The 111,750-nt window shown below is 61.4% G+C and carries 107 protein-coding genes and 8 pseudogenes (2 of these 115 only partly in view); 50 read left to right on the top strand and 65 right to left on the bottom strand.

Going from position 1 to position 111,750, the window contains the following annotated elements; genetic code table 11:
* From J2J98_RS21480 to J2J98_RS21515, 8 genes are all read left to right on the top strand, one after another.
* Nucleotides 1-230, top strand: the 3' portion of a protein-coding gene (locus J2J98_RS21480; protein WP_207603408.1) for a TadE/TadG family type IV pilus assembly protein. 451 nt of this gene lie to the left of the window's left edge; 230 of the gene's 681 nt are visible here — the last part of the coding sequence; the start codon falls outside the window, past its left edge; it ends in the stop codon at nt 228-230.
* A 1-nt stretch (nt 231) separates the two neighbouring features.
* A complete protein-coding gene (locus J2J98_RS21485) occupies nt 232-1,146 on the top strand; it encodes a hypothetical protein (RefSeq protein WP_138394722.1) in 915 nt (304 codons plus the stop codon).
* The gene (cpaB, locus tag J2J98_RS21490; RefSeq protein WP_064708290.1) at nt 1,143-2,081 is read left to right on the top strand and encodes a Flp pilus assembly protein CpaB; all 939 of its coding nucleotides are present in this window, start codon (nt 1,143-1,145) and stop codon (nt 2,079-2,081) included. The genes J2J98_RS21485 and cpaB overlap by 4 nt, the downstream gene beginning before the upstream one ends.
* A gap of 19 nt (nt 2,082-2,100) precedes the next feature.
* The gene (locus J2J98_RS21495) at nt 2,101-3,999 is read left to right on the top strand and encodes a TadA family conjugal transfer-associated ATPase (protein ID WP_207603409.1); all 1,899 of its coding nucleotides are present in this window, start codon (nt 2,101-2,103) and stop codon (nt 3,997-3,999) included.
* A gap of 10 nt (nt 4,000-4,009) precedes the next feature.
* Nucleotides 4,010-4,873, top strand: a complete 864-nt coding sequence (locus J2J98_RS21500) for a type II secretion system F family protein (protein WP_207603410.1) — start codon at nt 4,010-4,012, stop codon at nt 4,871-4,873.
* Complete coding sequence (locus tag J2J98_RS21505) at nt 4,870-5,775, top strand: type II secretion system F family protein (protein ID WP_207603411.1); 906 nt, start codon at nt 4,870-4,872, stop codon at nt 5,773-5,775. The genes J2J98_RS21500 and J2J98_RS21505 overlap by 4 nt, the downstream gene beginning before the upstream one ends.
* A 2-nt stretch (nt 5,776-5,777) precedes the next feature.
* The gene (locus tag J2J98_RS21510) at nt 5,778-6,653 is read left to right on the top strand and encodes an FHA domain-containing protein (protein ID WP_207603412.1); all 876 of its coding nucleotides are present in this window, start codon (nt 5,778-5,780) and stop codon (nt 6,651-6,653) included.
* A gap of 77 nt (nt 6,654-6,730) precedes the next feature.
* Nucleotides 6,731-7,501, top strand: a complete 771-nt coding sequence (locus J2J98_RS21515; protein ID WP_207603504.1) for an SDR family NAD(P)-dependent oxidoreductase — start codon at nt 6,731-6,733, stop codon at nt 7,499-7,501.
* A 20-nt stretch (nt 7,502-7,521) separates the two neighbouring features.
* Here the strand turns inward: J2J98_RS21515 and J2J98_RS30420 are convergent.
* Both J2J98_RS30420 and J2J98_RS21520 read right to left on the bottom strand, forming a co-directional pair.
* Nucleotides 7,522-7,641: pseudogene (locus J2J98_RS30420) on the bottom strand (GNAT family N-acetyltransferase); the annotation flags it as partial.
* A gap of 85 nt (nt 7,642-7,726) precedes the next feature.
* A complete protein-coding gene (locus J2J98_RS21520; protein ID WP_207603413.1) occupies nt 7,727-8,236 on the bottom strand; it encodes a DEAD/DEAH box helicase family protein in 510 nt (169 codons plus the stop codon).
* A gap of 566 nt (nt 8,237-8,802) precedes the next feature.
* Between J2J98_RS21520 and J2J98_RS21525 the strand changes: the two genes are divergently transcribed.
* Nucleotides 8,803-9,609: a class I SAM-dependent methyltransferase gene (locus J2J98_RS21525; RefSeq protein ID WP_207603414.1), complete on the top strand. Its 807-nt coding sequence runs from the start codon at nt 8,803-8,805 to the stop codon at nt 9,607-9,609.
* Nucleotides 9,610-10,070: 461 nt separating this feature from the next.
* Here J2J98_RS21525 and J2J98_RS21530 read toward each other — a convergent pair whose 3' ends face one another.
* A complete protein-coding gene (locus tag J2J98_RS21530; protein ID WP_207603415.1) occupies nt 10,071-11,147 on the bottom strand; it encodes a class I SAM-dependent methyltransferase in 1,077 nt (358 codons plus the stop codon).
* 191 nt (nt 11,148-11,338) lie between these two features.
* On the opposite strand from J2J98_RS21530, the gene J2J98_RS21535 reads away from it, so the two are divergent.
* Nucleotides 11,339-12,391 (top strand): GlxA family transcriptional regulator, encoded by a 1,053-nt coding sequence (locus J2J98_RS21535; RefSeq protein WP_207603505.1) that lies wholly within the window; start codon nt 11,339-11,341, stop codon nt 12,389-12,391.
* Here the strand turns inward: J2J98_RS21535 and J2J98_RS21540 are convergent.
* Nucleotides 12,388-13,005 carry a TetR/AcrR family transcriptional regulator gene (locus J2J98_RS21540; protein ID WP_064708300.1) on the bottom strand — a complete coding sequence of 206 codons (618 nt, stop codon included), beginning with the start codon at nt 13,003-13,005 and terminating at the stop codon, nt 12,388-12,390. The genes J2J98_RS21535 and J2J98_RS21540 overlap by 4 nt on opposite strands.
* A 127-nt stretch (nt 13,006-13,132) precedes the next feature.
* Between J2J98_RS21540 and J2J98_RS21545 the strand changes: the two are divergent.
* From J2J98_RS21545 to J2J98_RS21565, 6 genes and pseudogenes are all read left to right on the top strand, one after another.
* Nucleotides 13,133-14,598: pseudogene (locus J2J98_RS21545) on the top strand (MFS transporter).
* Between the two features lie 216 nt (nt 14,599-14,814).
* Complete coding sequence (locus J2J98_RS21550; RefSeq protein WP_064712387.1) at nt 14,815-15,114, top strand: ArsR/SmtB family transcription factor; 300 nt, start codon at nt 14,815-14,817, stop codon at nt 15,112-15,114.
* Between the two features lie 2 nt (nt 15,115-15,116).
* Complete coding sequence (locus tag J2J98_RS21555; protein WP_064712386.1) at nt 15,117-15,512, top strand: VOC family protein; 396 nt, start codon at nt 15,117-15,119, stop codon at nt 15,510-15,512.
* Between the two features lie 2 nt (nt 15,513-15,514).
* Nucleotides 15,515-15,769, top strand: a pseudogene (locus tag J2J98_RS30425) (integrase); the annotation flags it as partial.
* A gap of 440 nt (nt 15,770-16,209) precedes the next feature.
* On the top strand, nt 16,210-16,818 hold the full coding sequence (locus tag J2J98_RS21560) for a helix-turn-helix domain-containing protein (RefSeq protein WP_207603417.1): 609 nt from the start codon (nt 16,210-16,212) through the stop codon (nt 16,816-16,818).
* A 111-nt stretch (nt 16,819-16,929) separates the two neighbouring features.
* Nucleotides 16,930-17,463 (top strand): nuclear transport factor 2 family protein, encoded by a 534-nt coding sequence (locus tag J2J98_RS21565; protein ID WP_207603418.1) that lies wholly within the window; start codon nt 16,930-16,932, stop codon nt 17,461-17,463.
* A gap of 166 nt (nt 17,464-17,629) precedes the next feature.
* On the opposite strand, the gene J2J98_RS21570 is transcribed toward J2J98_RS21565, so the two are convergent.
* On the bottom strand, nt 17,630-18,211 hold the full coding sequence (locus J2J98_RS21570; RefSeq protein ID WP_207603419.1) for a helix-turn-helix domain-containing protein: 582 nt from the start codon (nt 18,209-18,211) through the stop codon (nt 17,630-17,632).
* Between the two features lie 163 nt (nt 18,212-18,374).
* Here J2J98_RS21570 and J2J98_RS21575 point away from each other — a divergent pair, with 163 nt between their 5' ends.
* On the top strand, nt 18,375-18,860 hold the full coding sequence (locus J2J98_RS21575; RefSeq protein WP_207603506.1) for a fasciclin domain-containing protein: 486 nt from the start codon (nt 18,375-18,377) through the stop codon (nt 18,858-18,860).
* Between the two features lie 29 nt (nt 18,861-18,889).
* Nucleotides 18,890-19,114 (top strand): DUF378 domain-containing protein, encoded by a 225-nt coding sequence (locus J2J98_RS21580; RefSeq protein WP_064708318.1) that lies wholly within the window; start codon nt 18,890-18,892, stop codon nt 19,112-19,114.
* Nucleotides 19,115-19,196: 82 nt separating this feature from the next.
* Here the strand turns inward: J2J98_RS21580 and J2J98_RS21585 are convergent, their stop codons facing one another.
* The 3 genes from J2J98_RS21585 to J2J98_RS21595 form a co-directional block, all read right to left on the bottom strand.
* Nucleotides 19,197-20,477, bottom strand: a complete 1,281-nt coding sequence (locus J2J98_RS21585; RefSeq protein ID WP_138394708.1) for an NRAMP family divalent metal transporter — start codon at nt 20,475-20,477, stop codon at nt 19,197-19,199.
* Nucleotides 20,478-21,140: 663 nt separating this feature from the next.
* Nucleotides 21,141-21,452, bottom strand: a complete 312-nt coding sequence (locus tag J2J98_RS21590; protein ID WP_064708320.1) for a DUF982 domain-containing protein — start codon at nt 21,450-21,452, stop codon at nt 21,141-21,143.
* 494 nt (nt 21,453-21,946) lie between these two features.
* Nucleotides 21,947-22,846 carry a LysR family transcriptional regulator gene (locus J2J98_RS21595; RefSeq protein ID WP_207603507.1) on the bottom strand — a complete coding sequence of 300 codons (900 nt, stop codon included), beginning with the start codon at nt 22,844-22,846 and terminating at the stop codon, nt 21,947-21,949.
* Between the two features lie 118 nt (nt 22,847-22,964).
* On the opposite strand from J2J98_RS21595, the gene J2J98_RS21600 reads away from it, so the two are divergent.
* Nucleotides 22,965-23,828 carry an NmrA family NAD(P)-binding protein gene (locus J2J98_RS21600; RefSeq protein ID WP_207603420.1) on the top strand — a complete coding sequence of 288 codons (864 nt, stop codon included), beginning with the start codon at nt 22,965-22,967 and terminating at the stop codon, nt 23,826-23,828.
* A gap of 75 nt (nt 23,829-23,903) precedes the next feature.
* Here J2J98_RS21600 and J2J98_RS30430 read toward each other — a convergent pair.
* The 9 genes and pseudogenes from J2J98_RS30430 to J2J98_RS21640 form a co-directional block, all read right to left on the bottom strand.
* Nucleotides 23,904-23,999, bottom strand: a pseudogene (locus J2J98_RS30430) (LysR family transcriptional regulator); the annotation flags it as partial.
* A 38-nt stretch (nt 24,000-24,037) separates the two neighbouring features.
* Nucleotides 24,038-25,744 carry an adenylate/guanylate cyclase domain-containing protein gene (locus tag J2J98_RS21605; protein WP_207603421.1) on the bottom strand — a complete coding sequence of 569 codons (1,707 nt, stop codon included), beginning with the start codon at nt 25,742-25,744 and terminating at the stop codon, nt 24,038-24,040.
* A 245-nt stretch (nt 25,745-25,989) separates the two neighbouring features.
* Nucleotides 25,990-28,395, bottom strand: coding sequence for a protein kinase domain-containing protein (locus J2J98_RS21610; RefSeq protein WP_207603422.1), 2,406 nt, complete (start codon nt 28,393-28,395; stop codon nt 25,990-25,992).
* A gap of 41 nt (nt 28,396-28,436) precedes the next feature.
* Complete coding sequence (locus tag J2J98_RS21615) at nt 28,437-29,567, bottom strand: serpin family protein (protein WP_207603508.1); 1,131 nt, start codon at nt 29,565-29,567, stop codon at nt 28,437-28,439.
* A 119-nt stretch (nt 29,568-29,686) separates the two neighbouring features.
* Nucleotides 29,687-32,233 (bottom strand): trypsin-like serine protease, encoded by a 2,547-nt coding sequence (locus J2J98_RS21620; protein ID WP_207603423.1) that lies wholly within the window; start codon nt 32,231-32,233, stop codon nt 29,687-29,689.
* Nucleotides 32,230-33,846, bottom strand: coding sequence for a caspase family protein (locus J2J98_RS21625; protein WP_207603424.1), 1,617 nt, complete (start codon nt 33,844-33,846; stop codon nt 32,230-32,232). The genes J2J98_RS21620 and J2J98_RS21625 overlap by 4 nt, the downstream gene beginning before the upstream one ends.
* Nucleotides 33,847-33,866: 20 nt before the next feature.
* A complete protein-coding gene (locus tag J2J98_RS21630) occupies nt 33,867-35,816 on the bottom strand; it encodes a DUF4384 domain-containing protein (protein WP_207603425.1) in 1,950 nt (649 codons plus the stop codon).
* Between the two features lie 209 nt (nt 35,817-36,025).
* The gene (locus J2J98_RS21635; RefSeq protein WP_064708328.1) at nt 36,026-36,403 is read right to left on the bottom strand and encodes a hypothetical protein; all 378 of its coding nucleotides are present in this window, start codon (nt 36,401-36,403) and stop codon (nt 36,026-36,028) included.
* Between the two features lie 126 nt (nt 36,404-36,529).
* A complete protein-coding gene (locus J2J98_RS21640) occupies nt 36,530-37,120 on the bottom strand; it encodes a hypothetical protein (RefSeq protein WP_064708329.1) in 591 nt (196 codons plus the stop codon).
* Between the two features lie 149 nt (nt 37,121-37,269).
* Between J2J98_RS21640 and J2J98_RS21645 the strand changes: the two genes are divergently transcribed.
* Nucleotides 37,270-38,874, top strand: coding sequence for a hypothetical protein (locus tag J2J98_RS21645; RefSeq protein ID WP_138394700.1), 1,605 nt, complete (start codon nt 37,270-37,272; stop codon nt 38,872-38,874).
* A gap of 89 nt (nt 38,875-38,963) precedes the next feature.
* Here J2J98_RS21645 and J2J98_RS21650 read toward each other — a convergent pair whose 3' ends face one another.
* The 3 genes from J2J98_RS21650 to J2J98_RS21660 form a co-directional block, all read right to left on the bottom strand.
* On the bottom strand, nt 38,964-39,602 hold the full coding sequence (locus tag J2J98_RS21650) for a tail fiber domain-containing protein (protein ID WP_138394699.1): 639 nt from the start codon (nt 39,600-39,602) through the stop codon (nt 38,964-38,966).
* A gap of 21 nt (nt 39,603-39,623) precedes the next feature.
* Complete coding sequence (locus J2J98_RS21655; RefSeq protein WP_207603426.1) at nt 39,624-42,212, bottom strand: caspase family protein; 2,589 nt, start codon at nt 42,210-42,212, stop codon at nt 39,624-39,626.
* 296 nt (nt 42,213-42,508) lie between these two features.
* Nucleotides 42,509-43,183 (bottom strand): GntR family transcriptional regulator, encoded by a 675-nt coding sequence (locus J2J98_RS21660; protein WP_064708562.1) that lies wholly within the window; start codon nt 43,181-43,183, stop codon nt 42,509-42,511.
* Nucleotides 43,184-43,299: 116 nt separating this feature from the next.
* Here J2J98_RS21660 and J2J98_RS21665 point away from each other — a divergent pair.
* The 5 genes and pseudogenes from J2J98_RS21665 to J2J98_RS21685 all read left to right on the top strand — a co-directional run bounded on the left by J2J98_RS21665 (nt 43,300) and on the right by J2J98_RS21685 (nt 48,885).
* Nucleotides 43,300-44,353, top strand: a pseudogene (locus J2J98_RS21665) (4-hydroxythreonine-4-phosphate dehydrogenase PdxA).
* A gap of 52 nt (nt 44,354-44,405) precedes the next feature.
* A pseudogene (locus tag J2J98_RS21670) lies at nt 44,406-45,388 on the top strand (Bug family tripartite tricarboxylate transporter substrate binding protein).
* Nucleotides 45,389-45,412: 24 nt separating this feature from the next.
* Complete coding sequence (locus J2J98_RS21675; protein WP_138394696.1) at nt 45,413-45,913, top strand: tripartite tricarboxylate transporter TctB family protein; 501 nt, start codon at nt 45,413-45,415, stop codon at nt 45,911-45,913.
* Between the two features lie 52 nt (nt 45,914-45,965).
* The gene (locus J2J98_RS21680) at nt 45,966-47,492 is read left to right on the top strand and encodes a tripartite tricarboxylate transporter permease (RefSeq protein WP_207603427.1); all 1,527 of its coding nucleotides are present in this window, start codon (nt 45,966-45,968) and stop codon (nt 47,490-47,492) included.
* Nucleotides 47,493-47,505: 13 nt separating this feature from the next.
* The gene (locus J2J98_RS21685; protein WP_207603428.1) at nt 47,506-48,885 is read left to right on the top strand and encodes a flagellar biosynthesis protein FlgA; all 1,380 of its coding nucleotides are present in this window, start codon (nt 47,506-47,508) and stop codon (nt 48,883-48,885) included.
* Between the two features lie 138 nt (nt 48,886-49,023).
* Here J2J98_RS21685 and J2J98_RS21690 read toward each other — a convergent pair whose 3' ends face one another.
* The 7 genes from J2J98_RS21690 to J2J98_RS21720 all read right to left on the bottom strand — a co-directional run bounded on the left by J2J98_RS21690 (nt 49,024) and on the right by J2J98_RS21720 (nt 56,048).
* Entirely contained in the window at nt 49,024-50,007 is a 984-nt protein-coding gene (locus tag J2J98_RS21690; protein ID WP_207603429.1) for a sugar kinase, read from the bottom strand.
* 18 nt (nt 50,008-50,025) lie between these two features.
* Nucleotides 50,026-50,841: a carbohydrate ABC transporter permease gene (locus tag J2J98_RS21695; RefSeq protein WP_064708339.1), complete on the bottom strand. Its 816-nt coding sequence runs from the start codon at nt 50,839-50,841 to the stop codon at nt 50,026-50,028.
* Nucleotides 50,841-51,779 carry a carbohydrate ABC transporter permease gene (locus J2J98_RS21700; RefSeq protein ID WP_138394691.1) on the bottom strand — a complete coding sequence of 313 codons (939 nt, stop codon included), beginning with the start codon at nt 51,777-51,779 and terminating at the stop codon, nt 50,841-50,843. Before J2J98_RS21700 ends, J2J98_RS21695 begins: the two co-directional genes overlap by 1 nt.
* Nucleotides 51,779-53,107 carry an ABC transporter substrate-binding protein gene (locus tag J2J98_RS21705; protein ID WP_207603430.1) on the bottom strand — a complete coding sequence of 443 codons (1,329 nt, stop codon included), beginning with the start codon at nt 53,105-53,107 and terminating at the stop codon, nt 51,779-51,781. Before J2J98_RS21705 ends, J2J98_RS21700 begins: the two co-directional genes overlap by 1 nt.
* A 54-nt stretch (nt 53,108-53,161) precedes the next feature.
* Entirely contained in the window at nt 53,162-53,839 is a 678-nt protein-coding gene (locus J2J98_RS21710) for a GntR family transcriptional regulator (RefSeq protein ID WP_171049232.1), read from the bottom strand.
* 7 nt (nt 53,840-53,846) lie between these two features.
* Complete coding sequence (locus J2J98_RS21715; RefSeq protein WP_207603431.1) at nt 53,847-54,731, bottom strand: dihydrodipicolinate synthase family protein; 885 nt, start codon at nt 54,729-54,731, stop codon at nt 53,847-53,849.
* A gap of 348 nt (nt 54,732-55,079) precedes the next feature.
* A complete protein-coding gene (locus J2J98_RS21720) occupies nt 55,080-56,048 on the bottom strand; it encodes a LysR family transcriptional regulator (RefSeq protein ID WP_207603432.1) in 969 nt (322 codons plus the stop codon).
* Between the two features lie 97 nt (nt 56,049-56,145).
* On the opposite strand from J2J98_RS21720, the gene J2J98_RS21725 reads away from it, so the two are divergent.
* Nucleotides 56,146-56,625, top strand: a complete 480-nt coding sequence (locus J2J98_RS21725) for a cupin domain-containing protein (RefSeq protein ID WP_138394687.1) — start codon at nt 56,146-56,148, stop codon at nt 56,623-56,625.
* A 324-nt stretch (nt 56,626-56,949) separates the two neighbouring features.
* Here J2J98_RS21725 and J2J98_RS21730 read toward each other — a convergent pair whose 3' ends face one another.
* The 4 genes from J2J98_RS21730 to J2J98_RS21745 form a co-directional block, all read right to left on the bottom strand.
* The gene (locus tag J2J98_RS21730) at nt 56,950-57,795 is read right to left on the bottom strand and encodes a metal ABC transporter permease (protein ID WP_064708345.1); all 846 of its coding nucleotides are present in this window, start codon (nt 57,793-57,795) and stop codon (nt 56,950-56,952) included.
* Entirely contained in the window at nt 57,792-58,652 is an 861-nt protein-coding gene (gene sitC, locus J2J98_RS21735) for an iron/manganese ABC transporter permease subunit SitC (protein WP_064708346.1), read from the bottom strand. The genes J2J98_RS21730 and sitC overlap by 4 nt, the downstream gene beginning before the upstream one ends.
* Complete coding sequence (locus tag J2J98_RS21740) at nt 58,649-59,554, bottom strand: manganese/iron ABC transporter ATP-binding protein (RefSeq protein ID WP_064708347.1); 906 nt, start codon at nt 59,552-59,554, stop codon at nt 58,649-58,651. Before J2J98_RS21740 ends, sitC begins: the two co-directional genes overlap by 4 nt.
* A gap of 63 nt (nt 59,555-59,617) precedes the next feature.
* The gene (locus tag J2J98_RS21745) at nt 59,618-60,532 is read right to left on the bottom strand and encodes a metal ABC transporter substrate-binding protein (protein ID WP_064708348.1); all 915 of its coding nucleotides are present in this window, start codon (nt 60,530-60,532) and stop codon (nt 59,618-59,620) included.
* A gap of 237 nt (nt 60,533-60,769) precedes the next feature.
* On the opposite strand from J2J98_RS21745, the pseudogene J2J98_RS30435 reads away from it, so the two are divergent.
* From J2J98_RS30435 to J2J98_RS21755, 3 genes and pseudogenes are all read left to right on the top strand, one after another.
* A pseudogene (locus J2J98_RS30435) lies at nt 60,770-60,877 on the top strand (sugar kinase); the annotation flags it as partial.
* A complete protein-coding gene (locus J2J98_RS21750) occupies nt 60,874-61,578 on the top strand; it encodes an SDR family NAD(P)-dependent oxidoreductase (protein WP_138394686.1) in 705 nt (234 codons plus the stop codon). The pseudogene J2J98_RS30435 and the gene J2J98_RS21750, both read left to right, overlap by 4 nt.
* Nucleotides 61,579-61,592: 14 nt before the next feature.
* Nucleotides 61,593-62,081: a 2,4'-dihydroxyacetophenone dioxygenase family protein gene (locus J2J98_RS21755; protein WP_207603433.1), complete on the top strand. Its 489-nt coding sequence runs from the start codon at nt 61,593-61,595 to the stop codon at nt 62,079-62,081.
* 67 nt (nt 62,082-62,148) lie between these two features.
* Here the strand turns inward: J2J98_RS21755 and J2J98_RS21760 are convergent, their stop codons facing one another.
* The 6 genes from J2J98_RS21760 to denD form a co-directional block, all read right to left on the bottom strand.
* On the bottom strand, nt 62,149-63,048 hold the full coding sequence (locus J2J98_RS21760) for a carbohydrate ABC transporter permease (protein ID WP_064708351.1): 900 nt from the start codon (nt 63,046-63,048) through the stop codon (nt 62,149-62,151).
* A 10-nt stretch (nt 63,049-63,058) separates the two neighbouring features.
* Nucleotides 63,059-63,991 (bottom strand): carbohydrate ABC transporter permease, encoded by a 933-nt coding sequence (locus J2J98_RS21765; RefSeq protein WP_064712368.1) that lies wholly within the window; start codon nt 63,989-63,991, stop codon nt 63,059-63,061.
* Between the two features lie 81 nt (nt 63,992-64,072).
* Nucleotides 64,073-65,377, bottom strand: a complete 1,305-nt coding sequence (locus tag J2J98_RS21770; protein ID WP_207603434.1) for an ABC transporter substrate-binding protein — start codon at nt 65,375-65,377, stop codon at nt 64,073-64,075.
* 190 nt (nt 65,378-65,567) lie between these two features.
* Nucleotides 65,568-66,635 carry an ABC transporter ATP-binding protein gene (locus J2J98_RS21775; protein ID WP_207603435.1) on the bottom strand — a complete coding sequence of 356 codons (1,068 nt, stop codon included), beginning with the start codon at nt 66,633-66,635 and terminating at the stop codon, nt 65,568-65,570.
* Between the two features lie 58 nt (nt 66,636-66,693).
* Complete coding sequence (locus J2J98_RS21780) at nt 66,694-67,467, bottom strand: SDR family oxidoreductase (protein ID WP_064712366.1); 774 nt, start codon at nt 67,465-67,467, stop codon at nt 66,694-66,696.
* Nucleotides 67,464-68,450 (bottom strand): D-erythronate dehydrogenase, encoded by a 987-nt coding sequence (gene denD, locus J2J98_RS21785; RefSeq protein ID WP_207603436.1) that lies wholly within the window; start codon nt 68,448-68,450, stop codon nt 67,464-67,466. The genes J2J98_RS21780 and denD overlap by 4 nt, the downstream gene beginning before the upstream one ends.
* Nucleotides 68,451-68,886: 436 nt before the next feature.
* On the opposite strand from denD, the gene J2J98_RS21790 reads away from it, so the two are divergent.
* Nucleotides 68,887-69,882 carry a LacI family DNA-binding transcriptional regulator gene (locus J2J98_RS21790; RefSeq protein WP_082928112.1) on the top strand — a complete coding sequence of 332 codons (996 nt, stop codon included), beginning with the start codon at nt 68,887-68,889 and terminating at the stop codon, nt 69,880-69,882.
* 85 nt (nt 69,883-69,967) lie between these two features.
* On the opposite strand, the gene J2J98_RS21795 is transcribed toward J2J98_RS21790, so the two are convergent.
* Nucleotides 69,968-70,438, bottom strand: coding sequence for an NUDIX hydrolase (locus J2J98_RS21795; RefSeq protein WP_207603437.1), 471 nt, complete (start codon nt 70,436-70,438; stop codon nt 69,968-69,970).
* Nucleotides 70,439-70,536: 98 nt separating this feature from the next.
* On the opposite strand from J2J98_RS21795, the gene J2J98_RS21800 reads away from it, so the two are divergent.
* From J2J98_RS21800 to J2J98_RS21820, 5 genes are all read left to right on the top strand, one after another.
* Nucleotides 70,537-71,358, top strand: coding sequence for a DUF1206 domain-containing protein (locus tag J2J98_RS21800; RefSeq protein WP_207603438.1), 822 nt, complete (start codon nt 70,537-70,539; stop codon nt 71,356-71,358).
* Nucleotides 71,359-71,395: 37 nt separating this feature from the next.
* Nucleotides 71,396-71,893, top strand: coding sequence for a metallophosphoesterase family protein (locus J2J98_RS21805; RefSeq protein WP_207603439.1), 498 nt, complete (start codon nt 71,396-71,398; stop codon nt 71,891-71,893).
* A gap of 90 nt (nt 71,894-71,983) precedes the next feature.
* The gene (locus J2J98_RS21810) at nt 71,984-72,910 is read left to right on the top strand and encodes a manganese catalase family protein (RefSeq protein WP_064708360.1); all 927 of its coding nucleotides are present in this window, start codon (nt 71,984-71,986) and stop codon (nt 72,908-72,910) included.
* Between the two features lie 217 nt (nt 72,911-73,127).
* The gene (locus tag J2J98_RS21815) at nt 73,128-73,652 is read left to right on the top strand and encodes a GXWXG domain-containing protein (protein ID WP_138394674.1); all 525 of its coding nucleotides are present in this window, start codon (nt 73,128-73,130) and stop codon (nt 73,650-73,652) included.
* Between the two features lie 118 nt (nt 73,653-73,770).
* Nucleotides 73,771-74,289, top strand: coding sequence for a hypothetical protein (locus J2J98_RS21820; protein ID WP_207603509.1), 519 nt, complete (start codon nt 73,771-73,773; stop codon nt 74,287-74,289).
* 46 nt (nt 74,290-74,335) lie between these two features.
* Here J2J98_RS21820 and J2J98_RS21825 read toward each other — a convergent pair whose 3' ends face one another.
* The 3 genes from J2J98_RS21825 to J2J98_RS21835 all read right to left on the bottom strand — a co-directional run bounded on the left by J2J98_RS21825 (nt 74,336) and on the right by J2J98_RS21835 (nt 76,665).
* The gene (locus J2J98_RS21825) at nt 74,336-74,521 is read right to left on the bottom strand and encodes a hypothetical protein (RefSeq protein ID WP_064708363.1); all 186 of its coding nucleotides are present in this window, start codon (nt 74,519-74,521) and stop codon (nt 74,336-74,338) included.
* A gap of 96 nt (nt 74,522-74,617) precedes the next feature.
* Nucleotides 74,618-74,974: a response regulator gene (locus J2J98_RS21830; protein ID WP_138394671.1), complete on the bottom strand. Its 357-nt coding sequence runs from the start codon at nt 74,972-74,974 to the stop codon at nt 74,618-74,620.
* The gene (locus tag J2J98_RS21835; protein WP_207603440.1) at nt 74,971-76,665 is read right to left on the bottom strand and encodes a sensor histidine kinase; all 1,695 of its coding nucleotides are present in this window, start codon (nt 76,663-76,665) and stop codon (nt 74,971-74,973) included. Before J2J98_RS21835 ends, J2J98_RS21830 begins: the two co-directional genes overlap by 4 nt.
* Nucleotides 76,666-76,817: 152 nt before the next feature.
* On the opposite strand from J2J98_RS21835, the gene J2J98_RS21840 reads away from it, so the two are divergent.
* The gene (locus J2J98_RS21840) at nt 76,818-78,116 is read left to right on the top strand and encodes a GGDEF domain-containing protein (RefSeq protein WP_207603441.1); all 1,299 of its coding nucleotides are present in this window, start codon (nt 76,818-76,820) and stop codon (nt 78,114-78,116) included.
* A 15-nt stretch (nt 78,117-78,131) separates the two neighbouring features.
* Here the strand turns inward: J2J98_RS21840 and J2J98_RS21845 are convergent, their stop codons facing one another.
* The 8 genes from J2J98_RS21845 to J2J98_RS21880 form a co-directional block, all read right to left on the bottom strand.
* Nucleotides 78,132-78,617 carry a DUF2243 domain-containing protein gene (locus tag J2J98_RS21845; RefSeq protein ID WP_207603442.1) on the bottom strand — a complete coding sequence of 162 codons (486 nt, stop codon included), beginning with the start codon at nt 78,615-78,617 and terminating at the stop codon, nt 78,132-78,134.
* Nucleotides 78,614-78,814, bottom strand: coding sequence for a hypothetical protein (locus J2J98_RS21850; RefSeq protein WP_064708565.1), 201 nt, complete (start codon nt 78,812-78,814; stop codon nt 78,614-78,616). The genes J2J98_RS21845 and J2J98_RS21850 overlap by 4 nt, the downstream gene beginning before the upstream one ends.
* Before the next feature lie 169 nt (nt 78,815-78,983).
* Nucleotides 78,984-80,018, bottom strand: coding sequence for an L-idonate 5-dehydrogenase (locus J2J98_RS21855; protein WP_138394667.1), 1,035 nt, complete (start codon nt 80,016-80,018; stop codon nt 78,984-78,986).
* A 10-nt stretch (nt 80,019-80,028) separates the two neighbouring features.
* Nucleotides 80,029-81,435 (bottom strand): TRAP transporter large permease, encoded by a 1,407-nt coding sequence (locus J2J98_RS21860; protein ID WP_064708369.1) that lies wholly within the window; start codon nt 81,433-81,435, stop codon nt 80,029-80,031.
* A gap of 4 nt (nt 81,436-81,439) precedes the next feature.
* Nucleotides 81,440-82,012, bottom strand: a complete 573-nt coding sequence (locus tag J2J98_RS21865) for a TRAP transporter small permease (RefSeq protein WP_064708370.1) — start codon at nt 82,010-82,012, stop codon at nt 81,440-81,442.
* Nucleotides 82,013-82,270: 258 nt separating this feature from the next.
* Nucleotides 82,271-83,245: a sialic acid TRAP transporter substrate-binding protein SiaP gene (locus tag J2J98_RS21870; protein WP_207603443.1), complete on the bottom strand. Its 975-nt coding sequence runs from the start codon at nt 83,243-83,245 to the stop codon at nt 82,271-82,273.
* A gap of 24 nt (nt 83,246-83,269) precedes the next feature.
* Nucleotides 83,270-84,028, bottom strand: coding sequence for a FadR/GntR family transcriptional regulator (locus J2J98_RS21875; RefSeq protein WP_138394665.1), 759 nt, complete (start codon nt 84,026-84,028; stop codon nt 83,270-83,272).
* A gap of 108 nt (nt 84,029-84,136) precedes the next feature.
* Nucleotides 84,137-85,207: an Ldh family oxidoreductase gene (locus J2J98_RS21880; RefSeq protein ID WP_138394664.1), complete on the bottom strand. Its 1,071-nt coding sequence runs from the start codon at nt 85,205-85,207 to the stop codon at nt 84,137-84,139.
* A gap of 129 nt (nt 85,208-85,336) precedes the next feature.
* Between J2J98_RS21880 and J2J98_RS21885 the strand changes: the two genes are divergently transcribed.
* Complete coding sequence (locus J2J98_RS21885) at nt 85,337-85,597, top strand: hypothetical protein (protein WP_064708374.1); 261 nt, start codon at nt 85,337-85,339, stop codon at nt 85,595-85,597.
* Between the two features lie 397 nt (nt 85,598-85,994).
* Here J2J98_RS21885 and J2J98_RS21890 read toward each other — a convergent pair whose 3' ends face one another.
* Entirely contained in the window at nt 85,995-86,723 is a 729-nt protein-coding gene (locus tag J2J98_RS21890) for a Crp/Fnr family transcriptional regulator (RefSeq protein ID WP_138394663.1), read from the bottom strand.
* 235 nt (nt 86,724-86,958) lie between these two features.
* Here J2J98_RS21890 and J2J98_RS21895 point away from each other — a divergent pair, with 235 nt between their 5' ends.
* A complete protein-coding gene (locus J2J98_RS21895; protein ID WP_138394662.1) occupies nt 86,959-88,332 on the top strand; it encodes a sensor histidine kinase in 1,374 nt (457 codons plus the stop codon).
* A 365-nt stretch (nt 88,333-88,697) separates the two neighbouring features.
* Nucleotides 88,698-89,423: pseudogene (locus J2J98_RS21900) on the top strand (Crp/Fnr family transcriptional regulator).
* Here J2J98_RS21900 and J2J98_RS21905 read toward each other — a convergent pair.
* Both J2J98_RS21905 and J2J98_RS21910 read right to left on the bottom strand, forming a co-directional pair.
* Complete coding sequence (locus J2J98_RS21905) at nt 89,407-89,646, bottom strand: DUF6894 family protein (protein WP_064708377.1); 240 nt, start codon at nt 89,644-89,646, stop codon at nt 89,407-89,409. The pseudogene J2J98_RS21900 and the gene J2J98_RS21905 overlap by 17 nt on opposite strands.
* Before the next feature lie 170 nt (nt 89,647-89,816).
* Nucleotides 89,817-90,068, bottom strand: a complete 252-nt coding sequence (locus J2J98_RS21910) for a hypothetical protein (protein WP_207603444.1) — start codon at nt 90,066-90,068, stop codon at nt 89,817-89,819.
* Between the two features lie 270 nt (nt 90,069-90,338).
* Here J2J98_RS21910 and J2J98_RS21915 point away from each other — a divergent pair, with 270 nt between their 5' ends.
* The 4 genes from J2J98_RS21915 to J2J98_RS21930 all read left to right on the top strand — a co-directional run bounded on the left by J2J98_RS21915 (nt 90,339) and on the right by J2J98_RS21930 (nt 91,806).
* Entirely contained in the window at nt 90,339-90,710 is a 372-nt protein-coding gene (locus tag J2J98_RS21915) for a response regulator (protein WP_064708379.1), read from the top strand.
* A 101-nt stretch (nt 90,711-90,811) separates the two neighbouring features.
* Nucleotides 90,812-91,093, top strand: a complete 282-nt coding sequence (locus tag J2J98_RS21920; RefSeq protein WP_138394661.1) for a hypothetical protein — start codon at nt 90,812-90,814, stop codon at nt 91,091-91,093.
* 13 nt (nt 91,094-91,106) lie between these two features.
* The gene (locus tag J2J98_RS21925) at nt 91,107-91,289 is read left to right on the top strand and encodes a hypothetical protein (RefSeq protein ID WP_064708381.1); all 183 of its coding nucleotides are present in this window, start codon (nt 91,107-91,109) and stop codon (nt 91,287-91,289) included.
* A gap of 85 nt (nt 91,290-91,374) precedes the next feature.
* Nucleotides 91,375-91,806: a DUF983 domain-containing protein gene (locus J2J98_RS21930; RefSeq protein WP_259664255.1), complete on the top strand. Its 432-nt coding sequence runs from the start codon at nt 91,375-91,377 to the stop codon at nt 91,804-91,806.
* 25 nt (nt 91,807-91,831) lie between these two features.
* On the opposite strand, the gene J2J98_RS21935 is transcribed toward J2J98_RS21930, so the two are convergent.
* From J2J98_RS21935 to J2J98_RS21945, 3 genes are all read right to left on the bottom strand, one after another.
* The gene (locus tag J2J98_RS21935; RefSeq protein WP_138394660.1) at nt 91,832-92,551 is read right to left on the bottom strand and encodes a Crp/Fnr family transcriptional regulator; all 720 of its coding nucleotides are present in this window, start codon (nt 92,549-92,551) and stop codon (nt 91,832-91,834) included.
* 109 nt (nt 92,552-92,660) lie between these two features.
* Nucleotides 92,661-93,644, bottom strand: coding sequence for an alpha/beta hydrolase (locus J2J98_RS21940; protein WP_138394659.1), 984 nt, complete (start codon nt 93,642-93,644; stop codon nt 92,661-92,663).
* A complete protein-coding gene (locus tag J2J98_RS21945) occupies nt 93,641-94,138 on the bottom strand; it encodes a DUF4142 domain-containing protein (protein ID WP_207603445.1) in 498 nt (165 codons plus the stop codon). The genes J2J98_RS21940 and J2J98_RS21945 overlap by 4 nt, the downstream gene beginning before the upstream one ends.
* A 147-nt stretch (nt 94,139-94,285) precedes the next feature.
* On the opposite strand from J2J98_RS21945, the gene J2J98_RS21950 reads away from it, so the two are divergent.
* From J2J98_RS21950 to J2J98_RS21965, 4 genes are all read left to right on the top strand, one after another.
* Complete coding sequence (locus J2J98_RS21950; RefSeq protein ID WP_064708386.1) at nt 94,286-94,798, top strand: ferritin-like domain-containing protein; 513 nt, start codon at nt 94,286-94,288, stop codon at nt 94,796-94,798.
* 178 nt (nt 94,799-94,976) lie between these two features.
* Nucleotides 94,977-95,690, top strand: a complete 714-nt coding sequence (locus J2J98_RS21955; protein WP_138394657.1) for a Crp/Fnr family transcriptional regulator — start codon at nt 94,977-94,979, stop codon at nt 95,688-95,690.
* A gap of 203 nt (nt 95,691-95,893) precedes the next feature.
* Nucleotides 95,894-96,442, top strand: a complete 549-nt coding sequence (locus J2J98_RS21960) for a sigma-70 family RNA polymerase sigma factor (protein ID WP_138394656.1) — start codon at nt 95,894-95,896, stop codon at nt 96,440-96,442.
* On the top strand, nt 96,439-97,083 hold the full coding sequence (locus J2J98_RS21965; RefSeq protein ID WP_138394655.1) for an NrsF family protein: 645 nt from the start codon (nt 96,439-96,441) through the stop codon (nt 97,081-97,083). The genes J2J98_RS21960 and J2J98_RS21965 overlap by 4 nt, the downstream gene beginning before the upstream one ends.
* Nucleotides 97,084-97,512: 429 nt before the next feature.
* Here the strand turns inward: J2J98_RS21965 and J2J98_RS21970 are convergent, their stop codons facing one another.
* Together J2J98_RS21970 and J2J98_RS21975 are read right to left on the bottom strand one after the other, a co-directional pair.
* Nucleotides 97,513-98,850: a cytochrome P450 gene (locus tag J2J98_RS21970; RefSeq protein WP_138394654.1), complete on the bottom strand. Its 1,338-nt coding sequence runs from the start codon at nt 98,848-98,850 to the stop codon at nt 97,513-97,515.
* A 126-nt stretch (nt 98,851-98,976) separates the two neighbouring features.
* On the bottom strand, nt 98,977-99,504 hold the full coding sequence (locus J2J98_RS21975; protein ID WP_064708391.1) for a sigma-70 family RNA polymerase sigma factor: 528 nt from the start codon (nt 99,502-99,504) through the stop codon (nt 98,977-98,979).
* A gap of 282 nt (nt 99,505-99,786) precedes the next feature.
* Here J2J98_RS21975 and J2J98_RS21980 point away from each other — a divergent pair, with 282 nt between their 5' ends.
* Nucleotides 99,787-100,290, top strand: coding sequence for a YciE/YciF ferroxidase family protein (locus J2J98_RS21980; protein WP_064708392.1), 504 nt, complete (start codon nt 99,787-99,789; stop codon nt 100,288-100,290).
* Nucleotides 100,291-100,368: 78 nt separating this feature from the next.
* Here J2J98_RS21980 and J2J98_RS21985 read toward each other — a convergent pair whose 3' ends face one another.
* From J2J98_RS21985 to J2J98_RS22020, 8 genes are all read right to left on the bottom strand, one after another.
* Nucleotides 100,369-102,081 (bottom strand): GH32 C-terminal domain-containing protein, encoded by a 1,713-nt coding sequence (locus J2J98_RS21985; RefSeq protein WP_207603446.1) that lies wholly within the window; start codon nt 102,079-102,081, stop codon nt 100,369-100,371.
* A 3-nt stretch (nt 102,082-102,084) separates the two neighbouring features.
* A complete protein-coding gene (locus J2J98_RS21990; RefSeq protein ID WP_064708394.1) occupies nt 102,085-102,978 on the bottom strand; it encodes a carbohydrate ABC transporter permease in 894 nt (297 codons plus the stop codon).
* A complete protein-coding gene (locus J2J98_RS21995) occupies nt 102,971-103,903 on the bottom strand; it encodes a carbohydrate ABC transporter permease (RefSeq protein ID WP_207603447.1) in 933 nt (310 codons plus the stop codon). The genes J2J98_RS21990 and J2J98_RS21995 overlap by 8 nt, the downstream gene beginning before the upstream one ends.
* A 91-nt stretch (nt 103,904-103,994) precedes the next feature.
* Entirely contained in the window at nt 103,995-105,287 is a 1,293-nt protein-coding gene (locus J2J98_RS22000; RefSeq protein ID WP_207603448.1) for an ABC transporter substrate-binding protein, read from the bottom strand.
* A gap of 36 nt (nt 105,288-105,323) precedes the next feature.
* Nucleotides 105,324-106,328, bottom strand: a complete 1,005-nt coding sequence (locus tag J2J98_RS22005) for a LacI family DNA-binding transcriptional regulator (RefSeq protein WP_207603449.1) — start codon at nt 106,326-106,328, stop codon at nt 105,324-105,326.
* 86 nt (nt 106,329-106,414) lie between these two features.
* The gene (locus J2J98_RS22010; protein ID WP_207603450.1) at nt 106,415-108,268 is read right to left on the bottom strand and encodes an ABC transporter ATP-binding protein; all 1,854 of its coding nucleotides are present in this window, start codon (nt 108,266-108,268) and stop codon (nt 106,415-106,417) included.
* Between the two features lie 198 nt (nt 108,269-108,466).
* Nucleotides 108,467-108,787 (bottom strand): hypothetical protein, encoded by a 321-nt coding sequence (locus J2J98_RS22015; protein WP_207603451.1) that lies wholly within the window; start codon nt 108,785-108,787, stop codon nt 108,467-108,469.
* A gap of 124 nt (nt 108,788-108,911) precedes the next feature.
* The gene (locus J2J98_RS22020; RefSeq protein WP_207603452.1) at nt 108,912-109,616 is read right to left on the bottom strand and encodes a transcriptional regulator NanR; all 705 of its coding nucleotides are present in this window, start codon (nt 109,614-109,616) and stop codon (nt 108,912-108,914) included.
* 176 nt (nt 109,617-109,792) lie between these two features.
* Between J2J98_RS22020 and oiaX the strand changes: the two genes are divergently transcribed.
* Together oiaX and J2J98_RS22030 are read left to right on the top strand one after the other, a co-directional pair.
* Nucleotides 109,793-111,049, top strand: a complete 1,257-nt coding sequence (gene oiaX / locus J2J98_RS22025) for a 3-oxo-isoapionate-4-phosphate decarboxylase OiaX (RefSeq protein WP_207603453.1) — start codon at nt 109,793-109,795, stop codon at nt 111,047-111,049.
* 5 nt (nt 111,050-111,054) lie between these two features.
* Nucleotides 111,055-111,750 carry the 5' portion of a four-carbon acid sugar kinase family protein gene (locus J2J98_RS22030; protein WP_207603510.1) on the top strand. Its footprint extends 642 nt past the window's final position, so 696 of the gene's 1,338 nt are visible here — the first part of the coding sequence; it begins with the start codon at nt 111,055-111,057; its stop codon lies off the right edge, out of view.

The raw sequence follows: 111,750 nt of genomic DNA on the forward strand, positions 1-111,750 counted from the left end.
TGACCGCGACGGCCGACCGCGTCTACAAGTTCAGGGATTCCGACGATCTTGATACGATCCGCAGCATCCGCTGGAAGGATGCATTCACGGTGGACGACTCGACGCTCTTTGCTTCCCACAACAACGATACCACGAGTCGCGGCTACGATCCGACACTGCGCCGGGAAATTCGAGATGTTGCCAGCGATTCCGGCGACCTGTTCGACGGCGTATTTCCGGGGGCAAAGTGACATGGGCCAGCGGTCGCGCATCTCGGTTCATCTGATCGGCGCAGCGCTGGTCATCGGGTTCGCCCTGGTGGTAGCCACACCGGGCCGCGCCGAAATCTACAAGGATATCCGGTTGACGCTGAATTCGATGCTGGCCGGCATCCTCGGAGCGCCGGAAAGGGCGCCGCGCGATCTCGTCATCAACGGCCAGCCGCTTGAATTTACGCCCTACCAGAGCGATCGCAGCATTTCCGACATCACCGACGAATGGCTGCGGGTGCTGGCCGCCAATACGCGGCCCGCCATGCCGAAAAGCAGCGACCGGGAGGAACTGACCGCCGTCATCGCCGCCAACATGCTGATCGTACCGAAGGTAAGCCGCATCCGCGACGATCTTGCCGTCGTCGTACGCTTCTTCGACGGCGACGGCGAGGCTGCGCTCGACTACCTCAGACGGCAGGATCCGAACCGTCCTTCGGCGACAGCGCCGATTCCGGGCGTATCGATCATGATCCGCCGGCCTGCCGATGCGCCGGTCACCGAGGTACTGATGAGCCGCTTCGACGATGTCGCCGCAACACTGCCGGCCTTCGCCGCGCCGGCCGAGGTCGGCAAGCTGCCGATGTCGCTGCGTCCTCCGGCCGGCGTTGAGGTGCTGAGCGATATCGGCGACCGCGACAAGGGCCATGTGTCGCGCACGGTCGTATCGAAGGGCACGCTCAGCGCCGCGCGCTGGTCCGATGCGCGCGCCGATCTTCTGGCCCGCGACGGTTTCACCATCGAAGCGCCGCCGGCGCAGCGCGGCGGCGTCACCGCGCTTTATGGCCGGCGCGGCAGTGTCGAAGCCAATGTTCTCTACACGAGCAGTAAAACCGACGGCAGGACCGTTGAGGTCATTCAAATCAGGCAACCCTTCGTCGAAGGAATAACACCATGAACTGGAAGCTCATTGCCGCTGTCATCGTCGGGCTTATTACCGGCGTTCTCCTCTACTTCTGGACCGAGAGCGTCAAGAACGAGCAGACGGCCTATGCCTTCCTGCGCCTCCAGCCCGACAAGAAGGTCACGAGAGGACAGGCGATCACGCCGGACATGCTCGCAGAACCGGTGATGCTACCGGAAAGCTTCGGGCCGCTTGCCAAGCTCGCCGTTCCTGCCGCCAGCGCCTATCAGGAATGGCTGAAGGACAGGACCGCCGCGGCTGATATTCCCGCCGGCTCTGTGCTGCTTTTCCAGTATTTCGACGATACCGACGGGGGGCGCCTGACGACGATGATCGCGCCTGGCAAACGGGCGCTCACCCTGCCCGTCAACGCCGCCGAGGCGGTCGGCCATTTTGTCGAGCCGGGCAGCTACGTCGATATTCTCGGGACGGTCGATGAACCGGTCGAGCCGGTGGCGCCGCCTGCCGCGACCCAGCCGGGAAGCCCCGGGCAACCACCGGCCGCACCCGGCCAGGCGCCCGCCGCGACGGCGCAGCCGGCGGGTCCGGCCCAACCGCCTTCGCCGATCGAACAGATGCTCAAGAACTATCTCACCCAATATCCGGGCGCCGACGAGAACGACATCAACGCCTATCGGAAGCAGGCGCAGGATTACAAGCTCGGCATCAGTTCGCGCACCCGCGTCGTCACCCGGACCTTCCTGCAGAACGTCAAGGTGCTCGCCGTCGGTGCGGCGACCACGCCGCAAGGCGCGGTCACCAAAGCCAATAGCAGCTATAATCACGTAACAGTCGAAGTGACGCCGTCGGAAGCCGAGATGCTGATCTTCGCGATGGGCCAGGCGAATGGTCGCCTCAACCTCGTGCTGCGCAATCCTGCGGACAACAGCGTCGAAGACCTGCCGAGCATCAACTGGACGCGCATGTGACCGTGTCGGGGAGTGAGCCATGCTGTTGAAGATTTCCTATGAGGACGGCAGCGGACGGGAGGTAATCCCGCTCTCGGCGAACGAGACCTATTTCGTCGGCGAAAGCAGCACGCTTTCGCTTCCCGCCGGCGTCGGCATCGTGCGCCTGCGCGGCAGCCACGTGTCCTCGCCGCAATTCGTGCTGCGCAAGTCCGGCCAGGGGTGGTCGGTCCAGCATCATGGGCGCAACCCGACACGGGTCGATGACCAGCCGCTCCGGGCCGGCACGCCGGTTGCGGTCTCGGCCGGCATGTCGATCTGGGTGCCGAATGTCACCATCGAACTTGTCGAGCCGGCAGCGGCGCCCGAGGCGGTCACGCAGTTTCCGGACCAGGAGCGGGTGCTGGCGCTGCAGATGGAAATACATGAGCGATTGCTAAAGGACACGCAATATGACCGGCTGGTCAAATCCTCCGATTTCGGCCGCGAGGAGACGCGCAGCCGCATCCGCGAGCGGCTCGACCTGTTCATCAAAGAGGCGCTCGACAGCGCGCCGCAGGATCTCGTCATCCTCGTCATCAAGAACGCCGTCTATCGCTGGCTGGCAAAACGCATCGCCCGCACCGGACGGCGCGACGGTGCCTCGCATGCGGCAATCCTCGCGCGCGAAGAGCAGGACAACCGCCGGCTCTTCGATGTCGGCAAGGCGCTGATCTCGGCGCTGCAATTGAAGCTGAACTTCGAATCCACCCGCGCCGATTTCGCCCAGCTCGACACGCGCTTCAGCGCCGCCTTCCAGGCCCGGCAAGCCCTCTTCAACGCCGGCGACCGCTACGAGATCGCCCATATGCACCTGCGCTCCAACATCGAGGAGCTGATGTATCGCTGGGGCACGATCTCGGAACTGATGGATCTCGACGTCATCTCCGAAATCATGGTGACGCGTTACGACGAGATCTATGTCGAAAAATTCGGCCTGCTTGAACGCTACCCCTTCGCCTTCGCCAACGAGCGGCAGCTGATGAAGGTGATCGAGCGCATTGCCGTCGATTCCAATCGCTCGATCAACGAGAGCGAGGCGATGGCGGACTTCCGCATGCCCGACGGCTCGCGCGTCAATGCCGTCATCCCGCCGCTCGCGGTCAAGGGCGCCTGCCTCACCATCCGCAAGTTCGGCGGCAAGTCGCGGCTCGACATCAGCAAGCTGGTCGCCGCAGGCGCGCTTAGCGAGCCGATGCGTGCCTTCCTCGAGGCGGCCGTGCGCGCCCGCAAGAACATCGTCGTCTCAGGCGGCACTGGCTCCGGCAAGACGACGCTCCTGAACAGCCTTTCGCAATTCATCCCGGTCGGCGAGCGCGTCGTCGCCGTCGAGGACACGTCCGAACTGCAGCTCGACGGCATTCATGTCGTCTACCTGCAATCGCGGCCGAAGACGGCGGAGAGCGAGACCAGCGTCACCATTCGCGATCTCGTGCGCAATGCGCTGCGCATGCGCCCCGACCGCATCATCGTCGGCGAGTGCCGTGGCGCCGAGGCAATCGACATGCTGCAGGCGATGAACACCGGCCATGCCGGCTCGATGACGACCGCGCATGCCAACACGCCGCAGGACATGATGACCCGCCTCGAGGTGATGGTGCTGCAGGGCCAGAGCTCGCTGCCCGTCATGGCGATCCGCCAGCAGATCGTCGCCGCCGTCGAGCTCGTCGTGCAGCTCAACCGCCTGGAAAGCGGCCGGCGCGCCGTCACCGAAATATCGGAGGTGATCGGCATCGATCCGGATACCGGCCTCGTCATCGTCGAGCCGATCTTCAATCTCGTCGGCCGCGCCGGCGGCCAGGCGGTGCATGCCTTCACCGGCTACCTGCCGAGCTTCGTAGCCGAGCTCGTCGAGTTCGGAGAAGACGGCGAGATCAAGAACCTCGATATGTTCGTTTGAGGGTGGAACCATGGACATCAGCATTCTGCAGATCCTGACGATCGCCCTCGGCGCGGTGACGGCGGGGCTTCTCGTCTGGGGAGCGCCGGTGCAATGGCCGGCACCGCTCCTGCGCGCCACCGAACGTGATATTGCGCTTGCCAGCGAAGCAGCCCAGGTGTTCGGGCGCGATGCCGTGCCGCCCTATACGATGATCCTTGCCTATGCGATCACCGCGGTCGTCATCTTCGCCGTGATCTCGCTGATTTTCGGACCGATTGTCGGCATCGTCGTTGCCATTCCCGTCGCCTTCTTCCTGCCCAAGGCGACGATCCGCTATTTCCTGCAGCGCCGCTGGCTACAGATCGAATCGCAGCTTCCCTATGCCGTCGACCAGATCGTCTCGGCGGTGCGCACCGGCAAGCCGCTCGCCGTCGCCGTCAATGCGGTCGCCGACACCGGTCAGATGCCGGCCTCGCGCGAATTCGAGCGCATCGCTCGTGAACAGAAGCTCGGCATCGGCCTGGTCGAGGCGCTTGACCGCCACGGCCGCAACGTGCCGAGCCTGCATTTCAAGATGGTCGATGCCGCGCTTGGCCTGTTTGCCCGCCAGGGCGGCGACATTTCCGAGCCGCTGACGGAAATGTCGAAATCCTTCAAGGAAATCTGGAAGCTCGACCAGAAGATCACGACCTCGTCGTCGCAGGCGCGGATGAACTTCCGCGTCGTCAATGGCGGCGCGCTGTTCATGATCCTGATGATCTTTTTCGGCCAGCCGGAGCTGATCGACAAGGTGTTCGGCAACGTCGTCGGCATCGTCATCGCGATCGTCGGCGCCATTCTCTATGCCACCGGCTTCTTCTGGATGCGCTCGATGATGAAGGTGTCGGTATGATGTCGGAAATCCCCCTCGCCCCGGTCGCCATCGTCCTTGCCGGCATAACGGCGGCGCTCATCGTCTGGTGGATCGGCGATCTGCTCGGCAGCATCCAGGTCGTGCGCCGCACGGCAGGCGGCGAAGGGCCGCCGCCGAATATCGTCGACAGCATCGGCATGCGCACGCCGGTCGAATTCGTGCTGAGGCATTTCGACCCGCTTCTTGCCGATTATGGCGCGCAGCTCGAACGCAAGCTGATCTATGGCGGCCGGCCCTTCGGGGGTGTGACGGGCCGCGAATATATCGCCCTTCTCGTCGTCCTGAGCCTTTTCGGCTTCATCGTGCTCGGCCTGCTGTTCGGCATTGCGAGCGGCAGCGTGATCGGCGGTGTGGTCGCCGGCCTGATCCTCGGCTTCATCCCCGCCATCTATTTCTGGGTCGTCGCCGACGACAAGATGCAGGACCGCAAGGAACGCATCTCGCGCGAATTTCCCTATTTTCTCGATCTCGTCGTCATGACGCAACAGGCACAGGCGACCCTGCCGGAAAGCCTGAGGCTTTATGCCGAGGCCGCGCCCGGCACTGTCATGAGCGAGGAGATCGAGCAGACGCTGAAGGACGTGGCGCTCGGCACCGGCATGATCGAGGCGCTGCAGCGCCTGGAGGCGCGGATGACCGCCGAGGAGGTGGTGCGCGTCATCCGCGCCGTCATTCAGGGCGAGGTCGAGGGCAGCAACCGCGTCGAGCTCTTGCGCGAACATGCGCGCGACCTGCGCTTCCGACGCTGGGAAAAGGCCGATAGGGCCAGCGAAAAGCTGAAAGCCAAGATCGTGATGCCGGCGATGATGATCGTCGTGTCGATCCTTCTTCTGGTGCTGGCGCCGGCAATCGTCGAGATGATGTCGAGTGGGATGTTCTGATCATGGTCTTTTCCTTCTTTCGCGGCAACAAGCCCAGCCTTTTGCAGACCGGCCCCGGCGGCCAGAGCCGCAGCCATGTGCTCGATCGGGCCGAAATGTCGATCGGCCGGGCAGCCAATGCCGATATCGTCGTCGACGATCCGTTCCTGGCGCCCATCCATGCGCGCATCGAAAAGCAGAGCGATGGCGGCTTCATCATCCGCCGCATGGGGCTGAACCCCATCATGCTGCGCGGCGAGGCGCTGCTGCAAACCGCCTCGCTCAAGGCCGGCGACAGCTTCCGCCTCGGCAAGGATGTCGAATTCCAGTTTGTGGAGAAGGCGCCGGCCAAGGAGGCACCGAAGAAGGAGACTGCCAAGGCAGGCGACGGCAGGCCGAAAAAGCCGCTCTTCAAGCAGCCCGCCTTCCTCGCCGGCATAGGTCTCGTCTACCTCGCCGTCGTCGGCATCGTCGCCTATGTGATCCTCTCGGGCGGCGGCAGCACGGAGAGCGGCCCGACGGCGGAGCGCATCAATGCCGAAGCCGCCCGCATCCCGACATGCATCAAGAATGCCAGGCGCATGCGCCAGGTTTCCGAACCGAGTTTCAACGGCGCCGTTGGCGGCCGAGTCGGCCGAGATGGCAATGTAACCTATGCCGCGCTTTCGCTGGCAACCGAACCTTCCGACGACGCGGCGCTGGCAAAGGCGGCCGAACCGATCGTCGAGGCCTACAAGCGCACGGCGCTCGCCGCTCTTGCCTCGGAGGATCGCGGCAACAACACGCTGGCACAGAGCCTCTATCAGCAGACCTACGATCTCGTTCCCGACGTCAACTGTTCGGCCGCGCGTTTTGCGCTGCAGCGGCGCGCCGCAACCAAGCCGCCGGCGCGGCGTTGATCGCGGGCCTACAGCAAAACTTCTGGCTTCGGCCCGCTGACACTGCGATAAATTGATTTCATCAAGGGAGGACCATGATGCAGAGGAACGCGCCGGACTTCAGCCTTGAGGGCAAGGTGACTTTGGTAACAGGTGCGAGCCGTGGGATCGGGCGGGCTTGCGCGCTTGCCTGTGCCGCCGCAGGCTCCGATATCGTCTTGGGGGTCCGCAATGTCGAAGCGTCGGCGGATCTGGTCGCCGAACTGGAGGGCGCCGGACGAAAAGTCCTCGCTGTTGAACTGGACATTCCTAACAAAGCTCATATCGCACGGGCTGTCGACGCAGCACTGACGACGTTTGGTCGGATTGACGTTCTCGTCAACAATGTCGGCGTGGCTCCAGGCAACCTTGCTGAACTTGTCGAGGAGGAGGACCTTGACGAGATCCTTGATGTCAACATCAAGGGCACCTTCCTGATGACGCAGGCGGTGGGGCGTCATATGATCAAGCGCAACGAGGGCCGGATCATCAGCATCAGCTCACAGGCCGGTACCGTGGCGCTGCGCGGCGAGGCAATCTATTGCATGAGCAAGGCGGCGATCAATCACCTCACCCGCTGCCTTGCAGCCGAATGGGCGCGCTATAATGTCACCGTCAACACCGTATCGCCGACCTTCATCCACACGGATGGCACGGCACCCTTTCTCTCCGATCCCGCCAATCGCCAGGCGACGCTCGATCACATTCCGCTTGGCCGGATCGGTGAAACCGATGATGTCGTGGGTGCCGTCGTCTTCCTGGCATCGCCGGCCGCCAGCCTGATCACCGGCGCCAACCTGCTGGTGGACGGTGGATGGTCCGTCGCCTGAGGCCGAGGCCACGGAATCTATCAAGCCTGCCGCAACGATAACACCAAGGTCATAGGTTTGCCGGGCGACGCGACGAACCCATCATGCTCGTAAAAGGCCCTGCCTTCGTCGGAGGTTGCGTGAATCAGAAGGCCGCGCAAGTTGCCGGTCGGCTACGAAAGTGGCAACGCCCAATAGTCCGGCGATAATCGGGTGCCTTCCTTCCGATCACAATGGCGCAAGGCTTCAGGTGAGTTTAGCGAGGATATCGTCGACGACACCTGCGACAGTATTTGCCGTGTCGATCGTGATTCCGGTAGGGAGATACTCCCGGGTACGATGGTAGCGGAGCACCAGTGCTCGCTCGGCGGGTTCGAAACCAGGCTCATTCGGCCTTCCATCTAGTCTTCGGTTCAACGTCGCAACGTCGATGTCGAGCACGAATACCTTGTCAAACAGGTCCACGAATTTGTGGAAATTTCGCGAGCCGCCACAGAAGAAGGTGGCAAGATGGGTGGTGTCGGCAGCAATGGACCGGACCTTGTCAACGGGCCAGATCCAGTGCGCATATCCCCAAACGACGCGGTCTGCGCCTTCGGGTGGTCCTGTGAGTGCCTGGCCTGTCTCGGGGTCGCCGACATAAGCCAGGACCCGATCACCATGGATGACGTGGTAGCCCCGCCGCTCCAGTTCGGTAGCAACAGACGTCTTTCCAGTGCCGGAGCCGCCTTCGATCAGATAGTTCCTGATGCCCATAGGCGTCCTTTATCATGTCTTCCAAGCGGGTGAGAAGCCACTCTACCTGCGACTGCTCAGCCAACCAGCCGAACAAGAGGTCAGCTGTCCGTCCGCTACGCTAGTGTAGCCACGTCCGGAACGCGCCTCCTTTGCAGTCATTCCGCACAGACGTTGTTCAGCGGTCCGCTGCTCCTGCCTGGCACCTGATCCACTTGGGTTGTCGTCCCAGGGGGTTCTGATCTGTAAGATTTTTGACGCACGCATTCCGATTTCCGGGGCATGCATGTTGGCCATCGGTGTAGGTGAGACGCGCATCGACAAACGGGCCGGGCTGAAGGATTGCAGTTGATGGGGAAGCGGGCTCCCACCGTGCGACCTGCGCGGATCACATTGGTCAAACCGACAAGCGGTACCTCGGAACACAGGTCGACGGGGAGGCCGGTGTGATTTCAGGGTTCCCACTATGTCATGTTGTCTTAAGAAGCGTTAATAAGGTTCCGCTGGATTGCCCGGTGTGACGGCGATGCGCGCGACCTGAATGGCCGTGTTACGGTCCATTCTTGATCCAGGGAGGATGGCGAGCCATGGAAACCGCAGAACTACGATATAATTGGGCTGACTCCGACGTCTACGAGACATTCATAGGGCGCTGGAGCGAACATCTGGCAAGCCCATTTCTCACCCGTGCGAATGTTGCTCCGGGCGGTCGTGTGCTCGATGTGGCATGTGGGACGGGTGTGTTGTCGAAAGCACTGGCCGAGGCGGGAGCGCATGTGATCGGCGTTGATGCATCGGAGGCATACCTGGAAGGAGTCCGCCGTCGACGATCCCACCCCAATATCGCATATGAACACGGTGATGCCCGGCAACTGCGGTTCGACGCCAACTCTTTCGATGCGGCAATTTCCACCCTCGCCCTGGACGTTATCCCGGAAATTGAACGGGTAGCTGCCGAGATGAAGCGCGTGACCCGTCCAGGCGGCGTGGTCGCGTCCGCCGTTACTCAGTTCTTTGGTGGCATGCCCGCCTTCGACCTCGTTATCAACACCGGCGCCGTACTTGAGACCGACTTCGCAAGCCTGAGATCCATGCGGGCGGGGCGCCAGCTCTTCTGGCCTGATGGTCAGGCGACGTTGTGGCGGAAGATCGGTCTCGTTGACGTGACCGAGATTCCCATTGTCGTGGATTGCGAGTATGCGTCCTTCGCGGATTATTGGGCTACCTTCACCGACGGCCCAGGCAGCACCACAAGCACATTGATGGCACTTTCAGACGACGCCCGCGGTTCGATCGAACAGCATGTTCGTGCCGGGTATCTGGTTGGCTTGCCCGATGGACCCCGGTCATTTCCTATGATGTTTCGTATGGTGCGTGGCTTGGTACCGGCCTGACACTGGAGAGCATAACTGGGGGCCGGCGCCGGCCCGGCGCAGGCCGCTCTAAGATATTATCCCGCGGGTTGATCATCAGCTATCGTTCTCTGCAGCCAAAAGCAGCTAGGCCGCTACAGGTTGCTGCTGGCTCAGCGGCTCCGGATACGGTACAACCGCTTCTTGCTGATTTTTATCCGGCTTCTCGGCGCAAATGGCTCCCGTTTGAACGAATTCACCGAGCCGCTTCGCGCCTTCATGTCCGTCATGAAGTCCGTTCTAGCAGTGTTGCGAAAGCCGACGATGCAGAGGGCTGGCAAGGTGACATGTTTGCCCCCAAAGCTGACCTCATTGAACCGGCGTCGTCTATGCCTTGTCACTCGGGCTACCTTCGTTGCGTGAGTGAAGGGGCTGCAATGCAGGCCCGTTGCGATATCAGTGCCTGCATTGATCGCGCCGGAGACCGGCACTGGTACACCGGATCAGAGGCGGGCCTCGAGGATCAGGTTGAAGGGGGTCTGCATCGCCCGGCGGAAGCGGGTGAAGCCTGCCTTGCGGAAGATGTCTTTCAGCCTTGCCTCGCCGGCCTGGGCGCCCAGCACCGTGTGGCCGCCGTCGGAGATCGCATGGGCGCAGCAGATCGTCGTCGACGCGGCGTAGTAGAGCCGAGCGACGGGCGAGATGTTATCCTCCACCCGATCGTTGGCGAATGGCTCGACCAGCATTACCGTGCCGTCCTTGGCAAGGGCCTTGGCCGCATGCGTGGCGGCTGCCACAGGATTGCCCATGTCGTGTAGGCAGTCGAAGAAGCAGATGAGGTCATAGCCCTTCCCCGGATAGTTTTCCGCCCGCGCGGTGAAGAAGGTTGCGCGGTCGGAGACGCCGGCCTCGCTCGCCACCTTGCGTGCCTCGAGCACCGACTGGTCGTGGGTGTCGAAGCCGTGGAACTTCGACGTCGGGAAGGCCTCAGCCATCAGCACTGTCGAATGGCCGTAGCCGCAGCCGACATCGGCCACCAGCACGCCGGCCTTCAGCTTCTCCACCACGCCGTCGAGCGCCGGCAGCCATTCTGGGACAAGGCTGGCGCGATAGGCGTTGCGGTAGAAGGACGCTACCCCGCAGAAGAGCCGACCGTCATGGTCACCCCAGGGGATGCCGGCGCCGGTGCGGAAGGCCTCGACCGCCTTGTTCTCGTCGGCCCACATGGAAGCCGGCGTCGCCCAGGCGTTGGGGATAAAGACGGGGCTGTCCTCGTTCGCCAGCACAAACGCCTGTTCCGGCGTCAGTTCGTAGGTACCGCTGACGGCATGGTAGGTGACGTAGCCGCCCGCTACCTGCGAGTTCAGCCATTCGCGCACATAGCGTTCGGCGCAGCGGGCGCGGGTCGCGATCTCGCGCGAGGTGAGCGGCCCGCGGCCGGCCATCTCCTTGTAGAGGCCGAGCCGGTGGCCGAGGCTGACCATGACGCCGCCATAGCCGGCGGAAAGGTCGCTGACGGCGCGACTTACGAGCGAGTCCAGCTTGGCGCTGTCGATACTCTTGGTTTGCAAGGTGTCCATGATGTTTCTCCTGGCTGAAAACCTCCGATCGAGGTGAGGGGAGGATCGCAGGCCGGGATGGCAAGCGGCAGAGCGGTGCCGGCCAAAATCGGTCCGTTCGTGCCACCGGATGATGTAGCGACGCTACATCCGGCGTGGCGCTTGACGGACGTCGAGTGTATCGTGTTCGGCAGTGGGGGCGAACGATGAACATGTCAGACGTGCAGAAGGACGGGGAGCCGCAACCGCTCCATGTCAGCCTGGTCGCGTTGCCGGAGGCGGCGGTCTCGACGCTGAGCGGCATCTTCGACGTCATGAACGCCTTTGCCATCGTGCCGGCGGGCGGAGGCGTTCGCAGGACGCCACCGTTCCACGTCGAAATCGTGGGAGAGCGGCAAGGGCCGCTGACGCTTGCAAGCCATGTGCCGATGATGGTGCAGCGGCCTGTCGCTGATATCGAGCGGACGGACATCGTCATCGTGCCATCGGTGGTGCTTGCCGCGGAGGGCTGGGTCAAGGGCCGCTATCCGGAGCTTGTCGCTTGGTGCCGGATGATGCACGAGAAGGGGGCACTGATCTGCTCCGCCTGTTCCGGCATATTTCTGCTTGCAGAGACCGGTGTCTTTGATGGTGCCGATGCCACCGTGCATTTCGGCTATGCTCCGGCTTTCCGGGCCGCCTATCCGCAGGTGCCGATCCATCCGGAACAGGTGCTGGTGGTTGCCGGCCAGCGCGATGAGCTTGTCACCTCCGGGGCGTCCATGACCTGGCATGACCTCGTCCTCTACCTGATCGCGCGCCACGCGGGGGCGACGGCGGCGCAGACCGTCGCCCGCTACTTCGCGCTGCAATGGCACCAGGACGGGCTTGCGCCCTACATGGTCTTTGAGGGGCGGCGCGACCACGGCGATCAGGCGATTCAGACCGCGCAGGACTGGCTTGCCGACCATTTTTCCGTCGCCAATCCTCTGGAGCAGATGGTCAAGCGGGCGGGCCTAACGGAACGGACCTTCAAGCGGCGATTCACCCAGGCAACCGGCATGAGCCCGATCGCCTATGTCCAGCGCTTGAGGATAGAGGAGGCCAAACGCCGCCTGGAGCGCACAGATGCCTCCGTTGACGAGGTTAGCTGGCAGGTGGGCTACGAGGAGCCTGCATTCTTTCGACGCTTGTTCAGGAGGGTCACCGGCTTGGCTCCGGGAAACTATCGCCGCCGCTTTCAGGTGCCGACTTATGCAAAGCCGCCTTCTCGTCTGCCCCGTTAAGCGGCCAAGCTCCGGCCGACTGTCGCAACGATGATCTCGTAGAGTTCGGCTTGCGCCTGTTCGACCGTGATCTCTCCCGTCGCAGCGGCATGGGATACGGCGTCGGCTGCGCCGAGAATTGCCCAAAAGGCAGACTGCGCGATGCCCTTCGATCCCGTGAACGGGGCCAGTGCTTTGCGGCATTTTCCGATGAACTCCACTTGATAGGCGCGCTTGACGGTCTCCAGTTCGCGAGAGCCGGCAAGCGCCGCCAACACGCCGGGCATCTCGCGGCCCTGGGCAAGCACGCATTCGACATAGGACGAAGCGATGACCCGTGCCGTTCCTTCCAGGGTCGGTTCGCTGGACTCAAGCGCGGCGTCGATCACCGCCGTCTGACGGGCGTCGAAATCCTGATAGAGCGCCGTCAGCAAGCCATTGCGCGTTCTGAAATGCTCATAGACTACCGGCTTGGTGACGCCTGCTTTATCCGCCATGCGCGGCAGGGTCAGTGCGTCGGTGCCTTCCTCGCGCGCGAGCCGCCACGCCACATCGAGGAGCTGGCGAAGCCGATCCTCTCGGCTCAAACGAACGCGCTTCGCGGCGGTTCGACTGTCATCTTGTGTGCTTGACATAGCTATATACCAAAAGTAACTTACTTAAAGTATATAGAAGCAACTCTTCAAACGCAACCATCCGCCGGCCCTGTTCCGGCGATCGTAGTGGCGCGCCTGCGCGCCGCAAGCAGAGGATCTGTGCCCGATGACCGATGTGACAGTACCAACTTCCATAAATCGAAAGGCATGGCTTGGCCTCATGGCCGTGCTGCCGCTTGTCCTGCTTGTCGCCATGGACGGCTCGATTCTCTACCTCGCCATGCCGCACATCACCTCCGCGCTCAGGCCAACGGCCGACCAGGCGCTATGGATTCTCGACATTTACGGGTTCGTCGTCGGTTCGCTGCTGATCGCCTTCGGCAATCTCGGCGACCGCTATGGACGGCTCAAGGTCATAATGATCGGAGCGGTGATCTTCGGCGTGGGATCGCTCGGCGCTGCTCTTTCGCAGTCGCCATTGATGCTGATAGCCGCTCGCGCCCTCATGGGGCTGGGCGGCGCGACATTGCTGCCGTCCGGGCTCGCGGTTGTCAGCGCGCTGTTTCCCGATCCGCGTATGCGCGCACAAGCGATCGGCATCTTCGCCGCGACGTTCGCGGCCGGATTTGCTATCGGCCCCCTGATCGGCGGCACGTTGCTTCGGCAGTTCGAGTGGGGCGTCGTCTTCCTTATCAACGTCCCCGTTTTGGTGGCCTTCCTCATCGTCGCGCCGCTTCTGCTGCGCGAGGTCCACTCGACGACTTACGGCCGGATCGACCCGGCGAGCCTTCTTCTGTCATGTGTGGGTATCCTGCTGTTCACCTGGTCGCTCAAAGCCGTCGCAGCAGAAGGCTTTACTGCGAAGCAGTCAGCGGGCGGGATCGTCGGTATCATTGCCCTCGCGCTGTTCCTAGGCCGACAGACCCGCATCGACTATCCGCTGCTCGATCTCAGCCTGTTCCGTGATCGCATCTTCTCCATTGCGATCATGACTGGGCTTTTGTCGCTCGTCGTCTGGTCCGCAGCCAGCTACCTGTCCGGCATCTATCTCCAAACGGTGCTCGGCTTCGACGTGTTCACGACCGCGCTGCTCACGCTGCCGGGGGCCATTGTGCTGACCGTCACATGCGTAGGGACTGCGCGGATCGTGGAACGGATCGGTCGCAAGGCTGCACTCGTGGCGACGCATCTGCTGATAAGTGCGGGCGTCTTCATTCTGCTGCTGACAAGCACCGAATCTGGCGTCTCGGCCTTCATCTCATCAACGATGATCGCCGGAATCGGCTACGGACTGTCGTTCAGCCTCGTTGCAGAGGTTGCGGTTTCAGCAGTTCCGGCAGAGCGAGCCGGCGCCGCCGGATCAATCGCTGAAACCAGCAACGAGTTAGGCAATGCGCTCGGCATCACCTTGCTTGGATCGCTTGCCGCCTTGAGCTTTCGCCTGCTCGGCCCCGGTGTGGCCGGAACCCTAAACGAAACGCTGGATCATGTGGGCATCGCCCCTGGAGTCGCGGCCCAGGCCAAGGAAGCATTTCTTACCGGCCTGCATATTGCAGCCGGCATTGGCGGCCTGCTGACGCTGATCGTCGGCGTGATCGCGTGGCTTTGGCTGCCAGAAAGCTGCCGGAATAGCGATGCGCCAGCACTGTCGCGGAAATCCTGAGAGTGGCGACTGCAACCGTGCCGTTGTCTTGTGGCAGGCCCTTTATCGCAACACCCGCACACGAAACTCAGGCTCATGCGGCGGATTGTTGCGTCCGGTTTCGTCCGACCTCCTAGTGGGGCGCAAGAGCGGGCTCGCACGCGGTGGACTTGACATGCAGTAATATTACTGCATGTTGTCGATCCATGAACGACGAAGAGATCGATATTGTCTTCAAAGCGATTGCCCATCCAGAAAGGCGCCATATCCTTGCCTCCTTGTACAAAAGGTCTGGGCAGTCGCTTTTTGAGATTTGCGCGTCCTCACTCGCCGAAGCTGGGCAGCCGCTTTCGCGACAAACGATCTCTCAACACTTGGACATGCTCGAGCGCGCCGGATTGATAGAGGTCACCTGGATGGGCCGCACCAAGACACACTCAGCAAATCTCAGCCCCCTTCGCGAAGCTGTCAAAGCTGCGCTTGGAGCCTACCTCGAGGAGAAATAGAAATGCGTATCTGGATTACCAGCGTGCTTGTCGATGATCAGGAAAAAGCTCTGGAGTTCTATACAAGGATCGGCTTCCAGTTGAAGCATGACGTTCCCACCGGAGCGCACCGCTGGCTAACGCTCGTGTCAAAGGAGCAGCCGGAAGGAACAGAGTTGCTCCTGGAGCCTGGCGAACATCCTGCCGTCAAGCCGTACAAGGACGCGCTGGTTGCCGACGGTATACCCGCTGCCTCGTTCCAGGTCAGCGATCTCAACGCCGAATATGCGAGGCTCAAGGGGCTTGGTGTCATGTTCACCACTGAACCAATGGATGCAGGCACGGTGCGTATGGCTGTGTTCGACGATACATGCGGTAACCTGATCCAGCTGATAGAGATGAAGGCCCCTCAGCAGTGACCGGCGGCACCATCGATGACTTCGCCTTTCCCAGCAGGTCGATCATGCAGTCATCGTAGCACCCGCCATGGGCTACGCCGAGAACACTACGGCACGCACTCGCTCCGACGCACAAAGGCAGCGATGATCTACAAAGCAACTGGCAGCTTCAGTGCCATCCAGATCCTGCTCGGATGCACCAAGATCAAGAACACGGTCAGGCAATCCAGGCGTGGATGTCGAGGAACGCGCTGGAACTGGCGGAGCATACAGATTTGGAGAATGTGTGGCCCTGGGGCCATGCGTCTCAAAAGGAGCGGCAATGCGCCCCGATTCCGGTTGCCCACACCACCGGCTTGAGCCCCCTCAGGCTCTGTTTCGCGACCGGCCACGTTCCGAAAAGCGGCAGTTGCCGTCGTCGAAGTGCTGCACTAGAAATCTCCTAGACGTTCAAGTCTCGCGAGGGAGCCCGTTGGCACAGCATGGGAGAAATCTTCAAAGACTGGAGCTTTCGGGCTTCACTTTGTACTTGTCCCGTGCGCAGGCCTTCGGCGGCGCCCGTTATCACACTGCCTCCGACTGGCATCAGGCATCAGTGACACGAACCGGCGCCTCACATTATAGTGCCTCCCGAACAGATGGAGGCCCCCTTATCGAAAGACCCGACCGGCCAGGTTCCGTGTCACTAACCCCCGCCGGTCGTGAGCGAGCCGGTGTGATGGAAGGCGGCAGCCTCTCTTTCATCAGGCTTGAATTCTCGGATGATTTCCTGATGGACGCCTGCCAGATGGATGGATCACGGCAAAGCATGATCCCGATCTATAATGATCGGTCGGAGAAGTTCCGGGTTTTGATCGAGCGGATGACCGAACTTTCGGAAATCGCGGAACGCCCACCGGTCATCGTCATGGAACAACTCGCCATCGCCGCTGTCCGGAACCTTGCCCGCGAGGCTCGTCTTGAATTCGGTCGTCACGACGATGCCTGGATGCATCCGGCAGCTTTGCAGCGCGTTGTCGATCGGATTGAGGCAGAGATGCATGAGGACCTGTCGCTTGCTCTCCTCGCACAGGATGCACGCCTGAGCATCAGCGCATTCGTCCGTGCATTTCGAGGCAGTACGGGAGTGTCTCCAGGTGAATACCTAATCCGCAGGCGCATCTACCGAGCCTCGAAGCTTTTGGCAGGTGGCTCTATAGCCATCAAGGAAATAGCTAGGATGTGCGGCTTTGCCACCCATGCGCACCTGACGAATGTCTTCCGAAGCCGGATGGGCGAGCCTCCCGCATCACATCGTCGCCTGTCGCGCTCTATGAGCAGAACGTAACTGCCAAGCTGTGTGATTTGCGTAATCTGCGCGGATCACGCCGTGCCGCGTTGCAGGTGCCGTCGTTTTCCTCCTGATAATGCACAACCTCAATCAGGAAGGATCGGTTCCATGAAATTCGGTACAAGCCTAGCACTCGCAGCGGCCCTTTTTTCCAACATTGCGGTAGCGCAGGATGAAAGTTCTCGCCGGACACTTCCTCCTATGCCTGAAATTGCCGCACCCGTAGTCGCCGAAGGAATGGACGCGAACACGAAGCGGGTCGCCGACCATGCCTGGTCGCTCTTTGTTCGGGCATGGGGCACTGGTGAATGGGAGCCATTTCTTGCCCTCACAACCGATGATTTTCAGTTTCACTTTCCACAAGGAGATTTTGCTGGTCTCCATGAAGGACCGGATGGCAAGAAGCAACTGATGGCGTGGGCACGTTATCACCAACAGGCAGGCAACCGAATTCGAAGCGTGCTGGAACGAGCAACCTATGGCGGCGATACAGCCGTCTTTGAATCTGCCGCAGAAAGCATACCGGCAGGTTTCTATCGAAATTACGAGGTCATCATCTTCAAGGTGCGCGGCGATCGCATCAGCGCGCTGCGCGAATACTGGAATGTGTTGGAACCCGGTGCCGATGAGACGGGCAACTGACGCGGCGGTCGCATTCGGCCGCAGAAATCGTACTGGATCAGGTGAGGCTCCGGCTTTCCGCTTTCCGCCCTCACAACTTCAAACGTTTTTGCAGGATTCGGCCGTTGAATTGCTTCGTGTGCGCAATAGTGCTCGTTCGTGATAGGTCTACCGGTCTCGATGACCTCTATGAAGTCACAACAATCGCGCTCGAGGCCTCCTCGCCTCCTCGGCGATAACTGTGCGGAAAGCTGGAATCGAAATATACAGCGTCCCCCGTATCCAGCGCGGCCTCCTTGCCGTCCACGTTGATTATAAGCCGACCGGTGAGCACGTAGATGAATTCAGCACTGCCATGTTGATGCGGCTGCGAGGGCGGCGAACCGACCGGGAACTCGGCGTAGAATGCCTCCATGCGGCGATCAGAAACGGGATAGTCCAGGCTTTCGAATAGAAAGGCCGGGTGCTTCTCGCCTGGCGGGCTAGGAAGTTTGAGACGCTGCTGCTTTCGCACGATCGCGATCAGCGGCTCCTCCTTGTCCGCATTGAAAAAATGATCCAGGCCGACGCCGAAAACCATGGCGATCCGAAGCAGCGTGGGCAGTGTTGGAAACATCTGCCCGCGCTCAATCTTCGAGAGCATCGCAGGCGACAGCCCCGTATGCTCCGCCAGCTGCACCAGCCCCAGCTTTTTTCGCAGGCGCAGGGCCTTGATACGGGGTCCGATCGCATAGCGCTGCAGCTCGTTAGTCAGCGTATCGGAGAGCACGTCGCAAACTCCTTTTCCTTTCGAGAAACTAACACCAGCAAGGTTCTCTTCACAAGAGAATTCGCTTTATTTTCACGAAAATTTGAGTGGTATGAAAAAAGATTTGCTCCACATGAAAGTGCGCGGTGTGCATTTCGCACCCGTTATCGAGAGGAGAAATGCCATGAAGTTGAAAAACCTTTTGTTTGCTACGGCGATCGCCCTCGGCAGCAGCGTCAGCGCGTTCGCCGCGGAGAAGGATGTCGTCGGCACTGCCATGGACGCGGGTCAATTCAAGACGCTGGGTGCCGCGCTCGAAGCGGCAGGCCTGGTCTCCACTCTCAAAGGCGCGGGCCCGTTCACGGTCTTTGCTCCGACCGATGAAGCCTTCGCCAAGCTGCCGGCTGGTACCGTTGAAAACCTGCTGAAGCCGGAGAACAAGCAAAAGCTCACTGCGATCCTCACCTACCACGTGGTCGCAGGGAAGGTGATGGCTGCCGACGTGGCGGGTATCGATGAAGCGAAGTCGCTAAACGGCAAAATGATCGACATCGAAGTCGAGGGCTCCACCGTCAAGGTCAACGACGCCGCCGTCACTGCTGCCGATGTTGCCGCCTCGAACGGGGTCATCCATGTCGTCGACAAGGTGATCATGCCTCCGGAAGGCTGACCGCTCACCCCTCAACCTGGAGAATAACCATGAAGTTCATCAACATTCTTACGCTCATCCTCGTCATCGTAGGCGGGCTGAACTGGGGGCTGGTCGGACTGTTTAGCTTTGACCTCGTGGCGGCCATCTTCGGGGCTGGCTCGGGGCTCGCCCGGATCGTTTACATCCTGGTGGGGCTCTCGGCTGCCTGGCAGATCATCCCGCTATTTTCTGCAACGGGCTCCGGCGAGCTTGCTGCTGGCCGGAACCGATAGGACCTTCGGAGGGACCCGCCTATCTCGTCGGCGGTTCCCTCCGTCTTGTGCCGGATGGACATGCGGCTGGCTTTGAGCCGGCTCAGAACAGGAACATGCCGACGGTGCTCAGGCCCATGACGAGCGCCGTGAAGCCGCTGATGTAGACCATCCAGCGCGGCGCCTTGAGTTCTCCCATGATGGCCGGGTTTCTGGCCATCATGACCATCAGGACGATGATGGGAGTCGCCAGAACACCGTTGACGACCGCGCTCCAGAACAGGGCCCGTACCGGGTCGAGGCCCATCATTGTGACCGCAACGCTCCCGAGGGTGGCGACAACGATGGTGGCGTAGAAAGCTTTCGCTTCCTTCAGCTTCTTGTCCAGACCTTCCGGCCAACCGAAGCTCTCGGCAACGGCGTAGGCAGCAGAACCCGCGAGGACCGGCACCGCCAGCAGCCCTGTGCCGATGACGCCTGCCGCAAATACCGCGAATGCGAATTCCCCCGCCACCGGCTTCAGGGCTTCCGCCGCCTGGGCCGACGTCTCGATCTTGTCGATGCCGTTCACGTGGAGCGTCACCGCGGCCGCAACGATGATGCAGAGCGCCACGAGATTGGAGAAGCCCATGCCGACAAGCGTGTCCATCCGAATGCGGCCGAGTTCAGGCTGCGCGATCTCGGGGTTCCGCCGCAGGCGGGCGAGCTTTCGGCGTCTCAGTTCCTCGACCTCCTCCCCGGCCTGCCAGAAGAAAAGATATGGACTGATCGTCGTGCCGAGGATTGCGACGAAGGCGGTGAAGTGGTCCCCGGTGAATTCGAATTTTGGCATAAGGATACCGCTCATCGCCTCGCCCCACGGGACCCCGACGACGAGAACGACGGCGACATAGGCGAAGAGCGACAAGGTCAGCCACTTCAGGACGGACACGTAGGCGGGGTATGGGACAAAGACCTGGATGATCGCGCAGAGAATGCCGAACAGGAGAGCGTACACGACCTCGGGGCCGCCGACGAGCAGCCGGAGCGCGGCTCCCATCGCAGCGAGATCGGCCCCGATGTTGATGAAGTTAGCAATGAACAGCAGGGCCATCGCGCCATAGGCGAAGTGCCGATGGTAGTGGAGCTTCAGGTTCTTGGCGAGGCCTTTGCCTGACACCGCGCCGATGCCCGCGCTCAATCCTTGGACCGCGCTCATCATCGGGTAGCTGAAGATCATGGTCCAGCCGAGAGTGTAGCCGAACTGGGCACCGACCTGGCTGTAGGTGGCAATCCCACTTGGATCGTCGTCCGCCGCACCTGTCACCAGACCGGGACCGAGAGCCTTTAGTAAACTGGGGCCATCCTGCCGCGATGACTGGAGACGAGGTGACGAAGCGTCCATTGCCGTGTTCACTATTTCGGATGCAGCAACAATGCTCTAGAGGGTGATTGGGTTCCGAGCGCCCGCGTTGGACGATCGTTAACGAAAGCGCGCTGGTGTACCGACCAACACGAGCACGAGCCTTTCGCCCGCCCCTGCATTGACCGACACTGTTGATGCCGTGCGGCACGGCCTCGGCCCGAGCGATGTCGCGTTGGCCATGAGACTTCGAAAAGTGGCTCGGACTGCGTCCAAGGATTCGGTGGACGTGCATGGTAGCTCGAGCGGTACAGCGCCTGAGTCGCCTATGCCGCGTTCAAATTACTCTGTTCAGTGAATTGGGGCAGATCAGGGCATGCGACCTTCCCCGGCCCTGGCGACGATGCGACCCATGTCTCCCTGCCGGGACGAGGTTCGAGCGGATGATGCCGGCCTATGAGTGCGAAACCGATTCCGCACATTGTCCGCTTCAGGTCAAAAATGCCTTTGCGGCACCTTCAGACTTCCCAATTCGGGTTAGATCACGTCGACACACGCAGGGTACTAAGAATCCGTTTTCCGAGATTCCAAGCCTCGAAGTTACCAGTCCGCTTCCGGCCGCAAACCGGTGGTTCCTTAACACTGAGGCCAACGACTGTTGCTGGCGCAATCTTCTAAAGGTGAGAAGCCCGCTTGAAGCAAGCACTATATTCGCATTGTCGGCGGAGCTACCTTCCGTCGTTCACCCATTCCCTGCGGAACGAGCGACAGAGTAGCGATACCCGCCTCGTCGGCCGCCCGCAGAAGCACTTCGCGGAACTGTTCTGGGGCAATTTTGCCGGTGATGGCGTCGACGCAAGCTTTAACGGCAGCCATGTATTCCTCGCCGTCATCGCACGGCCAGTCATTCATCAGGAGGCGTGCCGCATCGCCCAATGTCCACACGATCTTGCGAGATTTCGTACCTCGCAAAGCAAACCCGACAGGCGTGAATGCTGATGATGTATTCCAGCACATTGTACCCAACCCCTCAACGCACGGATACTGCAGTCCCATCGTTCAATGTACGCGCGTATTTAGAAATTTGGAATTGAAATCTTTGGATGGACGCTGCTTAAACGAGAGCATTCGCAATGAAGAAGACAGGGGCGCTCCGAACCTTGTCAGAGCGCCCTTCGCTGCGGCGTCAAGCGTTGCTCCGGTGGATCCATTCCGGCTTTTGCTAACTACCGGCGCGGCCTCTCCCGGACTAAGCTTTGTCAGGGCGAGTCCGTCCTTCGGCCTCAGGTATTTGGCTTTGAACAGAAGCATAGCTCCCGGCGCGACATAAGAGATCCGTCCCCAGTCTGGCGATTGATTGGGAGGTGCAGTTGAAAACGGATCCCGCTGCATGCCCGTGTACCTCCCGAGCATCATGTCCACGCGCCAGCATCGTGCAGCTGGGCAGCTCCCTAGAACCTCGATTAACTTCGGTCTGCTGTTGCTGATCGTGAGGGCGCAGGCAGCGGCATCTAGCTGACGATTTCGACGCAGAAGTCAATAAAGGCGCGAACCTTGGCCGGCACATGATGGCGGGAGGTGTAGAAGCAGTGCAGCGGAAAGGTCTCATCTGGCCAATCCGGATAGAGATCGACCAACTCACCGCAGTCGAGATAAGTCTTCATGCCGAGCGAGAAGACTTGCGCAATGCCGATCCCCGCGAGACAGGTGGCAAGCGCCGTGCCGGCATCATTGACGAGGACACGGCCACGAGTTTCGATCGGCACCACCTTCTCTCCGCGCCGCAACTCCCATTCGAAAGGCCTGCCCGTCAAGGGGTCCTGATACTGGATGCAGGTATGATCGGCCAGGTCGGCAGGCAGCTTCGGCGTGCCGTGTCGTGCAAGATAGGACGGCGCGGCAACCGTAATCACCCTCGTGCGAAAAAGCTGCCGGGCAATCAGCGAGCTCTTCGCCGGGATTTCGCCAAAGCGCACCGCCACATCCATCCCGTCGGCGACGAGATCGCCGATCTCGTTCCTTGTCACCACCTCGATCTGAACATCGGGATAGCGGTCGAGAAAGGTGCCGAGCTTCGGCCCGAGGATCAGCCGCGAAAAATAGGGATCGACATTGATCCGCAGCCTCCCACGCACCGTGTGCGTCGTCCCGGCCGCATAGGCAGCTGCTTCTTCGATGCCGCCAAGTAGCGGCACGACCTGTTCATAGAAACGTGTGCCGTCATCGGTGAGCCTCAGGGAACGGGTCGTCCGGTCGAGCAGGCGTACGCCGATGCGGCTCTCAAGTCGCGCCACCGCCCGACTGACTCCAGAAGCTGTCAGCCCCAACGCCTCGCCTGCCCGCGCAAAACTGCCGCTCTCAACGACGGCGGCCAGCACGCTGACCCCATTCAGCAATCGTCCGTCGAACATCATCCGGTTCCTGATATTTTGTCATGAATTATCTGACAAAAGGGCAATTCAGTCAAAGGCGGCTTTGGCGCATCTTTCATTCATCGCGGCGCAGGCCGCTGCCAAAAGGAGTCCGAGAATGTTTGCAGTGACTGGTATAACAGGTCAGGTCGGCGCCGTGGTCGGCGCGAAATTGATGGATCAGGGACTGGCCGTCCGTGCAGTCCTGCGCAATGCGGAGAAAGCAGGCGCCTGGCGGGATCGCGGTGCGAGAATCGCCATTGCGCAAATGACAGACGCATCGTCCCTCGCCCTCGCCTTCGAAGGCGCCGAGGGCGTCTTCCTGCTTCTGCCGCCAAGCTTCGATCCTGCGCCGGGTTTCCCGGAGGTAAAGGCAACCATCGAAGCACTGAAGACGGCGCTCACAAAGGCATTGCCGAAGAAGGTGGTCTGCCTGTCGACGATCGGCGCTCAGGCAAAGGAGGAGAACCTGCTGAGCCAGCTCGGCCTTGTCGAGCAGGCTCTGTCGACACTTCCGATGCCGGTCGCCTTCCTGCGCGCCGGCTGGTTCATGGAGAATTCAGCCTGGGACATCGCGCCTGCAAGGGAGAGCGGCATCATGCCAAGTTTCCTGCAGCCGCTCACCAAACCCGTGCCGATGGTTTGCGTGCGCGATGTCGGCGCCGTTGCGGCTGAAATGCTGCAGGAGGATTGGACCGGTCAACGCATCGTCGAGCTTGAGGGCCCTTTCCGCATCACGCCGCTGCAGATGGCGGAGGCCTTCTCTGCCGTGCTCGGCAAGACGGTCCGTGCTGAGCCCGTTCCAAGAGAGACATGGGAAGCGCTATTTTTGGGCCAGGGCATGCAGAACCCCCGACCCCGTATGCGCATGCTTGACGGCTTCAACGAAGGCTGGATCGAGTTCGAAGGCGGCGAGGCCCGATCGCGCAAGGGTACAACGACCTTTCAGACGGCTATCCGCAAACTGGTTGAACGCGGTTGATGAAAAAGGCCATGGCGGCTTCAGAAATCCCACAGCGCCAGACCATCGTCTTCCTGGCATCGCAGGCTGCGAGCCATGGCCGAGGCAGAGGTGGTCGGTTAGCGCCTTCGGCGAGGCCGGTCGGCCATGGCGGGCAAGATAGTCCGGCGAGGCGGCGAGAATACGCCGATAGGCGTGAGCGAACGAATCGGGATTGTCCCCGCCCGCTGTCACGCCTCCGGCAGGCCAGCCTTTCGAAAGCCGTCGACAAAGTGGTCTCGTACGGATGCATCGCGCAGCGGCTGGGAGCTGATCCAATGACCGATCGTGAAATGAGGGTGGGCGATCAGGAACAATTCTGCTTCTCGCCGCGCCTCCTCATGGTGGCCCAACTGCGCAAGCGCAGCAGCCAGGAATTTGCGTGAGTTGGTACGATACGTGTCTTTCTTGCGGAGTGTAGCGGCTGCCGCCTCATAGTTACGCGCAGCGTATTGCGCCTGCCCAAGATGACAAAGATACCAGCAGGCTGGATAGGGATTGAGCCGCAGAGCTTTTTCGATCTGCGCCAGTCCGTCGGCAATCCTGCCGTCCAGCACGGACATGTCAGACATGGCAGCCCAGGTGTCGGCGTGGTTGGGGTCCAGCTCCAGGGCCTTGGCAAAGGCGGCCTCCGATTCCTCCCATCGCCGCTCATAAGCCAAGATGGTCCCTAGAACGTAGCGGCAGCCGGCATCGTTGGGATCCAGGTCGACCGCCTTCTGCGCTGATGTCACCGCCATCCGGCGGTTAGGATCTTCGGGCTCGCCGAAATGAGTCCAGGCTAGCCAACGGTTATAGGCGAGCAGACCGAGCGCCTCGGCATAGGATGGCTCGAGCTTGACCGCGCGCTGGAGCAGCATATAGGCCTCACGCTCGGTTTGCGGGGATTCTTCCGTCAGCAGGCGGGCGCGCACACACAGGTCGTAGGCCTCAAAGTTCTTCGGCCGATTGCGCGGCGACGGAATGGTCAGCCGGCCGACGAGAGCTTCAACAATCTTGGCGTTGACCTCATCCTGCAACTCGAAAACATCTTCCACCGTCCTGTCAAACCGTTCGGCCCACAAGTGCTGGCCGCCAAGCGTGTCGACCAATTGGGCATTGATGCGGACACGGCCCATCGCGCGTCTGGCACTCCCCTCGAGGACGTAGCGGACGCCGAGTTCCTGGGCGACGAGCCGTACGTCGACCGGCTTGCCCTTGTAGCCGTACACGGAATTACGCGCGATGACGAACAGGCCAGCCGTGCGGGAAAGGTCGGTGATCAGGTCTTCAGTCAAGCCGTCGACGAAAGGCTCGTCCGCTTCATTCCCACTCATATTCGTGAACGGCAATACAGCGATCGAGGGATTTTCCGGCAGCGGCAATATGCTCTGCAGCGCATCCGGCCAATGCCACACGTGGACTGGGCGGGTCAGGTTCTTCAGGTAGCGTTCGCCTGCATCGAAGAACTGCTCGGCGATCTTGCCGACGATCTCGCCGTGAACGCTGGCAGAAATGCAGATACCTCCTGGCGCGGCCTGCGTCTCGAGGCGCGCCGCGACATTGACCCCATCGCCGAGGACGTCCGAAGCCTCGTCAATGACATCTCCGAGATTGACGCCCACGCGTAAAAGCAGGCGCCGGTCTCCGGAAGCCTCAACGGCAGAGGTGCCCCGTTGCATTTCCAACGCTGCTGCGACCGCGTCCACCGCGCTGCCGAATTCGATCAGGAAGCCGTCGCCCACGACCTTGAAGATGCGACCATTGTGACGCATCACAGCCGGCTCGATAACGCCAGAACGGAGTTCCCTGAGGTTATCAAGCGTTGCGGCTTCATCAGCCTCCATCAGGCGTGAATATCCCACCACATCGGCAACGACGATGGCGGCAAGGCGACGCTGAAGAGAATGGTTCGTCATTTGAGGACAAGCCCAACGACCGAGTTCCCAAGTTATTGTTCAAGCGCGGGTGAGTCAACAAAAGCTAAGAGGTACCGCCCAGGCGACCTCCACCTCCATCAAGCCGATACTGCCCAAACGAACCGGCCCTTCAAAGGCACTCCATCGCTGGGAGTCCATGGCGGAGCGGTATCCTCCTCTTTTCCCCGGCGGGGGAAAAGGTGGGGCACACAGCTCACCCTGTTCAGTGCCCACCCTTCCGCCCCTCACCGCAGCTCAGCACTGACACGAAAAATCCCGCCGGCCGAAGCATCCGAGCAGACGACGAAGGTGGAGCCCTCTTGCGCCATGAAGGCGACATTGCCGCCGGCCTCGCAGGGGGTGGCGCTCCATTGCAGGATGATGTCGCGGTTGTCGGGCAGTTTTTCCGTCGTCAGCTTGACGGCGCTCGCCATCCATTCCGTCGCCGAAGGCAGGTGGACGGGGGCGTTCAGCTGTTTCGACAGCCAGGCGGTATAGTTCTGCGCCTCGGCGAGCGGAACGTCGTCGGCCGGCTGCTCGGGATTGCCGGCATAGGCCTGGGCTGTGGCGAGGTCCGAGTTGGCGGTGTAATACGCTGCCATCTCGGCGCGGGTGACGGCTTTGGCCTGCATGCAGAAGGATTTTTCGATCTTCACGGCGCCGTTGGCGACGCCGAGCATGCCGCCGAGCTCCTGCAGCGACGAGGTCATCAGCCGGACATTGTCAAGCGAATAGCTGCCCGCGGGGATGGTCTCGAAGGCGACATTCGGCGCAACTGGGCAGAAGCCGCGCGCCGACAGCGCTTCGAGATCGGCAAGGATCGGCTGGTAGGCTGATATGGCGAGCTTGTAAGCCTCCGCGGTGTAGCGGCCATCGGCCTCGATCAACTTCGGCGCCAGTGCGGCAAGCGTGGGATCGGCGGCACCGGCGCGTGTCGTCAGGGAGGCGTGGAGATCGGTGACCTTCTGCTTGAGCGCCGTCGCCTCACCCTTGGCCGCCATGACATCCGATATCAGCGCGTCGAACAGCTTGGCGGCGTCGCCGTAGCCCGAGGCCGCGGCCGGCAGCTGCCATTGCTCGGCCTTTGCCTTGGCCTCCGTCATCAGGCCGCTCGCCTTGGCGACATCGGGGCTATCGCCGGCGCCGATGCGGGTGACGGTTTCGCGTTTTGCCGCGGCGTCCCTTTCGGCCGCAGCCAGCGTGGTCAGCGCCTTGGCGAGATCGTCGTAAGCCGTTTTCGCGGCCTCATAGTTGTCGACTGCGCCATGCATCTTCTGGGCGGCGGCGCTGTCGGCGGCGGCCTTCATCTTGCCATCAGCCTCGGCAAAGCTCGGCGCCTTGTCGCCGCCGGCGGCGGCAGCGGCTGATTTGGCTTTCTCGGCATTTTGCTTGGCAATGGCAATCAGGGACTTGCCGAGGCTGATGGCCGCCTTCTGGTAGCCCGGAAGAGCCTTCTTATAGTCCTCGTCCTTGAGCAAGGCATCGGCCTCGGTCAGCGCCGCGGCGCCGGCATCATAGGAAAGCTTCGCCTCGTCGCCGGACGGGCGTTCCGGCGCCTTGGCGGCGATCGCTTTTTCCCTGCGGCTTTCGGCTTCCTTCTTCCAGGTGCCGACATCGGCGACGAGCTTTGGATCCGGGCGCAGCAGCTTCGGGATGGTGACGACGCCGACGCCGATGCAGATCAAAAGCAGCGCACCGATCATCGAGAGATGCGCGAGCGTCCATTTCTTCCGTTTCGGGGTTTCCGGCTGTTGCGGCATGCCGCCGCGCGGATCCCAGGCCATCGGCTGGATGCCCGTGGTCACGCGACTGAATTCGCCGAGCGCATCGGCGCCCGTGCGCGGGCGCTGGGCCGGGTCGCGGCTCAGCATTCTTTCGATAAGGCTGGCCAGCCCCTCGGGAAAACCGGGGATCAGCACATCAAGTCGTGGGAGGATATTGGACGGGTCGAGATGGATGTTCTTCCAGCTCTGCTCGCGCTGGTGTTCGTCCTCCCAGACCATGACGCTGTCGAAGACGCTGGCATAGGTCTGCCGCGGCAGGAAGAGCTTGTAGGCGATCATGCCCATTGCGTAGATATCGAGCGCCGCGGAGGCGGAGAAGGTGCCGCTGGCGTAGATCTCCGGCGCCCCGAATTCCGGCGCGTAGGGCGGGATGATGTGCTCGCCGATTTTGGAGATCAGGTGCAGGTTTCCGATCCTGACCGAAAGGCCGGAATAATCCTCCGACACGTAGATGCACTGGTCCGTCAGCGCATTATGGGCGTAACCCGCCCCGTGCAGCGTCGCCAGCCCTTCGAGGATGTGGCGGCCGATTTCGACGGCGCGGTCATAAGCGACCATCTCGGTTTCATCGAGATACTGCCGCAGCGTCTTCGACGGCCGCTTCTCGACGATATAGAAGTTGTCGTCTTCCGGCGATGGCGGGATGAGATCCTCGATCTCGACGAAGCGCCGCGCCGTCAGCGATTTGGCCTCGTTGATCGATGTCCAGACCCTCTCGAAGCGCGCCTTGTCCAGTTTCAGCGCCACGTCAGGCGCGACGATGAAGACCGAACGATCCATCCGCTTGTCCTCAGCCGGATAGACGATGAACTCGTTCTCATAGACCGGCTCGCCGATCGTGTAGCGGGCGATCAGATCATTTCTCATGCACGTGTCCCCCTGCCATCTTTGTCTTCATCAACCGCATGCTATTCGCCCGCCAACAGCGGATCGCCGATCAGGCCGGCTGCCAGAAAGAGGCCGGTCTTCGTATCCCGGAGCGCGAAGGCGAAACGGGCATCCGCTGTCACCCGGACCAGTTTCGGATCGATGCTCCGCTCGGTGATAACGGCCGTTGCCGCCGCCGCTTCCGTGCCGTTCTCATCGACCTTGATCATCGTCTTCTGCAGGACCCGCGACAAGCTGATGTTTTCCGTGGTGAACCCCGGAAAGGTCGCATCCTTGGCTTTTTCGGGCGTCAGGCCCATCGCATGGAGTACCGGCATGAAATCACGCCCGTCATTGAGGGAAAAGCGGGGCAGGAAGATTTCGCCCTTGGCTGGTTCGAATTTCTCGCCCTGGAGCCAGGAGGCAAGGGTTTTGAGATCGGAACCGCCAACGCCGGAGCGGGCGGCGATCACCACCATACGATAGGTTTCACCGGCATAGGCGAGGTCGACGGCTGCGAAACGATCATCGGCGCGGAATTTCTGGCCATCACCGGCAAGATGCATCATCGGCACGGAGATCGTCGAGCCGTCCGGCCGCCGGAAAGGGGCTGGAGGGCTCTGAGCCTCAAAGGCGGTTTTCCAGCGGGCTTTGAAGGAGAGAGCTCCGAGGCTGACGAAGCCGCCGCCCGGTGGGGTTGCCACGATCGCCGGGATGGCGTCCCGCGTCGCCTGTCTGACCCAGCCGTTGATGTGCTCGACGGATTGCGGCCCATCGAGATCCTCGATCGACGGCCTGATGCGGTGATCGGCGAGCATGGCGAGGGCATCGGGAACGAGCGTCAGTTTGTCGTCGAAGACGATAGCAACCCCTGACGCCAGCGGCGCATCCGCCGCCGCCGGCGTCTTCGGGGTCATCGCGTCGAGCACCTTCTCCGGTCCCTTTACGGCATCGCCGAAACCAAGACCTCTGGCAATGGCCGCCTTGCCCGCATCCGAGGCGCCGAGGCTTGCAAGACCCAGAGCGGCGGCAAGGCTTGCCGGCGACACCATGATGTTTGCCGCCCCTTCCTTCGCCAGAGTACGGTCGATCAGATCGACTGCGAGCCCGGCCTGCGCGGCCAGGACCTCTCTCGTTTCGGCGTCGCCCGCATGGGCCGGCGCCAGCGTCATCAGGCAAGCGGCGAGAGCAAGTCCGGCAAAATTGCGCCGCGATTTTGCGTCACTCGAAAAAGAGCGGAATTGCTCCAGGTCCGCCAGCAGAATGGATTTCGACATCATTCGCTCCTCTTTCAGCGGATGCGATAGAATTTGGAATCGAAAGACCATTTGCCCTGGACACCATTCTCGTCTTCACCGACGATCCTAAGGCTTCGGGCGAGGTCGTAGACATAGTTGAAGGCGGCACGCTGGCCGACGAGCGGTGTCGGCACATCCGGCAGGTCGAGCACTTCGATCGGCTTGTCACTGAGGATGGCGACGACCATGCCGACGCCGGCGGGCCCCTCCACCTGATATTCGAAGCCGATATAGGGATTGCGGGCATCGGGCACGACCACCGGCCTTGCCGGATCGAGCCGGTTGTCGCCGCCCTTGGCCGTTGGCTTCAGACCCATCGAGCGCTTGTTCGGATAGAGCTGCGTCAGCTTGCCCGAAGCGTCGATATCGACAAGGATCAGGTAGCCGGGCTTTCTGGTGGAGACACGCATCGCCACCTTGTCGCCGATGCTGACCGAGGTGCCGGGCAGCACGTCGACGGCGACGCCCGCCTCATTGTCGGTCTTCAAAGTATTTTCAACGGCGGCGACCGGCGTCTTTGCCTCCTCGCCGGTAACGACGTCGCGGCCGAGCGCATCCGGCAATCCGTAGAATTGCGGCACCGGGGTGAAGCGGCATTCTTCCGAATGCGCCCGGCAATATTCGTCCGATTTGCGTCTGACATAATCGAGCAGGGCGGCATTGCTGACATTCGGCTTGTCGGAAGCACGCGCTACCCCTTCCTGCACGCCCTCGATGAAGCGGCGGGTGAAGACGCCGAGCGGCGGCCTGGCCTCCGTATCGACCAGCGCCCACTGCCCCGAATTCACCGCCGACCAGACCATTGCCGTTTCGCCGCCGAAGGAGAATTTCGCTTCCTTGCCGGAACGGTTCGGCGGCTGCAGCGATGCGAGGGCGGGGCCTAGGCAGCGCACCCTGCCACCGGCGGGCGCAGCGACGGCGCTGCGGCTGCCGGGACCGACATGGCAGGCATCGATCAGCAGCGTGACGCGGCGGTCCTTAAGGCTATTCAGCCGGGCGGCGATTTCGGTTTCGCGGATCTGGTTGGTGACAGTCACCTTGCCGCCATCGCGGATGAGCTTCGCATCGGCGGCAACAAGCGTCGGGCTCGTTGTCGCTTCGGCGCCCATTTCTTCCGAACCCTGGCCGCTGAAATACAGGAAGACGCGGCTGCCGGCCTGCGACTGGCGGACAAGCCAGTCGTCGATTTCGGCAAGAATCGCCTCGCGGGTGGCCTTGCGGTTGGTGAGCGTATGGATGTGTTCGGGACGGTAGGAGAGCGTCTTGACGAGGAAGAGCTGCATCGCCTTCACGTCGTCGGCGGACCCCGTCAGCTTCGCCTCGCGCATTTCATAATCGTCGATGCCGATCAGAAGGGCGCGGTCGCCGGGTGAACGTACTACAGTGGGCAGCTCGGCGGCCGGCGCCTGAACCTCCGGCTGATTGCCCTCGGGCGAACCGGCGTCCGGCGTCTCCGTCGTTTCCCCAGGCACCTCAGTGCTGCCGGGAGGTGTGGTGATCGCAAGGTTCGCCTCCAGCTGCTCAGCCGGGATCTCTTTGTGTTTCGTCCCGACCGGCGTTCCGCCGGCAGCAGGACGGCGCTTGGTGCCGACCGCCGCCACCCGGTCGTCGGCGGCGGCACCTGACGGATCGGACGCATTCGGCACGTCGCCGTCCGTCTTTGCGGCGATCCAGTCGCGGAAGGTGGCGACGCGGGTGTAGACGCCGTAATGTTCCGCCTCGGCGCAACCGGCGCCCCAGCTGACGATGCCGATCTGGATCCAGCGCTTGTCGGGACGCCGGGCGACCAGCGGACCGCCGCTGTCACCCTGGCAGGCATCCTTGCCGCCCTCGGCATAGCCGGCGCAGACATTGCGCTCGTCGATCGGATTCATGCGCATCGAGCTTTCGCGATAGGCGGCGCGGCAATCCTCGCGTGAGACGAGCGGCAGCTCGACCTCCTGCAATTCGGTCGGCAGGTATTTGTCATCCCAGCCGTGATCAGACTTGGTGTAACCCCAGCCGGTAACGATGGCCGTGCCGCCCGCGGCTTCGACGCCCTCGTCCGAGGTGGAGGCGAGGATTGCCGGCCTGGAGACCGCGGCTTCGGCAAGCTTGATGAGAGCGATATCGTTGGCGAAGACCTTGCGGTCGAAATCCTCATGAATGATTACGTCTTCGACTGACAGCCCCGGCTTATCAGGCCCGTCGACCGAGATCACCTTGTCGATCTTCGACTTTCCCTCGACGATCAGGAGATCGCGGGCGAAGAGATCCTGCTTGCCGGAACGGCCGCTGGTGACGCAATGGGCGGCCGTCAGAATCCAGCGCGGCGAGATCAGCGATCCGCCGCAATGGCCGCCGAAGCGGCCGCGCTGTTCGGGATCGGGCGCCAGGATCTTCACCTGCCAGGGCCAATCGCCTTTTTTCGCAGCCTGGCCGCCGATCACGCGCCCGCCATCCTCGCCGGCAAAATCGGTGTCCTGCTGCGCAAGAACCGGCGAGGCCAGAAGCAGAAGGAGGGCCGCGACGTTGAGGATCCTGCTGATCGAGGTGCTCATAGCTTGGCTCCGGCGGAGGTATAGAGGACCGTAAATCCAACGCGCGCGCCCGCGGGAAGGACGTCACCAAGACGTCGCGCGATGTTGCCGGCGGTGCGGCGCCTGTCATTCTGCTTCAGGAATTCAACCAGGGCCGGCATCGGCCTGTCCGAAGTGACGGCGACGAGCAGGTCCGTGCCGAAAGGGGCGACGACGGAAAGATCGAGATCGAAGCTCGCGGACATCTCGGCATCGACTTCCCTTTCGCCGGGATAGAGGAACTGCACGGTTCCATCGCCGGTGACATCGAAGAGCACGAGCTTGCGTCCGCCCAGATCCGAAACGGTGACGCCGACGCGCTCGCCCTCGCGGTGGACGGTGTCGGAAGGGGTCACCCGCACGGTCTGCGGATTAGTCTCCGACAGCCGCTTCAGCGTGTCCAGCGCGGCCATGCGGTCGACAATGAAAGGGATATCGCCGGCGCCGACTTCCGAGGCGACGACATCGCCGCCGGCGATCGCCTCTCGCTTTTCCGGATCGAAGACGAGCTCGGCACGGGTTTCGTCCGTCAGCTTGAAGGGTATGACCGCGGGGTCGATATCCTGCAGCACCGGCTCGGAACCGAGGGCGGCGACAGCAATCGGGGCTGGCTCGGGCGGCGGTGGCGGAACATTCGATTTCTCCGCTTCCGCAGCGCCCGCCCTGTCATAGGCATAGACGACCGCGCGATCGAGATCGGACCCCGGTGGGCTTTGGGTGAAGATGTTCTGCCGCTGGTCGGTGAACTGATAGACCGACTGGCGCACATATTCGAACAGCTCGCGGCGGTTGACGACGCCATCGCCGTTGCGGTCGGCGGCCCCTTCGAAGGCGCGCGCCGTGGCATAGCTCAGCGCCCCGCGCTTCTGGGCGACGCCTGGAATCATGATCTCCGGCGATTTGGTGTTCTCATCGACGGCGGCCAGAAATGTCAGCCGCTTATAATCGAAGCCGGTGGAGAGCGCATCCGCCGCCGTCGAAATCGGCGCAAGGTCATCCTCCTCGATCGTATAGGAGGGCGCCTGGCGCCAGGTGATCTTGGCGCCGCGCGGATCGACATCGCGCGTCATACCGCCGGCATGGCAGGTATCGGCAATGAAGAGGACCTCGGCGCCTTTTTCCTCCAGCCTGTGGATCAGAACCTTGAATTCGTCGCCGAAGATGCGCTCGCGCGATCCCGGCAGCCGGGTATCGAAGCCGGCCAGGACATAGACCTCGTCGCGGCCGCTCGGTTTGGAACCTTTGACGCGCTCGGGCTCGCTCGATCCGTGGCCGGCAATACTGAGCACGACGAGATCGCCCTGCCCTGCCCTTTGCGTGACCGCGCCGATCGCATCGAAGATGCCCTGGCGGTCAGCCGCGCCGTTCTTCAGAAGCGTTATGTCCTCGACTCCGACCGAGCGCAGAGAAAGGGAAAGATCCTCGGCATCGGCGACGGCGCCGTGCAGCGGCGGGACATTGCGATAGAGGTCGATGCCGATCAGAACAGCTCTCACCGTGCCGCGCTCGGGAGCTTCGATCGTCCGGGCAAGACCATCCGTGCCCGCCATTGTGAGAAGGACGAGTGCGGTGGCCATGGAAAGGAATCTGGACATGGCCGGTTCCCCTCGCCCCTCTATTCGCGGCGCCACTCGACGCGGCGATTGAGCGCGTCGATATCGTCTTCGGTGAGGTTGGCCGTGGCGGTGACATCCACAGGTTCGGAGGAGCCGCGGCCTTCCGCGTCGATCTCCGCGTCGATGCCGTTGTTCTTCAGGAAATCGGCGACGGCCTTGGCGCGCCGCTCGGAAAGCTTCTGATTATAGTCGTCGCCGCCTTTCCGATCGGTATGGCCGATCAGGATGATGCGGCCGGGCTTCTGCTCCTTCAGCGCTTCCAGCAATTCCTGGGCGGCCTCGGTGCCGATCGAAGTGAAGCTCGATTTGTCGAAATCGAAGGTGATCGGCACCGGGATCGAGACGGGCACGATGCCGCGCACATTTTCCGAATAGATGCCGCCGAGCACGCCGCTGCGGTGATCCTTCTCCACCGGCACGAAGCTGCCTTGCGGATTGTCGCTGGTGGGGTTGGCGGCAAGGATGCGGGCCTGGGCCGCGCGCTGGATGAGATCGGAGATCGTATCGGCCGGCGGCGCCTTCGGCGTGCGGGTCTCGTTCTTGATGATTTCGATCGCCTGCTGGTAATCGGCGGCGGCATCGGCAAAGCGGCGGGCGGAGAAATAGATCTCGCCGAGTGTCGCGGAGGCCTGCCAGAGCACCTGCGGACTGTCGGCGGCGACGAGCAGCGGCTCGTACTCGGCGACCGGCTTGTCAGCCGCCATCATCTCCTGGGCGGCGGCGAGCCTGAGGGCTGCGACGCGGCGCTGGGCGTTGATCTGGAACTGGCCACATTCGGCGCTGACGGCGATCGCATCGGCTTGTGTGGCGGCAGCCGTGATGTCCTTGCCGGCCACCGCCGCGTTCAGCTTGTCGAGCAGGGCGTTGCAGGCCGGCGTATCGGCATTGGCCACCTCGATCTCTTCGCCGACCTGGCCAGGTTCGGCCGAACGGCCGAAGTTCAGCGGCGGCATCTTGATGCTGAAACCGCCGGGAAGCTTGAATTGCGGCATCTTGACCTGCGGCATCGGCAGTTTCGGCATCTTGGTCTGAGAGGACTGGGCCGGCTGCTTATACGGCGTCGGCTGATTATATTGACTCGGCCGGGTGGACGCGGTGGTGTCGGCTGGGCCAATCAGCTCCAGTTCATCGGCGGCAAGCTCTTGGCCGGGCGCCAGATTGGTGACGATCTTGTATTTCTTCGGTGGCTGCTTCGCGGCCTGTTCGGCCTGTTTCGGCGCCGGCTTTTTCGGCTTTTCGATCACCGGTTCCGGCTTCTTGGCGACATCCGGTTTGACGACGGGCTTCGGCTTCGGGGCGGCCTGCGGTTTCGGCGGTGCAACGGGCGGCTTTGCAGCCTGTTCGACCGGTGCGGGTTTTGCGGCGGCGACTGGCGGAACGGCGGAGGGCGGCAGGGCCGCCATGCTGTCGACCGTCGTCAGCGTCAGCGTCTTGCTGCTGATCTTGGTGCCGAGGCTGCGGGCTTCCTCAAGGCTGCGGGAAACGGCCTCCATGCCGCCGTCGATCGAGCGGAACATGCCGCTGCCGCTGCCGCCGAGATCGGCGAAGATGGTGAGCGGCTTGGAGGAATAGAAGACCTTGATCTGCTCCTGCCCGACCGGGCCCGAAACCTGCAGCCTGGCGCCGCTTGCGGGATCCGGCACCTGCACGCGCTTGCCGGCGGCAACGAGGGCATCGGTCTGGTATTTGTTGGGAAAGAGCTTGGTGACGGAGCCGTTCGGAGAGACGTTCAGCACCGTGACGTAAGCGTTCTCGCTCGACTGGATGAAGAGGCCGACGACTTCGCCGATGGCGTATTTCGGCTCGGCGCGATCGAAGGTAATGCTCACAGGCCCGCTCTGTGCCGGCGCTTCCGTCAGCGTGCGTTCGTTCTGAGCCCCGACCTCGAGGATCGGCGAAAAAAGCGAAAGACATGTGGCTGCGGCTAGGATGGCTTTGCGGCTGAGCATCGGAACCTCCCCCTTCGAACAATCTCACACTGTGCTGAAGATGAGAATAGCACTGACCGGTGAAATTGGGATGGCTTCGCCTGTCTTGCTTGAGGGAGGGTTACAAATTATTTGGAAGCTGAAAGCTTCTGCGAAGGCAAAGATGCGAGCAAGACTCACGCGGCAGTATCCGTCGTCGGTTTATAGTCCGCTTCGACTAGAGGAATGCTCTAATTCTTCGGCTTCTGGCCGGCGGATTTCAAAATCGAGATCAGGTCGCTCATTCCCTCCGGCGAGGAATTGTAGAGCCAGAGAATATCCGGATTGTCTGATGTGAATTCCTTGCCGGAGCCCGAGCCGATGTCGCGGCCGGGCGAGGTTGTCTGCGGCAGCTTGCCTTGGCCGGGCGTCAGCCCCTCGGCGCGCTCATGTTCGGCGATGATCGCAACGGCAGCGGCAAAGGCCTTTTCGTCATGCCGACGAAGTGCGGCAAGGGTGGGGTTTCGCGCGGCCAGCGCATCCTCAACCGGCCCGGCATGCCCTAGCCCGGGCATCTCAAGCGCCAGCAGCAGGCCGATCGACAAGGTCAGGAGCCGGGATTTCATCATCGTCGTCACATCCGTCCGAGGGGGCGCCATCGCGCGACAAATGCGAGAATAGGGAGAGGTCGGATAGAAGGCAACGGCGTCCGGCGCCAATCGATTGGGAGGGTTGAAATCGGCTGGAGAGAGATGTCAGAGTATCTTCAGCTGCTGCAGGCCGAGGCGGAGATTGCGCAGCATTTCGCCGAAAATTTCTTCGATCCTGCCGGTCGACCAGACTACCATGGTGCCGTAGGGCGAGCGCTTGCGCTGCATGAAGCCGGCCGTCTCGAAATCGATCAGCGTCTTGCGGCAGGTCTCGCTCGACATGACCGCGACCAGGAAGCGGGCAAGATTGGACTGGTCGATCGCCCCTGCCTTCTCAGCCCAGTTCTGGATCAGCCGCGGCTTGGTATCGGCGGTGAACATCGACGCCAGCGCCCGTTCCTGCGAAAGCCCGAGGCGCTGCAGCTTGGCCGGGTCGCGGGTGAGCGAAACGACGTAATCATTGTGCAGATCAGCGAAGCGTTCGATATCCTCGGCGGTATTGATGCCGAAGACTTTCATCGAATACAGAAACTCTGCCATCAGATAGGTCGGCTCGGAGCGCAGCTGCGCCAGATGTTTTTCATCCTTGCTGGCCGAGGCGGCGCAGACACGATCGGAGAAACCGATCCTTGCCGCGCGCACCTGCTCCAGCAGGCTGACGTCGAGCGCCAGTTCGTCACCGTTCCAGTCCAGCATCAGCTTCCCCGCCCAGTAAAACTTCGAGAGGATGAACTTGTACTATCGCGGTCGCCGATCTCCAAATCGTTTGGAAGGCGACACCTTGCTGACGAGCCCCTTCTACCCTAACATTTTAAGGACTTGACGGTCTTTTGGGGGTCGAGGCAATGCGTAGTCTTCAGTCGCATATTCTGGTGGCGGCGGCGATTGCGTTCGCCTGGCCGGTCCTCGCCAAAGACACGACGATCATTGAGCTGCCGAGCGGCGACGGCGCTCGGTCGGTCGGCATCATTTCCGCCAATGAGGAGGTCGAAGCATCGGGACCGGCGGCGATCACCGTCGGCGACGACGGCACTATCTACATCCTCGATCAGAATAATGGCCGCGTGCTCGCCGTTGACGGCGAACGCTCCCAGGCCCAACCCGAGGTCCTGCCGCTGCCGGAAAATGCGGCGCCTGAGGATCTCGCCGTCGTCCACAACGAGCTCTACCTCTGGTCGGACGGGGTCGTGCCGCTCGAGCGCTCCACCGGCGCCGACGGGCGGTCACAGACATTGCGCGCGGTCGACGGCGGTGAAGCCGACGATTATACCCGCTCGGTCTTCGCCTCCATGGGGTCGGTTCCGCCGGGACCGCTGAACAGCATCATCGACGAGATCGGCCGCAGCACCAGCCGGCCGAAAACCCGCCCGCCGGTCATTCAATATGTCCCGAGCCGCGGGCTCGGCGATATCGTTGCGCAAGTCTCGGCGGCGGACGAGAAGGCGGAAATCCTGCTGCGGCGGGCGAGCTCGGAGGAGAATTTCCTCTCTCTCCAACTTCCCTCGGAAGGGCGGATCGGCACCGTGGAACTTCTCGACATCGACACGACGGGCAGGCCCTTCGCGCTGGTCGAACTCGTGCCTGCCGACCGGCCGGAACGGACGGGCATGCTGGTGGTGCGCTTTACGCCGAACGGCGTGATGGAACGGGTCTTCGATCTGCCGATCGAGGGCGACACGGTATTCGCGCGGCGCTTCGTGGCGATCGGCCCGCGCGGCGATGTGCTTTTCCTCCGCTCTCGGGAAAGCCGGGCGCAGGTGCTGAAACTCGACGGGCGCGAGCCGGGCCGCAAGCTCGCCGTCGCTCGGCCGCCAAAAGCAGCGATTGCGCCCAAACCCGGAAAGACGCCGAAGGTGGCAATCCTGCCGAAATCGCGGGGTGACGTCATCGAACGGGCAATCGGCTTCGAGACGCTGAACTGGCTGGTCACGCCGGCAGCCTATGGCGGGGAGCCCGGGCCGGGTTGCGCCAACATGAACCGACTGCGCAGGCCGATCTACCTGATCGGCAAACGCGGTCAGACCGTGAAGGGCGTGCCCTATTGCTGGGGCTGCAAGACGCCGCTCGAGGATTTCGCCAATGGGGTCATGAACGGCCGGACGGCCGGCAACGTCTGCACCAAGAGCGCGCCGCAATCCAATATTCTCGGCGTCGACTGCTCGGGTTTCGTCAGCGATGCCTGGGGTCTGAAGATGCATGTGTCGACACGCGCGATCCCGAGCATCACCAAGCGGCTTGCCGACCCCTGGTCGCTGCAGCCGGGCGACGCGCTGAACCGGCCCGGCTCGCACGTCATGCTGTTCATGCGCTTCACCGACGACCGGAAAGTGGAGGTGATGGAGGCATCGCCGAACGCCTGCAAGGGCCGCGTCTGCCGCAATACCTATTCGCTCGGCAGCCTGCTGCTGCGCGGCTACCAGCCGGTGCGCTTCAAGGGGCTGGATGGCTAAGGCTGGGCGGATGGATTCAGGGAGCCGAAAGGCGCAACAAGCCTGGCACCCGGCACAGGGCATTCCGATCACATTGTCGACCGAACATTTTACAAGGCAAGATCCGGAAGTCTGATCAAAGGCTGCGTCTTTGCGGCGTCGGCCGAAAGCGCGCCGACTGCAGCGGCTACTCCCGGTGAAACAAGCGAAAGCTCATCCGGGATCGATATCATTTTGATATCGAGCTGGTCGTAGTCGACGGTGTAATATCCGGTTGCACCTCGAGACACGACGTCCGGCCTGATCAGCAAAAGATCCTGCGCCATCGTGCCGACAAGGAGCGGTCCGCCCCAGATGTAGCGGAATGCATAGATCGGGATGCCGGCAGGAGATGTGCCGAGGCGACGAATATCCGTCTTCAGCCGGCGGTCTGAGTCCCACCCGGTACCGCCGCCGCCAGGATCGCTGCCGCCGGAGTCGCTGCCCCCGGAGTCATTGCCGCCGCCCATCCCGGAAGAGCTGTCCGAACCGGAACCCCTTTCCGAACGAGCAAAAGCCGGTTCCCGGTCATCACTCGTGGCGACGGCCCTTTTGACGGTTGGCGCCTTTTTGCGTGCCGGCTGCGCCGGCTCTTGAGTGGCGAAGAGCGTCTTGCCTCCCGGGTCAAAGATGCAGCCTTGCAACATGACGCCGGAGCCTGCGATGAAGGTCGAGCAGAGGAGTACACGGATGAAGACTTTGCTGGTCATGTCAGGCCCCCGGGTCACCGTTTAAAAAAGATCATATCGCGGATTTCGCTTTGCCCAGGTCGCTTTCGCAAGAAGCGTCAGCCTCTCGTTGATTGACTTCGTCTTCGGCAGAGCCTTCAGTTCCTGAGGAGTCAATTCCGCCGAAAACGCCTCTGCAGCCTTCTTTTTGGCGGAGTCAGCCAAGGATGCGAGCTCCTTGTCGGACTGCTTTTTAGGATCGCCGGTGCCGGGCCTGTTGAGCGCGCTTGCAAGAGCGAAATAGCGAGCGGCGGTCACAAGGCTTTCCGCATCCGAACCGTCAGCCTTGGCCATCTTGGCCCGCTCGAACGCGCTCCAATAATCGCCGCGCTCCGCGCCCATTTCCAGCCATGAAACGGCTGCAGCCTCGTCCTTAGGCACCCCTAAGCCGTCTCTATACATGAGGCCGATGTTCCGCGGGGCATAAGGCTGGCCGCCGTCCGCTGCCTTTTTGAAAAGCTCCAGCGCCTTCTCCAGGTTCTGCGGCACGCCTTTGCCTGCGCGATAAATCATCCCGAGGCTGTTCATCGAATATATGTCGTCTCTCTTGAGACCCGACTCGTAAAAGCGAATGCCGCGTTCCATGTCGGATGGGACGTTGACGCCGTTCGAGAAAATGTAGCCGAGTTCGTTCATGGCGTAAGTGTGGCCGAGGTCGGCTGCCTGGAGCATAAGCTTCAGGCCTTCCTCGGTGTCGGCTTTCACACCGCGGCCATAATAGAGGCTTTTGCCATAGGCATAGAGCGCGTAGGGATCCCCCTTCTTCGCGCCGATGGCGGCTATCTCGCTTGATTTGCCGGGATTTGCCGGCACAGACGCTCCGACGAGATAGAGCGAGGCGAGTTCGGAAATCGCCCTGACATGCCCGGCATCCATCGCCTTCTTGATCGTCGCAAAAGCCGCCTTCGTCTCGCGGTTGGCAAGCTGTGCGCGGCCGAGCTGATAGACGAAGCGGGCGACCTCGGGATAGGTCTTCATTGCCTCGCTGCACGCAGGCAGCGCGATGGCGGGATCGATTTCGTTCGGCAGCTTGCCCGCGGTCACTCCCTGCAGGTCGAGGGGGGCGGCGGCTGCGGTATCACAGTCATCAAGCGTCGGTTTGAAGGTAACGGTGGCAGGCGGCAAATCGTCGTTGGCGGCTTGCAGTGTCAGCGCGAAAGGCTGGTTTTCAGTGCCGATCTGCGGCTCGAAGGAAAGTGCCGCAATATCCTTTGCTTCAAGCACGTGGCCGGGCCCGATCACCCGGTCTCCGGCACGCAGCGTGCCCTTGTCGGGCAGGGCAGCGACCTTGAAGGTCATTTCCGCAGCCGATGCGGGTACTTCAGGCAGGCCGGCTTCGACGGGACCGACGCCGATCGTTGTCTCGACGTCACGCGGCAGCGCTTTCAGATAGGCGCCGGCATCGGCAAGCCGCGCCTGCTTTTCCTGTTCGAGCTGGGCGAGCTTGGCGCCGGCATCCGCCGAGACAGTGATGGCGACTACGCCTTGCGTCGCCTGGCCATAGGGATCGCTGACGGTATAGCCGATCAGGCCTACGGTCCCGGCGGCAACGCCGGTCGAGTCGTAAGAGAGCGCGGTCAGCGCCGCGGCAGGCATCTTGGCGCCCTGCTCCACCGGCTTGCCTTCGAAGCTCAGTCGGCCTGTCTGCGGAAGCTGGTTCAGGGTCACCAGCAGCGCCGAGCCGGTTTCGTCATGCGGCGGCGCGATCGGCAGCTTGGTCGCGGCCACACCCTCCGGCACGCTCACCTGCTGCATCGGCTCGACGCTCGGCGGCGGCGGCGCCGGAATGAAATAGAAGCTGTCCATCAGCGAGGAGTTTTCCCACGGCACCTGCTTGCCCTTGGTCATGGCGATGACGTCGCGACGCACATCGGTCAGCACCTGGCGGATTTCTTTGTTGGGCTCGCTGGCGCGCTTGATGAAGGATTCGGAATAGGGGCTCAGCGCCCCCTCGCCATCGAGCGCCACCTGGCCGGGTTCCGTGGAAAAGGCGATCAGGCTGCCGAGGTCGCTGTCGATGCGGGCAAGACCTCGCGTGGCGCCGACCGGTTCCAACTTTTGCGCCATCCAGAATTTCTGCGCATTGAATGGATTGTTGCGGCAGGCATCGAGGAAGATCAGCTGCACGCGCGAATTCTGCTTGAGGTGGTTGAGGATGAGGTCGAGCGGCATGGTCTGCGTCTCGACGTCATAGGGAGTCTCCAGCGTGGCATCGACCGGCACGATGAAATTCTGTCCGCCGACCTGGATGCCGTGGCCGGAATAATAAATGAGACCGGCCTCCGCATTATTGGCCGAGCGGAGGAAGCTGCGCACCGTGTCCTCAAGCCCGATCCGGTCCACATTGATGCCGATCGTGATGTCGAAACCTGCCTTGCGCAGCGTGTTAGCGACTTCCTGGACATCGTTTGCAGGATTAGGCAATGAGGGCAGCGTCTTATAAACGGAATTTCCGACGATCAATGCAACCCGCCGGCCATCCTGTTCATCGGGTGCCGCGGCAGCGGGTCGTCCAAGCCCGAGAAAGACCAATGCTGTCAGGAAGATCAGCAGTATAGCCGCAAGGCTGTTCTTTCCGTGAAACTCGGGCATAGCTCCACCGCAGATAATACTGGTTGGATGATTTATTGACCGGCAAAATAAAAATATTCCCGCCACTGTAAAAAAGCAAGTTTGTTAGCTTTCAAAGCAATTGGAGGGCTCCCAAGAAATGATCGCTATGGGTGATTTAGTAGTACATCTCCCGCGCCTGAACGCTCCGATGCTCTTCGTGTGAATGCAGGATATTCCTCTGTCCGCGGCGAGATCGCCGGCGTGTCGCTCCTGCATTGGGAAATCATTGGTCCGATAAGGATCCGGCGCGAGGTAGCGGGGCCAGCCTTTTCGGCTCAGACCGCATCCCGCACCCGTAGCCAGGCATTATGCAAGTGCTTGCCGATGATCTCGACGAGCCTTTCTACGTCGCGCTTTTCCAGTGCTGCGACGATGTCCTCGTGCTCGGCCATGGCCGCGGCCCACCGCTCCGGCCCCTCGTGGCCGATGAAGCGGATGCGTTTCAGCCGCGCCTGCAGAGTGGCATGGAAAGCCGAGAGGTGGGGATTATCGGCAAGCGCCACAAGCGAGCTATGTATCTGCTGATTGAGCTTATAGTATTCCATCCTCTCACCGGCTTCGTAATGTGCCCTCATCCGGTCATGAAGCTCGCGCACACGCCTGATATCCTCGTCGCTTGCCACCTCGCAGGCGAGACGCGCAGCCAGTTCCTCCATCGACCTGATCAGCACCAGCATGTCGTGCACATCCTTGCGGGTGAACTGCCGGACCACCGCACCACGACCCGGAGCGAGTTCCACCAGCCCTTCGCTGGCCAGCGATTTTAGTGCTTCGCGCAAAGGCGTGCGTGACACGCCCAGCGATTCGCCGAGCGGGATTTCGTAAAGGCGCTCCCCCGGCTGCAATTCTCCCTCGATGATCATGTCGCGCAGCCGGCTGACGATCTCCTGATGGAGCGACTGCCGTTCGATAATACCGCGTCCTGCTGCTCTTTCGGCCGTGCCGTCCAAGGTGTGATCCTCAATCCAGTGTTGCTTCGTCCAAATCACCTTATGCCATCAGAAGGGGTCTTCACAATGTACGAATAATTATGTATACAGAATACAGAATGCGATATGGAATGTGCATGGAGGCAGGCATAGTGGACGCACTGAACATTGAAGCTCGGGCTGCTGGGCGTCCGACATTGGCATTGGCGATGGGCGACCCGGCGGGAATCAGCCCCGAGTTGACGGCCCGCCTGCTGGCGCTTCCTGAGCTGCGCGATGTCTGCCGCTTCATCGCGATCGGCGACGAGCGCGTGCTGAGAAGGGCGCCGACATCGCCGGTGTCGCTCTCGATCTCCAGCTCGCATGCCGTCACGACATCCCCGACCTGCCGGCAAGCGGCCATGTCTTCGTCGACCTTGGGCATCTCGACCCAGCAGACGTAACCGTCTCCGAGGCCACGCTTATCGGCGGTCAATTCGCGGTCGAAAACTTCCGTTTCGCCCTGCAACTTGCCCATCAAGGCCGCTGCGACGGAGTCTGCTTCACGCCCTTCAACAAGAAGGCGATGCGTTACGCCTATCCGGGATACGATGACGAGATCCGCTTCGTTTCGGATGTCCTCAGCTATCCCGGCAAGATGCGGGAGTTCAACGTGCTGGAGCGCATCTGGAACGCCCGCGTTACCTCACATATCCCGCTTTCTGCGGTGGCGTCTCATCTCTCCCAGGAGGCTATCCTGGCCGAATTGAAGCTGACAGGGGAATGCCTGCGGCAGGCCGGCTTCGATCGGCCCCGGATCGCGGTCGCCGGTCTCAATCCGCATGCTGGTGACGGTGGCAGCTTCGGCATGGAGGAATCGAGATCATCGAGCCGGCGGTGAAGGCCGCCCAGGCGCTCGGTATGGATGTAGACGGTCCCTTCCCGGCAGATACCGTCTTCTTGCGCGGTCTTAAGGAAGGCTTTCACGCGGTCCTCACCATGTATCACGACCAGGGCCAGATCGCGATGAAGATGATGGGCTTTGACAAGGGCGTCACCATGATCGGTGGACTGCCGTTCCCACTCTGCACCCCCGCGCATGGAACCGCTTATGACATCGCGGGTCGCGGCATCGCCGATGTCGGTGCCTCTCGCGAGGCAGTGTTTCTGGCCGCAAGAATGGCTGAGCGGAGACGAGCGCCCGCTGAATAGACGCGATTTCGCAGGCGCTGGAGGGCGCCGACATTACAAGGGAGGAACTGACATGCTGAAATATTTCTCTGCGATGACGCTGGCGGTCGCGGTTGCCACACCGGCACTGGCTTTTGAGCCGAAGAGGCCCGTGGAGTTCGTGGTTACCTCCGGTCCCGGTGGCGGGACGGATACGTTTGCCCGCACGGTTCAGTCTATCATCACGAAGCATGAGCTGATCGACACCTCGATTGTCGTGACCAACAAGGGCGGCGGCAGCGGCGCAGAAGGCTTCGTCTACGCTGCTGGTCATAAGGCGACCCCTACAAGCTGACCTTCGGCACCATCAACGAATATCTGCTGCCGAGTGTGGCAGCCGTTCCCTACAAGCCGGAGGACCTCACTCCGATTGCCGCCATGGCGCTCGACGAGTTCCTGATTTGGGTCAACGGCAAGTCCGAAATCGCCGACGCAGCAAGTTTCGTCGAGGCCGCGAAGGCGAAGCCGGGCTCCATCCAGTTCGGCGGCAGCCAGTCGAAAGACACCGATCAGATCCTGGTCTCCTCGCTTGCCGAAGCAGTTGGCGCGGAGTTCCGCTACATCCCGTTCAAGAGTGGTGGCGAGGCCACGACGCAGCTTGCCGGGGGCCACATCGACGCCAACGTCAACAATCCGAACGAGAATCGTGGACAGTGGCAGGCCGGCATGGTCAAGCCGCTCTGCGTTTTCCGACCGGATCGCTTTCCGCAAAGTGATGCCGTCCATGACGGCAAGGGCTGGCACGACATTCCGACATGCAAGGAAGCCGGCATTCCATTGGAAAACTACCGCATGCCGCGCACCGTCTGGCTGCCGGCCGGCGTCGAGGAAGATGTGGTCGCCTTCTACCGCGATGTTTTGAAAAAGGTCAGCGAGACACCCGAATGGCAGGAATATCTCACCAAGACCTCGCTCACCGGGCAATTCATGGTCGGCGAAGAATTTCAAGGCTACATCGAAAAAGATAGGGCGAGCGTTTCCCAGGTGCTCAAGCGCGAAGGGTGGCTCATCAAGTAACCTACCCAGTTCGAGGAGCTTGCCATGACTGACGACAGCAAAAGGCATCTCAGCCGCCGGACAATGGAGATCGCCACCGCGATCGCCACCGCGGCGGCGGGCGGTGCGGTCTGTTACGGCGCCGCCGAGATCGGCACAGGCTGGACCGAAACCGGTCCGGCACCCGGCTATTTCCCCTTCTATATCGGGCTGCTCATTATCCTGGGCAGCCTGGCTAACCTGGCTCGCGCTATCGTCAGCCGAAACTGGCGCGAAGACGTCTTTCTCGACGTCGAACGCGCAAGGCCGGTTCTCGCCTTCGCCCTGCCCCTCGTCGGCTTCGTCATCGCAGCCCTCTTGCTGGGCCTTTATGTGGCAACGCTGCTGTACGTCTCGGGCGTCATGATCTGGCAGGGGCGATATCGCTGGTGGGCGGCTGTTCTCGGCGGCGCGGCGGTTGCTGCCGCCTTTTATCTGGTCTTCGAAATCGCCTTTCAAGTGCCGTTGCTGAAGGGACCGGTCGAAGGTTGGCTCGGCATCTACTGAGCGGGCTGGCCGCTCACGTGCGGCTCGCCACTATCGTTTGGGAGGAAGTTTCATGGAGAATTTCGGCCATCTGCTCGACGGATTCGCCACGGTCATCAGCGGCCATCATTTCATCATCATGATGGTTGGCGTAATGCTCGGCATCCTCGTTGGCGTCCTGCCCGGCCTCGGAGCTCCCAACGGTGTTTCGCTCCTCCTGCCGCTTACCTTCACCATGGACCCGGTTTCTGCCATCGTTCTCCTTTCCTGCATGTATTGGGGGGCGCTTTTCGGCGGCTCGACAACATCGATCCTGTTTAACATTCCAGGCGAACCCTCCTCGGTCGCCACCACCTTCGACGGCTACCCGATGGCCCGCAGCGGCCAGGCCACGCGCGCACTCACCCTGGCCTTCGTATCCGCCGGCATCGGCGCTATCGCGGGCGTGATTATGATCACCCTACTGTCGGGCTGGGTCGCGCGTTTCGCGCTGCAATTCTCGTCACCGGAATTCTTCGCCGTTTATTTCCTCGCCTTCGCCAGTTTCATCGGCATGGGTGCCAATGCACCAGCCAAGACGCTCGTATCCATAATGCTCGGCTTTGCGCTTGCAACCGTCGGTATGGACACGATTTCCGGCGGGCTGCGCCTTTCCTTCGGCGTCCCCGATCTCATCAAGGGCGTGTCCTTTCTGGTGGCAGTAATGGGCCTGTTCGGCATCGGCGAACTCCTCCTCACCACCGAAGAGGGACTCCGCTTCCAAGGCATAAAGGCCCATATCCGCCCTCTCGACGTGTTGCGCACGGTGGCTGAAATTCCCCGGCACGCGGTGGCGATCGGGAGGTCCATCCTGATCGGAATCTGGATGGGGATCACGCCGGCCGGCCCGACTGCAGCATCCTTCATGGCTTATGGCATGACGCGGCGCTTCGTCCGCAATCCCGAGACGCTCGGCAAGGGTGATCCTCGCGGCATCGTCAGTCCCGAAGCTGCCGATCATTCGGCCGGCACCTCGGCTCTGCTTCCGATGCTGGCGCTCGGCGTACCCGGCTCGGCTACCGCGGCAGTGATGATGGGCGGGCTGATGATCTGGGGGCTGACGCCGGGACCGATGCTGTTCATCGACCGACCGGATTTCGTCTGGGGTCTTATCGCCTCAATGTATCTCGGCAATGTCGTTGCCGTCCTGCTCGTACTCAGCACAGTGCCGCTCTATGCCGCCATCCTGCGCGTCCCCTTCGCGATAATCGGTCCCATCATCGTCGCCGTCATCTTCTCCGGCGCCTATCAAATCGCCAATTCCGCCTTCGACATGTGGCTCGTGCTGATCTTCGGCGTCGCAGGCTACGTGTTCAAGAAGCTCGATTATCCGATTGCGCCGCTGGTGCTTGCGATGGTCCTCGGCGACAAGGCCGAGGATGCCTTCCGCCAATCGATGCTGATGTCCGACGGCTCCCTCTCGATCTTCTGGTCCAATCCCCTCGTCTTCAGCATCATGGGCCTCGGCATCCTGATGCTCGCATGGCCTCTGATCGGCAAAGCCATGGGCCTGCGCAACCTGATCCGCCGCGGTCGCGAAAACACTTCCAACGCAAGCTGAAAACGAGCTCTTCATGTATCGCCACACCCTCTATCCCGCCGAAGGCAAAGTGTCCGTCTGCCTGGTCGGCACCGGCGCCTTCGGACGCAGTCTGCTCGCGCACCGTGTTCCCCGCCTGGATATCCGGATCGCGGTCGATATCAACGCAAGCCAGGCCGCGGCCGCCCTTATCGCGGCAGGCATTCCGGAGCACAATATTGCGGTGTGCGAGAACGCCGAAACAGCTGAGCGGGCTTTTGCCGCCGCTCAGATCATCGCGGCAGGCGATCTCGCCCATGTCATCGATCGGCCCTTCGATCTTCTGGTGGAGGCGACCGGCAATCCGGAGGCAGGCGCTCGCCACGCCGATATGGCAGTGGCAAACGGCCGCGATGTCGTATTGGTCAGCAAGGAGGTCGACAGCGTGGTTGGCCCCGGCCTCGCGCACCGTGCTGCGGCCCAGGGCTTGGTTGTAACCCCGGTTGACGGCGACCAGCCGAGCCTGCTTATCGATCTGGTGACCTGGGCCGAATTGCTCGGTTTCGAAATCATTGCGGCCGGCAAGGCAAGTGAATACGATTTCGTCTTCGATCCTGCCTCCGAAACTCTGACGAGCAATGGCGAAACCATTTCGGTTTCTGGGTTTTCGGATCTGCTGGATCTCGGCCAGTCGGACGTTGACGCCTTGATCAACGCCCGTGCCGAGGCAGCCGTGCGGCTGCCGCAAAGGGCGGTTCCCGATCTTTGCGAGATGGGCGTGGTCAGCCATTCCATCGACCTCGTGCCCGACCGGCCGGATTTCCATTGCCCGATCGCCCGGATCGTCGAGGTGCCGACAATCTTCTCCAGGCGCCATGAGGGCGGCGTTCTTGCCGGAGATCGTCGGCTCGAGGTTTTTCATTGCCTGCGCTTGGCCGGAGAAGTGAGTTTCGCCGGCGGTATCTTCATCGTGGTGCGCTGCCGCGACGCCGATAGCTGGGACATGCTGGCCCAGAAGGGCCATATTCTGAGCCGCGACCGGAAGACGGCCATGATCTATCTTCCACGCCATCTTCTGGGTCTCGAGGCGGCGACCAGTATTCTCGACGCAGGCTTGCTGAAACGCTCGAGCGGCGCACCGGATCCAAAGCCCCGTCTTGACCTGATTGCCATCGCCGAGCAGGACCTTCCCGCTGGGACTCTGCTTTCGGCGACCGGCCACCATCATGCAATTCAGCATGTCGGATCAGCACTTGTCCCGGCGGCGCCGCTTGCAAACGACGGGCCTGCGCCCTATTACATCGCCGCCAATCGCAGGCTGGTCAGACCAGTGCACCATGGCGAACCCGTCCGGATCGGCGACCTCGAACTCGATCCGAGCTCGCATCTTCTAAGGTTGCGCAGCCAGCAGGATGCAATCTTTTTTGGCGGATAAAGGCCGACGGAGGAGCTAGGCGCATATTGGTCCTGCTTCAGCCTCCCAGTTTTCGAAGTGCTGGCGGCGTCGCGGCGCGCTTCCGCTCGTCTCCGGTTTCCCAGAGCAATCGTTCGGACCGGACTGCCGTTCTCGATTTCACTTGTCTGCCGGGACGGCGCCAATGTTCCAATCTCGCAGAGCATCGCAAACCTGGGCTCTGGTGGGTGCGCCGATGCGTCCGCCGAACACCTGGCATTTGAGAGCCGCCGCCATTGATGACAATCGCATCGTCTCTTCGATCGGCATGCCTTCCGCGATCGCCAGCGCGAAAGCGCCGTGGAAGATGTCGCCTGCCGCAAGCGTATCGACTGCTCTCACGTTCGGAGCAGCAAGGTGACGGATCTCGCCGCTCGGGTCGTCGAACCATAGGGAGCCGTTTTCGCCAGCCGTAACGCTGATGAAGGCATGTCCGAATTTCCGCTTCAGCAGGCCGACGGTCTCGACGAGATCCGCCGTCCCGGCGAGCCGCTCGGCCGCAGGCTGTGAAAAAACGATGTGGCTGGCCGCCGGCGCCAGCATCTCGATGACGCCCTCGCCCGCAACGTCGCCATCGAGTATGGCCGGTTTGCCAGCCTTGCCAGCTGCAACCAACGCCCCCAGCGCAAGCCTCGGCCATCGGACATCGGCAAGCACAGCATCGAAAGCAGAAATCTGCCGCTCGGTGACCGGCCTGACCGTATGGTGGAGCTGCTCGTCGTAGAAGGGCACGATCAGACGCTCGCCTTCATCATCGATGAGGATCGTCGAGACGGCGGAGCGGGCGCCCTGCACAACCGTCATGCCGCTCGTGTCGATGCCGCTATCGCCGAGATCGGAAATAATGCGCTTGCCCGTGACATCGTCGCCAACCGCGCCCCAGAGACTGGCGCGGCCGCCGAGCCGGGCGACGGCGAACGCTGCGCTCGACGCCATGCCTTCGGCGACCTGCAGCATTTCGTAGGGCAGGATTTTGCCCTGACCGGTCGGCAAAGAACGCACGCGGAACAGTGTATCCAGCACCGCCGCGCCGATGCAGAGCACGCGGCGTGGCGGATCGGGTGCCGGCTCAGGAGTAGGCGCGAAGGCGGAAGAAGCCGTCAAGATTTCTGTCTCACTTGCTTACTTGACGGCCCCCGCCGTCAGGCCGGCCACGATCTGCCTCTGCGCAAACACGGTCAAGATCAACACCGGCAAGGTGACGATCAATGCGGCTGCTGCGAGCGGACCCCAGCTGACCTGCTCGAAGGAGAGCATATTGTAGACGGCGACGGGAAGCGTGCGGGTCTCGCGGCTGGCGAGCACGATGCCGAAGACGAAGTTGTTCCAGGAAAAGATCACCGACAAGATGAAGGCGACGACGATTCCGGGCCTTGCGATCGGCAGGGCGACCAGACGGAAGACCTGCCAGGGCGTGGCGCCGTCGATGCTTGCAGCCTCTTCCAGCTCCATCGGCGTCGTCTCGAAATAGCCGATCATGATCCACACGACGATCGGCACGGTGACAACGAGATGGATGATGATCTGCGGCATCAGCGTGCCGAGCAGGTTCAGCCATTGGAACAGCAGGAACAGCGGAATGAGGAACGACAGGCCCGGCGTCATGCGCGCGATCATGATGACCATCGCCGATTTTTCCGCCTTCAATCGCGCAATGCCATAACCCGCCGGCACGCCGATCAAGAGCGCCAGGAGCGTGGCCGATCCGGTCACCAGCAGTGAATTCCAGAGGTAGAGGAAGAAGTTGTTCTCCTCGAAGACCTTCAGATAGTTCGTCCAGGCGAAACGCTCCGGGATGAAGATCGGCGGATAGGCGCCGTTGTCGATCTCATATTTCAGCGACAGCGAGATCATCCAGAGGAAGAACAGGACCACCGGCGAGATCATCACCAGTGCGACGAACAGCAGTCCGATGCGGTCGAGCGTCTTGCGCTTCATCAGCGTGCCTCCCCGTCGGACCAGTTCACGCGCTGCCGGATCATCATAAGGACGAAGGAGAGCAGGACGATGAGGATGAAAAAGACGACTGCCATGGCCGAGCCATAGCCGATGTCGTAATAGGCAAAGGCGGTGTTGTAGAGATAGATGTTGATAGTTTCCGAAGCCGTGCCGGGGCCGCCCTGGGTCATGGCATAGATGATGTCGAAGCTCTTCACAGCATCGATGCTGCGGATGATCACCGCGATCATCAGGAACGGCGCGATCATCGGCAGCGTCAGATAGCGGAATTTCTGCCAGACATTGGCGCCGTCGATCTCGGCACTCTCATACGGTTCTCGGGGAACCGCCGCCAGGCCGCCGAGCACGATCAGCATGACAAGCGGCGTCCACTGCCAGCTTTCGACCAGAACCAGCGAGGGGATGACGCTGCGCTGGTTGTAGATCCACTCCTGTGGCCCGATGCCGACGAAGGAGAGGAGATAATTGAGCACGCCTAGCTGAGGATGGTACATCATCGTCCAGACGAGCGCGATGGCGACGGGGGTCGCCATCATCGGCATCACGAATATGCCTCGAATGAGACCGCGCAGCGGAAATCGGGCATCGAAGATCAGTGCGGCGAGTGTCCCCAGAAAAAGGGGAACCACCACGGAGAGCGTCGTATAGAGCACCGTGTGCCACAGAGACTCCCAAAAGCGCATGTCGACGGCGAGTCTGATATAATTGTCGAGCCCCGCGAAGACCTGCGACTGGCCGAGCGTCCAGCTGTTGACGCTCATCCACACGGTGAACACCCATGGAAAGACGATAACGGCTGAGATGACGATGAGCGCCGGGATGACGAAGGGCCAGTAGTTGGGAGCAAACCGATCCGGTTTGCTCCTTCCTTTCGACGTCTTGGCCATAGCGGCCGTTTCGATGCCTGCGGCGGCCATTATCCCTCGCTTTTCGCCAGGACGGGTTCGAACTGTGCAGTTGCCGTCTTCAGTTCGGTTTCAGGATCGGCGCCGCCGATCATGTTGGTGAGACCGACGCCATAGATGTCGCGGAACTCGGTGACCGGAATGATGACCGGCAGCGCGAGCTGCGAGATCTTGCCGGAGCCGGCAACTGCATCCAGCCATTCACCCGGCATCTTCACGCCTTCGCGGACCTTCGCATCCGCAAGGACGGACTGGCGGAATGGAACGCCGGCGCCGGCCTGCAGCAGGCGCGCGCCCATTTCATGCGAAATCGCCCACTGGCAGAACAGGTAAGCGGCTTCCTTCTTCTGGCTCGCCGCGACGACGCCGAGCCCGTCGCCGAAGGTGCCTGCGGCCTGTGCCTTCGGACCCTTCGGCATAACGCCGTAACCGACCTTGCCGACGACGCGCGACTTTTCCGGATTCTCGATCGGCGGCGCAAAACCGACGCCATCCAGCCACATGCCGATCTTGCCCTGCAGGAAGGCCGACTGCGCCTCGGCCCAGTTGAAGCCGGAGACGCCGGGAGGGGCGGTCTTGGTCATCAGTCTCTGATAAAGCTTGGCCGCATCGATCGCTTCCTGCGACGTCGTGCGCAGCTTGCCGTCAGGGCCGAGCGGGCTCGAGCCATAGCCGAGCAGCAACGTCGTCCAGACCGGCGTGTTGGCGTTCTTCAGACCGCGGGCGACGAAGCCGTAGGTGTTGGTCGAGGGATCTGTCAGCGCCTCCGCCGCAGTTGCCAGTTCTTCGAAGCTCGTAGGGTAAGCAAGCCCTTTGTTCTCGAACAGCGCCTTGTTCCAATAGATGATCCAGTAGTCGACCGAGAAAGGCAGTGAACGCAGAACGCCGTCGGAATCCTTGGCGAAGGCCAGGCCGGCTTCGGCGAAATCGCTTTCCACCAGAGACGGGTCCGTCAGAGAGGCGTCCTTGAGGAAGCCGCCGATATCGGCAAGCCAGCCGCCCTTTTCGAACTGCCGTTTCTGGACGTGGTAACTCATGTGCACGACGTCGAAGCTCGGTTTCCCCGAGCTCAGCTCGATCGTCGTCTTCTGGCGCTGCTGTTGTTCGGGCGTTGCTTCGGCATTGACCTTGATGCCGGTGAGCTCCTCGAATTCAGACAGGTACTTGGTCAGGATTTCGCTGCGCGGGCTCTTGACCAGATTTACCTCAAGCGTGGTGCCGGCAAAGCGTTTCCAGTCGACCGCGGCGGCTGCCGGCCGCATGCCGAGCATGCTGCTGGCCCCAAGAGCGGCTGTGCCGGCCAGAAAGCCGCGCCTGGTCGGGTTGAAGAATGATGGCATGTCGTCCTCCTCCTTATGCCGGCGATCTCCTCATCCCCGGCTGTTCATTCTCGATTATATCCCGAGCGCACGATCCCTTGCATGATTGATGTGTGCGACAAGGCTGTTGACGGCGTCCTCCGCCGAGCGTCGTTCGATCGCCTCGAGCACCTTCAGGTGCTCGCCCATGACGGGCCCTACGTGACCGTCGATGCGGAAGCGGTCCTGGCTGATCAGGCGCATCTTGATCGAGTTCACGCGATAGGCGTTCGAGATGATGGTATTTCCAAGCGCATCGATAAAGGCGTCATGCATGCCCCAGTCGACGGCCTGCGCCCGCAGCTCCAGCTCATGAGATCCGTCGCCGCTGCGAATGGCGTCGGCGATATCCCGATGCTGCTTCAGGAGCTTTGCGATCGTCTCGTCCGACGCGGACCGGGTGAAGAGCGCGACGGCTTCCTTTTCCAGGAATACGCGCAGCTGGAAGGCTTCGCGAATGAGGTTGAGATCAATGTGAGCGATCTGCAAACCGCGCTGCGGCACGGTCTTGATCAGCCCTTCGGCTTCGAGCCGGGGGATGAGCTCGCGGATGGCACCGAGCGGCAGCCCCGTCAGTTCCACGAGGCGGCGTTGCGAAACGAACTGGCCGGGACGCACGTCACGTGCAAGGAGATGGCGCGTGAAGCTCGCATAGGCCTTTTCCCGCAGTGTCGGCTGCTCCTCCGTTCCGTCCATCGCCTCCTCCACAAACATGCCCGACCTATGCGGCTTTCGAGCGGAAAAGTCTGTCGAAGGCCAGAGCGAGCTGCCCCTGCGCTTCGCCTGAGATCGGAATGAGCGGCGGACGAACCGCGATCCAAGTCTCCTCCGACGTCGTGCGCGCGACCATCGCCTTCACGGCCGAAATGACGGGATGTTTCAGCAATTCGACCACGAAATCCTCGACGCGGGCGTCGTCCCTGCCCTCCTCGGCCATGGGCTTGAGTTCGCGTGGCACAAAATTCGCCATGCCCGATATAGCACCCCGGCCGCCGAGCCGCACGGCCTTTGCAAGGTGCCGCTCGTCGCCGACCAGAATGATGAGATCGCTATGCGCTTTCAGGAGCGCTTCGGTGTAAGGCCAGTCCCCGGAGGAATCCTTCACGCCCATGACGATTTGAGGAAAGGCGGTCCGCAGCCGGCCGATCAGCGACACGCTCAGCGGCACCATGGTCACCGAAGGAAGATTGTAGACGATGATATCGCGCGCCTTGTCGCCCAGCAGGGCGAATACGGCGGTAAACCACTGGAAGACGCCGTCGTCGCTGACGTTTTTAAAGTAGGACGGCGGGGCAAGAAGGATATTGCGGGCGCCTAGCGAAAGAGCCTGACTGGCCTGCATCGCCGCATCCTCGGCGGCATCAACGAGCACGCCGACGATGATGTTGCCAGGCGCAATGCCGGCATCGAGGAAGGCGGCCAAAACACGCTCCCGTTCGCCGTTCCCGATGGAAGGGCCTTCACCCGTCGTCCCGAACAGCGTCACGCTGGAGCATCCGGCAGCAAGGCACCGCCGCGCCTGCGCGATCATCGCCTCGATCGCAATATTTCCATTCTCGCTGAATGGCGTGGCGAGGGCTACGGAAAGCCCGAATTTTGATGTCAACCTCATTCCTCCCAGGTAATTGGTCAGCAGTAGCAGACTGACATGTTAGTTGTAAAGGGAGGACGCGCGGCAGGAGGCCGATGAGAGTCTTCGCAGTGGCGCGCGCTCTCATCGAACGGTCCTCAGCCCCCGCAGGATTGTTATCTTCGGCCAAGGCAGAAACCCGGTAGCCGAGCTTGGTACCGATGCAACTAGTGAACAGGGGTTTGACGTGTTCGGCTCGATTCCGGTGAGGTTCGTCCTCTGTTCGCGCCGCAGCCGAGAAAGGTGTCGCAGGCTTGAGAGTCGATGTCTCAAGCGACACTGGCACCGGTCATTGCAGCATCCATATGGATTGCGATCCCAGTGCTAGCTCAGCTCCACTGACGTAGCGTTACCCATTTCGTTGATCGGAAAATTCAGCGCGGCCACCGCTTGAAGGATCTGGTCTCGCATCCAGCGGTGCGCGAGATCTTCGTCGTAGCGCGAGTGCCAGTAGAGATTGACATCTGGCACCGGCACGTCGATCGGCGGCAAGAAGCAGCGTAGGCGGAGATTTGTCTTAACCGCATCGGCGAATTGGAGCGGAACGGCAGCTATGTGCGCGCTTTGCGCGATCGCCGACGCAACAGCATGGAAATGCGGCAAGGCAAGCGTGACCTGACGCTTCAGGCCATGCGTCGCCAGCGCGTCGTCGACCAAACCCCTGAAAGTGCCGTCTATCGAGCGGATCACATGCGGTAGCGACGAGAAGATTGATAGAGGCATAACCGCTCCTTCCGGAAGGTCTGCGAGTGCAGAATTGTCCGCGGAAGCGATGATGACGAATGGCGAGCGGAACAGCAGTTCCTTCGATATCCACCCCGGCGTGTCCAAAGGCCGTTCAAGCGCCATATCCACAGCGTTATCCTGTAGCAAGCGGGCGACTTCGCCGCGCGCACTATCAAGCAGACGCATCTTCACCGCCGGCGCCTGCATATAGACCTTGTGCGACAGAAAGGGCATGATCAGGGTCGAGAAGAAATCGGCGCCCATCAGCGTGAACGTGCGGTCGAGTTCACCCAATTCCAGCCCGCGCACCGTGCGAACCATGCCTTCGATCTCCGCTAAGGCCAGGCGCGCGCGCTCGCCTAATTCCGATGCCAGCGGCGTCGGCTGCATTTCGCTTCCGTGTCGAACGAACAGGTTGTCATTGAAAACATGCCGCAGGCGGTTGAGCGCCGCGCTTACTGCCGGCTGCGACAGCCCAATCCGATCGCCCGCCCGCGTCACGCTTCGCTCGCGCATCAGCGCGTCGAAGACCCGGATCAGGTTGAGATCGAGAGCGTTGAAATTCATGGCTTGGATTGTCTCCATAAGATCATTCGATTGGATCAATGCCGAGACGGATCGTACGTCCAGTGCATTCGCAATCGAAATCGTTAGAGGAACGCACATGAGCATGCATATCGATCCCCAGGCAACCGGCAATCTGCTGTGGTTCGGCAATACGGTTGTCTCTGTCAAGCTTTCGAGCCAATCCGGATCGGATGGCATTTCTGTCATCGAGCACTGGATGCCCTTTGGCGAGGCGCCACCATTGCACATTCATCAGCGCGAAGATGAGGTGTTTCATATTCTCGGCGGCGTGATGCGCTTCCGGGTCGGCGACCAGGAGATCACTGCTGGCACAGGCGATACTGTCATGGCGCCCAAAGGCGTGCCGCACGCCTTCCGCGTCGAAAGCACGGAGGGCGCCCACTGCCTGACGATTATGCAAGGCTCGGACTTCGAGACCATGCTGCGCCAGGCTAGTCGTACCGCGGAAAGGCCAAATCTGCCGGAGGCAATGACGCCAAGCTCCGAAATGATCGAGAGACTGGTTGCGATCTGTGCGGCCAACAAGATAGATATCGTCGGGCCGCCGGTCTCATGAGTGGGTCGCCCATCAGCCCTCCTGGACACTCGAAGTTCGCGATAAGTCGACGCGGACTTCAGCCAATGCCGAACGACGGACATTGGCGCGAGAGGACGCTTACGCGTCTTCGGCAAAGTCGCCGTCGGCGGCACCGGCAATGACCTCGCTGGCGAGGGGCCGTGCAACTGCGCCAGCACCAGGCCGATTCCTCGCCGTTTGCAAATTCGGCCGTGGGCTTAAGATCCCCAAGGGGCTCACACCCTACGAGTTCATCTGCAAAGCATGAGATTCACAGCCCAAACGCTTGATCCTCGATCCGCTCAGAAAGTCCGTCCAAAACAGCTAAACCGTTTCGGTGGCGTCAACTCGGGCGGCCTGACGTGTGGCATGGAGGAAGGCGAGCACGAAAACGATCGAGAGCACGAGCACGATCGTCGGAGCAGGAGCGCTGTCGATGAAGAAGGAGAGGTAGACACCCGCGAAGGAGCCGGTAACGGCGATGGCGACCGACAGAATGAGCATTGTGCTGAACTTGCGGGTCAGCAGAAATGCGATGGCGCCCGGGGCGATCAGCATGGCGATCGAAAGGATGATGCCGACCGCCTGCAGGGCGCCGACGATCGTGAGTGAGATCAGAGCAAGCAGTCCATAATGCAAGACACCGATCCTCAGTCCCACCGCCTTTGCCTGCGTCGGATCGAAAGCATGCAGCAGAAAGTCTTTCCACTTGACGCCGAGAATGCCCGCGGTGATCGCAGCGATCACGGCCGCCTGCCCAATGTCGCGCCAGGAGACGCCGAGCATGTCCCCGAACAGGATGTGGTCGAGATGCACGTCGGTCTGGATTTTAACGTAGAGCACCAGGCCCAATCCGAACATGCCGGAGAAGACGATGCCCATCACGGTGTCCTGCTTGATGCGGCTGTTGTCCTTCAGGAAGCCGGTGGCGATGGCGCAGAACATGCCGGCCACGAAGGCGCCAACGGCATAGGGAAAGCCGACGATATAGGCGATGACCACGCCGGGAAAGACCGCGTGGCTGATCGCATCGCCCATCAGCGACCAGCCCTTCAGCACCACGAAGCAGGACAGAAGCGCCATCGGCACGGCGACCAGCATCGAGATCACAAGCGCGTTGACCATGAATTCGAACTGGAAAGGCGAAAGCAGCGTATCGATGATACTCATCGCGCCGCCTCCAGGGCTAGCGCGGCCCTTCGGCGTGCGGCAAGCATTCCGTGCTTCGGGGCGAAGAAGAAGGCTAGCAGGAAGATCGCTGTCTGCAGCACGACGATGATGCCGCCGGTCGCTCCGTCGAGGAAGTAGCTCGCATAGGCGCCTGCGAAGCTGGTGATCGAGCCAATCGTGACCGCGATGAGCAGGAGCCGCGGGAAACGATCCGTCAGCAGATAGGCGGTCGCGCCCGGTGTCACCACCATGCAGATGACCAGGAACGCGCCGACTGTCTGCAGTGCCGCGACGGTCGAGGCGGAAAGCAGCGTGAAGAACATGATCTTGAGTACGGTCGGATTGAGACCGATCGACCGGGCATGGTTCTCGTCGAAGAAGGTGACCATCAGGTCCTTCCATTTGACGAGCAGGACGGCCAGCGACAGGAAGCCGATGATCGCGAGCTGGAGCGTATCCTCGGGTGTGATGGCGAGAATGTTGCCGAGGACGATCGTCTGGATGTTCACAGCCGCCGGCTTCAGCGACACCATGAACAGACCGAGCCCGAAGAAGGAGGAAAAGATCAGGCCGATGATGGCGTCTTCCTTGAGCTTGGTGCGTTGATTGAGGAAAAGCATGGCGGCGGCGGCAAGCCCGCCGGAAAAGAAGGCGCCGATGGAAAAGGGAAGGCCGAGCATATAGGCGCCCGCCACTCCGGGGACGATTGAATGCGAGAGCGCATCGCCGATCAGCGACCAGCCTTTCAGCATCAGGTAGCAGGAGAGAAAGGCACAGACGCCGCCGACGAGGGCCGAGACCCACATGGCGTTCAGCATGTAGTTGTAGGTGAAGGGTTCGGTGAGAATGGCCGTCATTCCCAGCCTCCGTCTTCCCCGTCCGATGCGCCCGCGGTCGCCTTGCCTTCGCGAAACACCAGGGGCCGTTCGTCGTCGCTGATCAGGCCGATCGATGTCGGTCTGCCGCTCGGGGCTTGGTTCAGGACGAAATGGCGCAGCACGCCGCCGAATGCCTTCTCCAGGTTTTCCTGGGTGAAGGTCTCGAAGGTCGGGCCATAGGCGAGTACCGTGCCCTTGATCAGGATGGTCCGGTCGCAGAATTCGGGCACGGAGCCGAGATTATGCGTCGAAACCAGCATCACGCGGCCCTCGTCGCGCAGTTCGCGAAGCAGCTTGATGATCTGCTCCTCGGTCTTGACGTCCACGCCCGTAAACGGCTCGTCGAGCAGGATCACTTTTCCGTCCTGTGCCAGCGCGCGGGCGAGGAAGACCCGCTTCTTCTGGCCGCCGGAGAGCTCGCCGATCTGCCGTTTGCGGAATTCGCTCATGTTGACGCGGGCAAGTGCCGCCGCCACCGCCTGGTGGTCGGCGGCGCTGGGAATACGCATAATGCCCATATGGCCGTAACGACCCATCATCACGACGTCCTCGACCAGAACGGGGAAGTTCCAGTCGACCTCTTCCGACTGCGGCACATAGGCAACGAGGTTCTTTCGCAGCGCGTCCTTGACCGGCATGCCGAGCACGCGGATATCGCCCTTGGCGAGGCGGATGAAGCCCATGATTGACTTGAAGAGGGTCGATTTTCCCGAGCCGTTGACGCCGACCAATGCGGTGATCGTGCCGGTGGGGGTGACGAAACTCGCGTCGCGCAATGCCGTATGGCCGTTGCGATAGGTGACGGTCGCGCCGTCCACCAGAATCCCGGTCCCCTCGAAGCCGGAGTCGACCTGCTTCTGCCGGCCGGGTTGAACACTCATTGAAACACCCCCATGAACACGTGAATCTGGACCCCGCCCGCGGGCGAGGTCCCTGTCGCCTGATCAGGACGAGGACGCCAGGCCCTTGGCGATGGTTTCCGACGTGACCTTGAGGAGATCGAGATAGGTCGGAACCGGACCATCGGCCTCGCTCAGCGAATCGACGTAAAGAACGCCGCCATATTTGGCGCCTGTCTCACGCGCCACCTGTTCGGCAGGCTTGGACGAGATCGTGCTCTCGGAGAAGACGACGGTGATGCCGTTTTTGCGAACGGCGTCAATCACCTTGCGCACCTGCTGCGGCGTTCCCTGCTGATCCGCATTGATCGGCCACAGGTACAGTTCCTTCAAACCGAAATCGCGGGCAAGGTAGGAGAAGGCGCCTTCGCTCGATACCAGCCATCGCTTGGCCTCAGGTACGGCGGCAAGCCGTGCCTTGATGGGCTCGACGGTCGCCTTGATCTTCTCCTTGTAAGCCTCGGCATTCGTCTTGTAGATCGCGGCATTGGCAGGATCGTACTTCACGAAGGCATCGCGGATATTGTCGACATAGATCAGTGCCGCCGCCGGCGACATCCAGGCGTGCGGATTCGGCTTGCCCTGATAAGGTCCTTCGGCAATGCCCATCGGCTCGACGCCTGTCGAGACCACCACTTCAGGCACGTCCTTCAGGTTCTGGAAGAACTTCTCGAACCAACGCTCCAGATTGAGGCCGTTCCACAGGACGAGCTGCGCGCCCTGGGCGCGCTGGATATCGCCCGGCGTCGGCTGGTAATTGTGGATCTCGGCGCCGGGCTTGGTAATGGATTCGACGACAGCCGCGTCACCCGCAACGTTCCTGGCGATGTCGGCGATGACGGTGAATGTCGTTACCGCCTTGAATTTTTCCTGCGCCGACGCCGGAACGACTGTCAGCACGGCCGCAAACGCCGCTCCCATCATCCCCGTCAGGATCGACCGTCTTACCTTATCGAGCATGAATATCTCCGGTGCTATTAAGAGTTAATTGCAGTTGGCGGTTCGAGCCTTCCCCGTGACTCTGCAAAGAGATGACTCCAGTCTTCCATATTCTGCAATTGCGAATGAATTGCAATAAAGATTTCGCAGTCGGACGCAAAATGATTGCGACGCCGCCCTCAAGATGGTTCTAAATTGGCAGTGACGCGGCTCGATCCTCCGCGCGGACTTTTTTGGATCGAGATGCGAGCCCCATGATATGCCAATGCAGCCGCGGCACTTTCGACGCGGGGCTATGGCGCGGTAGCGCCTGTTCCCGTGAGAAAAGAGGTTCTGGCATGTCTGAGCAAAGAGGTTGGCGTATGAAACATGCACTGGTGACGGGTGGCGGTCGCGGCATCGGTCTTGCGGCCGCCCTGGCGCTTCGGGACGCAGGCTATCGTGTGACGGCGACCGGGATCGATGCCGCCGAAATCGATGCCATGCCGAAGAGGGAAGGACTTGCCGGCGTCGTGCTCGACGTGCGCGATCAGGCCGCCGTCGAGAGGCTGATCGCTTCCTTCGACAGGCTCGATGGGGTCGTCAACTGCGCCGGCCTCATCCGGCGCGGAGGCGCGGAATTCGATCCCGCCACCTTCGCGGAGGTCATCGACGTCAATCTCTCGGGCACGATGCGAGTTTGCGTCGCGGCCAAGCCGCTGCTGGCGCGCGAGGGCGGCGCGATCGTCAATACCGCTTCCATGCTGTCCTTCTTCGGCGGACCTGCCGTGCCTGCCTACACCGCCAGCAAAGGCGGCATCGCACAGCTCACCAAATCGCTGGCCGTCGCCTGGGCGGCGGACAAGATCAGGGTCAACGCCGTGGCGCCCGGCTGGATCGCCACAGAGCTGACCCGTCCCCTCTACGAAGACGCAAGCCGAGCAGAGCCCATCCTGCAGCGCACCCCAATGCGCCGCTGGGGCAAACCGGAAGACGTCGCCGGCCCGATCGTCTTCCTGTGCTCGGAAGCGGCCGGCTTCATGACCGGCGTCATCCTGCCAGTCGATGGCGGCTATGCCGCAGCTTAAAAAAGAGAGGTTCCATGGCCTACCAATCTGTCCACCCTATGTCGCCGCCCGAAATCGTCGTCGCGGCGGTTCCCGAAGATGAACGGATGTGGGTTCCCCAGGCCCCCGATGTCTGGTTCCGCCCGCTGATGCTGAACACGCTGCAGGGCGGGTGGTGCAATCTCCTGCGGGTGCGGCGCGCGGGCATTCTCAGCCGTCATCGGCACCCCGGACCAGTCCACGGCTATGTCATCAAGGGCCGCTGGCGCTACCTCGAGCATGATTGGATCGCCACCGAAGGATCCTACGTCTTCGAACCGCCGGGCGAAACCCATACGCTGACCGTGCCTGACGATGTCGAGGAGATGATCACCTTCTTCAACATTTCAGGCTGTATGTACTATGTCGACGAAAACGGCGATCACACCGGCTTCGAGGATGTCTTCACCAAGATCGACATGTGCGCCGCCCATTATCATAAGGTCGGCCTCGGCGCCGATTTCGTGAAGCAGTTCGTCCGATAGCGTTGATGAGGTATCCTTCCGGCGGGCGGGGATGACACCCTCACCACCCGCCGCCGAAACGTTATTGCTACTCCTTCACCGCGCCCGTCATCGAAGACACGTAATAGTCGACGAAGAAGGAATAGAGGATGACCACAGGCAGTGAGCCGAACAGTGCGCCCGCCATCAGCGACCCCCATTCGAAGACGTCGCCGCGAACCAGTTCTGTCAGGACACCGACGGGAATGGTCTTATTCTCCGAGGACTGAATGAATGTCAGCGCGTAGATGAACTCATTCCAGGACAGCGTGAATGCGAAGATGCCGGCCGAGATAAGGCCCGGCACCGCAAGCGGCAGGATGATCTTCACCAGGATCTGCCAGCGGTTGGCGCCATCCACCAGCGCACTTTCCTCGAGCTCGAAGGGTATCGAGCGGAAATAGCCCATCAGCAGCCATGTGCAGAAGGGAATGAGGAAAGTCGGATAGGTGAAGATCAGCGCCAGGCGCGAGTCGTAGATTCCGAGCTTGAAGACGATGAAGGCGAGTGGGATGAAGAGGATGGACGGCGGAATGAGGTAGGCGAGAAAGATGACGAGGCCGATCTGGCGCGAGCCGGTGAAGCGCACACGCTCGATCGCATAGGCGCCGAAGACCGAGGCCACCAGCGACAGCGCCGTCGACCCCACAGCGACCAGCATCGTATTCCACAGCCACCCGGGATAGGATGTCTCGAGGAACAGGTATTTGATATGATCGAGGGTCGGCCCGATCACCCAGAACGGGCTGTAGTTGCTGTAATCCGTCAGCTGCTCGTTCGGCTTCACGGCGGTGATCGCCATCCAGTAGAAGGGAAAGAGCAGCACGAAGACGAAGACGGCCATCGGCAGGTAGAGCATCACCACGCGCCGCGGCAGGCGGTTCAGATAGCTCATGCCTTCGGCATTGTCGGTCAGGACCTCATCGGCCGTTTTCAGATTGGTCGACATGGCTTCCTCCTTAATCCTGTCCGCCCTGCTGCCATTTGCGGCGCTGCAGACCGAAGAAACTGAACATGATAGCGCCGAGCAGGAATGGCACCATGGCGACGGCGATGGCCGCCCCCTCGCCGAGCTGCCCGCCCGGAATGCCGCGCTGGAAGGAGAGGGTCGCCATCAGATGCGTGGCGTTGACCGGCCCGCCCTTGGTCAGCACGTAGATCAGCTGGAAGTCCGTGAAGGTGAAGAGCACCGAGAAGGTCATGACGACCGCGATGATCGGCGTCAGCATCGGCAGAGTCACATAGCGGAAACGCTGCCAACTGGTCGCGCCGTCGAGCGATGCCGCCTCCTGCAGCGAGGCCGGGATGGTCTGCAGGCCGGCGAGCAGCGAGATCGCCACGAAGGGAATGCCGCGCCAGACATTGGCGACGATGACGGCGATGCGTGCGTTGGTGGGATCGCCGAGGAAGTTGATCGGCGCGTCGATCAGCCCGAGCTTCATCAGCGACCAGGAGACGATCGAGAATTGGGAATCGTAGATCCACCAGAAGGCCAGCGCCGAAAGCACCGTCGGCACCACCCAGGGCAGGAGGACGATCGCCCGGAAGAAGGATTTGAACGGAAGGTGCTGGTTCAGAAGCAGCGCCAGCCAGAGGCCGAGCGCGAATTTCAGCACGGAGGCGATCAGTGTGTAGAGGATGGTGTTGAAGACCGACAGCCAGAAGACCGCGTCATCGGCCAGGAACTGGTAGTTCTCCAAGCCGATGAAGATGCCGTCCCGGCCGATCCGGGTATCGGTGAAGCCTAGCCAGACGCCGAGCCCCAATGGATACGTGAGAAAGCAGACGAGGAACACCGCGGCCGGGAGCATGAACAGGAAACCGAGCACGTTGTTGTTCTGCATGAGCGAGGAGATCGGGCCGCGCGTATCCCCGGATTTCAAGGTCGACATTGCTTGTCTCCAGATTGCATTCAGTCCTGAAGAGCTCGCGGCATGCCTCAAACCCGGCATGCCGCAGGTCTCGGCTCTGGATCAGACGCGGTAGTAGCGGTTCGCCCGGCGTTCGGCTTCCTTCATTGCGTCCTCGGGCGACTTCTGGCCGGTAACGGCGGCGGCATACATGTCGACCAGCACATAATCGGCCATGGTCCCCGCCGAGGCGTAGCCGAGCGGGCCGGCATAGCCGTTCGGACGCAGCCTTTCCGATGCGCGCGCATAGGGTGCATGGACCGGATCGGCGGTCCAGATCGGGTTCTTGGCGAAGGCCTTGAGGGGCTGACAGCAATAGGCGCTGGAGCCTTGGATCCAGGCGTTCATCTGGTCGGCTTCCATCATGAACTTGATATATGCCTTGGCCGCTTCCGGATATTTGGTGTGCTTGAAGAGCAGCAGCGAGCTCGTCTGGAAAAGCTCGACGCTCTTGCCGACCGGTCCGATCGGGAAGTTTGTCGTGCGCATGTCCTTGGCGATCTCGGCGAGATTCGGATCGTTCTTGGCCGTGTAATAGACCGAGACGCCATTTGCGATCAGCGATACCTGGCCGGCGAGGAAGGCGCGGTTGTTGTTGACGTCCTGCCAGCTTTCCGTGCCCGGAATGAAGGTCGCGTAGAGCTCCTTGGCATAGTTGATCGAGGCGAGCGTTTCCGGGCTGTTGATCGTTACCGTGCCGCTTTCATCGACCATTTTGCCGCCATGGCTCCAGAGCAGCCAATGGGCGTAGTTGTTGCCGTCGCCCACTGCCTTGCCGTGCGGGAAGCCGGCGGGCGTCCCTTTCGCCTTCATGGCCTTGCATAGCTCGAGGAAGCCTGCGGTATCATTCGGAAATTCGTTGAAGCCGGCCGCCTTGACGTGGCTGTCGCGATAGACGACGGCATTGCCGATCGTCGTCAGCGGCATGGCGATGAATTTGTCGTCGCGTGTAGCGTATCCCTTGAGGCCGTCGTACCAGCCCTCATACTTGTTGCCGAGATAGTTGCCGAGTTCGGTGAGATCGACCAGCTTGTCAGGATATTGATGCGCATCGTCGAACCAGCACATGATGAGGTCGGGGCCCGAGCCGACATTGGCCGCAACGGCTGCCTTCGGGCGGATATCCTCCCAGCTCTCCTTGTCGATGCGCACTTCCACGCCTGTGGCTTCGGTGAACTTCTTGGTATTGGCGATCCAGGCATCCTCGTCGCCCTTCACGAAAGGCGTCCAGCGCAGCAGCCGCAGGCTCGCGCCGCTTTCCGGCGTATAGGTCGGTTCGGCCTGCGCTAGGGATGGCTTGATGCCAAGGCCGGCGACACCGGCGACGGCTGCCGATGCGGCAAGAAATTCACGTCTCTTGATCGTCATGAGATTCCTCCTGATTGAAACAGCGGGAGCATTCTCCGGCATCCACCTCCCGCTTGGTGAATGGCGGCCTGGCATCCCGGGGGCGCAAGCTCCCCAGGGAGGCTGCGCCCCGTGGAGAAACTCGCCCCTCGAATGCTTGCGCTCCGGCGGAATGGAAGACTCCTCCTCCCCCTGGTCCCGCCGGATAGCCTCAGTCGGTCAATCTCCTGCCGCCTTCGGCGTCGAAGAGATGGACATGCTTGGCGTCGATAGCCACACGGATGGCTTCGCCCGGGCGGGCATCGACACGCTCGCGGAAGACGCAGCTGACATCGCTGCCGCCGAGGCGGACAGTCAGATGCGTCTCATAGCCGGTCGGCTCGATCACCACGATCTCGGCCGGCAGCCCGTTGGGATCGAGCGAGATATATTCGGGTCGCAGCCCGTAGACGAGATCGCGGCCGATAGCGCTCGCCGGCGGACTGGAGACAGGCAGCCGCGTTCCGTTGGCCGCGACGAATTGGCTGGGATCTTCCGGATCGAGCCGGCCATGGATCATGTTCATTGCCGGCGAGCCGATGAAGCCGCCGACGAAGAGATTGGCGGGGCGGTCGTAAAGCTCGAGCGGTGTGCCGATCTGCTCGACGATGCCGTCATGCATGACGACGATCTTGTCGGCCATCGTCATCGCCTCTATCTGGTCATGGGTGACGTAGACGGTCGTCGTCTTCAGGCGCTGATGCAGTTCCTTGATTTCCGCGCGCATGGCGACGCGCAGTTTCGCATCGAGGTTGGACAACGGCTCATCGAACAGGAAGACTTCCGGGTCGCGCACGATGGCTCGGCCCATGGCGACGCGCTGGCGCTGGCCGCCGGAAAGCTGACGTGGATAACGATCGAGCAGCTTGTCGAGGCCCAGGATGCCGGCGGCATATTTCACCCGCTTTTCGGCTTCCGCCTTCGGCGCCTTGTTGAGCATGAGCGAAAAGCCCATGTTCTGCTCCACCGTCATATGCGGGTAGAGCGCATAATTCTGGAACACCATGGCAATGTCGCGATCCTTCGGCGGCAGCGTATTGACGACGCGTCCGCCGATCTTGATCTCGCCGCCGGAAATGTTCTCGAGCCCGGCCAGCATCCTCAGAAGCGTGGACTTGCCGCAGCCCGAGGGGCCGACGAGGATGACGAATTCGCCGTCGGCGATATCGATGTCCACCCCCTTGATGACGGGATGCGCACCGAATGATTTCCGGACGTCTTCGAATTGAACGTTTGCCATACTCCCTCCTCCCAGATCATAAGCACTGCATATATGTCGCCGGCGGCTGCCTGTCTCCTTACCCCCGTCCAACGAAGGGCATTTTCGTCGCCATGACAGTCATGGTCAGCACATTTGCGCTGAGCGGCAGGCCAGCCATGTAGACGACCGCGTCGGCGATATGGGCCGGGTCGATCGTCGCCTCCGCGGCGATGCTGCCGTTCGCCTGCAGCACGCCGGCGGCAATTCTCGTCGTCATGTCACTTGCGGCATTGCCGATATCGATCTGGCCGCAGGCGATGTCGAATTCGCGCCCGTCAAGGGCAGTGGATTTCGTCAGCCCGGTTATGGCGTGCTTGGTTGCCGTATAAGGCGCCGAATTGGGGCGCGGCGTCGTCGCCGAGACGGAGCCGTTGTTGATGATGCGCCCGCCGCGCGGGTTCTGGCTCTTCATCAGGCGGAAGGCCTGCTGCGTGCAGAGGAAGGCGCCGGTGAGATTGGCGGCGACGATGGCACCCCATTGCTCGAAGGAAACCTCCTCGAGCGGCACTCCCGGCACGGTGACGCCGGCATTGTTGACCAAAAGGTCGAGCCGCCCGTATTTCTCCGAGATCGCATCGAACAGAGCCCGCACCGAAGCGGGGTCGCCGACATCGGCGGGAACCGCGGAAAACTCGGCCTCCGTTTCTCTGCCTAGCTCATTCGCCGCCTTCTCAAGCACATCGGCCCGTCGTCCTGAAATCACGACGCTGTAGCCGGCAGCGCCGAGTCCCTTTGATATGGCACGCCCGACGCCGGTGCCACCGCCGGTAACAAGCGCGATCCTTGGTTCTCCGCTCGCCGATAAGCTCACGCAATCCTCCCGCCGAGTTCATCCTCGATATGCACCTGCAGAATTTCGTCGAAGCTTGTCTCCGCCTTGAAGCCCAGGGAAGAGGCCCTCTCGGCATTAAACTGGGTCGGCCAGCCGGCGACGATGCGCTCGATCACCGGATCAGGCACGCTTTTGATGAGGGCGACCGCCTTGTCGCCCGCAACGCGGCGCAAGGCTTCAATCTCTTCGGAGACCAGCGCCGAGAGCCCCGGCATGGTGAGGTTGCGCCGCGCGCCGATCCTCGCCGTATCGATCGTCGCGGCATGGACGAAGAAGCCGACGGCCGCGCGCGGACTTGCAAACCAGTGCCGCACGCTGTCGCTGACTGGCAGTATGGCCTCCTTGCCGACCAGCGGCTCGCGCAGGATATTGGAAAAGAAACCCGAGGCCGCCTTGTTCGGTGCGCCGGGGCGTACGCAGATCGTCGGCAGCCGGATGCCGATGCCGTCGAAGATGCCGCGACGGGAATAATCGGCAAGCAGCAGTTCGGCGACCGCCTTCTGGGTGCCGTAGCTCGTCAGCGGCGTTGTGAAGAACTCGTCCGGAATGACCTCCGGGAACGGCGTGCCGAAGACAGCGATCGAGGAGGCGAAGACGACGCGCGGTACATAGGCGCTCTTCAGGCCGAATTGGCGGATCGCGTCGAAAAGCGCGCGCGTGCCGTCGAGATTGACGGCGTAACCCTTGTCGAAATCCGCCTCGGCCTCGCCGGAAACGATTGCGGCGAGATGGAAGATCAGGTCCGGCCGGTTTTCGATGAGCTTGTCGGCCGCGCCGACCGCGGAGAGGTCGACCGTCATCGCCGTGGAGACGGACTGGAGCGTTTCCGGCACCGGCGGCTGAAAGGCGTCCACCAGCGTCAGGCGAGTGACGGGCCGGTCGAAAACCAGCGGCTCGCGCGCGATCCTCTCGACCAGCTTGCGGCCGATCATGCCGGCCGCGCCCAAAATCATCACATGCATATCGGCTCTTCCTCCCGTCGGCCGGCGTCTCGCTCAAAATCGCGCTGCTCGTCATTGTCCTTGCGGACCCTTGGCCCGAGCCGGGCGCTCGGGAAGCGGCCCGGTCGGCACATGCCAGAGCGAATTCAGATAGGTTTGCAACCGGCGGGTCAAGTCACCTTTCCTGATCCGCAGGTGATTGTAATCGAACATGAGTTGTCGGCTGTTTCGAAGCCCTTCCCTTCAGCCCGTCGACCCCGATCCGATAACCATTGCCTTCGCTATCTCCCGCATGGCTTCTCTCCCCGCTTCCGATCACTGTTATCGATACCGGTATCGGTAACAACGCCTATTTTTGACGTGTATGTCAAGTAGTGAGTGTTTTCCTTTTTGAGAAAAGAGCCTATGAATCTGACGTTGCCCGGTGGCGGGGCAATTCGACGATGGGGTCGGTGCGATGCGTAAATCCACACTGGAAGAAGTTGCCGCTGCGGCCGGCGTCAGCAAGATGACGGCATCGCGCGCACTTCGCGGCGCCGCCGACGTCTCCAAGGAGACCCGCGAAAAAGTGCTTGAGCAGGCCGAGCGGCTAAGCTATGTCGGCAACCGGCTTGCGCTCTCACTGTCTTCGCAGCGCACGAACCTCGTCGCCGTCGTCGTTCCCAGCATGTCGAACATCGTCTTTCCCGAAATGTTGGCGGGCATTTCGGCCGGGCTGCGAGGATCCGGCATGCAGGCGGTCTTCGGCATCTCCGATTACGATATGACGAAAGAACGCGAGATTATTCGCGACATGCTCTCCTGGCGGCCTGCCGCCATCATTGTGACGGGTCTCGACCAGCCGGCAGAAACAGTCAGAATGCTGCAGAATGCAGCCATCCCGGTCATCCAGCTGATGGACCTCGACGGCACGCCGATTGATTTCAACGTCGGCCTTTCGCACGGCAAGGCTGGAGAAGAGATGGCAAAAGCGCTTTTGGCGGCCGGCCGGCGGCGGTTCGGCTATATCGGCAGCGCGACCGACAGGGATCTGCGCGCCGGCAAGCGAAAGGCCGGCTTCGAGAAGGTGCTGCGCGAGAGCGGCCTTTCTTTCGTCGACGAGCGGATCAACGCCGCCTACTCCTCGGTGGCGCACGGCAAGCGGCTATCGATGTCGATGCTTGCGGCGACCAGGGATCTCGATTGCATCTATTATTCCAACGATGACATGGCAACGGGCGGCGTCTTCGCCTGCCTGGAACTCGGCATTCCCAGCCCTGCGGAAATCCTGATAGCCGGATTCAATGGGCTGGATGTCGCCAGCGCCCTCCCCGTCAGGATCGCAACCTCGATCTCGCCACGGCGTCAGATGGGTGAAGTGGCCGCCGCGCTTCTGCTCGCTGCGAGCAGCGGTGAAAGTCAGATATCCGAAAAAGTAATTGCCTTCACTCCGGAGATCACCGGAGTCTATTGAGGAATGCCTCGTGCTCGCCTCCAATGCGCTGGCCCGGCCGTTCCTTTATTGCTGTCGAAAGAGAACGATGGCAGAGACCCGGTTCCTAGACGCGACCGAGCTGTTTTACCAGATCGGCAAGCATGGGGAGCTGGCCCTTGAGAATCTTGATCTCAGCCTCCGCAGTAGCAAACCATCCGGCGCGGTCGACCTCGGGAAAACTTTGGATCCGGCCCGATCGCGGCGGCCATTCGATCTGAAACTCTGAACTCCGGACCGTCTCGACATCAAGCGATGCGTCCGCCTCCACGGACCAGACGACCACCACCTTTCCGCCGGGTTGGCGATATTCTCCGAGCCGGGCGAAGGTTCCTTGAAGTTCGGCGCCGAGCTCCTCCTGCGCCTCCCGGATCGCTGCCGACAGTTCGTCTTCACCGGCTTCGATCAATCCTTTCGGGATCGACCAGGCGCCCTCGTCCTTCTTCGCCCAGAAGGGACCGCCGGGATGGACGAGCAGGACCTCCAGCCTCGTCTCGAGAAGGCGGTAGATGAGAAGCCCGGCGCTACGGACCGGCATCGACAATTCCCTCAATGATCATGCTCTTTCCCCAGACGACAACTTTCCGCGCGGTGGCGCGTTAGAGGTGACAGCCACACAGACGCGCGGAGAATATCATGCCCAAAGGATTTCGTTTCGACCTGCTTGCCAAGAGCGGCTATGTGGCGCGCGGCGCCGTGTTCCTTCTTGTGGCAGGCCTGGCCCTCTTCTCCGGCGTCGCCGGGGGTGAGCCGGAAACGAAATCGGCACTTGCGACGCTTCTCGCACAGCCCTTCGGCCGCGTCTGGGTCGGACTTATCGGCATCGGACTTCTTGGTTTCGTCGGCTGGCGACTGGCGCAGTCCTTGGCGGACAGCGACGGCCATGGCAGCGATACCAAGGGCGTCGCGATCCGCACCGTTCTCTTCGGCAGCGCCGTGGTCTACCTCGGACTTGCCGGATACGCGCTGGGACACGCACTCTTCAGCGGCGGCGGAAGCCAAGGATCGGGTGAGAAGGGATTGGCCCAATGGATCATGTCGCAGCCGTTCGGCGCCTATCTTGCCGTAGCCGTCGGCCTCGGCTTCATCATCGGCGGGGTCGTGACGGCAGCCAAGGGCATTACCAAGAAATTCAGGCGCTATCTCAGGCTCGCCGACGCCAGCGGCGTAGTGACCACCGTCTGCATATACGGCCTCGTTGCACGCGGCGTTGTCTTCGCGATCACAGGACTCTTTTTCGCCTATGCGGGTTTTCGCGTCGACCCTCAACAGGCGGGCAGCATGGCGGACGCGCTTGAATGGGTGAGGCAGCTGCCTTTCGGCTCGATCCTCTATATCGCCGTTGCGATCGGACTGGCAGCCTTCGGCGTCTACAATCTCATCGAAGCGCGCTACCGTATTGTGCGAAGCCCGTCTCTCGATGACGTGAAAGCTTCGATCCCGACACCTGGCCACTAGCGCTTTCCAACCGAGCGGGCTGCGCCATCTCTGTCAAATGATCTACTTCACCGGCGATACCCACTTTGCAGATCCTCGCGTCCTTCGCATCGACCGACGCCCCTTTCCCGACATGACTTCCCATGACGTGACGCTGATCAGGAACTGGAACGAGATCGTTGATCCGCAGGACGACATCTGGCATCTCGGCGACTTCATGTCTTTCCGCGGCGGGGACTGTGACCAGCTCCTTTCGATGCTGAACGGGCGAAAGCACCTCATCATCGGCAATAATGACCCTCCGACGACGACAGAGGCGACGGGGGGGGCGAGCGTTCAGCACTATAGCGAGATGACGCTGGACGATCATCTGTTGATCCTTTGCCACTATCCGTTCCGCACATGGAACAAGATGGGCAAGAAGTCGATCAATCTGCACGGACATTCCCATGGTCGCCTGAAGCCCCTGCCCCGCCAGTACGACGTCGGGGTCGATGCCCAGGGCCTCAGGCCCGTATCGCTGGAGTCCTTGTTGTCAACGAAGCGAGGGCCGTGATTCCGCCTCATCGGGAACATTTCCAATGGGCGGGAACCGACGCCGCCCGGCGAGGTTGGGCAGTGTTTTCTCAACCAAAGGAACTTCCTGATGTTTATGCGCGTCGATCAATTGCAGGCGGAATTGCCCGCGCCAAAGGCCGCAGACCCAAATGCGGCCGCAGCCCTCCAGGAGCTGCTTGGCGGCAAATACGGAGAGATGTCGACTCTCGGCAACTACATGTTCCAGAGTTTCAACTTCCGCTCCAAATCGAAGCTCCGGCCGTTCTACAGCCTGGTCGCCAGTATTACCGCCGAGGAGCTCGGCCATGTCGAGCTTGTCAGCAACGGCGTCGCCATGCTTGCCAACGGCCCTGACATGCCCGATGGCGACGCAGGCGATGGCGGCGACATTTCCGGCGCGCCCTTCGAGGACATGAAGGACATCCGCCTTGCCGCGAGCTTCCTGTCGGGCGGCGGCGGCGCAATGCCGGTCAATAGCAACGGCGCCCCGTGGAACAACGACTTCATCACCACGACCGGCAACATCGTCTTCGACCTGCTGCACAACTTTCATCTCGAATGCGGCGCCAGGCTTCATAAGCTCAGGGTCTACGAAACTGTTACGGACCCGACCGGGCGCGAAGTCTGCGGCTATTTGCTTGTCCGTGGCTCAGTGCATGCGCATGCCTATGCGCTTGCGTTGAAGAAGATCACCGGCGTCGAGATCGAGAAGTTTCTCCCCTGCCCCAACATCCCGCTCGCCAACATTCCGGAGGCGCAGAAATACCTCGACGAAGGATCGCATCGCCGCCTCTACACCTGGAGCCCGAACGACTACAAGGAAATCGCCGGCATCTGGAGCAATGACGAAGTCGCGCTGCCGGACGATCCGCCGGGCGAGCTCGAAGTCGTCGAGGGCATGCCGGAAGGCGGTAAGATCCACCAGCTTGTCGGTGTTCCCTCCGCCTTCACGCCCGACTACGCGCCGGAAGAGATGTTCGAGATCGCCCAAAAGCTGTACAAGAAATCGCTGTAGGCAGACGACTGGCAGGTGATGCCCTCGAGCGGGAACAAGTGCTCAAGGCCGACGCGGTGTCGGCCTTTTCTTTCGCCGAGGCGAGAGGTTCGATGGCGTGGCTAAAGCGGTTCAGTTTCTCACCGAAGCGCAGAACCTGTCTGACCTTTTGTATTTTTTGCAGTTCCGGACGGAAAACCGCTTCGCACTTTTCCTGGAATTGCTCTAGGGAAAATGCATGAAAAGCACGGAGCGGCAGAAAGAGGTCAAGGAGTGGTTCTCTTCGCTGGCGCCTGTCCGGCCGATCGAGATGATCGGCCTGTGGCGAGGCGCGGGCATCCCATCGGACCACCCGCTCGACGGCGTTCTCGAGAATCTGGGCTGGTTCGGTAAGCGGTTTCATGAGGATATGCGCGCGGACGCCCTCCTGTTCCAGTGGCGGTCGGATCGGCTCGTGGCGATCGAACCCGGGATCTTTCCAATCAGACTGGCGATCAAGGCAGCACCGTTCGGCCGAACCAGGGTCGCGCGGAACTGGTTCTCCTATCTCCAGAAGGCATTGCGGGCGCGGGGTACGACAGCGTCGCTGAAGCTTCAGACGTTCGAGAGTGTTTCCACTGCCGCGATGGTCTACGACCGGCAGCCGATCGCCGACTACTTCCGCAGGACGGGAGACGACGAGGTGGCCGGTATGATGTGCGTCGACGGCGATGCCCGTCGCTATTTTTTCACGCTGCGGAGGATCGACGCCCCATCGCAGTGACAGGGGGAATGAACAGGAAGCAGGATGCCACTCGGATGCAATGGCTGCACGAGCGCCCGAGGTGGGAACAATCTGCCTTACTCATCTGTTAAAGCGTCACGCAACCCGGGGGGATTTTATGCGCGCTGCTCTGATCGCCATTATGCTCTCGCTCTCCTGCTTGCCGGCTAAGGCAATAGCGTCGGAGGCAGGATTTCTTCAATCTCTGGCCGGGGACTGGAGCGGAACCGGAATGGTGCTCACCAAGATAGGCGGCACGAACCTCAAGGTCTCCTGCACTCTCCGATCCGATGCGGGTGCATCTGCCGTCTCGATGAACGGGACGTGTCGCGGCCTTGCGGTTTTCACCAGAACCTTCTCAGCGACTGTAAAGGCCGCCGGAAATGGTTATACCGGTAAGTATGTCGGACCATCAGGACTGCCGTCGAAGCTTGCAGGAAGCAGGAAAGGCGCCGCCCTTAACCTGCGTGTGACCTGGGCGCGGGTGGTCAACGGGGATCGCGATGCCATTTTGCTGATCGAGAAAATCGGGCAGAACAGGCTTCGACTGCAGACCGTCGACCAGGACCCTGCTTCCGGGCAGTCAGTCGTGACCAGCCGGATCGATTTGCAGCGGCCCTCCCTGGCAGAAAGATAGGCGGCCGGGCCGCTGCTCTCGGGGGAGCGACGGCTCGGTCACACCTTCAGTGCTTTTTGGCGCGATGGTCGCCGCGGTCGCCTTCTCCGGGCTTCGCATCATTTTTTGCGCGCTTCCGCTTGTCTGCCGACAACGAGCGGCCGACGTCGGCTGACTCGGTGAAGCGGCCGTTATCGTCGCGGCGGACGTAGCGCTTGTCTGTGCCTGTATCGATGAGTTCGCGCTTGGACATGGTGGTCTCCTGCTGTTGGAGCAGGGAAAACGCACGAGATTCCAAAAGGATGCATAGCCGTCATTTCCGACGCGCAGCTTCTGCCGCGGACGAAGCCTACGCGGCCATCCTGACGAGCGCGTCGGAAAGCTGACGGGTATCATAAGGCTTGGAGAAGAAGAGGCCGCGCTCGGGCAAATCACCCGCATTGGGCTGCTTCATGCCGGAGACGATGATGATTTCCACGGGCGGCCAACGGTCACGGACGGCCCTTGCCAGCATCAAACCGTCCATGCTCCCCGGCATGTCGATGTCGGTAAACAGGATCCGGATGCCCGGCACTCTTTCGAAGAGCATGAGCGCCTCGTCGGCATTGTGTGCCTCGAGCGCTTCAAAGCCTGCCTCCTCGACGATCGCGACCGCCATCATCAGCAGCAGAGCTTCGTCCTCGACTACGACTACCTTCGTTTTCATGTCTGGCTCGTATGCTTTACGTCCCGGCTCAGTGGGTCAACTTCGCCTTTGGCAACCGGTTCCCCGATCGAAAATATAACTTGGAACACGAGACCTTCGGCCCGATAGTCAGCGTGGGATCGCGCTTGCGCCTTCGACGGGAAGGCACGTTCTATGAGCACGGAGCCGAAGCCTTTTTTCGTTGGCGTCGAGACTGGCGGTCCGCCCGCTTCGGTCCACAGGAGACGGACCCGTCCATCATCGTGCCTCCACTCTATGGTGACTGTTCCATTGTCGCTGCCGAGGCTTCCATACTTGGTTGCATTGGTCGCCAGCTCATGAATGACGAGCGAGAGCGGCAGGGCGGTTTCTGCGGGAAGAACCACGTCCGGGCCGTCGAGACGAATGCGCTCGGTTTGCGAGGTGACATGCGCCCGCAGTGCTGCGGATACGATTTCCCGGACGGGCGAAGCCGACCCCTCCCGAGACAGAATGAGGTCATAAGTGCCGGCGAGGGCTGCGAGCCTCTCGGCGAAGGAACTGTATCTCTCCGGATCGGAGCGGGAGAACGTTTGCCGGGCTATCGCCTGCACGAGTGTAAAGCCATTCTTGACGCGATGCGCCAGCTCGCGGACGAGAAGGCTCCGCTCTTCCTCCGCCTCCTGGTTCTGGCGTCTGCGCTCTTCGAGTTCATCGAGCAGCCGGTCGAAGGTTGCGCCGACGAGCCCCAGCTCGTCCGGTCCCTTCATGCCTGTCCGCGCCGTCGTCTGGCCGCTGCGCCACTTCTCCATCACATCCGCGATCCTGGAGATCGGCGCCAGGATGAAGCGATTGCCGATGAAGATCGCGGCGAGGAAGGCGAAGAGCGCGCCGCCGATGATGGCGAGCGTATTCATCAGCGTCGCCCGGTCGATCGGCGCGAAGGCTTCCGGTTTCGAGAAGCCGGCGCTGACATAGAGGGGGTTGGAAGGCAAGGCTATCGGGCGATAACCAAGGATGCGCGCTGTTCCGTCCTGACCGGTGATTTCGATCACATCAGGTTGTTCGGCGTGAATCAGCCGTCGGTATTCCTCGGGCACCACCGTGCCGACGAACTGTTCGGGAGAGGGAACGTGCGCGACGATGGTTCCCTTGCCGTCGGCGATGGTCACGGCATTGCCGGGAGCAACGCCACGCTCGGTGATGCGGTTCTGCAGCCAGTCCAGCCGGATTCCGCTGATGATGACGGCCTTGATGGTATCGCCTTCCATCAAAGGCATCGCAAGCGGCAGCACTGGGCGGTCGGAAAGGCGGCTCTGCGTGTAGGTGCCGACGGAGAAGTCTTTGGTTTCCAGGGTCTGCCGGAAGTAATCGCGATCGGAAAAGACCACGCCCTCGGGAAAAGCCATGCTTCCGCAGATAGGCCGCCCATCGATGCCGGCGACGAAGATCGTGCGGATGTTCGGAATGCTTTCGGCGACCGATTTCAGGGCGTCGTTGCAAACCTGGACGTCGAGGTGCCTGACGGAAGGCATGGCGGACACGGAGACGAGAAGGGCGTGCAGCCCCTCAATGATCCGTTCGACTTCCGAGGACGCTTGCCTCGCCGCCTGTGCCGCGGAGGTGCGCACTTCCTCATTGCGCTGATGGCGAAGCGCGACTTCGTTGTAGAAGAGCATCGCAACCACAGGCGCCAGCGCCGCGACCGCAACCGCAACCAGTTTGAGTCTCATCCTGTCCCCTCTCGGAAAAGGGTTGGTAGCATGATCGAGACGATCTGGCCCAGACCGCGCGAGGAATCTTGTTTACAAAATATCAACATACGAATCCCGATGCCTGTGCTTAAGCCTTGCCGAGCTTCGCATCGCGGCTAGTTAAGTCGAAGATGAGTGATGCCAAAAGCACTTCCTCTGAAAACTCTCCCGCCGGGTCTTTGCCGCCATGGCCGCTCACTGGCGCAATGGCCGATGAGGTCGAACGTCTCTTATCAGGCCGCACCCGCGATATTCGCCTGAAAGGTGAGCTGCGCCGCCGGTTCGAAGAAAGGTTATGGCGACAGACGTCGAAGGTCATCCGCTCCTGGATGATCTGGGTCGCCTTCGTCGATGTCCTGACGCTGGCGCTGAACGCCATCCTGCTTCCCCATGAGGTCGTCCTCTCGATGATCGCGCCCGCCTGCCTTTTGCCGCCGGCAGCGATTTTGACCGCGGTTGTTTGGAGCAAGCCGCGCCCGGCCGTCGTTCAGCAGGCGTCGCTGCTTGTGGGAATGTTCCTCATTCTCCTCTCGGTCGCGCTCGTCGGCGTTTTTGCTGGCGGTGAATATTACGAGCGGCATTTAAGCATCATGTTGTTCGTCGCGACGAGCGCAATCACTATCTTCAGCGTGCCGTTGGCCTTGACGATCGCAATCGCCTGTTATGCCCTTTGTCTCTATTTCATCCTTCAATGGCACAACCCGCTTTTGGAAGCGGGCAGCGTCATCGCCGCCACCCTGTTCTTTTCCTGTGGGATCATCGCGACGGTGGTCGCCAGGCGGACGATGAACATCCTGGCGCAGAAGACATTTCTCCTGGACTGCAGGGATCAGCGCCGTGTCGCGGAGCTTGCAGACGCGAACGCCCGATTGGAGCGGCTGGCCAGAACCGATCCGCTGACAGGAATTGCCAACCGCCGTTGGATGATGGAAACCCTCGAGGGCCTGTGGCGCGATGGCCGTGAAACCGGGGTCGTCGCAGCCATGCTGATGTGCGACATCGATCATTTCAAGGCGCTGAACGATCGGCTTGGACATAGCGAAGGAGATCGCTGCCTCGTTAAGGTCGCCGGCATCATCCAGAGCTGTGTGCGCGCCGATCGCGATCTCGTCTCGCGACATGGCGGCGAGGAATTTCTCATCGTGCTTCCGGATGTCGATGAAGAAGAGGCCGTCGCGGTTGCCAAGCGAATACGCGAGAGCGTGGAAGCCGCCGCCCTGCCGAACCCAGCCTCTAGCGTCGGCCCCTCAGTGACGCTGAGCGTCGGCGTGGCGTTCAAGTCGGTTCTCGACAAGGATGTTTCGTTGGCCAATCTCCAGCACGAAGCCGACATGGCGCTTTATCGCGCCAAGGAAGCCGGACGCAACCAGGTCTCGGTCTTTCGTCGGCTGTCAGCTGCCGGCCAGATCGCTGCCCGACGCCAGGGGTAGCGGTAGCCAGTTCGATCAGAGCTCTTTCTCCCGAACAATCATCCAGCCTGCGGCCAACATAATCGCGCCCCAGGCCAAAAAGCCGATATCCCAGTAGATCCACAACGAACGGTCGACCGTTTCATTCACGTGATGGATGCCGAGCAGTTGATGACTGACAAGTCCCTCTACAAGGTTGAACAGGCCGAACCCGATCAGAATCGTGCCGATCAACTCCCTCGTCGACCAGCCGAAATGCGGGCGGCGTGCGTGGCGCCAAAGAATAAGCAGGCCTGCGAGGAAAAACAGGTAGGTGGCGGAGTGGAAGACCCCATCCCAGAAGGTGTTGGACTGAAGGTTCTCGAATGAGGGAGCTGGATACCACCCGCTGAACATGTGATGCCATTGCAGAAGCTGGTGGAAAATGATGCCATCAAAGAAACCGCCGAGCCCCAGGCCGAACAGGACGCCCGATGATCGCGGGAAGGCTAGCCGTGCGGCCACGCGGGTGACCGCGGTCATCGGATCACCAGGATCAATGCCATCGCGATGGCGGAGATGAACCCGGTGGCGCTCAGACCGAACGTCAGATATTCGGCCGCTTTTTGCCGGTGAGGGTCAAGCTCCACGTTCCCGATGACAGCCGCGAGGCCCCCGACCAACCAGCTCGCTAAGGTCAATATGCCGAGGAAGAGCGCCCATTGCGTTGCTGTGTCCATTGTCTTGCTCTCATGCAACTACTTTTCCTTGCAGGGAATGCTCCTGCGGCATCCTGAACAACACAGCCCGGGTTTTGTTTCCGTGCGGTATCGCACTCGGCTTGGAGACGGTCGCGCAGGTCAGAGCAAGGGATGAGCAACCCCTTCGAGGGCCGGGCCGCGGCGGCATCTAAAACGTAAGCTGCACCTTACAGGCGGCCGTGCGATCGCCGGCGAGTGTGAAGGCCGCATTCGCCTGTTCAAGCGGCAGGCTGTGGCTGATGATCGGCCGGACATCGATCTTGCGGCTCGCGATCAGCTTGGTGGCCGTGGCGAACTCCTCGTGGAACCGCTGCGTGCCGTGGATATGCAGCTCCTTGCCGACAATGGCGTTGAGCGGCACCGGGATCTCGCCCGTGACGCCGACCTGCACGAGCGTGCCGCGCGGCCGGATGGCGGCGATTGCGCTCCGGATCGCGGGTGCGGCGGCGGAGCATTCGAAGACGAGATCGAAATAGCCCTTGCCCGTCTCGAATTCGGCAAGCGCAGCCGCATCCCGGGAGACGTTGATCGTGCGGCTGGCGCCCATCGCTTTCGCCCGCTCCAGCGCCGCCTCGGCCAGATCGGTCACCACGATCTCGGCCGCGCCGTAATGACGGGCGGCGGCAACCATCAGGCAGCCGATCGGGCCGGCGCCGGTGACGAGGACGCGTTTGCCCGGTATCTCGCCGGCGCGCGATGCGGCATGCAGGCAGACGGCGAGCGGCTCGCTGCAGGCGGCTTCGGCGGCTGTCGTCTCGGCTCCCATTTCGAAACATTGGCCGGCCGGCACCACCAGCCAGTCGCGGAACATGCCCTGCTCATGCGGCAGGCGCATCGCGCTGCCCATGAAGCGCATGTCGAGGCAGTGGATCGGCAGCCCCTTGCCGCAATATTCGCAATGGCCGCAGGGCTGGCTCGGATTGACCGCGACCAGCGTGCCCGCTTTGAGTTCGACCCCCTCGCCCGCCCGGCTCACCCTCCCCGAGGCCTCGTGGCCCGGTATGATAGGCTCGCGCACCCTGACCGGCCCGAAGCCGCCATCCTGGTAATAATGCAGGTCGGAGCCGCAGATGCCTGCGGCCGCCATTTTCAGAAGCACCTCACCCGGCCCGGGGGCGGGAACGGTATCGGTTTCGACCCTGAGATCGCCCTTCTGGTAAAGCCGTGCCAGACGCGTCTGCATCCTATCTCTCCTATCTCAACAGTCCAAGCTGCTGCGGCAGCCAGAGCGATACGGCGGGAATGAAGGTGATCAGCATCAGCGCCAGGAAGAGCGGCACCAGCCAGGGCAGAATCGCCATCGTCGTGCGTTCGACCGAGAGTTTGGCGACCCGTGACAGAACGAAGAGCACCATGCCGAGCGGTGGGTGAAGCAGGCCGATCATCAGGTTCAGCGTCATGATCAGGCCGAACTGAACCGGATCGATTCCGAACTTGGCGACAATCGGCAGAAGGATCGGCACGAGGATGGTGATCGCCGCGATCGTATCCAAGAAGCAGCCGACGAAGAGCATCAGAAGGTTCACCAGGATCAGGAACACCCATTTATTGTCCGTGATCGACAGGATCGCATCCGAAAGCAGCTGCGCGGCCTGGCTCACTGTCAGCAGCCATGCAAAGACAGATGCGGCGGTAACGATGAACAGAACGGATGCCGTTGTCTCGATCGTGTCGAAGCTTGCCTTGGCGAGCGTCGAGAGCGTCATCGTACGGTAGCGCACGAGGCCGAGGAACAGCGACCAGAGGACGGCCGCGACGGCGGCTTCCGTCGGCGTGAACCAGCCCATGGTCATGCCGCCGATCAGGATGACCGGGGTCATCAGCGCCATGACGGCGGAGAAGCTGAAGTACCAGTCGAGCGCCAGAAGCACGAGAAGGGCGATGCCTGCCGCTGCGTTCATCGAAACACCCGCCCGCATCATCAGATAGATCGCCACAGGTACCAGGAGGACGATGACGATCTCCATGCCGGCAGACAAGAGCTGGCGTATATTGAAGGGGGCGTCAGAACCCCAGCGCCTGCGATAGGCAAAGGCGGCGACGGTGATCATCATCAGGAGCGTCATCACGATGCCGGGCAGGATACCGGCCATGAAAAGCGCGCCGATCGAGACATTCGCCATCATGCCGTAGATGACGAAAGGCAGAGACGGCGGAAAGATGGGTCCTAGCGTGGCGGAGGCCGCCGTGACACCGACCGCCGCCTCGACCGGATAACCATGGTCCTTCATCGCCTTGATTTCGATCGTGCCGATGCCGGCGGCATCCGCAAGGGCAGTGCCCGACATTCCGGAGAAGATCACGGAGCCGATGATGTTGACCTGCGCCAGCCCGCCCTTCATCCAGCCGACCAGCGCGACGGCGAAGGAATAGATGCGGCCGGTGACGCCGGCGGAATTCATAAGGTTGCCGGCGAGGATGAAGAAGGGCACGGCCAGCAGCGGAAAACTTTCGACGCCGGCGATCATGCGCTGGGCGACGATGATATCGGGCGCCACGCCGTAAAGGACGATATAGAGCACGGAGGCGACGGCCATCGAGATGGCGACGGGCACGCCGACCAGCATCAGAACCAGGAACGAGCCAAGAAGCAGCAGCATCGGATCACCCCTCTACGGCCTGGAATTCTTCGGGCCGCTCCAGCACGGAGTAGCCGCGGCGCATATTGGCGATGAAGACGATGACCGCGCGGATCAGCATCAGCACGAAGGCAACAAGCACGGAGTAGAAGACGATGTTGCGCGGCAGGTCGATGGTGACCATCTGTTCGTCCGCGACGATGTCGACGTAACGCCACATCAAATAGCAGCCATAGGCGAAGAAGCCGATGCGGACGATATCGACGAAGGTTGCCAGCACGCGCGCCAGCCCTGCCGGCATGTAGTGATAGAACACGTCCACCTGGATATGCCGCGACATGCGCACGCACATGGCGGAACCGAGGAACACGACGCCGATCAGGCAGTTGATCGCGATTTCCTCGGTCCAGGCATAGCTGTCGTTCAGCACGTAACGCGTGAAAAACTGCAGGAAGACGCAGCCAGTCATCAGCCAGAAGACGACCAGTGTGATCCAGTCCTCGATGGCATAGTCAGCGATGTTCGCCGTCGGCGCGTGCCCTTCGAATTCGTGACCGATTTCCTCGGCCGTGATTGGCGTATGAATTTCTTGCGACATGATCGGCCTTGTTCCGGTTGGGAATGAAGGGCGCGGCGTGTGGACGGCGCGACTTCAGTTTTTTGACAAGCGTTGTGCCGCTGCTGCCCTGTTCGTGCCGAAGGCCGCCCTCACCCTAACCCTCTCCCCGCCTGGGGAGAGGGGACTTGCCCTGCGAGGGGTAAGAGGGGGGCGGAAGGTTTTCAGCTTGTCCCTTCTCCCCGCCGGCGGGGAAAAGGTGGCGGCAGCCGGATGAGGGTTGGCAGCGCTCTGAGGCTCCTACTGAATCGCCCGGATCGCTTCCCAATCGCTCTTTTCGTAGCCGAAGTCCTCGAACTTCACCTTTTCCATCACGTTCTTCTCGAAATCGCTCTTATCAACCTCGGCGACGTTGAGACCCTTATCCTTGAAGGTCGCAACGAGGCTGTTTTCCTTGCCGGCGATCGTCTTGGTCGTGCGCTCGGCAGCCTCCTGCATGACCTCGCCGAAGATCTTCTTGTCCTCGTCGGAAAGGCTCGCCCACCGCGTCTTGGAGACCACGGTGTTCAGGTGATCGACTATGTGGCCGGTGAGGATGATGTTCTTCTGGACTTCGTAGAACTTCTTCGCCTCGATCGTCGTCAGCGGATTTTCCTGCGCCTCGACCGTGCCGTTCTGCAAGGCGAGATAGACCTCGGCGAAGGCGATCGGCGTCGTGTTGGCGCCGCAGGCGCGCGGCATGGCAAGATAAGCCGGAACGTCGGGCACGCGGATCTTCAGGCCCTGCATGTCGGCGCATTTGGCGATCGGCTTGTTCGAGGTCGTATGGCGCGTGCCGTAATAGCTGACGGCAGTGATGTGGTTGCCGGTCTTGTCTTCATAGCCCTTGGCGAGACGCTTGAAGACATCGCTCTTGGTATAGGCGATCAGGTGATCGGGATTGCGGAAGATGTAGGGGAAATAGGTCACGCCGATCGGCTTGTAGTCGCGCGCCGCAAAGCTCGATCCTGAGATGATGATGTCGACCGTACCGAGCTTGAGGCCCTGGTTGATGTCGGCTTCCTTGCCGAGCTGCGAGGCCGGATAGACCTCGATCTTGTAACGCCCGTTCGTGCGCTTGTTGATCTCTCCGGCCGCCCAGACGGAGTCCGTGTGGAACGGTTCGGAAGTCTCATAGACATGCGCCCACTTCAATACGGTCTCGGCATGCGCGATCGCCGTCGACGCCAGGATCGCGGCCGCGGTGCAAAGTATTGTTGCCAGTCTGCTCTTCATCGCTCTCTCCTCCCGAACTCGGGTTTAAGTCTTGGTGCTTCCTTTGGCGGATGCCTTGTCGCGGCCCCGCTCCTCCTCTCCCGAGAACTCCTCCCCGAAGCTCTCGGAAAATCTTTTCTGCGACATGGTGAGATGGGTGCGCATCGCAGCCTTCGCGCCTGCGCCATCGCCGGCGGCGATCGCATCGCGGATCGCCCGGTGCTCGTCGACGGCGATACGCCATGTCGTCGGCCCCTCGAAGTGGCTGGCCAGCTTGGCGAAGTATGGCGTCATGCGCATGTCGAAAATCTCGCCCGTCACGCGGATCAATGTGGCATTGCCGATAATGGCGGCAATGCCGGTGTGAAAGGCCCGGTCGGCCGCCAGCACCGTTGCCGCATCGTTGACGCCGCCGCTCATGCGCTGCAGCGCTTCGTCGAGAACCGCGATATCTTCCGGTCCGGCTCGAGTTGCCGCTTCCTCGGCTATGGCGCATTCGATGATGGCGCGCGCCTGCAGCAGTTCGAAAGGCCCCTCCACCGGCTCGTTCTCGCTTGCCGCCATGCTGATGGCATGCCGGTGCGCGACATAAATGCCGGAGCCCATGCGGATGTTGATAAGGCCTTCGACCTCGAGAACGATCAGCGCCTCGCGCACGGTCGGGCGCGAGACGGACAGTTGTTCCGCGAGCTCGCGCTCGGCCGGCAGCTTCTGGCCGAGCGCGAGCTCACCGCTGGCAATCATCGAACGAATCTGATCGGCCACCTGCCTGTAGAGGCGGCGCGATTCAACGGGCGAAAACATTCTGGCCTCCCGGCGGCTTCTCCTCAAGCGCGCAGCTGGTCAACTGGCCTGACCAATTAAGACATGGATATCACCGTCGGGGTTGTGCGTCAATGCGCCGCATGAAACTCAGACAGGAGCGTTGATCCCGTAAGCAGCGCCAAGCGCCTTGAAGGATTCGACCGTGACCGGATCAAGCTCCACGCCCGCTTTTTGCCGTTGCGCGGCCACAGCCCATTCCCGGTCACCGGGCGCCATCACCTTGAAGCCTTCGCGTGCCGGGGAATTGCGCAAGGTGTCAAGATAACGCGTCATCGCCGCATCGAAACTGTCGATGTCAAGAAATGCGCCGGGCTTGAGGGCGATGACGAAAGCGCCGAGGCCGCGCGGCGTCGAGAAATCAGGGCCTGGCATGGGGGCGATGTCGACGCTGAGTTTCATGCCGGTTAGCACCGCGCTGAGGATTTCGGCAATGCCGGCGAGCCCTGCGCCTTTGAAGCCGAACTCGCCGCCGAGCGGCGCCAGCATGTCGGCGATCTGAGGGTCTCTGGTGTCGTAGCCCCGCTCGTCGGAGGCGACGCCGGCGGGCAGTTCCCGGCCGAGGCTTCGATAGAGCTGCACGCGGTTATACGGCACGGCACTCGTCGCCATGTCGAAGAGCCAGGGATTTTGCCCTTTCACCGGCACGGCGCAGGCGATCGGATTCGTGCCGTGGAAGCGCATCGCCCCGTCATGCAAGCGTACGAAACTGTCGGAATTGCAGAAGGCAAAGCCAATGAAGCCGCGTTCGGCGGCGTCGATGGCATAGGCGCCCGCCGGGCCGAAATGCGAGGAATTGCGGACGGCGATTGCACCGATGCCGAACTCACCCGCCAGTCGTGTGGCGTGATCCATCGCGGTGTAGGTCGCGAGCGCGCCATGGGCATTATCGGCGTCGAGCGAGGCGACGGCGCCAAGGCTATTGGCGAGCGTCAGCTTCGGGCGCGGATTGAGACGGCCTTCGACCAGCCCCTTCACATAATGGGCGAGCAACCGCACCCCATGGCTGTCGATGCCGTGACAGGTGCCATGCATCATTGCCCTGGTGGCGGCCTCCGCGGTTGGCCGGTCGGCGCCTGATGCGGTCAGGATCTGCCTGCAGAAAGCCTCGATTGCCGCAAGCGGTCTCAGGATGCCGGAAGATTGGGTTCTGTCGGCCATGCTGCTTCATCCATTCCGGTCGCGTTTTCCTAAGATGTAGCTCAAGCGCCGCCCGGCCGTAAATGGCGGAAATTGCGGGAACCTTGGCCATCTTTACGGGTTGGGTGGCCTGATATCAGGAGCATGACGATGAATTACATCTGGCTTTTTGCCGTGGCGGGAGGAGCAGCCCTTCTCGGGATTGCGCTCGCTTTCGGAATGATCAAGCAGGATGGCCGCCGGTCGGTCGCCGCCATCGCCGGCGCCTTTATCGTTGCCATCGGCGCGCTTGGGCTCGGCGTCTACGTCGCCAGCGAACCCACGGCCCCGATGCGCGCGTCCGACCGGGAGGGATCGCAGAACAGGCTTCCGGGCGCAGCGACGACCGAGAAGGATCTGCCGGGGCAGTGATGTATGTGTGACGCCAATTCCCGCGCGAGCGATGAGACCGAGCGGGCAGATACGGCGGCAGGAGGGTTCATTGTGACAAATTTTGCGGCTGTGTCGGAGCGCGCCTTCGCTTCAGCTCTTGAGGCAATGACCGATGAAGGGCTTTTCGAACTCATGGCCGAGTTGGAAATCCGCAGCGAAGCCTTGGACCGGCTGCGCCGAGCGACACGGTCTTCGCCCAGATCGTTTTGGCCGAGAGCGCCATCCCGGGCAGGATGTTGAGACCTTACAGAGAGTGGGAAGCCCGCCGGATACGCCGCGATTGCTCGTGACAGCGGGCGCCGGCATAAGGCGTTCGTTCTCGCCGGCTGGAGTATGTCAGGCAAACGTTTGCAGCGATTTGCGGTCGCAAGGTGGGTTAGCGGTATATCGCCAGGGGACGGCGGCTGATTTGCGGCCAATCACGGCTCGATATGCCTGGGACGTCATAGGCATCGGCGGCGAAGGCCTCCAGGGAAGCTCGATCGCGGATGATCACCATCCCTCGGCTGGAGTAGATGAAATGTCGGCCTTCAAGCACATGCAGTGCATCGGTAACGCTGGAGCGCCGGACGCCGAGCATCGTCGCCATATATTCATGGGTGATTTCGATCTCTTCCCCTTCCAGGCGGTCGTGGCACATCAGAATCCACTTCGCCAGGCGAACGTCGATCTTATGAACGGCGTTGGACAGCGCGTTGTTGGCGACCTGCACGAAGAAGGCATGTACAAAGTGCGAAAGCAGCCGGCGAACGGGGGGGCGGTCGACCAGGAAACATGCCAACGCGCCGGCGTCCACACGGCGTCCATGACCGCCGACCTGCATCATCACGTCGAACGAAAATCGCTCTGCATCCACCGTCAGGGCCGGCGGCGACATTGCGTCCCTGCCAAGCACCCCGATTTCGGCTTTCCTGCCCTCGGGACTCGTCGCGACCATGCAGGCGATGCCGCTCTCCAGAAAATAATAGTAACTGACCGGCGTGCCCGGATGAACGAGTTCGAAATCCCGAGGAAGAGGAAGCGGTTCCAGTATGCGCTCCAGTGCCAGAAGCTCCGGATCCGCCAACTGCGATAGAATGAGATTTCTGCTTTCAAACGCTCGCATCGCTCTGCCCTTTGTTTGGCAAGAGGACACTGTCTCCCGGCCGCCAGCGCCACAAGATGCGCTCGACCGTACTGGAATTATGAACTGCGGAAAGGCCGTTTGCAAGGCACCCAAGCGTAAACTGCCGTCCTCGAACGAAGGTCCACGTGAGCGAGATTTGTACGCAACCGCACGCGGCGGAGAAATTGCTGTAGCAAGTGCTAATGTAGCTGACGGCAATCTCTGGGGCGCTGGCATGGATCAATTTCACTTTCCGAGCGATGAGTCGGAAATCTATCGGCACATCGTCGAGAGCGCCCGGGATTATGCAATTTTTGCGATGGATCGCGACGGTACTGTCCTGACGTGGAACGCCGGCTCGGAGAATCTTTTCGGCTATACGGCGGGCGAAATCATCGGGCAGAACAGTGCCGTCATCTTTTCGTTCGAGGACCAGCTTGACGGAGTTCTTCTCAAGGAAATCAGGCTTGCGCTCGCAACCGGCCGCGCCGGCGACAATCGCTGGCACATCAGGAAGGACGGCAGTTCATTCTGGGCGTCAGGGCTGATGATGCCGCTTCGCAACGATACCGGCGAAGTCTACGGCCTGATGAAAATCGTCCGCGACCGGACACTAAGACTCCATGAAGACGAAGCCTTGCGCGCCAGCGAGGAGCGGCTTCAACTCATTCTCAAAAGCGCAATCGATTATGCGATCTTCGCTATTGATAGTGAGGGGCGGATCATCAGCTGGAACACGGGAGCCTGCCGCATCTTTGGCTATGAGGAAGGCGAGATACTCGGTCGCGATGCACGCATTCTCTTCGTCGCGGAAGATCGAAACGGTGGCGCCCTGGAGCGCGAGATGAACGCGGCGGCCGAGCACGGCCGCGCGGAGAATGACCGGTTTCATTTGCGTAAGGATGGATCGACATTCTGGGGCAGTGGATTAACCATGCCGCTGCGTGCCCAGCGCGCCGGCTATCTCAAAGTGCTCCGCGACGATACGGAGAGACATTTCGCAGAAGAGCACCAGCAAATCATGCTGCGCGAAATGAGCCATCGGGTTAAAAACAGCCTGGCGCTGGTCGCGGCCATGCTCGCCATGCAGGCCCGTTCGGCCAAGCAGGAGGAGGTCGCACAGGCCCTGCGTGATGCGGAGGCGCGTGTCGGAACGATTGCCGAGGTACACGACCAATTGTGGCGCCAGCCGCAGATCGAAACGGTGGACCTTGCCGATTTCCTGTCGAGCCTTTGCCATCGCCTGCAGCAGTCGACCACCCGACACATGATGTCAGTCGATGCCGATCCATGCATGGTAGATGCAGACCGCGCCATCCAGGTCGCGCTCCTCGTCAACGAGCTGGTGACGAATTCTGTCAAGCATGCCTATCCTGACGGAACAGGCACCGTCACTGTCAGCGCCCGCAGCCTCGGAGAAGAAATCGTACTTGAGGTCGCTGACTGCGGAAAAGGTCTGCCTCTGGAAGTGCTATCCCCTGAGAATGGCGGAAAAAGCCTCGGAATGAAGATCGTCCGCGCTCTCGTGCAGCAGCTGAAAGCCGAGCTTCACATGGAAAACAGGCAGCCCGGTACCGGTTTCGTGATCCGGTTCCCGAGGGAAGCGTGATGGACTATTTGAAGCGCCTGCCGTGAGGTCGCCTCATCGGCCGCCGCGAGGCGTTTCGCAGCGGCGTCTGACCCTTCTCGACGGATTTCTGAAACAGGACAGGCGGCAAGCTCCGCTTCTCACGAGGTGGAAGATCGGATCCAAAAGGGTTGGATGAGGAGTGGTGCGACACACCGTCGTAGCTTCTTTGCCTATTGCTGATCCCTGACTATCCACAACGATTAGTTTCTCCGCCTGTCCGTTTTGTCAAAAACGCATAGAGGGTCTCAGGCAGATGGCTATGTATGCCGTTTCGGCGCATAGATTTATCACTACCGTGAAGACCTGTCGGTATGAGCGCGGGCTCCCTCCGGCAGGAGACGGTCATGGTCACACCGGTTCAGCGCAAAATTCAAAACCTGCTGTTGAAGGCCGTTCCTGCTGATGCGTTCGACATGATTGTCGCTGACGCCGATATGATCGAGCTGCCGCTGAAACAAGTCCTCGTCGAAGCCGACGAACCCAAGGCCCAGGTCTATTTCATCGAGAGCGGCCTGGCATCGATGGTGGCGTCGAATGCCGAAGACGAAGTCGTTGAGGTTGGACATATAGGACATGAGGGCATGGCGGGATCGCATGTCTTGCTGAAGACGACGCGACCCCCAACCGGACCTTCATCCAGGTCGCGGGAGCCGGCTTTGAGGTGTCCCTGGAAAGATTTAAGCGCATGCTGGCCGCCAATAATCTTTTCCTGAAATACGTGCATTGCTGCGATATACATCTCGCCCAGTCGGCTCTCGCCAACGGCCGCTATAACATGCACGAGCGGCTCGCCCGCTGGCTGTTGATGTGCAACGACCGGCTGAACGGCAATGATCTGCCGCTGACGCAGGAATTTCTCGCGCTCATGCTCGGCGTGCGCCGCGCGAGGGGTGACAAACGAGCTGCATGTCATTGAAGGGCTGAGAGCGATCAAGTCGACGCGCGCCAATGTCAGGATCCTCGTGCGGGAAAGGCTGGAAGAGATCGCCGCCGGCAGCTGCGGCATTCCCGAACGCGAATATAAACGATTGATCGGGCTGTCGGTCCGCCGCCCTACCCGCAGTTTCTGATCGTCTCAGCGAAGTGCAAGATCATGAGGACGTTTCCCTCTTCATCGCAGACATGTATTTTTCTGCTCGAAATGTCCTTGCCCCTAAGTACCGCCTGGCTCATCAGCGCCCGTGCATCCTGGACGGCCTCCCGCCTGGCATGCGTAAGCGTCGCCAGTTCCGAGCCTTCCAGATCGACGACCGTGCCTGCTTCTGAAACGACGTTGAAGTAAAACCTTGGCATCAGCCGACTCACCGTTGCAGAATCTAAGCCATAGCTCGTGGTTTGGTTCCGGCGGCGGCAATAACATCGCGCCTCGCCATCCTCTTGCAGATGCGGAATCAAGGCGAGGCTGGCAGTCGCCAGCCGGCCATCATCCTCTGCCGCCTGGCTGGCTTCGCGCCTCGGACAGGCTAAAGCGGCGCATCGGCTGCAATTGGTGGATTTTCCAAATCCAGATGCACATGTCGCACCAGGCCAGAGAGTCTGCGCTTCTCCCGAATGCCGCATTCGAACCAGGACACGAGCTCTCTGGCGACATGCTGCGCCTCCGGGCCGGCCATGCTGTAGGATTTCTCGCGGCACCATTCGCGAAGCACAGCGGTCAGCATCGCCACGTCATCAGGCTGCAGCGCCGGCTTGGTGATTCCCGAGTGCTGGATCATCCCCATTCCTCCCGATTGCATGAGGTGATCCTAATCTTCGGGTCTTCGATTTCAACAGCTGGTGCGGAAGCGTACCGAGGAGGCCAGCGGCGCCTGGATGCGGCTCACCGGGGAACCAAGACGACCCCATAGGGTTCGGCAGTCACGACAAATGATCGTCGCAAGACGAGTTCGAGTATGGTAGGCATGGCGCGGGCGCGGACCGCCTGATGTTGAACCGCCATGGACAGATGATCACCCTAAAGCCAGGATTACATTAGGCGTCCGCCAATGAAGTCGCTCAGCTCGGCCGCCGGCAAGACGATCCTTATCATCGGGGAAGCCGGTTTCCTTTCGGATCGTGCCAGAAAGGCATTGATCGCGCGCCAGGCGCTGCTCACCGGTCCCGTCGTCGTGGCCAGCGCGATGGAGAGGCTGAGCGAGGGGCTTGTGTTCGACGCCGTGATTATCGACGTCACGATTTCCGACGAAGCCATGCTCTGGATGAACGAATGGCTGGAGACGCGCCGGGTTCCATTCATCTTTGCCCATGGCGAGCAATCCGAAACGTCTTTCGGCGGCTTTGTCCTCAGTGGGCGCGGTTCCGACATCGAGGCGGTGATCGGCGCCTTGTTCGGGGGGGATTCGCCCTACTACCACTGAGTTGTTCGCTTTCGTACAGTTGATGAAGCGGAGTTGTCTCAGCCGCAATTGAGTCCCATTATCGCTCCCTAATGACAGCTTCCGGGACCAGGGAAGACGCGATGCTCGATTCTCAGTCCATTCATCTGAAAGCGCTTGATTCAACCGATCTCCACCATCTGCAGGCCGTCTTGAACGAGATCTGCCGCGAGGCCGGCAAGTCGCAGCGCGCCCCTGACATGCAGGAGATCGCAGCCTTGCTGATCAGCCTTTATCGCCATGGCGTCACCGAAGAGGACAAGTTGCTGTCGGTCGGCCGTCTGGCATTGACGCAAACGACGCCGTCCGCGGCTGCGGCGGGATCGTCGGAAAGCGGCGCGGCCGGCCCGTCATCCGTCGAATGACTAGGAGCAGCTCATGAAGGATAATAAGAGCGCGCAGACCCAGCTTGGCGGAAACGAAAAGCAGCCCGCCAAGGTGAAGGAATATCCACCGGCAGGTCCTCACGCCAAGAAAGATCTCATCGACGAGACCAAAACGCCAGGAGCCGGCTCGTTGCCTGACGAGGACGAGCGAAGCGTTACGCCGGGATCGGGATGAGCTCGGAAAAGCCTGAGCGCGCCATTTGTGCTTCCGAATGATGTGGGATTCTGGAACCTGCTCGTTCGGGCGAAGTTCGAAGGGAATGGAACCCGAAATACATATCTCTGGCGAACATCAGGTCACAACCAACCCGGCTCTCACAGGGATTCTGGGCCGCTGCCCGCGGTGCCAGCGCGGCCGTCTGTTCAAAGGCTACCTCAAGCTCGCCCGGAGCTGCGACGTTTGCGGGCTGGATTTTGGCTTCGCCGATCCGGCCGATGGGCCGGCTTTCTTCGCGATGAGCATCGTCGCCGTCCCCTCACTGGCTTTCGCACTGTGGTTCCAGTTCACGTTCGAACCGCCGATCTGGATGCACCTCTTCGTCACCGTGCCGATCACCGTGATTGCTTGCGTCCTCATTCTTAGGCCGCTGAAAGGCTGGCTCGTCTGCTCGCAATTCTTCCACAAGGCGGAAGAAGGCAGTATCGATACCGCCTGGCATGCCTCTGAAAAGCAGCGGAGGGCGCGGCAATAAGATATCCTGCGATGGGTTACGTCCATCAACGCGAGAGGTCTTTGCCGATCAGCCGCCGATATTCCTCCTCGGCTGCCCCATAGGCTCCGTGCGCCTCTTCGATCAATCCCGGCCGATTGAGGATGACGATCTGTCGCCGCGTAGACCGGATCAGGCCCTTGCCCTCGAGGAGGTGCAGAGCGACCGTGACGCCGGCGCGGCGCACGCCGAGCATCACCGCCAGAAATTCATGAGTCAGCCAGATGGTCGCGCCATCCGTCCGGTCGTGAACCATCAGCAACCATCGCGCCAAGCGCTCTTCGAGCTTGGCATGGCCGTTGGCCAGCACCGTCGACGTCGTCTGCGCGAGCAGCGCCTGAACATAGGCGAGAAGCAGGCTGCGTAAGGGCCGGCTTTCCTCCATGGCTGCGGATAGAACCGACGCCGGCAATTTGAAACCATGGCCGGAGACCTGCATGAACGTCCGGTTCGCGGACTGATTGCCACCGAGAATGACTGCCGCACCGGTCATGCCTTCGCGGCCGACGATTCCCACTTCGATATCGCGCCCTCCTGGAAATCTCGCCACGATCGAGGCAAGCCCTGATTCGAGAATATAGACGTCGCTCACAGGACTATTTTCCATTTCGAGAACCAACGGGACCTCGAGGTCGACAGGCTCCAGATGCGGGAGCAGAAGTTCCCGCTCCTGCGGCCCCATGGCGCGCAAAAGTTCATTCCGAAAGTTCAAGTGTTGATTATCCATGTTCACCCGCGCATCAGCGATAATGCGGCCTTTGTTGCGGGCGAACCTAACCAACTAGAATCATTGAGCAATACATTGTGCCATAGCGTACAGACCGGCGAGCGGCGCGCTACCGGCCACCACCCGCGCTTGCATTGCGGTCGAGTGTTCGCGACATCCAAGTCCTAACGAGGCTGTTTGCTCGGGCCGCCAGCTTGGTCGGGAACCGGTTGAAGCCATGCGGGGCCTCGGGAAAGACGACGCACTCGGCATTGCCGTTTTGGCTCTGCCATCGCTCATACATCGAGATGCTGTCGTCGAGGATCGGATCGAGTGCCCCGGCGACCATCAGGGCGGGAGGCAGGCCCGAGAGATCGGCAAACAACGGGCCCTTCGCCTCACGCCCGGAGAGGCTCGACGTCAAGCGCTGAAGATTGCGCAGCGCCGATGGCCGGTCGATCACCAGGCTTCTGCCGGTCGAGAGCCGCAGGCTTCGGGATCCACCGAGGTCGAACGCGCCGCACATGGATACGAATCCGGCAACGGCCTCCGCCTTACCGCGTGCTCTAAGATGAAGAAGTGCTTCCGCGGCGAGATGCGCGCCCGAGGACTCGCCGCCGAGGATGATCTGCTCGACCTCGAACTCGGCAAGATGATCGGCCAGCCATTCGACGGACGCCTTGCTGTCCTGAAGAGCAAGGTCAAGCCGGTCGTCGGCGGCATTGTGGAAATCGATCCCGGCCACGAGCATGCGGCAGTCTCTGGCGATCGGACGCGTGATGCCGTCATCGAGGCGGGCATTGCCCATCACCCAGGCGCCGCCATGGAAATGGACGTAGAGGCCGCGGCGGGCGCCGACGGGACGGGTCAACCTGAGGCCGACCTGCCTGTCGCCGGCCGCGATCGTGCGGCTGATCGCTCCATCGCAGCGCGACAGTCGGTCCGGAACCAGAAAATGGATCGCGCGAACGACAGCCTGCACCGTCCTGGCATTCCAGCGCCGGCCGGTGTGATAGCGCGGAAGAAGGTTGAGGACCGCGTTCAGTCTGCGGGCGCCGGCGAGCTCTTCGCGGGTGAACGCCGTTTCGCTTGCGCCTGGCGCCGCCGCCTTCACTTCGACGTCAGCCCCTGGATCTTGGTCAGATGCATTCTGAGATCCGGCAGGATTTTCTGCGATGCGCGCTTTAGGGCACCGTCAGGGCCATTTTGCGAATAGTCCGCGAAGAGCGCCACCGCCTCCTGATGCGCGGTCAGCTGCGTCGAGAGATAGGCCTGATCGAGGTTTTCCTGATCGCTCTGGCTAAGCGCCTCGAGCTTCTTATTGTGCTCGTCGGCGAGAGCCGCTGGCAGCGCGATGCCGTCCTCCTTGGCGGCATCGGCCAGCGTCGAACCCGCACGCTCATGGTCCTTCAGCATGTCGCTGGCGAACTGTTTGGCTTCTTCGGCCTTGCCTTTGGCAAGTTCGATCTTTGCCGCTTCGACTTCGAACATGTTCGTTAGGGCGGCGCGCGTGGCAAAATCGGTCGCCTTTTGCCGCGTAGCGCCGTCGGTCGCGAAGGCGGGTGCGGCAAGCAGGAAGAGAAGGCAAAGCTTGGATGTCAGCCTCATTATCGTCTCCAGGTCTGTTGGGCTCGGCGGATAATTTCGGATGCAGCCCAACCACCGGGCCGGGCGACAGTTCCCGGCACTTTCGTGGCGTCGAGGGAACCGCGACGAAATATTGCAGTTAGGCCTTCCGAAAAAAAGGAGGCCGACATGGCAGAGAATGAAATCCGGGACATCTTCGTCATTGGCTTGAGAAATGCGCACGCGATGGAAAACCAGGCGTTGAGCATCATGAAGCCGCAGCTGAAGCGGATCGAGAACTATCCTGAAGTCGCCGAAAAGCTCGATCGGCATATCCGCGAAACCGACGGGCAGATCGTCCGCCTTGAGGAAATTCTCGACGGATTGAACGAGGACAAGTCGACGCTCAAGGACCTGGCGCTTTCCTTCACGGGATCTATGGCGGCGCTCGGCCACACGGTCGCCGGCGATGAAATCCTGAAAAATGCCTTCGCCAACTATGCCTTCGAGAATTTCGAGGCCGCGGCCTACAAGTCGCTGCTGGTGATCGCCGAAGCCGGCGGACACGGCGCCGCCGTAACCGGCCTTCAGGCAAATCTGGCCGAAGAACTGGCAATGGCGGAATGGATCAACGACAATCTGGTGGCTCTCACCACAAAATTCCTCTCGCTGCGCGAAGCGGGCGAGACAGCGAAGGTTTAGAATCCAACGTATTTTGCGCGCCACGACCCGACGAGCCTAATCGCATGCCGCCCCGCGCTATTGCAAGAGCGGAACCAAAGCGAAATTTGCGAGTTGGTCAGGGTTGGCCGGCTGGCGAGCCGGTAAGCGCGATCTGAGAGCCCGCACCTGCCGGAGAGTGACAGTTGCAGATATGAACATGCGGCCAAAGGAGAATCGTCTGCTCGCACTCCTGCCGGAGAACGAGTATTCGGCTGTTGTCGCTCATCTGGAACCTTGCGCCACACCCCGCGGTTTCATCATCGTCGAAGCCGGTGCGACGATCGAGCATGTCTATTTTCCCTGTTCAGGAGTCGGCTCGGTGATCAACGTCTCTCCGGAGGGCAATCGCGTTGAGGCGGGATTGTTCGGGCGGGATGCGTTTGCGCCAACGGCGGCAGCGATAGACGCGCCCGTCAGTATCTTGGAAGTCGCTGTTCAGGTGCCGGGCTGCGCCTACCGGCTGCCACAAAGCAAGTTGGTCGGTCTGATGCGGACGCAGCCGGTGTTTGCCAACCTGCTCCACAAAAGCGTGCATGTTCTCGCGGTCCAGGCCGGATTCACCGCACTCTCCAACGCAGTTCATGGGATCGACGAAAGGCTGGCACGCTGGATTTTGATGTGCCACGACAGGATCGACGGAAACGAGCTCGCGCTGACGCATGAATTCATCGCCTTGATGCTTGCGGTGCGGCGGCCGAGCGTCACGACGGCGCTGCATCTACTCGAGGGGAACCGTTTCATCCGCTCTGTCCGCGGTCTCGTGATCGTCAGAGATCGCGCCGGTCTGGAGGACTTCGCTGCCGATGCCTACGGCAAGGCAGAGGAGGAATATGAGCGCCTGATTGGCCCTCTCAGAAAATCTGCACGTTGAAATTATCGACCATCCGAGCCCGCATTTGCCGATCCCATCCACCGCCTTCGACGCAATATTCGGGTGATCTGCATCGCCCAGTCATCGCTCTCGGCGCCTCGCCATGCCTTACAATTTCACGTGCATGTGATAGAGCTGTAGTGAAAAAAATATGGTTGTCGCTGTAACCGATTGCCTGATTTTACGAATGAGCTTCTGACAGCATGACCACCGCCCATACGGAAGAAGCCCTGAAAGCATTGATGCTTCTATCCCTCGACGGGGATGAGGCTGCCTATCGGCGTTTGCTCGCGGCTTTGCGCGTGCTGCTCGTCGGTTACTACAGCCGCAGGATGGCTGCGGCGACGAGAGCGGACATGGAAGATCTGGTGCAGGAGACGTTGCTGGCACTGCATTCCCGCCGATCCACCTATGACCGGGAAAGACCTTTTACCGCCTGGTTCTTCTCGATTGCCCGCTACAAGCTGGTCGACCATCATCGAGGCCGCGGCAGACGCAGGTTGGTCGAGACCGAGCTCGATGACGAGATCGAAAGCGACTTCAGCGAGGATAGGCTGACTGCCCGCATGGATGTCGAGCGGTTGCTCGACGGCTTGCCACTGCGACAGCAGCAACTGATCCGAGAAGTGAAGCTCCAAGGCAGCTCGGTCGCCGACGCCGCAAGCCGGACCGGCCAGTCCGAATCTGCGGTGAAAGTGAGCATCCATCGGGCGCTCAAGGTGCTCGGAGAGAGATTGCGAGGCACATCGTGACGAAGACGGACGATATCATCGAACGCTTGGCAAGCGACCTGAAGCCGGTGCCGCGCAACGCGCTATGGCGCCGCTTTGCGCTCGGCATAGCGCCGGCCCTCGGGCTCTCCCTGCTGCTGATGCTGATCATTCTCGGTCCCCGGGTCGATATGCCTGGCGTGCTGACGCTGCCGGTCTTCTGGATCAAGTCCGCTTATAACGCCCTGATCGCGGCCGCCGCCTTCGCAGCCGTTTTTCGGCTTGCCCGCCCCGATGGTTTCGAGGGACACTTTTTCGGTCTGCTGGCGTTGATCTTCGCCGCCATGGCGGCCGTCGCGGCCACCCAGCTCCTTATGGCGCCGATCGAGAGCTATCAGTTGCTGATCTTCGGTTCTTCAGCGCTGCATTGCCCGCCGCTCATTGTCGCTTTTGCGCTCCCCGTCTATGCCGGCACGGTCTGGGCACTGCGCCGGGCGGCGCCGGTGGATCTGCGGCTGACGGGCTTCGTCGCCGGTATTGCCGCAGGAGGAGCCGGCGCTTGGGTCTATTCCTGGTTCTGCACCGAAAACGGTATGCCTTTCGTGTTGATCTGGTACACGCTCGGCATCCTCATCCTCGGTGCTGTCGGCGCTGTGACCGGGCCTCGCTTGCTCCGCTGGTAGATCCCGCCTTGCTTTCTTGACCGGAACATTCCGGGTTTCGCCTGGTTCGATGGCCGAAGGAGAGAAAGATGAACCACGAATCGGATCGTCGCGCTTTTATGATCTATTTGGGAGCCATCGTGTTGGTCGGACTTTTGATCGTGCTCGGCGCTACGCTCTCGTGGAACTAGACGATCAGAGCGACGACCATCCACGCGATTTCAAGGGAGCGAGTTCCTAACAAAAATGGCCGAAGGACGACACAATCCGTCGGACCGGCTGAGTGCTGAACGGCAGCGGAATGGCGTGAAAACCGTTGGGTGGTAGTCGCTCTTATCGCAGCAAGGGTCGCTCGCCCTTTCTGCTCTACGTCTCGACCCCGACGTAACGCAAGGATGCGAGCCGGCACGGAGAGACGTTCAGTCTCTGCGACTGCCATCGAGTAAACATCTATTTCTGCCTGCGTCGCGCAGTCAGTTTTAACCGGATGTCGAAGTGGTTGAGGGTTCCGGGTAAGTCGCCGACGGTCAAAGGCGGTTGCAGCAGCACAATATCGGCGGCCGATAGGAACGTGCCGACGGCAAAGCTTGCAATCATCGGCACGAGGTTATGTGCCGGGCAAATGACGGGACCGGCGCTGAAGGGCACCAGCCCGGCGCTCGGCAAGGCATCATTCTGTCCCCAGATGCTCGGCTCCATCCGATTGGCGTAGAGAAGCGCAGGATCTCGATGGAAGAAAGGGGCGAAGATGATGACGCCCGTGCCGCGAGCAATGACCCTGTTTCCTGACTTGATATCCTTGGCCAGCTGCCTGAGGATGACGGGCGTCGTCGGCCAGAGCCGCAGGACCTCGAGCAGACAACTGCGTGTGAAGGGGCGATCGAGCTCCCGGCCCATCGCCTCTTCCACGGCTTTGCTCCAGTAACCCACATGGCAGGCCAGTACCGCCAGCGTCCTTAGAACGGCAATTCCGGCTGCATCGAAGGCGAACAGCCACTGCGCCACTTGATTCTCCGGAGCAAGCTGATCGCCTTTGGGAAACCGGTTCACGAGACTATGCTTTTCCGGCTCTCCGAGATAGCGACCGACTTGCTCATGAAACCGGGCAAGCTTGCGCTGATCGACCGGGAGGGCAAATGCCCAGTTCGCCCTGCCTCGAAGTTCGTTCAGGGTCTCGGTCAATGTGACGTCATTGCGGGCGCGCTCGCCAAGGACGACTCGCCGGACGACCCGGAACCAAGTCTGCGAAAAAGCCGGCCAATCGAGCTCATAAGGGCGGCCGGATCCGATGCCGGTCAGAACCTGCGAGAACTCGTCTTCGACGATATTCTTGAACTGCGTCGCATATGGATGCAGCCGATCTGCGGTTGCCAACGCGTGTTCATGAGCCGGCCGAAGCTGGGCCCGCTGAGGAGCCGATGAGATAAGGACGTTTTTCGGTTCGAAGTGAGCAAGAGCCGCGTGCTTTTCCGCGGTTGCCGCGGCAAATGGTTCGGGCGAAGATTGGAGCACCGTGGCGACATCGCCCGGGTTCAGTATCAGCAGCTGTGGTCGGAATGGGATAGGTAGCAGAAGAGGGGCTGGACCATATTTATTTTTCAGCCGCTGCATCTGTTGCACGGCCTTTGTGTCAAAGCCCTGCCGCTGCGCCAGCCGCTCCATTGTCGGCCGGCGAATGATGATGCCCTTGGCCACGGTCGGAGCCATGACCGTCGTGATCACTCGTAGCGTATCGATCCATCCGGCGCGGTTTACTCTGGGGAAGATTGCGTGGCTTCGCGCGATCATGACTCTCCAGCCTGGCCGCGGTTGCCCATACCGATTCGATCGGCCGAACCTATAGACCTAGGCACCACGGCCATGACAGCTTGTTCCGCTCGCCGGTCGATGCGAGTGCGGGCCGGTGCCACGCGATCAATCGACGAGATGGTTTCCGAGCATCGCAACCAGGCACTCGCGGGCGCGGCTCACACGGCTTTTCAAGGTGCCGATCCGGCACCCGCACATTTTCGCGGCCTCCTCGTAGCTCGTTCCGGCAGCAACCAATGTCAGAGCCCTGCGCCTATCGTCTGAAAGAAGTGTCAATGCCCGCTGCAGTTCGTGCTCCCGCAGCACCCACTCCTGTGTGGGCGCGATCGCGACCTGTTCCATCGCAGCGTCCATTCCAGCCGGCTCGCGTTTCTGCCGGCGATAATTGGTGCAGAACGTATTTCGCAGGATGGTGAAAAGCCAGGATTTAAGCGAAGTGCCGGGTTGGTAGAGATGAAGCGAGTTCAGCGCCTTCAGCAAGGTTTCCTGTACGAGGTCATCGATGTCATCATCGCTGCGCAGGAAACGTCGCGCGAAGGCCCGCAATGCCGGCGTAAGTTCGACGATCTCCCGTTCGATAACGGATTTGTCTTTGCAATGCGAGGCAGAGCGTACTGAAGACGAGTAGGCCATTTTTCTCTCCTGGAATGAAAAGGAAAGTCGCTGGCTTCCTATTCGTTGCCGTACGATACCGGACAAAAGTCCGGGTTGGGCCGCCAACTCGTCGCCGGCTCGGGGATGGGAACAACGGCGTGCCGCAATCGTTCGGTGATCGCCGTCTCGACCCTGTCGGACGGCCTCTTCCTTGGCCGGATAGAGATGACGCCTCCGGCTACGGGGGCGTCATACTTCCAACCGGAACATCCGGCCCATGCGAGAGTTGATCGTCGTCACGACACGCCATAGGAGGACTAAATGGCAACCGAGAAGACTCTGAACGACCTGTTTCTCGATACTCTCAAGGACATCTACTACGCCGAAAAGCAGATCCTGAAGGCTCTGCCGAAGATGGCCCGCGCGGCGCAATCGGAAGAGGGCAAGGCCGGTTTTCTGCAGCATCGCGACGAGACCCAGGCGCAGGTCGAACGCCTGGAACAGGTTTTCGAAATGATCGGCAAACCGGCACGCGGCAAGACTTGTGAAGCCATTCAGGGCATCATCGCCGAAGCTGAAGAAATCATGGACGAGTTCAAGGGCACGGTCGCTCTCGACGCCGGCCTTATTTCATCGGCCCAATCCGTCGAGCATTATGAGATCGCCCGCTACGGCACACTGATCGCCTGGGCAAAGCAGCTCGGCCTCAAAGATGCCGTGCCGCTGCTGCAGGCAACGCTTGCCGAGGAAGAAGCAACCGACAAGAAGCTCACGCAACTCGCCGAGTCCTCGGCCAATGTGAAAGGCAAGGGCAAGGCGGCCTAAGCCGCTAAGAGCGCTATTCTCCTTCGCAACGGCCGCCGCGCCCCGGCGGCCGTGCTTTTGTCCGGGTTGCCCCGGAGATCAAAGACCGAGCTGCCAGATTTCGGCGGCGCGCACATTGCCCTCGGGCGCCGATAGACGCATCGAGCTTATCCCCTTGAAGCCAGGCAGCCGCTTGGTTCCGGTCCAGCGGCCATCGTCGGCGAAGACTTCAATCGAACCTGCATCGAGAAACAGCCGAATGGTCGACGGCCGTGCGCCGGCGGCGATGTAGATCGGCGACGCTTTGGCATTCGTCACCGAAAAGTGAATGCTCAGCCCATCGTCGGTCAGCTGAACCGCGACCGCCGCCTCGGGATGATCGAATGCAAGGTGGAACGCGTTGCCCGCCTCCTGGAGGGTGAGCAGGATTTCGACGCAGCCGTCAGCAAGATCGACGCTCCGGCCGTCAAGAAGGCCATGGGCATCAAGCCGGCGCTGTCGCAGGCTTTCCACACCGGTAACCGGCGGCGTGATCAGCGCCCCCTGACGCAACGCCAGCCGGCGCGGCAGCGTCATGGCTGTCGGCATGTCGATTTCCTTGGAGACGTCCGTCCAGTTTGCGAGCCATGCGATTCCGACCGGGCCGCTGCCATCGACGAAGGCTTGGAATGCATAGGCGTCGGTGCCGAAATCCAGCTCCTGTTCGAATTCCACGGAGAACGCGCGGCCATCGAAACGGCCAATGGTCGCAAGCGTCATGTTGCGCCGGCCTGTTGCCGGGTCGCGGCTGGTCAGAAGGCCGAAAATCAGAGCCCAACGCGTCATCGGCTCGTTCACGGGACCATCGAGGGGAACCATGCAGGGGCACTCCGCTGCGGTCATCCCGAAGCGGTTCTCGCGATGGAGCATGCCGAGGAAGGTCCATCCCACCGCCGCAGCCGGGTCGTCCGTTTCGTAAAGCAGGATGACGCCGCCCTCGCGGTCTCGCGTGCCCAGCAGCATCTTCCATTTGCCGTCGGGGCCTGGAAAAACATAGGGGTCGCGAAAGTCGGTCGTCAGCCCCAGACCCGCGGGCCGCTCAGGCAGGATCAGGTGTGCGGGTTCGACAGTGACAAGATCGCGGCTGGTGGCCGTGAACTGAACCTGCTCCTCCGGTTCCCGGTCCTTCATATGTTCGGTGAAGAAGATGCGAACGCCCGCGCCCTCAAGCGCGATCGCGGAGCCGGAAAATGCGCCGCCGCGTCCATCCGCCCGCGCGGCGATTTCGTCCGAAGGGTGAAGAAAGATCGGAAGATGCGTCCAGCGAAGGTAATCCTCCGAGACCGCATGCCCCCAATGCATGTTGTTCCACCGAAGGCTGTGGGGATAGTGCTGATAGAAGAGGTGCACCCTGCCGTCGAATCTTCCGAAACCGTTTGGATCGTTCATCCAGCCGAAAGGCGGGCGGAAATGATAGCCGCCGGTGATATCGGGCGCGGCATTCGAAGGCCTGACATGCAACAGCCGGATGCCCTCGTCGAGAACGCGGGGCTGAGAGAAGGCATAGACAAGCGAGACGTCTGTCGCAGCGGCGTCGTAGGTGAAGGCGGTCTCCCCGCCGCTCTCCAGCGTCAGCCGCCGAAACTCGAATTCATGGGGATTTGATGTTTCGACGGCACCGGCCGGCTTACCATCGACATGGGCGCTCAGCCTTCCCCGAGCGCCCCCGTGCGAAGCCTTGATCCAAGCATGGATCGTGGTTCCTGCAGGGAGTGCTGCGCTGATCGTCTCCGGCCCGCTTTCATGGGTCGGAGAAATCCCTTGATCTGTCATATTTCAACCTTTCACGGCAGAGCCGATAAAGGAACTCACGAACCAGCGCTGGAATGCGAGGTAGAGCCCCAGGATCGGGATCATCATCAATACGGAGGCGGCCATCGCACGATCCCAGTAGATGCTGTCCTGGCCGAAGAAGGTCGCGATGGCGACCGCGATCGGCCGGGCATAATCCGTCTGCGTCACGAGGATCGGCCAAAGATACTGGTTCCAGGTCTCAATACCCATCAGGATCGACACGGTGGCGAGTGCGGGCAGGCTGAGCGGCAGGAAAATGGAGCGATAAGCCCGGAAAAAGGATGCGCCATCCATCTCGGCAGCTTCCAGCAGCTCCTTCGGCAGCTGCGTGAAGAACTGGTAGAACAGGAAGATATAGAGAGGGCTCGCGATCCAGGGGACGATCTGCACCGCGAAGGTGTCGGATATTCCCGCCCTGGAAACCATGATCACGAGGGGCATGATGATGCTTTCCTGCGGGATCACATAGAGCGCGATCACGACCGACAGAATGACCCCGCGGCCACGGAGCGATCCCCAAGCCAGGACGAAACCGGCCATCGAATTCACGATGAGGCCGGAACAAACCGTGGTGGCCAGTATGATCAGAGAGTTGATGAGGTATCGGCCGAAGGCGAGTTCGCCCGAGAGGTGGCCGACCTCCGCATAGTTGGAGAGCGTTGGATTCGAAACCCAGAAGGCTCGGAAGCTGCCCATGTCGGCAAGGATCTGGAACCGGTCGTCCTTGAGGCTCGCGACGACGAGGAGCAGCAACGGCGAGACGATCACCAGGGCGATGATGAAAATAGAGACCGTCTGGACGGTGCGCAGAACCCTGGCGGCGGAGCGAGGCCGTGCTGCGCGGGCCTGCGGGATCGAGAGAGCGATATCAGACATCGAAGCGCCTCAGGAGCTGGCGCTGGATCAGCGCGATGATGAGAACGATCACGAACAGGATGACGGAGACGGCGGAGGCATAACCCATCTTCTGCTCCTCGAAGCCGGCGCGGACCATGTAATGCACCACCGTTTCGGTGCTGCTCTTCGGTCCGCCCTGCGTGAGAATGGCGACCTGGGTATAGAGCTTGAAAGCCTGGATGGTGGTGATCACGAGCACGAAGACATGGGTCGGCCGCAGGCCGGGCATGGTGACGTGCCAGAAGCGCCGGAGAGCGTTCGCGCCGTCGATCTTGGCGGCATCGTAGAGTTCGTCGGGAATGCCCTGAAGGCCGGCGAGGTAGACGATCATCTGGAAACCATAGGCCTGCCAGGCCGAGAGCAGGACGAGCGAGAACATCGCCCATTCGGGATCGCCGAGCCAATCGATCGGCTGGATCGCTCCGCCGGAAAGGAAGCCGAGGATCTGGTTGAATGGTCCCGTGGGATATTGAAACAGGGTGCCCCAGATGACGCAGACTACGACCATCGAAGTGATCGCCGGAAGGAAGAACATGCCGCGCAGCAGATTGCGGAACGGCAGGTTCTGATGCAGCAGGAGGGCTGTTGCGAAAGCGAGACCGCACTGGGCCGGAATGATCCAGAAGGTGAAGCGCGAGACGTTCCAGAGGGCTGTCCAGAAAAGGTCGTCCTTGAAGATGCGGATAAAATTGTTGAACCAGATGAACCGGACCGGCGTCGGCCTCGGCACCAGAGGCTGGTTGGTCATCGCCGTCCAGAAGGACAGCAGAAACGGCACGATCAGAAAGACGGTCAGCAGGATGACCGCGGGCGCGAGCATGGCCGCTTCCTGCATCAGGCGCCCCTTGTCACGCCGGAGCGCCATTCGGGCGGGTCTCGATGATGTCGATTGTTGCATGACCATGCAAATCCTCCTCTCAGGCTTGACGCCGGTTCTGCCTTGCAAAGTCGCGCGGAGACATTGCAAGGCTCCGATTGTTCAGCGACGACGGCGATTACTGCTCGTCACCGAACGGCGGATATCCGTCATTGTCCTCGATATCCTGGTCGATCTTCTCGGCGGCGGATGTCAGCGCCTCCTTGGCATCGCCGCCATTGAACACCTCGTCGACGGCCTGCATGAAGGCCGACGTGATTGTGGGATAGGCTGGATGCGGCGGGCGGGCGACGGCGGTCTTCGATGCTTGTTCGAAGGCAATCGCCATTGGACCGCCATCGGCATAGAGCGGAGACTCGGCTGCGAAGCTCTTCAAGCCGGGATAGCCGGACTGGCTCGCGACGTAGGCCCGGAACTCCTTGTCCTTCAGCAGGAAGCTGATGAACTTGCCTGATATATCGGGATGCTTCGAGGTCTTCGTGATCGCCCAGATCCAGGTGCCGTCGGGGCTCGCTCCCTTTGCGCCGAACTTGGGAAGCGGCATGACAACGATGTTGTCCTTCATGGTCGCTGCCGCCTCCGCATAGACCCAGTGTCCGCCGAGCGCCAGCGCGGCCGGATTGCCTTCGGCAAAGAACTGGTTGGTGCCGGCCGACTGCGGCACGACCCAGCCGTTCTTGACCCATTTCTGCATCATGGCGAGTGCATCGACGCAGGCGTCGCTGTCGAGCGTTCCCTCGGATTTCCAGACCTTGCGGTCGATCAGGTCGCAGCCGGCCGATTGCAGGATTGGCCCATAGGCATAGGTGATCCATTCGGTCTTGATGCCGTAACCGCGAAAGGTGTCGATCGGCCATTTCACGCCATCGAGCTTCGAAAGCTTCTCGAGATAGCTTTCGAACTCCTCCCGCGTCCACGCATCGTCCACGGATTTCGGGATGCGGGCGCCTATGGCTTCGAGATATTTCTTATTGCCGTAAAGAACGACCGAGGAATCGGTCAGGCCGATCGCATAAAGATCCTTGTCGATCGGGTACGTGCCCTGAGCGATGTTGGATTCCGTCATGTCGTCAAGGAGATCCTTGTCGATCAGCGGCTTGATGGGCTGAAGGTAACCCGACCAGACATAATTGGCGAGGAACGGGGCATCGAGCTCCATGACATCGGGCAGTTGTTTGGCCATGACGGCCGCGCTGAACTTCTCGTTATATGCGTCGTGCGGTGCATAGATGAACTGGACATCGATATCGGGATTTGCGGCCTCGAAGCGTTCCGCGACTTTGCCGTAGGCGGCCACGAAGCCCGGATCGCCCTGATGCATGACCTGAATGGCAGTCTTCTCGGCTGCCTGCGCCCATGGGGCTATCATAGTCGAAAACAGGATCAGAGACCAAAGTAAACGATTACCCATTAGAATTCCTCCTCAATTGAATGGGCCTGGCTCAAATTATACGGATGCCCGCTCCACCAGTTGGAACGGCAGTTTCTGCACTCCGACCGGCGGCCGGTCCTCGGCAAGCAGGATGTGCGCAGCCTGGCGGCCCATGGCGCGATGGGGAAGCGCCATGGTGGTCAGCGGCGGATCGAGACGCGAGGCGATCTCGACCTGATTGTCGAAGCTCGCGACGGCGACGTCATCGGGAATGGTGGCGCCCGAGCGGCGCAGGGCGGCATAGACCTCCATGGCCACGCGATCGTTGCCGCACAGGATGGCATCGGGGCGTCGCGGACCTGTCATGAGATCATGCACCTGCGCGTGCACGAGGCTGTGGGCCCGGTCGCTGTAGATCGCCTTGCTGACGGCGGGCAGGACAATGGCGCCGGCTCCGTCGATATCCGCTTGATCGAGCGCTTGGCGAAAGCCGAGTTCGCGGAGCTCGCCGGCGAGAAGCCCCGGCAGATTGATGAAGGCGATATTACGACGGCCTGCCTCGACGAGATAGTTCGTAATCTCAACGGCCGCTCCCGTTTCATCCGGCACCAGGGACGTCACACGGTCGTTGGCATCCCGGCAGTTGATCATGACGCCCACGGTGTCGGTAAACTCGGGCGGCAGGTTGACGCTCTTGTGATACATGGCGGCACAGGCAATCGCGCGCGGGCGAAAGCGCCGCATCTCATCGAGGATTGACGCTATGCTGCGATGGCCGCCGAGCGTCATGGCAAAGACCGCCATGTCGGCCGCACGCACGGCCCCGTCGAGCCCCCGGATGATCTCCGTCGCGAAAGGCGACGTGATCAAGTCATCGGCAACGAGGCCGACGAGGGGCATCCAGCCCTGCCGCATGCTGCGGGCGGCGAAGTTGGTGACATAGCCGAGCTCTTCGGCAATCTCCTTGATCCGCTGACGTGTTTCCTCCGACATGCGCGCCGACCCGCCATGCAAGGCGCCGGATACGGTCTTGACGGAAACGCCTGCGCGGGCGGCTATGTCATTGAGTGAAGCAGTCACGAGTTCGCTTTTGGGTTATCGATTACCCACATCGGTATCAATCCCGTTTCCGTGAGTCAAGCCGTGACAGCCGCTGCTGCTCCAGCTCAGTCGATTTCCTCGGGGATGAAGCCGCCGGTCTGGCGCTTCCACAGCCGGGCAAACAGGCCGTCCTGCTCGACCAGTTCCTCCGGCCGGCCTTCTTCCACGATGCGTCCGTGGTCGAGCACGACGATCCGGTTCATCCTGGCGATGGTTGAGAGGCGATGCGCGATGGCAATAACCGTCTTACCCTCCATGACAAGATTCAGCCTTTCCTGGATGGCGGCTTCGGATTCGCTGTCGAGTGCGGAAGTCGCCTCATCGAGGACAAGGATCGGCGCGTCCTTCAGCAGCACGCGGGCGATGGCGACGCGCTGGCGCTGGCCGCCAGACAATTTGATGCCGCGATCGCCGACGAAGGCCTCATAACCCTTCCGACCTTCGCTGTCTGTGAGACCGGTGATGAAGGCATCGGCGCTTGCCATCTTCGTCACCCTTTCGATCTCTTCCTGCGTCGCCTCCGGCCGGCCGTAGCGGATATTGTCGCCGACTGAACGGTGCAGCAGCGCGACATCCTGGGCGATCACGCCGATCGCGCGACGAAGGCTTGATTGGGTCACCGCGCGAATGTCCTGGCCGTCGATCAGGATCGCGCCTTCCTTGATATCGTAAAACCGCAGGAGCAGGTTTGCGAGCGTCGTCTTGCCGGCCCCGGAGAGGCCGACCAGCCCGACCTTCTCGCCAGGCCGGACCGTCAGCGACAGTTTCTCAATTACAGCTTTGCCGGACTTATAGGCGAAGCGGACGTTTTCGAAACGGATCTCACCCCGTTCCACTTTGAGTTCGCTCGCATCCGGCCGATCGGTGATCGTCGGCGGTGTCGTCATGACGGGCATGGCATCCTTGATCGTGCCGATCGCCTGGAAGATCTGTTGACCCATCTGCAGGAAGACGAAGATCTGCGACGATAACCGGTTGAGAATGTAGACCGCGCCGACGAACTCGCCGACCGTGAGGAAGCCATTGACCAAGCCGGAAAATCCGATCGCCAGCATGGTCAGCCACAGCAGCGTGTTGAGGATGACGACTGTCACCTCTGACGAGCGGTAGATGCGCTGCTCGCTGTGCTGCGTCTGCACGGCCTTGCCGATGATGCGCCGGATTGCGCCAGCCTCGCTATCTTCGGCCGCGAACTGCTTGATCATCTGCATGTTGGTGTAGAGATCGGTAATGGCGCCGGCGACCAGGCTGCGCTGCTTGGCGGTGCGGCGCGAGCGCTCGACAAAGATCGGCACGACCCGGGCGGTGAAGGCGATGTTGAACGCGATCCAGACGACGACAGGCAAAGCAAGCTGCCAGGCGAGCGTGCTCAGCAGGATTACCGAGCCTATCAGTTGCATCAGGAAGCGCGGGATGGATTGGAAGCCGGCAAGGATCTGCTGCTGGACGGCGGAGGAGACCTGCTGCAGTCGCGAGGAAACCTGGCCGGCATAGAGATCGTGGAAGAAGGCGAGATCCTGCCGCTCGACAGCCTTGTGGCCCTGCCATTGAATGGCGGCCGGCATTGCAATGCCTAACGTATGCGAATTCAGCGTATTGAGCACGAAGGACACGATCGGCATGACGGGAAAGATCAGGACGCCGAGAACGGTCAGCAGCCGCCATTCATTGCACAGAAAGGCGGAAGCACCCTGCTCAGTCACGCCGTCGACGATGACCGAAAGCCCCCAGACGATCGTCAGGTTGATCGCCTCCATCGCCATCGAAGAAAGCGCCAGCGCAATCAGCACGCCGCGGAACATCGCGATGAAATGCAAAAGCACCGTCACCGGCCCCTTTGAGGGCAGCGGCCGGTAGGGAATATCGAGCGGCCGGATCAGCGTTTCGAAGGGACGGTAGATCGCATCTGAAATCGACATGGGCCACTCGGTCAAGTGTTGGGAGAACGGGCGAGGGACTCAAGGCTACGCAGGCAGGGATAGGACCACCTTGCTGCTGCAATCTCAACGAGAATTTTGGTGAATGGTGGGGACGGAAAGCTGTCGGGAGAAGAGGGACCAAGCGGCTTGATTATAAAAAACCCCGCCGAAGCGGGGTTCTTTAGGCAAGAAAGCCGGTCAGTTGTTATGCGCTGCGCAGGCTTCGTCCATCGGGGTAGCGTTGCTCCTGCCGCCCTGCGTCTGGAGATTGTCGGAGTTGTTCACCGGATCGGGGCATTTGACCTTGTCCGTTTTCATTGTGCCGCCGGTGGTTGAGCCGGTCGTGGTGGTATCGGTGGCCATCGGCTTTTTGGCTTTCGTGTCGCTGCCTGCGCCACCGCCCTGGTCGGCGGTATTCTTGTCGATCGTGGCGCCAGCCGGAGCCGGATTGGACTGGGCGAAGGCTGATGTCGCCATGCCGAGTGCGAGAAGCGAGGCTGCTACGAGTTTCATACGCATCCTGATATCCTCCTGGGATGTTGCGTGATTGACCCATCCACAACCTCGCCGGCACATCATTGTTCCGGAGCTGCTGACGACAAATTACGCCAGGTGCCCGGACCATCAGGATCCGCATAGAGTGCTACTTCGTATAAAGCGCCCGTGACCTCTCGAGATGCTTCAGGAGCGCCATCTCCGATCCATCGACGTCGTTGGCCTCGAGGCGGTCGACGATTTCGTCATGTTCGGCGAGCGTGAACTTTTCCTTGCCGGTCCAGATCAGCATCTCGGTGTGATATTCCTTCAGCCAGGCGAGCATCGCCTCGCTGACGGCGACGTAGATCGGATTGCCTGATATCTGGGCGATGCGGGTGTGGAATTCCATATCGGCATTGATGAATTCCTCAGCCTGCCCAAGCGAGGCGCGCTGGCGCTCGATGATATTCCTGAGGTCGCTGATGTCGTTGGCCGAGGCGCGCTGGGCCGCCTCGCGCGCCATGCCGCGCTCGAAGAAGATGCGGGCGCTTTTCAGGTGCTCCAGCGAATCCGCCGATTGCGACAGCATGATCTTGGCGGTGAGATCGACCTGCCGGAAGATCGATTTTGCCGTCAGCCGCAGGACCTTCGCGCGTTCGCCGTGCGAGATGCTGACGAGGCCCTTGTTGGCGAGCGACTGCATGGCTTCGCGGATGGCTGGCCGGCCGACGCCGAAGCGTTCCATCAATACCCGCTCGGACGGCATTTCATCGCCGGGCTGAAGCTCTCCCGAGGTGATCATCCGCTCGAGTCGATCAAACACTTCGTCGGAAAGCTTCCGGCGGATGATTTGTTCGATGGGTTGGGTCATGAGATCTCGCTGGCTCAAAATGTCTCCTCCTAACAGTTTTCCGGACCAAGGACAAAGCTTGGGACCAAAATTTGCGCACCCGAAAATTCCGCTTTCCATCGATTGGAATACTCATTATACCAGATCACGAGTTGATGCCATGGCAATCTGCCTGGCGAGAGGAGCAGCCGTCCGTCATGATGATAACCCTGACCTACCGCATCGAAACGCCCGGCAGCGTCGAGGCGATGGCGGACAAGATCGCAAGCGACCAGTCGACCGGAACCTTCGTACCGGTTCCCGGCGAGACCGAAGAGCTGAAAGCGCGTGTCGCCGCCCGCGTGCTGGCCATCCGCCCGCTTGAAGAGGCGGCTCATCCGACCTGGCCCGAGGCCGCACCCGGCACGCGGCTCCACCGCGCCGACGTCGACATCGCGTTCCCGCTGGAGGCGATCGGCACGGACCTTTCGGCGCTGATGACCATCGCGATCGGCGGCGTCTATTCGATCAAGGGCATGACCGGCGTCCGCGTCGTCGACATGAAGCTGCCGGAGGCTTTCAAAACCGCCCATCCCGGTCCGCAATTCGGCATTGCCGGAAGCCGGCGGCTGACCGGCGTCCAAGGCCGCCCGATCATCGGCACCATCGTCAAGCCGGCGCTCGGGCTGCGACCGCACGAGACGGCGGAACTGGTGGGCGAGCTGATCCACTCCGGCGTCGACTTCATCAAGGACGACGAGAAGCTGATGAGCCCGGCCTATTCGCCGCTCAAGGAGCGCGTCGCGGCGATCATGCCGCGCATTCTCGATCACGAGCAGAAGACCGGCAAGAAGGTGATGTATGCCTTCGGCATCTCGCATGCCGATCCGGACGAGATGATGCGCAACCACGATATCGTCGCGGCCGCCGGCGGCAATTGCGCCGTCGTCAATATCAATTCCATCGGCTTCGGCGGCATGAGCTTCCTGCGCAAGCGCTCCAATCTGGTGCTGCATGCGCATCGCAACGGCTGGGACGTGCTGACGCGCGATCCGGGCGCCGGCATGGATTTCAAGGTCTACCAGCAATTCTGGCGGCTGCTCGGGGTCGACCAGTTCCAGATCAACGGCATTAAGGTCAAATATTGGGAGCCGGACGACAGCTTCGTCGCCTCGTTCAAAGCCGTCAGCGCGCCGCTCTTCGATGACGCCGATCGGCCGCTTCCGGTCGCCGGCTCCGGCCAATGGGGCGGGCAGGCGCCGGAGACTTATCAGCGCACCGGTCGTACCATCGATCTTCTCTATCTCTGCGGCGGCGGCATCGTCAGCCATCCCGGCGGCCCGGCGGCCGGCGTTCGCGCCGTGCAGCAGGCCTGGCAGGCGGCGGTTGCCGACATACCGCTGGAGATCTACGCCAAAGACCATCCGGAGCTTGCCGCCTCGATCGAGAAATTCAGCGACGGTAAGGGCGCGTGACCGTCATGACTGAGCTTCTCGTCAGCTACTACGGCGATGATTTTACCGGCTCGACCGACGTCATGGAGGCGCTGGCTTCGCGCGGCGTCGAGACGGTGCTGTTCCTCGGCCTTCCCACGCCGGAGCTGCTCGCACGGTTCAGGCACTGCCGGGCGATCGGCATTGCCGGAACGAGCCGCAGCGAAACGCCGACATGGATGGAACTGCATCTGGTGCCCGCCTTCGACTGGCTGCGCTCGCTCGGAGCGGCCGTCTGCCATTACAAGGTTTGCTCGACCTTCGATTCCAGTCCCGGCGTCGGCAATATCGGAAAGGCGATCGAAATCGGCGGCAAGATCTTCGGGCAAGCAATCGTGCCTGTGATCGTGGGCGCGCCGCAGCTGAAGCGATATACGGCTTTCGGCAATCTCTTCGCCGCCTATCAGGGCCGCGTCTTCCGCATCGATCGCCACCCGGTGATGAGCCGCCATCCCGTCACTCCGATGGACGAGGCGGATCTTGCAGTGCATTTGTCGAAACAGACCTCGCTCCCTGTTCTCCTCGCCGATCTGGTTTCGATCACGGCTGAAGATGCCGATCTGCGCATCGACGCGCTGGCGTCGAGCCCGGGAGGCATCCTGCTCATCGACGTCGATTCCGAGGCGACGCAGACCGCCGCTGGCCGGCAGCTGCTGCGCGTGGCCGGCCGCTCCGGCAGCTTC

The sequence above is a fragment of the Rhizobium bangladeshense genome, assembly GCF_017357245.1.
Lineage (GTDB): Bacteria > Pseudomonadota > Alphaproteobacteria > Rhizobiales > Rhizobiaceae > Rhizobium > Rhizobium bangladeshense.

Bases quoted from the DNA above. Each gene is read 5' to 3' on its own strand.
- J2J98_RS21810 (WP_064708360.1), top strand. From the start codon at position 71,984: ATGTTTATGCGCGTCGATCAATTGCAGGCGGAATTGCCCGCGCCAAAG.
- J2J98_RS21760 (WP_064708351.1), bottom strand. From the start codon at position 63,048: ATGTCGACCAATCTGAAAACGGCCGATGAGGTCCTGACCGACAATGCC.
- J2J98_RS21575 (WP_207603506.1), top strand. From the start codon at position 18,375: ATGAAGTTGAAAAACCTTTTGTTTGCTACGGCGATCGCCCTCGGCAGC.
- J2J98_RS21585 (WP_138394708.1), bottom strand. From the start codon at position 20,477: ATGGACGCTTCGTCACCTCGTCTCCAGTCATCGCGGCAGGATGGCCCC.
- J2J98_RS21550 (WP_064712387.1), top strand. From the start codon at position 14,815: ATGAACGACGAAGAGATCGATATTGTCTTCAAAGCGATTGCCCATCCA.
- J2J98_RS21685 (WP_207603428.1), top strand. From the start codon at position 47,506: ATGTATCGCCACACCCTCTATCCCGCCGAAGGCAAAGTGTCCGTCTGC.
- J2J98_RS21770 (WP_207603434.1), bottom strand. From the start codon at position 65,377: ATGACGATCAAGAGACGTGAATTTCTTGCCGCATCGGCAGCCGTCGCC.
- J2J98_RS21895 (WP_138394662.1), top strand. From the start codon at position 86,959: ATGGATCAATTTCACTTTCCGAGCGATGAGTCGGAAATCTATCGGCAC.
- J2J98_RS21500 (WP_207603410.1), top strand. From the start codon at position 4,010: ATGGACATCAGCATTCTGCAGATCCTGACGATCGCCCTCGGCGCGGTG.
- J2J98_RS21835 (WP_207603440.1), bottom strand. From the start codon at position 76,665: ATGAGACTCAAACTGGTTGCGGTTGCGGTCGCGGCGCTGGCGCCTGTG.
- J2J98_RS21605 (WP_207603421.1), bottom strand. From the start codon at position 25,744: ATGACGAACCATTCTCTTCAGCGTCGCCTTGCCGCCATCGTCGTTGCC.
- J2J98_RS21970 (WP_138394654.1), bottom strand. From the start codon at position 98,850: ATGATCGCGCGAAGCCACGCAATCTTCCCCAGAGTAAACCGCGCCGGA.
- J2J98_RS21930 (WP_259664255.1), top strand. From the start codon at position 91,375: ATGGAACCCGAAATACATATCTCTGGCGAACATCAGGTCACAACCAAC.
- J2J98_RS21560 (WP_207603417.1), top strand. From the start codon at position 16,210: ATGGAAGGCGGCAGCCTCTCTTTCATCAGGCTTGAATTCTCGGATGAT.
- J2J98_RS21610 (WP_207603422.1), bottom strand. From the start codon at position 28,395: ATGAGAAATGATCTGATCGCCCGCTACACGATCGGCGAGCCGGTCTAT.
- J2J98_RS21825 (WP_064708363.1), bottom strand. From the start codon at position 74,521: ATGTCCAAGCGCGAACTCATCGATACAGGCACAGACAAGCGCTACGTC.
- J2J98_RS21775 (WP_207603435.1), bottom strand. From the start codon at position 66,635: ATGGCAAACGTTCAATTCGAAGACGTCCGGAAATCATTCGGTGCGCAT.
- J2J98_RS22000 (WP_207603448.1), bottom strand. From the start codon at position 105,287: ATGGGTAATCGTTTACTTTGGTCTCTGATCCTGTTTTCGACTATGATA.
- J2J98_RS21990 (WP_064708394.1), bottom strand. From the start codon at position 102,978: ATGTCTGATATCGCTCTCTCGATCCCGCAGGCCCGCGCAGCACGGCCT.
- J2J98_RS21580 (WP_064708318.1), top strand. From the start codon at position 18,890: ATGAAGTTCATCAACATTCTTACGCTCATCCTCGTCATCGTAGGCGGG.
- J2J98_RS21960 (WP_138394656.1), top strand. From the start codon at position 95,894: ATGACCACCGCCCATACGGAAGAAGCCCTGAAAGCATTGATGCTTCTA.
- J2J98_RS21645 (WP_138394700.1), top strand. From the start codon at position 37,270: ATGCGTAGTCTTCAGTCGCATATTCTGGTGGCGGCGGCGATTGCGTTC.
- J2J98_RS21750 (WP_138394686.1), top strand. From the start codon at position 60,874: ATGAAACATGCACTGGTGACGGGTGGCGGTCGCGGCATCGGTCTTGCG.
- J2J98_RS21865 (WP_064708370.1), bottom strand. From the start codon at position 82,012: ATGTCGCAAGAAATTCATACGCCAATCACGGCCGAGGAAATCGGTCAC.
- J2J98_RS21710 (WP_171049232.1), bottom strand. From the start codon at position 53,839: ATGTTTGTGGAGGAGGCGATGGACGGAACGGAGGAGCAGCCGACACTG.
- J2J98_RS21530 (WP_207603415.1), bottom strand. From the start codon at position 11,147: ATGGACACCTTGCAAACCAAGAGTATCGACAGCGCCAAGCTGGACTCG.
- J2J98_RS21820 (WP_207603509.1), top strand. From the start codon at position 73,771: ATGCGCGCTGCTCTGATCGCCATTATGCTCTCGCTCTCCTGCTTGCCG.
- J2J98_RS21875 (WP_138394665.1), bottom strand. From the start codon at position 84,028: ATGTTTTCGCCCGTTGAATCGCGCCGCCTCTACAGGCAGGTGGCCGAT.
- J2J98_RS21850 (WP_064708565.1), bottom strand. From the start codon at position 78,814: ATGGACACAGCAACGCAATGGGCGCTCTTCCTCGGCATATTGACCTTA.
- J2J98_RS21730 (WP_064708345.1), bottom strand. From the start codon at position 57,795: ATGAGTATCATCGATACGCTGCTTTCGCCTTTCCAGTTCGAATTCATG.
- J2J98_RS21905 (WP_064708377.1), bottom strand. From the start codon at position 89,646: ATGCCAAGGTTTTACTTCAACGTCGTTTCAGAAGCAGGCACGGTCGTC.
- J2J98_RS21845 (WP_207603442.1), bottom strand. From the start codon at position 78,617: ATGACCGCGGTCACCCGCGTGGCCGCACGGCTAGCCTTCCCGCGATCA.
- J2J98_RS21815 (WP_138394674.1), top strand. From the start codon at position 73,128: ATGAAAAGCACGGAGCGGCAGAAAGAGGTCAAGGAGTGGTTCTCTTCG.
- J2J98_RS21980 (WP_064708392.1), top strand. From the start codon at position 99,787: ATGGCAACCGAGAAGACTCTGAACGACCTGTTTCTCGATACTCTCAAG.
- J2J98_RS21870 (WP_207603443.1), bottom strand. From the start codon at position 83,245: ATGAAGAGCAGACTGGCAACAATACTTTGCACCGCGGCCGCGATCCTG.
- J2J98_RS21985 (WP_207603446.1), bottom strand. From the start codon at position 102,081: ATGACAGATCAAGGGATTTCTCCGACCCATGAAAGCGGGCCGGAGACG.
- J2J98_RS21510 (WP_207603412.1), top strand. From the start codon at position 5,778: ATGGTCTTTTCCTTCTTTCGCGGCAACAAGCCCAGCCTTTTGCAGACC.
- J2J98_RS21525 (WP_207603414.1), top strand. From the start codon at position 8,803: ATGGAAACCGCAGAACTACGATATAATTGGGCTGACTCCGACGTCTAC.
- J2J98_RS21640 (WP_064708329.1), bottom strand. From the start codon at position 37,120: ATGCTGGACTGGAACGGTGACGAACTGGCGCTCGACGTCAGCCTGCTG.
- J2J98_RS21885 (WP_064708374.1), top strand. From the start codon at position 85,337: ATGAATTACATCTGGCTTTTTGCCGTGGCGGGAGGAGCAGCCCTTCTC.
- J2J98_RS21600 (WP_207603420.1), top strand. From the start codon at position 22,965: ATGTTTGCAGTGACTGGTATAACAGGTCAGGTCGGCGCCGTGGTCGGC.
- J2J98_RS21800 (WP_207603438.1), top strand. From the start codon at position 70,537: ATGCCCAAAGGATTTCGTTTCGACCTGCTTGCCAAGAGCGGCTATGTG.
- J2J98_RS22015 (WP_207603451.1), bottom strand. From the start codon at position 108,787: ATGCGTATGAAACTCGTAGCAGCCTCGCTTCTCGCACTCGGCATGGCG.
- J2J98_RS21955 (WP_138394657.1), top strand. From the start codon at position 94,977: ATGCGGCCAAAGGAGAATCGTCTGCTCGCACTCCTGCCGGAGAACGAG.
- oiaX (WP_207603453.1), top strand. From the start codon at position 109,793: ATGATGATAACCCTGACCTACCGCATCGAAACGCCCGGCAGCGTCGAG.
- J2J98_RS21925 (WP_064708381.1), top strand. From the start codon at position 91,107: ATGAAGGATAATAAGAGCGCGCAGACCCAGCTTGGCGGAAACGAAAAG.
- sitC (WP_064708346.1), bottom strand. From the start codon at position 58,652: ATGACGGCCATTCTCACCGAACCCTTCACCTACAACTACATGCTGAAC.
- J2J98_RS21840 (WP_207603441.1), top strand. From the start codon at position 76,818: ATGAGTGATGCCAAAAGCACTTCCTCTGAAAACTCTCCCGCCGGGTCT.
- J2J98_RS21765 (WP_064712368.1), bottom strand. From the start codon at position 63,991: ATGTCGACCTTGAAATCCGGGGATACGCGCGGCCCGATCTCCTCGCTC.
- J2J98_RS21625 (WP_207603424.1), bottom strand. From the start codon at position 33,846: ATGTCCAGATTCCTTTCCATGGCCACCGCACTCGTCCTTCTCACAATG.
- J2J98_RS21680 (WP_207603427.1), top strand. From the start codon at position 45,966: ATGGAGAATTTCGGCCATCTGCTCGACGGATTCGCCACGGTCATCAGC.
- J2J98_RS21920 (WP_138394661.1), top strand. From the start codon at position 90,812: ATGCTCGATTCTCAGTCCATTCATCTGAAAGCGCTTGATTCAACCGAT.
- J2J98_RS21630 (WP_207603425.1), bottom strand. From the start codon at position 35,816: ATGCTCAGCCGCAAAGCCATCCTAGCCGCAGCCACATGTCTTTCGCTT.
- J2J98_RS21515 (WP_207603504.1), top strand. From the start codon at position 6,731: ATGCAGAGGAACGCGCCGGACTTCAGCCTTGAGGGCAAGGTGACTTTG.
- J2J98_RS21705 (WP_207603430.1), bottom strand. From the start codon at position 53,107: ATGCCATCATTCTTCAACCCGACCAGGCGCGGCTTTCTGGCCGGCACA.
- J2J98_RS21805 (WP_207603439.1), top strand. From the start codon at position 71,396: ATGATCTACTTCACCGGCGATACCCACTTTGCAGATCCTCGCGTCCTT.
- J2J98_RS21635 (WP_064708328.1), bottom strand. From the start codon at position 36,403: ATGATGAAATCCCGGCTCCTGACCTTGTCGATCGGCCTGCTGCTGGCG.
- J2J98_RS21520 (WP_207603413.1), bottom strand. From the start codon at position 8,236: ATGGGCATCAGGAACTATCTGATCGAAGGCGGCTCCGGCACTGGAAAG.
- J2J98_RS21950 (WP_064708386.1), top strand. From the start codon at position 94,286: ATGGCAGAGAATGAAATCCGGGACATCTTCGTCATTGGCTTGAGAAAT.
- J2J98_RS21795 (WP_207603437.1), bottom strand. From the start codon at position 70,438: ATGCCGGTCCGTAGCGCCGGGCTTCTCATCTACCGCCTTCTCGAGACG.
- J2J98_RS21860 (WP_064708369.1), bottom strand. From the start codon at position 81,435: ATGCTGCTGCTTCTTGGCTCGTTCCTGGTTCTGATGCTGGTCGGCGTG.
- J2J98_RS21745 (WP_064708348.1), bottom strand. From the start codon at position 60,532: ATGCTCGATAAGGTAAGACGGTCGATCCTGACGGGGATGATGGGAGCG.
- J2J98_RS21615 (WP_207603508.1), bottom strand. From the start codon at position 29,567: ATGACGCTGGCGCCGGCCCATGCGGGCGACGCCGAAACGAGAGAGGTC.
- J2J98_RS21725 (WP_138394687.1), top strand. From the start codon at position 56,146: ATGAGCATGCATATCGATCCCCAGGCAACCGGCAATCTGCTGTGGTTC.
- J2J98_RS21945 (WP_207603445.1), bottom strand. From the start codon at position 94,138: ATGAGGCTGACATCCAAGCTTTGCCTTCTCTTCCTGCTTGCCGCACCC.
- J2J98_RS22020 (WP_207603452.1), bottom strand. From the start codon at position 109,616: ATGACCCAACCCATCGAACAAATCATCCGCCGGAAGCTTTCCGACGAA.
- J2J98_RS21535 (WP_207603505.1), top strand. From the start codon at position 11,339: ATGTCAGACGTGCAGAAGGACGGGGAGCCGCAACCGCTCCATGTCAGC.
- J2J98_RS21675 (WP_138394696.1), top strand. From the start codon at position 45,413: ATGACTGACGACAGCAAAAGGCATCTCAGCCGCCGGACAATGGAGATC.
- denD (WP_207603436.1), bottom strand. From the start codon at position 68,450: ATGCATGTGATGATTTTGGGCGCGGCCGGCATGATCGGCCGCAAGCTG.
- J2J98_RS21650 (WP_138394699.1), bottom strand. From the start codon at position 39,602: ATGACCAGCAAAGTCTTCATCCGTGTACTCCTCTGCTCGACCTTCATC.
- J2J98_RS21565 (WP_207603418.1), top strand. From the start codon at position 16,930: ATGAAATTCGGTACAAGCCTAGCACTCGCAGCGGCCCTTTTTTCCAAC.
- J2J98_RS21975 (WP_064708391.1), bottom strand. From the start codon at position 99,504: ATGGCCTACTCGTCTTCAGTACGCTCTGCCTCGCATTGCAAAGACAAA.
- J2J98_RS21915 (WP_064708379.1), top strand. From the start codon at position 90,339: ATGAAGTCGCTCAGCTCGGCCGCCGGCAAGACGATCCTTATCATCGGG.
- J2J98_RS21555 (WP_064712386.1), top strand. From the start codon at position 15,117: ATGCGTATCTGGATTACCAGCGTGCTTGTCGATGATCAGGAAAAAGCT.
- J2J98_RS21935 (WP_138394660.1), bottom strand. From the start codon at position 92,551: ATGGATAATCAACACTTGAACTTTCGGAATGAACTTTTGCGCGCCATG.
- J2J98_RS21495 (WP_207603409.1), top strand. From the start codon at position 2,101: ATGCTGTTGAAGATTTCCTATGAGGACGGCAGCGGACGGGAGGTAATC.
- J2J98_RS21890 (WP_138394663.1), bottom strand. From the start codon at position 86,723: ATGCGAGCGTTTGAAAGCAGAAATCTCATTCTATCGCAGTTGGCGGAT.
- J2J98_RS21590 (WP_064708320.1), bottom strand. From the start codon at position 21,452: ATGTGCTGGAATACATCATCAGCATTCACGCCTGTCGGGTTTGCTTTG.
- J2J98_RS21830 (WP_138394671.1), bottom strand. From the start codon at position 74,974: ATGAAAACGAAGGTAGTCGTAGTCGAGGACGAAGCTCTGCTGCTGATG.
- J2J98_RS21855 (WP_138394667.1), bottom strand. From the start codon at position 80,018: ATGCAGACGCGTCTGGCACGGCTTTACCAGAAGGGCGATCTCAGGGTC.
- J2J98_RS21880 (WP_138394664.1), bottom strand. From the start codon at position 85,207: ATGGCCGACAGAACCCAATCTTCCGGCATCCTGAGACCGCTTGCGGCA.
- cpaB (WP_064708290.1), top strand. From the start codon at position 1,143: ATGAACTGGAAGCTCATTGCCGCTGTCATCGTCGGGCTTATTACCGGC.
- J2J98_RS21720 (WP_207603432.1), bottom strand. From the start codon at position 56,048: ATGAATTTCAACGCTCTCGATCTCAACCTGATCCGGGTCTTCGACGCG.
- J2J98_RS21505 (WP_207603411.1), top strand. From the start codon at position 4,870: ATGATGTCGGAAATCCCCCTCGCCCCGGTCGCCATCGTCCTTGCCGGC.
- J2J98_RS21740 (WP_064708347.1), bottom strand. From the start codon at position 59,554: ATGAGTGTTCAACCCGGCCGGCAGAAGCAGGTCGACTCCGGCTTCGAG.
- J2J98_RS21485 (WP_138394722.1), top strand. From the start codon at position 232: ATGGGCCAGCGGTCGCGCATCTCGGTTCATCTGATCGGCGCAGCGCTG.
- J2J98_RS21620 (WP_207603423.1), bottom strand. From the start codon at position 32,233: ATGAGCACCTCGATCAGCAGGATCCTCAACGTCGCGGCCCTCCTTCTG.
- J2J98_RS21655 (WP_207603426.1), bottom strand. From the start codon at position 42,212: ATGCCCGAGTTTCACGGAAAGAACAGCCTTGCGGCTATACTGCTGATC.
- J2J98_RS21695 (WP_064708339.1), bottom strand. From the start codon at position 50,841: ATGAAGCGCAAGACGCTCGACCGCATCGGACTGCTGTTCGTCGCACTG.
- J2J98_RS21910 (WP_207603444.1), bottom strand. From the start codon at position 90,068: ATGATCCAGCACTCGGGAATCACCAAGCCGGCGCTGCAGCCTGATGAC.
- J2J98_RS22010 (WP_207603450.1), bottom strand. From the start codon at position 108,268: ATGTCGATTTCAGATGCGATCTACCGTCCCTTCGAAACGCTGATCCGG.
- J2J98_RS21540 (WP_064708300.1), bottom strand. From the start codon at position 13,005: ATGTCAAGCACACAAGATGACAGTCGAACCGCCGCGAAGCGCGTTCGT.
- J2J98_RS21700 (WP_138394691.1), bottom strand. From the start codon at position 51,779: ATGGCCGCCGCAGGCATCGAAACGGCCGCTATGGCCAAGACGTCGAAA.
- J2J98_RS21995 (WP_207603447.1), bottom strand. From the start codon at position 103,903: ATGGTCATGCAACAATCGACATCATCGAGACCCGCCCGAATGGCGCTC.
- J2J98_RS21755 (WP_207603433.1), top strand. From the start codon at position 61,593: ATGGCCTACCAATCTGTCCACCCTATGTCGCCGCCCGAAATCGTCGTC.
- J2J98_RS21790 (WP_082928112.1), top strand. From the start codon at position 68,887: ATGCGTAAATCCACACTGGAAGAAGTTGCCGCTGCGGCCGGCGTCAGC.
- J2J98_RS21595 (WP_207603507.1), bottom strand. From the start codon at position 22,846: ATGTTCGACGGACGATTGCTGAATGGGGTCAGCGTGCTGGCCGCCGTC.